We start from the raw sequence: 111,571 nt of genomic DNA, 5'->3' as shown, positions 1-111,571 counted from the left end.
GCTTGCCGCTCAAGGTGAGCGGTACCAGCCCGGCGCGTGTCGGCAGCAGCGTGTGACCGAACTGTCGGGCCAGCGCATAGCCGAAGCCGCTGGCGCCCATGCTGGGAATCGACAGCCCGCCGGTGGCGACGATCAGCGATTGCGTCTGCACGCGGCCGGTGCTGGTCTGCACGCTGAACCCGTCGCTGTCGCGCTGCACAGATTGCACCTCGCACTGGGTGCGGATCTGCACCCCGGCCGCCTCGCACTCGTCCAGCAGCAGGCGCACGATCTGCTTTGACGAGATGTCGCAGAACAGCTGGCCCAGCTCCTTCTCGTGGTACGCAATGCCATGGCGTTCGACCAGCTCCACGAAATCGCCAGAGCTGTAGCGCGCCAGGGCGGATTTGCAGAAATGCCGGTTGGCGGAGATGAAGTTGCCCGGCGTGGTGCCGGTATTGGTGAAGTTGCAGCGCCCGCCGCCGGACATCAGGATCTTCTTGCCCACCTTGTTGGCATGGTCGATCACCAGCACCTGGCGGCCGCGGCGGCCGGCGGTGAAGGCGCTCATCAGGCCGGCGGCCCCGGCGCCGATGACCAGCACGTCGCACCGCATGTTCATTCGGCCGGCGCTTGCCGCACCATCGGGGTCAGGGTGACGCTGCCATGGTCGGCCAGCATCTGCACTTCGCCGTCCTGGATGATCACGTCAAAGCGCATACCGCGCTGGATCAATGCGCCCAGCGCCTCGGTGGCCTGCGATTCGAGTTCGATCACGCGCAGGTTGCGGTGCCTGCCCATGGCATTGGCATGCTTTTTCCGCCAGGTTTCGGTGGCCTGGCCGCCGTAGCCGATGACCACCACCTCGCGCGAGCGATTGCAGGCCTTGCGCACGCGGCTTTCGTCGGGCTGGCCGAGGTCGATCCACAGGTCGGGGTCGCCGGTGTAGTCGCGCCGCCACAGGTCCGGCTCGTCGTCGTTGCTGAGGCCGCGGCCGAATTCCAGCCGGTCGTCGGCGAACAACGCGAATGCCAGCAACCGCACCATCAGCCGTTCATCGGTTTCGGAGGGGTGCTGGGCCAGGGTCAGCGAATGGTTGGCGTAATAGCCGCGATCCATGTCGCTGATCTGCAGTTCCGCCCTGCGGACGGTGGCGGTGAGAGCCATCAGGAAACCAGATGCAAAGGGCGGCCATGATACGCCCGCGGGTTGGTGCGCGGACGCTAGCGTTGGGCGGGCTGCCGCGCCAGCCAGCGGTCCAGCTGTGCGGCAAAGGCCTGGCGGTCGCGTGCATGCAGCGCCCGTGGTCACGCCGGCTCCGCGCAGTTCTTCCAGAAAGCCACGCACCGACAGGCGTTCGGCGAGTGTCCGGAAAAAAGGGCTCGCCACGCGGACTGACTGCTGCCGCACCGCGCTCCAGCGCACGTGCCGCCAGCGCAATGTCCTGAGTCACCACCGGGTGGCCTGGCTGTACCCGGTCTGCAAAGGCGTCGTCGGCCGCATCGGGTCCGCCGGGAACCTGCAGGGCCCGCACATGCGCCAGGGTCGGGGTGCAAGTAGTGGTTGGCTACCAGGGTCGCCGGGATGCCGGTGCGCCGGGCGGCGCGGAACAGGATGTCGCGGATGACTGCAGGGCAGGCGTCGGCGTCCCCCCGGATCTGCGCCGGGCGTGCCAGGTTGGGCGTATTCATCTGTGAAATCGGGAGGGAAATGGCCCGACAGGCGGTCGGAACATGCCCGACAGCAAAACTTTCGTCTGAAGGTGTCGCTTTTTACATAAAACACGAGTACTGTGCACCCACTGTGTTTGCAAGGGTCACCGTGAATCGTGGCCTGGTGTAGCTAGATCTCATTCGATCCCGCTTCATCGTTCCGCTTTACCAACGCCTGCAACTCAGTCTCAGCGCCGGTTTTTCGGTTGCTGCGATTTATCCATCCAAAAGTTCAGGAGTTAGTAAAATGTCAGATCGTCAGAACGGTGTCGTGAAGTGGTTCAATGATGCCAAGGGCTTCGGCTTCATCACCCCGGAAAGCGGCCCGGACCTGTTCGTGCACTTCCGTGCCATCCAGGGCACCGGCTTCAAGTCGCTGCAGGAAGGCCAGAAGGTTTCCTTCGTCGCCGTGCAGGGCCAGAAGGGCATGCAGGCTGACCAGGTGCAGGCGGTCTAATCCGTCTGCAACCGTAAGGTTGCCAAAAACGCCGGTCGCGCAAGCGCCCGGCGTTTTTTATTGCCCGTCGATCTGCATCGGTGGGTGTGGCGTCCACGTGTCGCCTTGTCACTGCAGGTGCTGCCCAAGGTGCTGAGACGGTGATGGGCCGTCTTTCGGCGGGGCGCTGCCTTCAATTCAGCGCGTGGTGCGTGGTGCCGCAGCAATGCGTCCGGCCACAAGCGGCGGGTGATGGGTTGCCGCCGCGTCTGGGCATCTTCTGGCAACGCGTTCAAGGCGTGCGTGGTCGGTGTGTGCGCAGTGACGACGCGAGGCTGGTTAGGATGGTGCTTTCCGTGTGCGGCTGCTGCCATGATCACTGTTCACCATCTCAATAACTCCCGTTCGCAGCGCGTCCTGTGGCTGCTTGAAGAGCTGGCGCTGCCTTACCAGATCGTGCGCCACGAGCGCGACCCCAAGACCATGCTGGCATCGGCGGCGCTGCGTGCGATCCATCCACTTGGTAAATCACCGGTGATCGTGGATGGGGGGCTGACCATCGCCGAGTCCGGCGCAATCCTCGACTATCTGACCGAGCGCTACGACACCGAATGCGCGTTGTCGCCCCCCGCGCGACCGATCGATTCCCCCGAGCGCCAGCAGTTCCGCTACTGGATGCATTACGCAGAAGGCTCGGCGATGCCGCCGTTGCTGATGACGTTGATCTTCGGCCGTATTCGCAGCGCGCCGATGCCGTTTTTCGCCAAACCCGTTGCGCGTGCGATCGTGGACAAGGCGATGTCGGGTTTTGTCGGCCCGCAAGTCAAGTTGCATCTGGGCTGGATGGAGCAATCGCTGCAGGCCCACCAATGGTTTGCCGGTGAGCGCTTTACCGCCGCCGACATCCAGATGAGTTTTCCGGTGCAGGCCGCAGCCGCACGCGGTGGTGGACTGGAGCCGTACCCGAAGCTGCGTGCCTTTCTGGAACGGGTCGAGGCGCGGCCGGCCTATCAGGCTGCATTAAAGAGGGGCGGCCCGTACGAACTGATGGGCGGCAAATCGGCCGATTGATGCAGCACTGGTGCCCCCGGATTACGCCGTGACGGCGAACCGGACGGCGAACGAGTAAGCGGCGTCTCTTCCTGGATTGGGCGTTGGTCGGTGGCCAATCGTTGATGAGTAGCGCAGTTTGCGACGAGCGTCGATGCGCTCGCCACGGCCGTCACGGCGCCTTGCAGATGCGCAGGAATTCCAGGGTGGCGCGCAGCACCGCCGAGCGTTGCGGCGGTTTGCGCAGTGCCAGCACGATGCCCATATGGCCCATGCCTGGGTAGACCTTCATCTCGGCAACGCCGCCCTTGCGGTGCAGCGCCTTCTGCAGCGAGCTGCTGTTTTCCAGCTCGACCACGCGGTCGGCGTCACCATGGAGCAGCAGCATCGGCGGTTCGTCGCCGCCGACATATTCCACCGGCTGCGATTGCCGTTGCGCGGCCGGGGCATCGCCAAAGATCTCGACCAGCTCCGGATCGGTCATCGGCAGGAAGTCGTACGGGCCGGCCAATCCGACGACGCCGCACAACTGCCGCGGTTTGAGATCCTGCGCATGCAGCCAGCGGGCATCGGTGCCCAACAACACGGCCATGTGCGCCCCGGCCGAGTGGCCCATCACGGCCAGCCGCTTGGGATCGCCGCCATACGCCTGCGCATGCCGATAGCCCCAGGCGGTTGCGCCGGCGGCATCGGTCATGAAGCCCTGCAAGCCGACCTGCGGATATTTACGGTAGTCGGCGACCATCGCCACCACACCCTGGCGGGCCAGGGCGCGCCCTACCCAACGGTAGTCGGCGCGCGAGCCGCGCTTCCAGGTGCCGCCGTAGAAGAACACCACCACCGGTGCATTGACCACGCCCTGCGGTTGGTAGACGTCCAGCGCCAGGCCATGTGTGGTGTCGAAGACCTGGTTCGGGTGCGCGATGATGCCGGCGCGGCTGGAGGCGGCGTTGATGCCGCCGAAGAACACGCTGCTGCAAGCCGTCAGGGCCAATGAGCCTAGCAGCAGGATGGCGGGGCGAAACCAACGGAAGGCGCGAGAGGGCATGGGCGATGTCGTCAGGAAACGGCGCAGGGATGGCCGTGCGGGTTGGGGGATGGGGCAGGGTGCACCGGCGCGGCGGCCGCAAGGCCAAGCGATTCGCTGGCGGCCCTGTTGTCTGGTGAGCTACTGCAGCGAACTCGCCCATTAGTGACGATCGGTTGTCGCCGACATGTGCAGGACGAGCTCGCTCGCTTTCGCGATGCAAGGCAGTGCAGCTCCCCGGTCTGCGTGGGCAGTGTCGCATTCACCCTGAGTGGCCTAGGCTTCCCGCATGACACAGTTGCAGTTCGATAATCGTCTGCGCCGGGACTTGCCCGGCGATCCGGAGCAAGGGCCGCGCCGCCGCGAGGTGGCCGCAGCCTGGTCGTCGGTACTGCCGACGCCGGTTGCTGCTCCGCGGGTGATCGCGCATTCGTCCGAAATGGCGCAGGCGCTGGGGCTGGATGCGGCCGAGATCGGCAGCGCGCAGTTTTCCAAGGTGTTCGGCGGTAACGCGCTGTACCCCGGCATGCAGCCATGGGCGGTCAACTATGGCGGCCATCAGTTCGGGCACTGGGCCGGGCAACTGGGCGACGGCCGGGCGATTTCGCTGGGCGAAGCGATCGGTGTCGATGGCGGGCGCTACGAGTTGCAGCTCAAGGGCGCCGGCCCCACGCCGTATTCGCGTGGTGCCGATGGCCGCGCGATGTTGCGCTCGTCGATCCGCGAATTCCTGTGCAGCGAAGCGATGCATCACCTGGGTGTGCCCACCACGCGTGCATTGAGCCTGGTCGCCACCGGCGATGCCGTGATGCGCGACATGTTTTACGACGGCCGCCCGCAACGCGAGCCGGGTGCGATCGTGTGTCGGGTGGCGCCCTCGTTCATCCGCTTCGGCAACTTCGAGCTGCCGAGTGCGCGTGGGGATCTGGCCCTGTTGCGGCAATGGGTGGAGTTCGCCATTGCGCGCGATTTTCCCGCCCTGACCGGGGCCGGCGAGACGCTGCATGCCGATTGGTTCGCGCAGATCTGCGAGCTCACCGCGGTGATGGTGGCGCACTGGATGCGGGTGGGCTTCGTGCATGGGGTGATGAACACCGACAACATGTCGATCCTGGGCCTGACCATCGATTATGGCCCCTACGGCTGGATCGACGATTACGACCCGGACTGGACGCCCAATACCACCGATGCGCAAGGCCGGCGCTATCGCTTCGGCACTCAGCCGCAGGTGGCGTACTGGAATCTGGGGCGGCTGGCGCAGGCACTGGCGCCGCTGTTTGCCGATACCGCACCGTTGCAGCAGGGGCTGGACCGATTCCGCGACACCTATCTGGCCTGCGATCGACGTGACACCGCTGCCAAGCTCGGACTCGCCGAGTGCCGCGACGAGGATCTGGCGCTGATCGATGCGTTGCGTGCGCTGATGCGGCAGGGCCAGATGGACATGACGCTGACCTTCCGCGGCCTGATCGACGTGTCTGCAGAGCACCCCGATCCCGAACTGCTGCGCGACGCGTTCTACGACCCGGACCAGCGGCAGGCGGCGCTGGTGCCGTTGCAGGAATGGCTGCAGCGTTACGCCGCGCGGCTGCGCCAGGATCCGCAGGCCCCGGAGCAGCGGCGGGCGCGCATGCGCCAGGCCAATCCGCGCTATGTCCTGCGCAATTATCTTGCGCAGCAGGCCATCGACCGGGCCGAGCAGGGCGAGCCGGCGGGCGTGCAGGAGCTGCTGGAAGTCATGCGCCGGCCCTATGACGATCAGCCAGGCCGCGAGGCATTCGCTGCACGGCGCCCGGACTGGGCACGCGATCGCGCCGGGTGTTCGATGCTCTCGTGCAGTTCCTGACGCGCTTAGATTCAGGTATGCCGTAAAGGCGGCGTCAACGGCGTGCACCAACTAGAATGGGGGCGTCCCCACTGGCCATGATGCCATCACCACCATGACTGATTGCAGCCGCTGCGCCGGCACTCACCCTTCCGGCCCCAACCACTGGGCAGGCCGAATCCGCGACATCGCCGATTTTCCCAAGCCGGGCATCGTCTTCAAGGACATCACCCCGCTGCTGTCCGATGGCCCGGACTTCGCCTCGGCGCTGGACGAGATGGCGCAGCCCTGGCGGACCACGCCGCTGGACGCCGTGCTCGGTATCGAGGCGCGCGGCTTCATTCTGGGTGCGGCGCTGGCGCGCGAACTGCGCACCGGCTTTGTGCCGGTGCGCAAGCCCGGCAAACTGCCCGGGCGTACGCTGGTCCAGGAATATGCGCTGGAATACGCTACCGACCGCATCGAAATGCACGAGGATGCATTGCCACGCGGCGCGCGCGTGTTGATCGTCGACGATGTGCTTGCCACCGGCGGTACGCTGCGCGCGGCCCTGAGTCTGGCCGCACAGTTGGAGCTGGAAGTGGTCGGCGCGGCGGTGCTGGTCGAGCTATTGGTGCTGCAGGGCCGTGAGAAGTGGGCAAATGACGTGCCGTTGCTGGCAACGCTGTGCTACTGAGTCTGCACAGCGCCGCGTAGCTGTCCAGGAGTCGGGCAGCGGCGGTGCAGTCGCGCTGTCAGCCGATCTAAGCTGCGGCTGGCCGACGCGCCGGCCGCAGGGGCTTCAGAGCTTGCTGACCCGGAACCGGCGTCCCTTGATCTTGCCCGCATGCAGATGCGCCAGCGCCTTGGCGACCTGCGCGCGGGCGATGGCGACATAGGAGCGGGTGGGGTAGATCGCGATCTTGCCGATCGCCGCGCCCGATAACCCGGCTTCACCGGTCAGTGCGCCGAGGATATCGCCGGCACGCAGTTTGTCGGTCTTGCCGCCGTCGATGCGCAGGGTGGTCATCGCCGCCTGCGGCAGCTGCGCCGGGCGGGAGGTGGCCAGGGGCGCGCGCGACCACTTCAGTGGCAGGCCCTGTTCGGCTTCCAGCGCCTGCGCGCGGCCGCTCTCGCGCGAGGCCACCAGGCTGAGCGCCAATCCGTGCTTGCCGGCACGCGCGGTACGGCCGATGCGATGGCGGTAGGTTTCGGTATCGGTGGGCAGCTCGTAGTTGACCACGGCCGCGAGGTCTTCCACGTCCAGCCCGCGTGCCGCCACATCGCTGGCCACCAGCACATTGCAGCTGCGGTTGACGAAACGCACCAGCACTTCGTCGCGGTCGCGCTGTTCCATGTCGCCATGCAGCGCGAGTGCGGAGAAGCCGAACTCCTGCAGCGAGCCGGCCACTTCATCCACTTCCTTGCGCGTGTTGCAGAACACCACGCTGGATTCGGGGTTGAAGCGCAACAATAGCCCGGCGACCGCCTTCTGCCGATAGGTCGGGTCGACTTCGAAGAACTGCTGGTCGATTTCCGGCGCATTGTCGGCACCTTCGACGGTGATTTCGACCGGGTCTTTCAGAATCTCGCGCGCCAGGGTGCGGATGATCTCGGGGAACGTGGCCGAGAACAGCAGGCTCTGGCGGTGTTTGTCGCAGCGGCTGGCGATCTCGCGGATGGGTTCTTCGAAGCCCATGTCGAGCATACGGTCGGCCTCGTCCAGCACCAGGGTGCGCACGCCGCCCAGATGCAGGGCGCGCTTGCGCGCCAGCTCCTGGATGCGGCCGGGTGTGCCCACCACCACCTGCGGGTCGTGCGCTTCCAGCGAGGCCAGTTGCGGACCGAGCGGCATGCCGCCAGTCAGCACCACCAGTTTCATGTTGGGGATGCCGGTGGCCAGCCTGCGCAGCTGCTTGCCGACCTGGTCGGCAAGCTCGCGGGTGGGGCACAGCACCAGCGCCTGCGCGCGGGTCAGTGCGGGGTCGAGTTTTTGCAGCAGGCCAAGCCCGAACGCGGCAGTCTTGCCGCTGCCGGTCGGCGCCTGCGCGATGACATCGAGCCCCTGCAGGATCGGCGGCAGGCTCTGCGCCTGGATGGGAGTGAGGACGGTGTAGCCAAGGGCGTCGATGCCGGGGGCCAGGGCCGGCGACAGCGGCAGCGCGGAGAATTCGTTCATGGCGCATTTTAGCCGGGATTGGGGAGTAGGGATTCGGGATTCGTCACCGCGACAGCGTGCGCTTGTGCCAATCCCGAATCCCCAATCACCAATCCCGTACAATTGGCCCATGCCTTTAATCACTCTGCAAAGCGTCGACTACAGCGTCGGCGGCCCCTTGTTGCTGGAAAAAACCGACCTCACGATCGAGCCGGGCGAGCGTATCGCCCTGATCGGTCGCAACGGCGCCGGCAAATCGACCTTGATGAAACTGATCGCCGGCGAGCTCAGGCCCGATGAAGGCGAGGTGCGCGTGCAACAGGGCGTGCGTATCGCGCGGCTGGAGCAGGAGGTGCCGCAGGGCACCGGCGGCAGCGTGTTCGACGTGGTGGCCGATGGCCTGGGCGAGTTGGGCCATTGGCTGGCCGAATTCCACCAGCTCAGCCATGCCGAGGTGTTCGACGCCGACGCGTTCGGCAAGGTGCAGGCCAAGATCGATGCGGCCGACGGCTGGGCGCTGGACCAGCGCGTCAGCGAGACGTTGACAAAGCTGGAGCTGGACGGCGATGCCCAGTTCGCGCGACTGTCCGGCGGCATGAAGCGGCGCGTGCTGCTGGCGCGTTCGCTGGTGTCGTCACCGGATGTGCTGCTGCTGGACGAGCCGACCAACCACCTGGACATCGAAGCCATCGACTGGCTCGAGACCTTCCTGAAGGGCTGGAACGGCAGTGTTCTGTTCGTCACCCATGACCGCCGCTTCCTGCGTGCGCTGGCCACCCGCATCGTCGAGATCGATCGTGGCCAGGTCACCAGCTGGCCGGGCGACTGGGCCAATTACGAGCGTCGTCGCGAAGAGCGGCTCAATGCGCAGGCGCAGGAGAATGCGCGCTTCGACAAGTTGCTGGCGCAGGAAGAAATCTGGATCCGGCAGGGCATCAAGGCGCGGCGCACCCGCGACGAAGGCCGCGTACGGCGCCTGGAATCGATGCGCAACGAGCGCGTGCAGCGGCGCGAGCTCACCGGCAACGTGCGCATGGAAGTCTCGCAGGGCGAGTCGTCCGGCAAAAAGGTGATCGAGGCCAAGGAGGTCGGCTTCGCGTTCGGTGCGCGCACGATGGTCAAGGAGTTTTCCACCATCATCCAGCGCGGCGACCGCATCGGCCTGATCGGCCCGAACGGCAGCGGCAAGACCACCTTGCTCAAGCTGTTGCTGGGCGACTTGCAGCCGCAGCAGGGCGAAATCCGCATCGGCACCAATCTGCAGATTGCCTACTTCGATCAGTATCGCTCGACCCTGCGCGAAGACTGGAGCGCGATCGAGAACGTCGCCGAAGGCCGCGATTTCCTGGAAATCAACGGCAAGCGCAAGCATGTGCATGCCTACCTGCAGGACTTTTTGTTCACCCCCGAACGCGCGCGTGCGCCGATCACCCGGCTGTCCGGCGGCGAGCGCAATCGCCTGTTGCTGGCACGCCTGTTCGCGCAGCCGTCCAATCTGCTGGTGATGGACGAACCCACAAACGATCTGGACGTGGAAACGCTGGAGCTGCTGGAAGAATTGCTGGGCGACTACAGCGGCACGCTGCTGCTGGTCAGCCATGACCGCGACTTCCTCGACAACGTAGTGACCTCCACGCTGGTGATGGAAGGCGATGGCCTGGTTGGCGATTACGTCGGCGGCTACAGCGATTCGCTGCGCCAGCGGCGTAGCCCTGCGACCAGCGCGATGGCGGTGGCCAAGGCCTCGGCCACCGCCACCGCCACCGCAGTGGCGACTGCGCCGGCGGCCGCTGCGGCGCCAGTGGAGGCTGCGCCCAAGCGCAAACTGAGCTACAGGGACGCACGCGAGCTGGAGCAGTTGCCCGGCCTGATCGAGACGCTGGAACAGCAGGTGGCCGCACTGACCGAGGCGATGAACGACCCGGGCTTCTACCAGCGCGACACCGTGGCCATGGCGGCGCATACCGCCGCACTGAGCGATGCGCAGGCGCAGCTGGATGCGGCCTACGCGCGCTGGGGCGAGCTGGAATAGCCGGTGCTGCGCCGGCGCGCTGCTGCGTGCCGGCCTTGGGTGCCGCGCTGCGCTGTTTGTTCGCGCAGGCGTCGATGCGTGGCTGCGGGCGATGACTATGCATCGCAGGCCGCACCTTACGCGGTCATTTGCAAGGTGTGCTCAGCGACAAGCGAGCGCCGCCGCGCATGCCGGTAACGCATCTGTCATCTTCAGGCAGCAATCGTGAGCCGACTCACTCAATCGCAAGCGCTGGCCGGCGCCACGAACGCTGCAAACGTCAGTCCGCGCGCGGCCCAGCTGGTGGCGGCTTCGTCGAGAATATCCAGCAAGGTATCGCGCTCGTTTGGCGCTGCCTGCGCCAATGCCTCGGCGCCGTCGATCAATAGCGCGTAGCCGCGCGGGGAGGGTAGCCACGCCAGGTCGCGTAGTGCATCGCTCAACGCATCCCAGTTGCGGCCGAAACTGAGCGGAAAATCCAGCTGGGTGGCCAGCCGCATCAGCAGCATGCGCTTTTCGCTGCAGGTGGCCAGATCCACGCGCAGGATGCGCAGGCCGGCATCGCGGGCCAGCGCTGCCATGGTGTCCAGGTCGTCGATATCGGCCTGGTACACGCCCGATTGCTGCGGGTCCGACAGATCCAGTGCGAAGTCGCCAGCGCTCATGGGGCCTGCTCCGGGGCCGGGCCCTGGAAGGATTTGAAGGTCTGGTAGTGGTCGTTGCTGTAGTACCAGGTCTGCGGTGGCGTGCCGCCGGTGACGATACGGCGCGCGCCGCGGTCTGCGCTGCCCGGCGTGTCCACCGTGTATTCGTGGTAATAGCCGCGCGGGCGTTCGGGCAGGCGATGTTCGCGATTGCCGAACACGCTGCCGTCCTGTGGATACGGGAATGGACCGCCGCGCTGGATCAGCACGATGGTGGCCATTGCTTCGATCGGCAGAAACGCGGGCAGGCGCGGCACCTGCCGTGCGGTCACAGGCGCGGCCATCGGCGCGTTGAGCGATGGCGCGAACTGCGGCTTGGGCGTCTGCAGCGCACGCATGCCCCACAGCCCGGCCACGAGCAGCACGATGGCGACGATCAGCAAAGCGGGCTTGCGCATGAAGACGATCCGGAAGCGACGATATGTGCGGCAGAGCAAGTATGCCGTTGCGCAACTGTGTCGACTTTGAATGCATCGCCGCGCCGGCGCGGTTCACGCGCAAGTAACCGGGGCATGGTGCAAGGTGTGCAGCGAACAGCGCGCGGCCTGCGATGGGATGAAGTTTCCCTGCCTGCACCCTTGGTAAGCGCTGCTGCCGTCCTTACCATCTACCCCGCAACGCCCGGTCTTCGCCGGGCGGCAAGTCCAGGAGACCTTCATGGCTTACACCCTTCCGCAGTTGCCTTACGCTTACGACGCGCTGGAACCGAACATCGATGCGCAGACGATGGAAATCCATCACACCAAGCATCACCAGACCTATATCAACAACGTCAACGCGGCGCTGGAAGGGACCGAGTACGCGGACCTGCCGATCGACGAGCTGGTGTCCAAGCTGAAGAGCCTGCCGGAAAACCTGCAGGGCTCGGTGCGCAACAACGGTGGTGGCCACGCCAACCATTCGCTGTTCTGGACCGTGCTGGCGCCTAACGGCGGCGGCGAGCCCAAGGGCGAGGTCGCCAAGGCGATCGACAAGGACATCGGCGGTTTCGAGAAGTTCAAGGAAGCGTTCACCAAGGCTGCCGTCAGCCGCTTCGGCTCCGGGTGGGCGTGGCTGAGCGTGACCCCGGATAAGAAGCTGGTGGTGGAAAGCACCGCCAACCAGGACAGCCCGCTGTTCGAAGGCAATACCCCGATCCTGGGTCTGGACGTGTGGGAACACGCGTACTACCTGAAGTACCAGAACCGCCGTCCGGAATACATCGGCGCGTTCTATAACGCCGTCAACTGGGACGAAGTCGAGCGCCGCTACCACGCTGCCATCGCCTGAAGCCCTGCATCAGCGCTAGGTTCCACGTAGCGCTGTGACAGCGGCACCCAACGCACAAGGCCGGGAGCGATCCCGGCCTTGTTTGTGTGCTGCGGGCTGTCGTAGGAGCGACCCTGGTCGCGAGGGCTTTGCAGGGAAGGCCCGTCGCGCTCGGGCGCGCTCCTACGTTGTGCGGGGAGCGATCAGAGCTTGGCGTCGAACTCGCGGGCGTAGCCGGTGTTGACGATGACCTTCTGCAGCGCGTCGCTGATCTTGATGTTGCCGGCCACGATCTGCTGCGTTTCCGGCCCCATGTTGTCCATGCGCGGCGGGGTGGCGCCCTTGTAATCGCAGACTCGGCCACCGGCTTCGCGCACCAGCAGCACGCCGGCCGCAATGTCCCAGGCTTTGACGCCGGCCTCGAAGTAGGCATCGGCGCGGCCGCAGGCCACGTAGGCCAGGTCCAGTGCCGCCGAGCCGGTACGGCGCACGTCTTCGGCCTGCACCAGCAGCGCGTCCACGCACTTGAGCTGGGCGCTGGCGCGGATGCGTTCACGCGGCGGGAAGCCGGTGTGGACCATCGCGCCCTCCAGGTCCTTGCGTTCGGCGATGCGGATGCGACGGTCGTTGAGCACCGCGCCGGCGCCGCGGCTGGCGGTGAACAGCTCGTTGCGCAGCGGGTCGAAGATCACCGCATCGGTGGGTTCGCCGTTTTCCACCAGCGCGATCGACACGCAGTAATGCGGAAAGCCACGCAGATAGTTGCTGGTGCCGTCGAGCGGATCGATGACCCAGGTGTAGCGCCCACTCTTGCCACCTTGCACGCCGCCTTCTTCGCCGAACACGGCGTACTCGGGGTAGCCGCGCTTGAGTTCCTTGATGATGACCTTCTCCGCATCGGCATCGACTTCGCTGGCGTAGTCCATGCGGCCTTTTTGCACCACATTGAGCGCATCGAGCTTGTTGATACCGCGCAACAGCACATTGCCGGCGAGGCGGGCAGCTTTGACCATGACGGTGACGGCGGGTTTCTGCATGGTTAAAGCTCCCGTGAAGGCAGAATGGACAATGACGAAGGTAAAAGAGCGGTCCGGCGCCAAAGCCGGCCGCGCAGTTTACCATCTACGACCGAATCGCTCCCCAATCTCCGTTCATGTCTGTCACCCAGCGCATCCGTTTCGTCCTTGTCGGTACCCAGCATCCAGGCAACATCGGCGCCGCGGCGCGTGCGATGAAGACGATGGGCATCTCGCGGCTGGTGCTGGTGGCGCCGGAACGTGCGCTCGACGATGACGCCTACCGGCGCTCGGCCGGCGCTGAAGAGGTGCTTGGCGATGCGCCGGTGTTCGACACCCTGGGCGAAGCGGTGGCCGATTGCACCCTGGTGATCGGCTGTACGGCGCGCGCGCGTCGGGTGGCCCTGGAGGAGTTGCTGCCGGACCAGGGCGCGCAGCGTGCCCTGGCCAAGGCCGGTGAGCCGGCCGAGGTGGCGTTCGTGTTCGGCCGCGAGCGCACCGGCCTGACCAACGACGAATTGCAGCTCTGCCATGCCGCAGTGCATATCCCCTCCGACCCGCAGTTCAGCTCGCTCAACCTGGCGGCGGCGGTGCAGGTGCTGGCGTACGAAGTGCGGCTGGCGCAGCTGGCCGCCGGCGAGGCCGAGCCGGCGCCCGCGGCGGCCACCGGCCTGCGTGACGGGCCGGCCAGTCACGCACAGATGGAAGGCATGTTCGGCCAGTTGGGCGACACCCTGGACGAGATCGACTTCCACAAGGGGCGCGCGCCGGAGTCGGCGATGCGCAAGCTGCGCCGGCTGCTGCTGCGCGCCGAGATGACCGAGCAGGAGGTGCGCCTGATCCGCGGCATCCTGTCCGATGCGCAGCGCATGGCCATGCTGGCCAAGCGGGCCGGAAACTGACGTCTGTCACATCTTCAAAGATTCGGCTAGGCTGTCGGCGGCTCTAGGGGAGTGTCGGTTTTGCGCGGTCTACGATGGTGTCTGATTGCCTGCTGGCTGATCGCCGGGGCAGGCTTGGCCGTGACGGCTGCGGCAGCGCCTTCCTCGGTATTGGTGCTAGGGCGGATCAGCGATGATCCGGCAACGCATTACGATCAACTCAAGCCGCTGCTGGACTACGTGGTGCCGCGCATGCGCGAGGTGGGCATCCGTCGCGGCGAGATCCTGATGGCGCCGGATGCGCGACAGATGTCCAGCTACCTGCGGCGTGGCCGGGTCGACTGGGTCAGCGAAACCACCGGTGCGGCCATGTTGCTGGAGCAGCGCGGCAGCGCACACCCGTTGCTGATGACCGAGCGTGGCGGCGTGCGCGACTTCCATACCGTGTTCTTCGTGCGCCGCGACAGCCCGATCCAGTCGCTCGGGCAGCTGCGCGGGCATACCCTGGCATTGCAGAACGCCTCGTCCACCAGCGGTTACCTTGTGCCGATGCTGGAGTTGATGCGCAGTGGCATCGCCTGCGACGTGCTGCTCTCGCCAGATGACACCCAGGTGATGGGTTCGGTCGGTTACCTGATGGTCGGATCGAAATTGAACATCGCCGCGTTCGTGCACAAACGCCTGATCGATGCCGGCGCCTTCAGCAATCTCGATTGGGACGACGAGCGGCATCTGCCGCCAGCGTTCAAGCGCGATTTCCGTATCGTGCACCGCAGTGCGCCGGTGCCGCGTGCGGTGGAGATGGTGCGCACGGGGATGGAACCGGCGGTGGAACGCCGCCTGCGCATCGTGCTATTACAGGCTGCTTCCGACCCGAAGGCTGGCCCGGCACTGAAGCGTTTCTTCGGCACCACCGCGTTTCATCCTGTGGATGAGGGGAGCCGCAGGCGCCTGGATGCATTTAGCGCCGGCTTGCAGCACGTCAAGGATGAAATGGAATGAGTCAGGTGCGCTTCGGGTTGCAGGCACGTTTCCTGTTGGTCATGGCGCTGACCCTGCTGCTGGTCGGCGCGATCCTGGCCTCGCTGCTGCAGCGCCAGAGCGCCATGCAGCGCGAAGTCCGCGGCTTGAGCGCGCAGATCCTGCACGAGCTGTTCGACCGCAGCCTGCGCACCCGCGGCGAGACGCTGGCCACCGAGTTGGCCTCCGGCCTGGCCAATCCCCTGTATTACTCGGACCTGGGCGCGGTGGGCGCGCTGGTGCGCAATGCCTCGCGCCAGCAGGTGGTGAGCTACGTGCTGGTGTTCGATCGGCGTGGGCGGCTGGTACACGACGGCACGCCCAACCTGCAGCGCTACGGCCAGCAGATGAACGACCCGCTGGCGGCCACGGCGGCCACGGCGCAGACCATGCTGCTGCAATCCTCGCCCGAGGTGCTGGACGTGACGGTGCCGATCACGATCGGCGACCAGCGCATCGGCGGCGTGCGCGTGGGCATGTCGCGCGAGCGCGTGCGCAAGATCGAGTCCGGCGCCAATTTGACCCTGGTCGAAAACCTCAATGCGATCGGCAAGCGCGACCTGGGCTGGCTGCTGGTGCTGCTGGCGGCGCTGGTCGGGCTGGGAGTGTTGCTGGCGATCTACGTGCAACGCACGCTGGTGGCGCCGGTGCGCTTGCTGGCGGCAGCGGCGCGGCAGATCGAGCGTGGCGACTATGCGGTGCAGCTGCCGCCGCATCCGCGCAACGACGAGATCGGTGAGCTGATCTCCGCCTTCGGCCGCATGAGCGAGAGCATCGCCCGGCACGACCGCGAAGTGCGCCATATGGCCTACACCGATGCGCTGACCGGGCTGACCAACCGGCTGGGCTTCCGCGAAGGGCTGAATTACCTGCTCAACACCGCGCGCAGCACCGACAGCAAGCTGGCATTGCTGTTCGCCGATATCGACGATTTCAAGCGGGTCAACGACACCCTCGGTCACGAAGCCGGCGACGAGGCCTTGTTGCAGTTCGCCAGCCGCATCAGCCGCGCGGTCTCCGCGCTGGGTGGGGAAGACGCGATCCTGGCGCGCTTCGGTGGCGACGAGTTCGTGATCCTGCTGCAAAGCGGCGACGTCGCCCTGCTGGCCGCGCAGCTGGCGGAACGCCTGGTGCACGAACTGAGCCGGCCATTGAACGTGCAGGGGCGCGAGGTGTTCCTGGGAACCTCGATCGGCATCACCCTGTTCCCCGACGATGCCAACGACGCCACCGCGCTACTGAAGAACGGCGACATCGCGATGTACCAGGCCAAGGTGGCAGGCAAGAACTGCCACCGGTTCTACAGTCGCGCCGCCGATCATGCGGTGGAGCGTCGCGTGCATATGGAACATGAGTTGCGTGGCGCCTGGGAGCGCGACGAATTGCGATTGGTGTACCAGCCGATCTACCGCACCAGCGACCGTGTGCTGGTGGGCGTGGAGGTGTTGCTGCGCTGGCAACACCCGGCGCTGGGCACGATCGCGCCGTCCACCTTCATCGACATCGCCGAGCAGAGCGGGCTGATCGAGGTGATCGGCCCCAAGGTGCTGCGCGCGGCCTGCCTGGAAGCGGCGCAATGGCCGATGGTGGGCGAGGGGCTGTTCATTTCGGTCAACGTCTCGCCACGCCAGCTCCGCAGCGGGGCGTTGATCGACACCGTGGCCGAATGCCTGGCCGAATCCGGGCTGCCGGCCGCGCGCCTGCACCTGGAACTGACCGAAACGGCGGTGATCGGCGACGAGATGATGGCGGCCAGTCTGCTCGACCAGCTGCATCGCACCGGGGTGAAGGTGTGGCTGGACGACTTCGGCACCGGCTTCTCGGGCCTGAGCCATCTGCGTCAGGTGCCGGTGGACGGGGTCAAGATCGACAAGAGCTTCATTGCCGACCTGCAGCGCGACCCCGACGATCTGGCCCTGACCACGGCCATCATCAACATGGCGCATTCGCTGGGCATCACGGTGGTGGCCGAGGGCATCGAGCAGGAGGCGCAGTTCAATCTGCTGCGCGAGCGCGGCTGCGATCTGGGCCAGGGCTACTGGTTCAGCAGGCCGTTGAGCCCGGCCGATATGGTCAAGCTGATCGCTGCAGGCTGAGCAGCGTAGGAGCGCGCCCGAGCGCAACGGGCTTTACTGGTGGCTCCATCGCGCCCGGGTGCGCTCCTGCGAAGAGCGTGTTTGGGTCGTTGCAGCGGTCATCACCGGGGACTTGGCGCAGTGCCCGATAACTGCGTAGGAGCGCACCTGGGCGCGATGGGGCGTTACCGGTAAAGCTTCGTCGCGCCCGGGTGCGCTCCTGCGACGGAGTGGGCTGAGGTAAGGGCGGTTACAGCGGACGCTTGCCGGTATCGCCGGGAATTTCGCGCACCAATCGTGGCACCAGATACCCGGACAGGCGCGTGGCCAGTTGCGCATGCAGGGCGCGCGCGTGGGCGTCGTCCACCTCGAAGTGCGCCACGCCGGCCACACGATCGAGCTGGTGCAGGTAATAGGGCAGCACGCCGGCAGCGAAGCTGCGTTCGCTCAGCGCGGCCAGCGCGTCCACGCTGTCGTTGACGCCGCGCAGCAACACGGCCTGATTGAGCATCTGCGCGCCAGCGCCACGCAGTGCCTGCATCGCCGCGTCCACCTCGGCATCGAATTCGTTGGCGTGGTTGGCATGGATCACGAACGCCACCGGCCATGGCAGGCTGCGCAGCCAGGCCAGCAAAGGCGCATCCACGCGCGCCGGCAGCACCACGGGCAGGCGGCTGTGGATGCGCAGCCGCTTGAGATGCCCAATGGCGGCCAGCGCGTCGGTGAGTTCGACCAGCTTGGGCGTGGCCAGCGACAGCGGGTCGCCGCCGGACAGCAGCACTTCGTCAATGTCCGCATCGGCGGCGATCGCGGCCACGGCCTCGCGCCAGCTGTCGCGCGCGGCGGTTTCTTCGGCGTAGGGAAAGTGGCGGCGGAAGCAGTAACGGCAGTGCACCGCGCAGCTGCCGGTGGCGATCAGCAGCGCGCGGCCGCGGTATTTCTGGATCACGCCGGCGGCAGTCCTGGCCGCGGCATCGCCCACCGCGTCCAGGCCGAAGCCCGGTACCGGCCGCATTTCCGCATCCAGTGGCAGTACCTGGCGCAGCAGCGGATCGTCGAGGTCGCCATGCCGCATCCGCGTCACGAAGGCGTGCGGCACCCGCAACGGGAACTGCGCGGCGGCCGCATCGCTGATCCCGGCGGCCTGCGCATCCAGGCCCAGCAGCGCCAGCAACGCGCGCGGGTCGCGCACGGCGTCGCGCCACTGCTGCTGCCAGCGCGTTGGCGGCAGGGTGGTGGCGGGCGATGGCTGTAAGGCGAGGGGGGCTGCGGTTATCATGTGCGGTCACAAAACCAATGCCCGCCGGTTGCGGCGGGCGCCCCATTCTAATCCGGCCCGCCCCCACTGTGGCGGGTCGTGGTCTATCGAGGAGCTGCACCATGGCCACTGTTGGCATGAACGACGTCAAGAACGGCATGAAGATCCTGGTCAACAACGAGCCGGCGGTCATCACCGAGACCGAATACGTCAAGCCGGGCAAGGGCCAGGCCTTCACCCGCATGAAGTACCGCTTCATCAAGTCCGGGCGCGTGGTCGAAATGACCATGAAGGCCACCGACGACGTGGAAGTGGCCGACGTGGTCGATACCGACATGCGTTACCTGTACAGCGATGGCGAGTACTGGCACTTCATGGACCCGGAAACCTTCGAGCAGGTGCAGACCGACAAGGCCGGCATGGGCGGCGCCGACAAGTGGCTCAAGGGCGAGGAAGACTGCATCGTGACGCTGTGGAACGGCACGCCGATCTGGGTGCAGCCGCCGAACTTCGTCGAGCTGAAGATCACCGAGACCGACCCGGGCGTGCGCGGCGATACCTCCGGCGGCGGCGGCAAGCCGGCGACGCTGGAAACCGGCGCGGTGGTGCGCGTGCCGCTGTTCGTCAACCAGGACGAAATCATCAAGGTCGACACCCGCTCGGGCGAATACTCGGCGCGCGTCAAGTAAGACGATGCGTCCGGGACACTGGCCTGATCGAGCGGGGCGCGGTGCCAGTGTCGTGGTAGGGCTGTGGGGTGCGTTGCTTGCGTGCCCTGCGCTCGCGCAATCGGCTGCTGCAGCTTGCGACGCGCACAAACGATGCGCTGACCCTGCTGATACGCGACAGCATACTCTTGCGCCCTGTGCTCGAGCACGACCTCAGCCAGTGGTCGTTGCTGAAAGGCGAGGTGTGCAGCCCTGCCGCGGGCGAGATGATCAGCGAACAGGCCAACCGGAGCCTGTTGCTGTCCGACCACGTGCATGCCGGCTACGCCGACATCGTCCTGAGCGCCAGGGCCGTGACGACCCGCAGTGACGTAGCTACCGAACGCACCACCGAACAGACACGCCGTGAGCGACAGCTGATGCGTTACAACGGTCGACGCCACCTGCCTGTCGCAGGCTCCGAATGACCGACGTCGTTTGCCCCACATCTCCTATGGATTCGCTCATGACCAACGCTTCTCCAGAAATCTGCGACCTGCTGATCGAAGCCGGGTACGTGGTGCCGATCGAGCCGCATGCGGTGGTGCTGGAAGACCACGCCGTGGCGGTCAGCAACGGCGTCATCGTGGCGATCCTTCCGATTGCCGAGGCGCGGCTGCGGTTTGCGCCGGCCCAGACCGTCTCGCGCCCGGGCGCGGCCCTGATCCCGGGCCTGGTCAATGCGCATACGCACAACCCGATGACGCTGCTGCGCGGCGTGGCCGACGACCTGCCGTTGATGGTGTGGCTGCAGCAGCACATCTGGCCGGTGGAAGCGGCGGTGATCGGGCCGGAGTTCGTCGCCGACGGCACCGCGCTGGCCATCGCCGAAATGCTGCGCGGCGGCACCACCTGCGTCAATGAAAACTACTTCTTCGCCGATGTGCAGGCCGCCGTGTACAAGCAGCACGGCTTCCGTGCGCTGGTGGGCGCGGTGATCATCGATTTCCCCACCGCCTGGGCGTCGTCGGACGATGAGTATTTCGCCCGCGCCGGCGAGTTGCACGACCAGTGGCGCGATGATCCGCTGATCAGCACCGCGTTCGCGCCGCATGCGCCGTACACGGTCAACGATGCCAACTTCGAACGTGTGCGCATGCTGGCCGACCAGCTGGATCTGCCGGTGCATCTGCATACGCACGAAACCGAGCAGGAAGTGGCCGATTCGGTCAAGCAATACGGCCAGCGTCCGCTGGCGCGGCTGGACCGCCTGGGCCTGGTCAACGACCGCCTGATCGCGGTGCACATGACCCAGCTCACCGATGCGGAAATCCACCTGTGCGCCGAGCGCGGCGTGAGCGTGGTGCATTGTCCCGAATCCAATCTCAAGCTGGCCTCGGGCTTTTGCCCGGCCTGTGCGTTGCAGCGTGCAGGCGTGAACCTGGCCATCGGCACCGACGGCTGCGCCAGCAACAACGACCTGGACATGTTCAGCGAAAACCGCACCGCCGCCATCCTGGCCAAGGCAGTGGCCAACGATGCGACCGCGCTGGATGCGGCCACCACCTTGCGTGCGGCCACGCTAGGCGGCGCGCGTGCCCTGGGCTTCGGCGACAGGATCGGCTCGATCGAGGTCGGCAAGCAGGCCGACCTGGTCTGCGTGGACCTGTCTGCACTGGAAACCCAACCGCTGCATCATGTGCTGTCGCAGCTGATCTACGCCGCCGGCCGCCACCAGGTCACCGATGTGTGGATCGCCGGCAGGCCCAAGCTGGTGCAGCGCGAGCTCATCGACATGGATACCGCGGCCCTGGTCGCCAATGCGCGCCAGTGGCGCGAGCGCATCCGCACCGTCCGCGCCTGAGCGCGCGTCATCGACTCACGGAGTTCCCTATGAATCCCGATACCTCCACCACCTCCGGCAACTTCCGTCAGACCGAACTGGACAAGTTCGCCGCGCTGGCCAACCGCTGGTGGGACGCCGACGGCCCGCAGAAGCCGCTGCATGCGCTCAATCCGGTGCGCCTGCAGTACGTGTCCGCGCGCCAGGAGCTGGCCGGCGCGCGCGTGCTCGACGTGGGCTGCGGTGGCGGCCTGCTCAGCGAGTCGATGGCGCGTCTGGGCGCCCAGGTCACGGCGATCGATCTGGCGCCGGAGCTGGTCAAGGTGGCGCGCCTGCACAGCCTTGAATCGGGCGTGCAGGTGGATTATCGCGTGCAGTCGGTGGAAGACCTGGCCGCCGAACAGCCGGGCAGTTTCGATGCGGTGACCTGCATGGAGATGCTCGAACACGTGCCGGACCCCACTGCGATCATTCGCGCCTGCGCCAGCCTGCTCAAGCCGGGCGGCAAGCTGTTCCTGTCCACGCTCAATCGCACCCCGGCCGCGTTTGCGCTGGCGGTGGTCGGTGCCGAGTACATCGCGCGGCTATTGCCCAAGGGCACGCATCACTACAAGGACTTCATCAAGCCGTCCGAGCTGGCGGCGTGGTTGCGCACCGCCGAGCTGCAGCTGGAGGACGTCAGCGGCATGCTGTACGAGCCGTGGCGCAATCGGGCGCGGTTGTCTTCGCGTACCGAGGTCAATTATCTGGCGTATGCGGTGAGGACGTGACGGGCGGGGAGTCGGGAATCGGGAGTCGGGAATCGCAATCGCAACGGCGGTTGGCCGGGGTTTTGAAATTTCCTGGTTCTGGCCTGCTTGCTGGTCGCGATGGCATGGCGGTGGTGCTGTGAGATTTCCGCGGGCGGTGTTGTTCGACCTGGATGGCACCCTGCTGGACAGTGCGCCGGACATGCTGGCGACTGTCAACGCAATGCTGGCGGCGCGCGAGCGTGCGCCGGTGGCGTTGGAGCAGCTGCGGCCGGTGGTGTCCAAGGGCGCGCGTGCGATGCTGGGTGTGGCCTTTGCCGAGCTCGATGAGCAGGCACGTGCAGCCCTGGTGCCGGAATTCCTGAGTCGCTATGAAGTCTTGATCGGCACGCGATCGCAACTGTTCGATGGTGTCCAAGACCTGCTGGCGCGACTGGAAAGCGCCGGCTGCGTCTGGGGCATTGTCACCAACAAACCTGAATCCCTGGCCCGCTTGATCCTGCCGCAACTGGGGTGGCAGCAGCGCTGCGCCGTGTTGATCGGCGGCGATACGCTGGCCGAGCGCAAGCCGCATCCGTTGCCGCTGCTGACTGCGGCACAGCACATCGGCGTTGCGCCGGCGCAGTGCGTGTATGTGGGCGACGACGAGCGCGACATCCTCGCCGCACGCGCGGCCGCCATGCCGTCGGTTGCCGTGTTGTGGGGCTACCGGCTGCACGACGATGTACCGGCGCGGTGGCAGGCCGATGTGCTGGTCGATGCGCCGCAGTTGCTGTGGAACCCGGCGACGTGGCCGCAGACCTGATCATTTTTTGTTTTTGTCCGGACCCGCCATGAGCCAATCCAGCGCCCTCGACAGTTTTCTCGACAAGTGGCGAACCCGCTGGCCGGAATGGTCGGTTGCCGAACTCTTCATTCCCGAACCGCAGCGGCGCGTGACTGCCGCCTGGTTCGCCTTGCTGCAGGAATGGGAAGACATCATGAACATCGCCGGCGATCCCTTGCCGGCCGATGCCAAGCTGGCGTGGTGGCAACAGGAACTGCGCGATTGGTCCGAGCAACGGTCGCGGCATCCGTTGGGACGCGTGCTGGAACCGGTGCGTGCGCCATGGGCGCAGTTGGCCGATACCTTGCCGGCGATGCAGGCCGCACGCGTGCAGCCCGCATCGCTTGCGCAGGCGCTGGAGCAATTGCGTGGCTTCGCCGAGGCGGTAGTGGCCGCCGAAGCGGTGCTGTTTGCGCGTGCGCAGCCTGGCGATGCCACAGCCGTGGCAGTGCAGTGGCTGGACGCGCGCCAGCGCGTGGCTGGCGATAGCGCAGCACCCGGCGGCGTCAGTGCCGTGGCCTGGCGCACGCAGTTGTTGCGGGCCTGGCCGCGCAAGCCGGCGCTGGCTCGCCCGCATCGGGTGTGGTCGCGGCTGGCACGCGTGCGCCTGCTGCGCGAGCTGGCCGGCAAGCCGGCCTATCCGCCGCCGGTCCAGCAGTTGTGGCATAGCTGGCGCGCTGCCAGCGGCACGGACTGAGCGCGAGCGGGGCCGGGGGCGCGTCTCCTGAGGTGATCGTGCAAGTGGGTAAGCGTGTGCTGCCCGCGGGCAAGGCCAGAGTTCGCAGGCTTAGACCATGGCAGACTTCTTGCTGCGGCCGACAGGCCGCAGCAAGCACGTATCACCTGCAGACGCGGTCATCGATACGCAGAACACGCCATTAGATCGGCGAATCCGGCAGCACCGAATGCAGGGTAATGAAGGCGCCATTGCATTGCAGTGGCGCGCCTGGCCCGGGCGTGCCCTGCAGTTGCACATCATTGGGAACCGATGGCGTCAAACGATCGTAGAAACTCACCGGGCCACCGTTGAAGGTGAAGTGCGTTGCCCCGGGATTGCTGGCCGGCCCACCGAAATGCGGTTGCGCAAAGGTGATTTTGCCGCCTTCCAGCACCACGTTGTCCAGGCTGATGGTGATCGGCAAGGTGGTGCTGGCGTCGCGGTATCCGTAGAAGCTCAGTTCGCCGCCCCCCAGCGTCGTCGACCCCAGCGAGTGCACGTTGCTGAGCGAAATGCCGGTGAACTGCGGGAGCTTGGTGCGCGTGGCCGGATTGGCGTAATTGGCATCGAACACCAGCGGACGGGCAACGCCGCGCATGCAGATGTTTTCGAAGCTGATGTCCTCCACGTGGCCGCCGCGTGAGGCATCGGACTTGATGCGCAGGCCATTGGCCGCATAAGGGTCGTGCAGGACGTCGTTGGCATTGAAGCCATCGATGCTCAAGTCACGCACCGCAATGTGGCGCATGCCTGCGTCGGTTTCGCTGCCTAGCGAGAACCCGTGCGTGTAGTAAAACTGGTTGTGCGCAAAGAGCATGTTCTCCGACGCGATGACACGGCTGGCCTTGGCGGTCGCCTTGATCGCCACGCCGTCGTCGCCGGTGCCGATATACGAGTACGCCAGCAGTACGTTCTTCGATTGCCCCGGGTCGAATCCATCGGTGTTCTTGGCAGTTTCCGGGGTGAAGCAGGTCGCATGCGGATTGACGTCGGGCGTGCTGCCCGCCGGGCAGCGGTAGCCCGGTCGCGAATACACCAGGCTGGGCGCCAGAATCTTGATGCCCCAGGCGGTCAGGCCCACCACGTTGTCGCTGACGACGTGGAAGTTCGGCGAATTCTCCAGGGTGATGTCGTACAAGGTGACGTTGGTGCTGTTGTCGATCTGCAGCAGCCGGGGCACATGCTGGCTGAGGCCCTTGCTGACATTGAGATAGGCCAGGTCCCACCAACTGGCTTTTCCTGCATTGGGACCGGCGGTGAGCGTGCTGCCACCGCGGCCGTCGATCTTGCCTGCGCCGACGATGCCGCTGCCGGCTGCGCCGGTCACGTGGATCAGCGGATTGCACGATTTGGCCTTGTCGCTGGTGGCGGTGCCGCAGGTACCCAGGCCGTTGTCGTAGTCCTGCGGATTGCGTGACGCGAACAAGGTGACATTACGGTCGAGCCACAGCGTCACGCCGCTTTTGAGGGTGAGCGGGCCGCTCAACACGCCGGACTGCCCGGCATCGCCGGGAACCAGGCGCACCGCACTGCCGGCGGGGCAATCGTCGATGGCCGCCTGCAGGCGCGCCGTATCGCGTCTGGATTGGCTGGGATCCTCATCCAGCGCATCGAGCGAGCCAGCGACCGGTACCAGGGCCGCCTTGAGCGTGGCGCAGACCTGTCTGGGCAGCGTGGGTTGCTGCACAACGCCCCAGCGGGTCGCGATGCTGTGTGCGGTCTCCGGCAGATCCTGTGGTGAGGGTCCCTTGGCGGAGGCCTGAAAACTTGCAAGGCCGAACAGCGCCAGGGACAGTGGGGCCAAGGCGGGGATGGTGGATGGTGGGTGCATGGGGGAGTGCTCCAACGGGACGAACGGTGGTGCCCGATCTCTACACGGCATCAACCCGATGCATGACAGTGGCGTGACCATCGGCCGGTAGCCGCGCTACATGCAATATTGGTGTCGATGGTGTCGCGTGAGCGGCCACAAGGAGGCGCCAGCGTGGCGCCTGAGCGCGTTCGTCGATGGCGGTGGAGCGAATCCAGCGCCGCGCGCCCGAAGGAAACGGTTGTCTCATCGCTAGCCGTTTACGTGCGGGCGCCAGGCGATGTCTGTAAGAAAGCGCCTGCTTGCACACCGCATCACGCGGGTGCCAACAGGCGCTATGTCCAGGTCCTCAAACTGCGTTGCTCGTACCGGCACGCCGGCAGACTGTCTGTCACTTGCCTTACGCAGTTGCCAGGCGGGCGTGACTGCTACTCGGTATCGGTGTGTGCCCCTTGAACACTGTGGTTCTGAGCGCGCCATCCACACCCGCCTGACACCGCTTGCTGGGTGTTGTTCGCCACTGCTAGTTGGCGGCGCCGGCTCCGCTGTTGCTGTACTCGTAGAAGCGGTTGGGCGAGTTGCTGCAACTGCTGACGCAGAACGGCCGGCTTGCAGTGGAAGCGTTCCAGGGTGCGGCCTTGCGGATGTGACTGCCCAGGGTGGAGTCGCGCACGGTGACCTGGCCATTGGGCGATGTACCGTTGACGTACGCGCTCAGGCTGCTGACGCCTTCATCCCAGGCACGACCCAGGTAGGTCTGGTTGTCGGGTGAGCCGGAGACGGCGACAAAACTGCTGTTGATGGCCAGGAAGCCGTAAGTACTGCCTGGCCGCGTGCTGGGCGCAAAGATGTAGCCGCCACGGCTGCTGCCCAGGCGCGCACCGATGGAGCGGATGGTGGCGGTGTCGAACACGCCGATACCCGAGCCGAAGATGAAGTCCACATCGCCATCGATCGTGCTGTTCTTGAAATACGCACGATTCACGTTGGCCGCGTTGGTCGCGCTGATCAACAAGGTGTCCTGGTTGCCGGTGATCACCACGTCCTCGAAACTGGCCTTGTCGCCACGTACCGCCAGTGCGACTGCCGACTGGTTGTTGTCGGTGTAAGTCCCTTCGACATAGTTGTTGTCGATGCGCAAATGGCGTGCCTGGAAATCGGCGGCGCGCACCGTTACCGTCGCGCTGTTGGAGGTGCCCACGGTGGTGGCCGACGCATTGCTGGCACAGGCATGGCTCGCCGTGCCGGCCGGCTTGGGCGTGGGGTTGGCGTTGTTGAAACGAATGACGGTATCGCCGGCAGATGCGCCAAGCCCGAACACCGTCAATGGCGGAGCGGTGGCAGGGACGCACACCAGTTCGGTATAGGTGCCCGCCTTGATGCTGATGTAGCGACGGGTACTGCCACCTGCCGTCACTGCCGCATCGATGGCCGACTGCAGGCTGCGGTAACGCGTTGAGCCATCCGCTGCCACGGCATAGTCCGCACTGAGCAGGGCAACGCCTGCGGTGGGATTCCAGTTATCGGTGACCAGGGCGTTGATCGGGCCGGCCTTGGCCAGCGCTTTGGCGATCGTATAGGTGCTTGCTTCGCTGCTGGTGAGCTGCGGCCGCGTGGCGGTGCCGGTAAGTGCTGCCGCATCGACGCTGACCAGCGTCAACAGTGCAGCGGCAATGCAGGTCGTACGAAAGTGCGAGGCGGACATGGTGTGGTGCTCTTGGAAAGGGATGCATGCATGTTGGTTGCCGGCGGTTGCTGGCCACTGCGTGAGCCACCGGTCGGATGGGATGTGTTGCCAGTCCGTTGCTGGACGGGGGGAACACATCGCCACCTGCGGGGCAGGGCGATGGTACTGCTGGGATCGCTTGTCGGTGCCCGGCTGGGCGAAGCGATGTGCAGGATTTGCTGGGTGGTCACGCTTTGAATCCGGACCAGGTCGCAACGCGTATACCAGCGCATGCCTACTCACGTGCATCGATGCGGCGATACAACGCGCTGGTCATCACATGCCGTGGGCACGCGGCCTTCCAGACTCAATCACCCGCGCAAGACGCGCATGTCAGGAATGCAAATGACCGACCCAAAAGAGCTGCAGGATAAATTCTGGAAAGCCCTGAAATCCGATCGCACCGTGATGCTTGGCCTGGATGGTGTGGAAGACGGTCATGCACGCCCGATGACCGCGCAAATCGAAGGCGACAGCGGCGGCCCGATCTGGTTTTTCACTTCCAAGGACAATGCATTGATTGCAATGCTGGGGCAGGGGCGGCGGGTAATCGGCGCTTTCAGCAGCAAGGGACATGATCTGTTCGCCAGCATCAGTGGTTCGTTGCGCGAAGACACCGACCGGGCGGTGATCGATCGCCTTTGGAATCCGTATGTGGCTGCCTGGTACGAAGGCGGCAAGGATGATCCCAAGCTGGCGCTGCTGCGCCTGGATCCCGATCATGCGCAGATCTGGCTCAACGGGTCCAGCCTGCTGGCCGGTATCAAGGTGCTGCTCGGTGTCGACCCCAAGAAGGACTATCAGGACAAGGTGGCGGACGTTCCACTGCGCTGATGTCCACAGACGCGCACGCGGTTGAAATAGCCGCGTGGGCGCAATGAGGTCGCTGCACCTGTCATGGGCACGCGCAGGGAGTATGGGTGCCGCTTGCATCGCATGCCAGTGCATGAGCGCTTGGTTTGGCTGTCCGCAGGTCAGTGGCCGCCGAGTTGCGCGCTCCCACGCGGCACTGATTCTTGCTTCACCAGCTCAGAACACCGGGCGGCGCGATCATCGTTCGCCAATGCACGGCGCGCTTGTGTCGCAGTGCTCAACGAGGAGACGGACATGCAGCAGATTGAAATCGGCCAGATGGTCTTTTTACGCGATGGCGAAATTGGCGTTGGCGCGGTGCGCGATCTTCGCGACGACGGTGCCGAGTTGGTGATCAATATCGAAAACGGTGGCGATTTCGTTCTGCCGGTGTCGGCGGTGCGCGACGTGCATTCCGGCAAGGTGTTGTTGGATGTCGATCGGCTGCCTGAGGACGTGCGCAATGCATTGCGTCATGTGCATGACAGCGAGCTGCGGACCAGCACGTATGCCGCAAGCAACCCGCAGGACGGCGCACTGCGGTAACGGCCATGCGCGGGCATCATCACGCCCGGGTGCGCGCTAGGGGTGTCCATGAAGGCCGGTGGCAAAGGTGTGCGCAATGCGCCTTGTGTTGTGCCTTGATCGGCTGGGCGCGGATGTTACACATGGCATGGCTGCGAGCGGCTTTGCTGAAGATCGCTCCCAAGCCCACCGGTCAGGTCATCACGCGTCTGGCAGCAGAAACGTACGTGACACCGCAGCGGCAGGCCCGTCCGATGGCAACGCCGGTCGCTCTGCTTCATCCTTGAGCTGTACGCCGGATAGCTTGCGACGGGACGATTCGCGCAACAGAAACGCAAGTTTGTGTGTGGCGTCGGCGTATCCTCATGCGCAGCCAGGGCATCGATCTGTTCGAGCATGTGCGCCGCATGCGGATGCACGGCAAGCGCAGACAGCCCGTCAGCGACCACCACCACGACATCCTGCCCGCCGCCATGGACGGCGGTGAGCCCGCGCAGGTGCGTGGCAGCATCGTCGGCCAGGCGGCGGCCCAGCTCCGGGCGTTGCAGATAGGCGTGCCGGTCCATCGCAGCGCTGTGCAGCAGAATGCTGGTGCGCCCGCGTTGGTCCAGCACGGCCTGCAGGGGAACGGGGTCGAAGGCCAGGTGCACCGCATCGCGCGCCTGCGCATGCGCCAGATGAAAATCCAGGTGGGCTGCGGTGGGCAGGCTGGTACCGACCCGTCCGAGCGCGATGCGCGCAGGGGTGAGCCGACGCAGTTGCGCCCACGCATCGCGCGGAAATGTCGTGGGGCTGCTCATTGCGGTGATCCGCTGGGAAAGTGCGACAGCGCACGGTGAAACGCTGCAGGCATCTCATCGCCGAGTGCAAATCGCCCGTCCCGCTGCAGTCGCAGGATGCCTTGCTGTTCCAGCCATTGCTCGAATTCGGGGGCCGCCCGCAGGCCCAGCGCCTGGCGCGCATACAGCGCATCGTGAAATGACGTGGTCTGGTAGTTGAGCATCACGTCGTCCGAGCCGGGGATGCCCATGATGAAGTTGATGCCGGCAGTGCCGGGCAGGGTCAGCAAGACATCCATATCGTCCTGGTCGGCTGCGGCATGGTTGGTGTAGCAGATATCGCAATCCATTGGCACACCGAGCAATTTGCCGCAGAAATGATCCTCCAGCCCCGCACGAATGATCTGCTTGCCGTCGTAGAGAAATTCCGGGCCGATGAAACCAACCACCGTATTGACCAGCAGCGGTTTGAACTGCCGCGCCACCGCATAGGCGCGCACCTACATCACTGCCACCAGCAGGGTGGTGACCAAGAAAGCCAGGTGTGCCGACGGTGCCCCAGCCATAGCTCCAGCCGAAGTATTCGCCGGAGATCACCAAGCCCACTGCGATTTCCCACAGCTGCCAGGTGCCGCGTGTGGGCTTGAGTTGCTCGTTGCGCATGTCGCACATCTCCTGCAGTCGGGGGAGGGGAGACGAAGCACGTCGGTTGCCAGGACTGGGCTGCGACACGGACTGGCCGTCGCTGACTGATCGGCCGCTGTTACCGGCAATGATCCACGCCCTCCCGGTTGTACCCCAAAGCCCGGCGATGGACACAAGCGCAGCGGGTAGGTGTGGCGGAACGTGACGATTCTGCGCTGTATTGATTTTTCCCGTTGCTTGCGCTCGGGTCTCAGAGGTTTCAGATCTTGACTGCAGTGGGTCAGTGCTGGTCTGCAGGTTCAGCATGTCTGATCTGCGCTAACCCAACAGGAATGGTGCGTAATCGACCCACGCTCCTGATGCCGCATAGCTGCGCGCGCAACAAGCCCACCCGATCGATCAACACGTGGGCGGATCGTCGAGGGCCTCCTGGCTGTCGCGAAGTGGAAGCCCCTCTGCCCCCCCGGGAGAGAGGTTGGGGTGAGGGTACGGTTGCACAGTCAACCAGCCGCCGACGCATCCTCATCCGGCGCTGCGCGCCACCTTCTCCGATCGGAGAGGCAAAAGCCGCAGATCTGCAAATACTTGCCGCGCACACGCACCAATCGGGGATCGATACGCACATCGAACCGCGCCGCAGAAAGATCTGGCTGCCCACATGCTCCCGCGCCGCTGCGCGCCGGTGCTCCCTGAGTCAGCGGAACTACTTGCCGCGTTCTAGCACCAGCAGCGGATCGATGCGCACATCGAACCAATTCATCCCCCAATGCAGATGCGGCCCGGTCGCACGCCCGGTTGCTCCCACCGCGGCAATCACCTGGCCTTGTTCCACGCGGTCGCCGACCTTGACGTCGATCCGCGACAGATGCAGGAAGTTGGAGCTGATGCCGAAACCGTGATCGAGCAGCACCGTGCCGCCGGTCAGATAGAGATCCGGTGCAGCAAAGGTCACCACGCCGGCAGCCGGCGCCTTGACCGGCGTGCCGGTCGGCACGGCAATGTCCATGCCCGAATGGCCGGCGCCAGGCTGGCCGTTGTAGACCCGCGCGTTGCCGAAGCGGCCGCTGATCCGGCCCTGCACGGGCCAGATGAACGGCTGCGCGAAATCCGGGCGTGCATCGTCGCGATCGCGGGCCGCGGTCACCTGCGCCTGCTCGCGCTTGATGCGCTCGGCGATCGCCGCTGGTGGGTTGACTGTCTTGGGCGGCACGCCGTTGACGCGCTCGGTGGGCCAATCGCGCGGCGTCACTGCCACACTGGCCGTGCGCTGGCTGCCGTCGGGCAGGGTGACCTGCACCTGCAACGGGCCAGTGGCATCGCGTCCGATACCAAACACCACACTGCCATAGCCGCTGACCCGCAGGTGGCGGCCGGCGTACTGCACCTTGCTGCCGGCCGGCACCTTGCCGATCACCATGGCGCCCTGCGACGCGCTGGCCGGGAACGCCACACCGGCGTCGTCGGCAGCCTGCGCTTGCGCGGTGGCTGCGCCCAGCACGGCCGGCGCCAGCGCCAGCCATGCACCCAGCACGACTGCACGCATCAGCGGTCGAAGGTCAGGCGCTGGCCGGCGGCGCTGCCGACCAACTGCTCGCCGTCCCACACCAGTTGCCCGTTGACCCAGGTTGCGGCGATGCGCGAACGGAAGGTGGTGCCCTCGAACGGCGACCAGCCGCACTTGGACAACACCTGCTCGCGCTTCACGGTGAATGGCGTGTTGTCGATCATCACCAGATCGGCGAAGTAGCCCTCGCGCAGGAAGCCGCGCTGTTCCACGTCGAACAGCTGCGCTGGCGCGTGCGCGAACTTCTGCACGATGCGGGTGATCGGCAGCTTGCCTTCGTGCACCAGCTCCAGTGCGGCCACCAGCGCGTACTGCACCAGCGGCAGGCCCGAGGGTGCCTGTGCGTAGGGCTTCTGCTTTTCTTCCCAGGTGTGCGGGGCGTGGTCGGTGGCGAGCACGTCGATCACGTCGTCGGCCAGCGCCTGGATCAGCGCCAGGCGGTCTTCGGGATCCTTGATCGCGGGATTGCACTTGATCAGGTTGCCCAGCCGCGCGTAGTCGCTGCGATCGAAGCGCAGGAAGTGGATGCAGGTCTCGGCGGTGATGCGCTTGCGCAGCTTGCCGTCGGCATCGACCAGCGGGCCGGCCTCGAACAACCCCAGCTCGTCGGCGGTGGAGATGTGCAGCACGTGCAGGCGGGTGTTGTGCTTGCGTGCCAGCGACACCGCCAGCTGCGAGGACTTCAGGCAGGCCTGCCGCGAGCGGATGTCCGGGTGCATGTCCGGCGTCAGCGCATCACCGTATTTGTCTTTGTACTGCGCCATCGTCGCGTCGATGGTCGGGGTGTCTTCGCAGTGGGTGATGATCGGTGTTGGCGCGTCGCGGAAGATCGCGTCCAGCGTCTCGGGGTTGTCGACCAGCATGTTGCCGGTGGAGGCACCCATGAACACCTTGATGCCCGGCGCGGTGTTGGGGTCCAGCGATTGGATGTGGGCCAGGTTGTCGTTGCTGGCGCCCATGTAGAAGCCGTAGTTGGCCCAGGCGCGTCCGGCGGCCGCGTCGTACTTGGACTGCAGCGCGGCCGCGTCCAGGGTCGGCGGGTTGGTATTGGGCATGTCCATGAAGCTGGTCAGGCCACCGGCCACGGCGGCGCCGGATTCGGTGGCGATGTCGCCCTTGTGGGTCAGGCCCGGCTCACGGAAGTGCACCTGATCGTCGATCATGCCCGGCAATACCCAGCGCCCGGCTGCGTCAACGACGGTGTCGCCGGGAGCGGGGGAGATCTTGCTGTCGATCTTGGCGATGCGGCCGCTCTCGATCAGGAGATCTGCGTCGAACTCCTTGCCTTCATTGACCAGACGGGCGTTGATGATGAGGGTTCGGCTCATGGATGAGGTCCTTTGCAGCTGCAGGAAGAGGGCGAGGGTGAAGAAGAAGGCCTGGGCGCGTCGGGCACCGGATCGAAACCACCGGGATGGAACGGATGGCAGCGGCCGATCCGGCGTGCGGCCAGCCAGCATCCGCGCAGCGGGCCGAAGCGGCCGATGGCGGTCATTGCATACTCCGAGCAACTGGGCGCAAAGCGGCAGCGCGGCCCGAGCAGCGGGCTGATGAACAGCTTGTAGAAGCGCAACAGCGCAATGAGCAGGCGTGAGATCACTTGCCAATGATATGCCAGTTGCATTAATAGGTGGTTGCCGGGGGTCCGCGGGGTGCGTTATAAAGGCCCGCTTTCCCGGGCCCCGGGGGAACCAAGGATGAGCGTTTCGTGGCTGCTAAAAAACCTGCAAAAAAGGCCGTCCAGGCCGCCAAGAAGTCCGCCAAACCCGTTGCGAAGAAGGCAGCGGCGCCCGCTGCTGCAAAACCGGCCGCCAAGAAGGCCGCGCCGGTCACCAAGCAGCCTGCCGCCAAGAAGGCACCTGCGGCCAAGGCCGTTGCCAAGCAGGCGCCGGCCGCCAAGCCGGCAGTCACCAAGCCCGTGAAACCTGTCCCCAAGACGACCGCTGCCAAGCCGGCGGCGACCAAGGCAGCGCCTGCTGCCGCCAAGCCGGCCGCCAAGCCGGTGGCGTCCAAGTCCGTACCGAAGCCGGCCGCCAAGCCGGCTCCGGCCAAGTCACTCCCGGTCAAGGCTGAAAAGCCCGCGCCCGCACCGGCCCCCAAGGCCGTCCCTGCGAAGCCTGCGACCCCGTCACCTAAGAATCCCGTGCCCGTTTCGAAATCCTCCGCAAAAACGCCAACCAAAACCGAATCCCCCGCCAAGCCCGCCGCGACCCGTCCGGTCGGCAAGGTGGCCGTGGCCGTGACCTCCAAGCCGGCCAGCCCGGCGGCCAAGACCAAGTACAAGGTGGTCGACTACAAGACCGACGAGGCCACCGGTCGCCCGATCCTGCCCAAGGGCTACAAGCCTGCGGCGGACGAGGAGTACATGACTACGCTGCAGCAGGAATACTTCCGTCAGCGTCTGCAGAGCTGGCGCAACGATCTGGTCGAAGAATCCAAGCAGACCATCGAAAACCTGCGCGAAGAAGTGCGCGATATCGGCGACGAAGCCGAGCGTGCCACCCGCGAAACCGAGAACTCGCTGGAACTGCGTACCCGTGACCGGTATCGCAAGCTGATCGGCAAGATCGACAGCACGCTCAAGCGTCTGGAGGCCGGCGATTACGGCTTCTGTGTCGACACTGGCGAAGAAATCGGCCTGGACCGCCTGGAAGCGCGCCTGACCGCAGAACGCACCATCGATGCCCAGGAGCGTTGGGAGCATCTGCAGAAGCAGCAGGGCGACTGATCGTTCGACAAGGTCCAGGCCGTGTCCGTCGACTGAAAGACCCCGCCATGTGCGGGGTTTTTTATGCGCATCGTGCAAGCGCGACGGACGTTGCAGTCGTCGACACGCCTGGCGCGTGTCATGCGGCCAGGCAGGCATCGATTAGGTGATATCGATCAGACCTGCGGGCACCGTCGCAGACCTCACTGCAGGTCGCGCAGATCCAGCTTGCGCAGCTTGGGCGCCTTCCACGCGGTGGTGGCGACCACGCCCAGGGTCACGCAGCCGCCGATCACCACCGCCGGCACCAGGCCGACCAGGCGCGCCATCACCCCGTCGTAGAACGCACCCAGCTCGTTGGACGAGCCGATGAAGATGCCGTTGATCGACGACACCCGGCCGCGCATCGCATCGGGCGTGGCCAGCTGCAGGATGGTCTGGCGCACCACCACCGAGACGCCATCGCACATGCCGTAGACCAGCAGGATCGCCGCCGACAGCCAGAAGTGCCGCGACAGGCCGAACGCGATCGTGCACAGCCCGAAGCCGGCCACCGACAGCATCAGGATGCGCCCGGCATTGCGCTGCAGCGGGTGTCTTGCCAGCCACACGCCCACCACGATCGAGCCCAGCGCCGGCGCGCCGCGCAGGATGCCCAGGCCTTCCGGTCCGTAGTGCAGGATGTCGTGGATGAAGGCCGGTAGCATCGACACCGCGCCGCCCAGTAGCACCGAAAACATGTCCAGCGCCATCGCGCCGAGCATGATCTGGTTGGACAGCACGAACTGTGCGCCTTCGGCGATGCTGCGGAAGATCGGCGCACGTGGGCCGTCGTTGATCGGTTCTTCCACGCGCAACAGCGCCAGCGCCAGGATCGCCAACAGCGCCACGCTGGCGGCCACGCCATAGGCCAGGCCCTTGCCGCCCCAGCCGACCAGCACGCCGCCCAGCGCCGGGCCGATCACCATGCCGGCCTGGAAGGTGACGCTGCCGATGCTGGCGCCGCGTGCGTAGGCCTCGCGCGGCAGCGCACGCGCGAACAGGGCGTTATAGACCGGCGACAGGAACGAGCGTGCCGCCCCGGTCAGCGCAACGGCCGCATAGATCGGCCACACGCCCTGCACCGGCAGCCAGCCATGGGTGATGGCCAGCAGCAGCAGTGCGGTGGCGACCAGGCCCAGCACCGCAACCATGCCGAGCCGCCGCCGTGGCAGGTGATCGACCAGGTAGCCGGCAAACGGCGCGATGCAGAAGAACGGCAGGATTTCCGCCAGCCCGATCAAGCCCAGCGACAGCGGGTTGCGGGTGATCTCATAGATATGCCAGCCGACCGTGACCGCCACGATCTGGTACGACAGCATCGCCGCGACGCGATACAGCAGCACCAGGCCGAAGCCGGGATGCGCAAACAGCGTGCGCAGCGAATCGGCGGGCGAGGGTGCGGGCGCGCTCACTGTTGCGCGCGTGCGGTGTCGCGGATGAAGTCCAGCATCGCGGCCACGCCGTTGCTGCGGGTCGGCGACAGGTGCTTGGCCAGGCCGATGCCGGCGATGTAGTCCGGCTCGGTCGCCAGGATGTCCTGCGCGCTACGCCCGGAATACACCCGCAGCGCCAGATAGATCAGGCCAGACACGATCGCCGAATCGCTGACGGCGTGGAAATCCAGCCGCTCGGCGCTGCCCTCGGGCACGATCCACACCATCGACTGGCAGCCGTGCAGGCGATGCTCTTCGGTCTTCCATTGCTCCGGGAAGGCGGGCAGCTTGCGGCCCAGGTCGATCAGGTACTGGTAGCGCTCGGACCAATCGCCGAAGAAGGAAAACTCCTCGGCAATGGCGGCCTGCGCCTTTGTGGCAGTGGGTTCGAGCGGGAAGGGGGAGTCGGTCATCAAAGTTCCAGAATCATTCGCAAAAAAATCTAGGGGCATTCGGTCAAAGCCCCGCTCCCGCCGGGAGAGGGGGTGGGGTGAGGGGACGGGCGACGCGTCGGCTGCCGTCATGCAGGTGGCTTCGCCTTACCTCAAAACAGTGCATCTAGCTCGCCCGTACCCTCATCCGCCCCTGCGGGGCACCTTCTCCCAGCGGGAGAAGGGAGCATCAGGCGCGCTTCCAGCGCACGCCTTGCGGGGTGTCTTCCAGGACGATGCCCTCGTCGGCGAGCTGCTTGCGAATGGCATCGGCACGGGCGAAATCCTTGGCCTTCTTCGCGGCGCTGCGCTCTTCGACCAGCGCAGTGATGCGGGCATCGTCGCCGGCATCGGTACCGCGTGAGAACCAGGCGGCCGGGTCCTGTTGAAGCAGGCCCAGCGCCAGGCCTGCGCCCAGCAACCGGGTTTTGATATCGCGCAGTTCGTCACGTCGCGCCGATATGTCTGCACCGTGGGCCACTTGATTACGCAGCGCACGCGCCTCTGTAGCGATGCTGGCGATGATCGACAAGGCCTGCGGCGTGTTGAGGTCGTCATCCAGCGCAGCCTCCACCTCGGCGGGAATCGCCGCTGATGCGCTGCCGCCCGGTGCGTCGCCTGCGTCCAGCGCGGCCACATCCCGCAACGTCCCGTACAACCGGTCCAGCGTGTTCTTGGCCTGTTCGATCAAGCCGTCCGACCAGTCCAGTGGCTGCCGGTAGTGCGCGCTCAGCAAGGCGTAACGCAATGCCTCCGGAGGATGCCTGGCGATCAGGTCGTGCACGGTTTCGATGTTGCCCAGCGACTTGCTCATCTTGGCGCCGCTGAAGTTGAGCATGCCGTTGTGCAGCCAGAACCGCGCGAAGGTGGCGCCGCCGTGGGCGCACTCGCTCTGCGCGATTTCGTTTTCGTGGTGCGGAAACTGTAGGTCCACACCGCCGGCATGGATGTCGATGGTGGGGCCCAGGTGGGCCGCGGCCATCGCCGAGCATTCGATATGCCAGCCGGGGCGGCCGCGGCCCCAGGGCGACTCCCAGCCGGGCAGCTCGTCGCTGGACGGCTTCCACAGCACGAAGTCGCCGGGGTCGCGCTTGTACGGCGCCACGTCCACGCGGGCGCCGGCCAGCATCTCGTCCGGATCGCGCCGCGACAGCTTGCCGTAGCCATCGAAGCTGGTCACCGCGAACAGCACATGGCCTTCGGCGGCGTAGGCATGTCCGCTCTCGATCAGCTGCTCGATCATCGCCACGATCTGCGGAATGTGCGCGGTGGCTTCCGGTTCGATGTCCGGCGGCTGCACACCGAGCGCGGCCATGTCCTGGCGATAGAGCGCGGCGAAACGGTCGGTGATGACGGAGATCGGCACGCCTTGCGCCTGCGCGGCGGCGTTGATCTTGTCGTCCACGTCGGTGATGTTGCGTGCGTAGCGCAGCGCGCCATAGCGGCGCCGCAGCAGCGCGGCCAGCACATCGAACACCACCGGGCCGCGTGCGTTGCCGATATGCGCGTAGTTGTAGACGGTGGGGCCGCACACGTACAGGGTGGGGCGGGCGGGATCGAGCGGCGCGAACGGTTCGACCCGCCGCGTCAGGTTGTTGTGCAGGCGCAGGCTCATCGGCATCTTGAAAAGGGCAACCTCGCGATTCTAGCCGGTCGCAGCAGTGCGGCGAACCGATTGGGCTGCCCGGCAACCGGATGGGCTGCGTTCAGCCCGGAACCACCCAAGCTCCATACACTTACGTATTGCCCGGCTTCGCCACCTTGCTCCTGATGCGACTTCTCCCGTTCTCCATGCTGTGCGTGCTGGCCTGGCAGGTGATGCCGGCACATGCGGCAGATCCCGAGGTCAAAAACCGGGTCGTCGTGATCGAAAACGTCAAGCTTGACTACGCCCAGGTATTGAACGTGGAGCCGGTCTACCAGACCTTGCGCGCCACCCGGATCGAGGAGCAGTGCGAGGCCGAGCAGGCCGCCCAGGTGGCGGTGGCGCCGGCCGAGGACGAGGGGCGGATCAACCGCATGGTGGATTCGGTCAAGGAAATGTTCTCGCGTCGCCCCGAGCCGGCCGCGCCGGTGGCGGTGCCGCCGACCAGCACGCGCCGCAACTGCAAGGTGGTGGAGGTCCCGCGCGAGTTCCGCCGGCCGATCGCCTTCGACGTGGACTACGTCTACAAGGGCACCAAATACCGCTCGCGGCTGCCGGAGGACCCGGGTAACCGGCTGCGGATCCGCGTTTCGGTGACCCCCTATATTCCCGACGCCATCGTTGCCCCGCCGCGGTGAGTGGCGCAGCGGTTGCGCCGTGCCCGCATGCATGCGAGGATTCGCGCCCTATGCAAGCAAACGCCTTTCAGCACGACACCAGCGCCGCCCGGATGGCTTCCGGCATGACCTCGCGTGCCCGCCGACCGGAATCCCACATTTTCGCTGGGTAACCGGAGCGTTTTGCTGCCTGTTTTCAAAGACCCAGCCCGAGGCTGGGTTTTTTCGTTTTGGCGTCACAAAAGTTTCAACCGCAAGAAACGCGCATGTCGCGCACCCCGTCGCTCCTGACGGACCACGCAGCAGCAGCACGCAGCAAAGGATCGATCGATGTCACTGAAGCACTTCTTGAACACCCAGGACTGGAGCCGCGCCGAACTGGACGCGCTGTTGACCCAGGCCGCGCTGTTCAAACGCAACAGGCTGGGAAGCGAGCTGAAGGGCAAGTCGATCGCGCTGGTGTTCTTCAACCCGTCCATGCGGACCCGCACCAGCTTCGAACTGGGTGCCTTCCAGCTGGGCGGGCATGCGGTGGTGCTGCAGCCGGGAAAGGATGCATGGCCGATCGAGTTCAACCTGGGCACGGTGATGGATGGCGACACCGAAGAGCACATCGCCGAAGTGGCGCGCGTGCTTGGCCGCTATGTCGACCTGATCGGCGTGCGTGCGTTTCCGAAGTTCGTCGACTGGTCCAGGGATCGCGAGGACCAGGTGCTCAAGAGCTTCGCCAGGTACTCGCCGGTGCCGGTGATCAACATGGAAACCATCACCCACCCGTGCCAGGAGCTGGCGCACGCGCTGGCGCTGCAGGAACACTTCGGCACGCCGGATCTGCGCGGCAAGAAGTACGTGCTGACCTGGACCTACCACCCCAAGCCGCTCAACACCGCGGTGGCCAATTCGGCGCTGACCATTGCCACCCGCCTGGGGATGGACGTGACCCTGCTATGCCCGACGCCGGACTACATCCTGGACGAGCGCTACATGGGCTGGGCGGCACAGAACGTGGCCGAAAGCGGTGGCTCGCTGCAGGTGAGCCACGATATCGACAGCGCCTACGCCGGTGCCGATGTCGTCTATGCCAAAAGCTGGGGCGCGTTGCCGTTCTTCGGTAACTGGGAGCCTGAAAAGCCGATCCGCGACCAGTATCAGCACTTCATCGTCGACGAACGCAAGATGGCGCTGACCAACAACGGCGTGTTTTCGCATTGCCTGCCGCTGCGTCGCAACGTCAAGGCCACCGACGCGGTGATGGATTCGCCCAACTGCATCGCCATCGATGAGGCCGAAAATCGCCTGCATGTGCAGAAGGCGATCATGGCTGCCCTGGTGGGCCAGGGCAGCCGGGATTCGTGATTGGGGATTGGGGATTCGCAACGGCGAACTCCGCTCCCGACCTAACTTAGTCAACTTCCAAAGAGACCCCCCATGTCGCAACAGACCGCTTCCACCAATCCCGAATCCCCAATCTCAAATCCCGGCACCAAAGACATCGTCCTGGCGTTCTCCGGTGGTCTGGACACCAGCTTCTGCATTCCGTATCTGCAGGAGCGCGGTTATGCGGTGCATACCGTGTTCGCCGACACCGGCGGTGTGGATGCGCAGGAGCGAGACTTCATCGAGAAGCGTGCCGCCGAGCTGGGCGCGGCCAGCCACGTCACCGTCGACGGTGGCCCGGCAATCTGGGATGGCTTCGTCAAGCCGTTCGTGTGGGCCGGCGAGGGCTATCAGGGCCAGTACCCGTTGCTGGTGTCCGACCGTTACCTGATCGTCGATGCCGCGCTCAAGCGCGCCGAAGAACTGGGCACGCGCATCATTGCGCACGGCTGCACCGGCATGGGCAACGACCAGGTGCGTTTCGACCTGGCGGTGAAGGCGCTGGGCGACTACCAGATCGTCGCGCCGATCCGCGAAATCCAGAAGGAGCACACCCAGACCCGCGCCTACGAGCAGAAGTATCTGGAAGAGCGCGGTTTCGGCGTGCGTGCCAAGCAGCAGGCCTACACCATCAACGAGAACCTGCTGGGCCTGACCATGTCCGGTGGCGAGATCGATCGGTGGGAAGCACCGGGCGAGGGCGCGCATGGCTGGTGTGCGCCGCGCAGCGCATGGCCGACCGAAGCGCTGACGGTGACGCTGAAGTTCGTCGAAGGCGAAGCGGTGGAACTGGACGGCAAGCCGCTGCCGGGCGCCAGGATCCTGGCCAAGCTCAATGGTTTGTTTGCGCAGTACGGCGTGGGCCGTGGCGTGTACACCGGCGACACCGTGATCGGGCTGAAGGGGCGCATCGTGTTCGAAGCGCCGGGCCTGATCTCGCTGCTGACCGCGCACCGTGCGCTGGAAGATGCGGTGCTGACCAAGCAGCAGAACCGCTTCAAGCCGGACGTGGCACGCAAGTGGGTGGAGCTGGTGTACGAAGGTTTCTACCACGACCCGCTCAAGACCGACATCGAGGCATTCCTGAAGTCGTCGCAGTCCAAGGTCAATGGCGAAGTGGTGCTGGAAACCCGCGGTGGCCGCGTCGATGCGGTGGCGGTGCGTTCGCCGCACCTGCTCAACACCAAGGGCGCGACCTATGCGCAGTCGGCGGATTGGGGCGTGGAAGAGGCCGAAGGCTTCATCAAGCTGTTCGGCATGAGCTCCACGCTGTACGCGCAGGTGAATCGCTGAGGGTTTGGGGCCTCTGGCAAGCAGATGGCAAGCCCCTCTCCCTCCGGGGCGCGGAGCGGGGGTTGGGGTGAGGGTACGGGGCGAAGCCTCGTGCGATTCACTAGTGCGAGAGCTTCGCCCGCACCCTCATCCGCCCCTTCGGGGCACCTTCTCCCGGAGGGAGAAGGGTTGGCGTCGATGTGATTTATGAGTCGTTTGCGCACCTCGGTGCTTTGCACGTTTTCATCCAGCCGCTGCTTCGGACCCTTGATCCAACTGACATGACCGATCTACTCGCATCCACCCTCACGCACCTGGAAGCGCTGGTGTCCTTCGACACCCGCAATCGGCCGCGTGCGATCGCTGCCGAAGGCGGGATCTTCGATTACCTGCGCGCGCAGTTGCCCGGCTTCCAGGTCGAGGTGATCGACCGTAGCGCGGGAGCAGTTGTGCCGAGCGCAGAGTCCTTCTCCCGCTCGCAGATTCTCTTCTCTCGCTCGCAGATTCCCTTCTCCCGCTTGCAGATTCCCTTCTCCCGCTTGCGGGAGAAGGTGGCGCGTAGCGCCGGATGAGGGGCAGGCTGTCGCATTGCCCCCATCCGCCCTTCCCCGCAGGCGGGGGAAGAGCGGTATGAACGTAGTGCTACCCCGCACACTCGGACACGCAGCACCACGCTGCCCGACGCAACCAGACGCAATCAATGACCACACTGCTCGACAACACGCTGACCCACCTGGGCGCCCTGGTGTCCTTCGACACCCGCAATCCGCCGCGGGCGATCGCTGCTGAGGGCGGGATCTTCGATTACCTGCGCGCGCAGTTGCCCGGCTTCCAGGTCGAGGTAATCGACCACGGCGCTGGCGCGGTGAGCTTGTATGCGGTGCGCGGGACGCCCAGGTACCTGTTCAACGTGCACCTGGACACGGTGCCGGATTCGCCGCACTGGAGCGCCAATCCGCATGTGATGCGGCGCACCGCCGACCGCGTGATCGGGTTGGGGGTGTGCGACATCAAGGGCGCGGCTGCGGCGTTGATTGCCGCCGCCAATGCCGGCGATGGCGATGCAGCGTTCCTGTTCTCGTCCGATGAGGAAGCCAACGATCCGCGATGTATTGCCGCATTCCTGGCCGCCCACCCCGCGGTCCCGGGTCCCGGGTCCCGGGTCCCGGTATTCGAAGCGGTGCTGGTGGCCGAGCCGACCATGAGCGAGGCGGTGCTGGCGCATCGCGGCATCAGCTCGGTGCTGATGCGTTTTGCCGGCCGCGCCGGGCATGCGTCGGGCAAGCAGGACCCTTCAGCAAGCGCGCTCCACCAGGCGATGCGCTGGGGCGGCAAGGCGCTGGATCATGTCGAGGCGCTGGCACATGCACGCTTCGGCGGGCTGACCGGCCTGCGCTTCAACATCGGCCGCGTCGATGGCGGCATCAAGGCCAACATGATCGCGCCGGCGGCCGAGTTGCGCTTCGGTTTCCGACCGCTGCCGTCGATGGATGTGGATGGACTGCTGGCGACCTTCGCCGGTTTTGCCGATCCGGCAGCGGCACAGTTCGAAGAAACCTTTCGCGGCCCGAGCCTGCCGTCGGGCGACATTGCGCGTGCCGAAGAGCGGCGCCTGGCCGCGCGCGACGTGGCCGACGCGCTGGACCTGCCGATCGGCAATGCCGTGGACTTCTGGACCGAGGCCTCGCTGTTCTCGGCCGGCGGCTATACCGCGCTGGTCTACGGCCCGGGCGACATCGCCCAGGCGCACACCGCCGATGAGTTCGTGACGCTGGAACAACTGCAGCGCTATGCCGAATCGGTCCATCGCATCATCAACGGTTCCCGCTAAACCAATCCTTGCGCCTGGCGCTTCCTTCCTCTTTCGATCACGGCAATGTCCCTCCCAGCACAGCCCCACAAACAGACCCGCCAGACCATCGTGCGCCTGCTTTCGAGCATGGCCAGCGCGAAGGAAATCAGCCAGTACCTCAAGCGGTTTTCGCAGCTCGACGCCAAACGCTTTGCGGTGGTCAAGGTCGGCGGCGCGGTGTTGCGCGACGATCTGGAGGCGCTGACCTCGTCGCTGTCGTTCCTGCAGGAAGTGGGGCTGACCCCGATCGTGCTGCATGGCGCCGGCCCGCAGCTGGACGCCGAACTGTCGGCCGCCGGCATCGAAAAGCAGACCGTCAACGGCTTGCGGGTGACCTCGCCCGAAGCGCTGGCGATCGTGCGCAAGGTGTTCCAGGCCTCCAACCTCAAGCTGGTCGAAGCGCTGCAGCAGAACGGCGCGCGCGCCACCTCCATCACCGGCGGCGTGTTCGAAGCCCAGTATCTGGATCGCGAGACCTATGGCCTGGTGGGTGAGGTCAAGGCGGTGAATCTGGCACCGATCGAAGCCAGCCTGCAGGCCGGTTCGATCCCGGTGATCACCAGCCTGGGCGAAACGCCCAGCGGGCAGATCCTCAACGTCAACGCCGACTTTGCCGCCAACGAGCTGGTGCAGGAGCTGCAACCGTACAAGATCATCTTCCTCACCGGCACCGGCGGCCTGCTGGATGCCGATGGCAAGCTGATCGATTCGATCAACCTGTCCACCGAGTACGACCACCTGATGCAGCAGCCGTGGATCAACGGCGGCATGCGGGTGAAGATCGAACAGATCAAGGACCTGCTCGACCGGCTGCCACTGGAGTCGTCGGTGTCGATCACCCGGCCGGCGGATCTGGCCAAGGAACTGTTCACCCACAAGGGTTCCGGTACGCTGGTCCGGCGGGGCGAGCGCGTGCTGCGCGCCACGTCCTGGGACGAACTGGATCTGCCACGGCTCAGATCGCTGATCGAATCCAGCTTCGGTCGCACCCTGGTGCCGGACTATTTTTCCAACACCACGTTGCTGCGCGCCTACGTCAGCGAGAACTATCGCGCCGCGGTCATCCTCACCGACGAAGGCCAGCTCGGCGAAGGCCGGCTGACCTATCTGGACAAGTTCGCCGTGCTCGACGACGCGCAGGGCGAAGGCCTGGGCCGGGCGGTGTGGAACGTGATGCGCGAGGAAACCCCGCAACTGTTCTGGCGCTCGCGTCACAACAACCAGGTCAACATCTTCTACTACGCCGAATCCGACGGCTGCATCAAGCAGGAAAAGTGGAAGGTGTTCTGGTACGGGCTGGAGAACTTCGAGCAGATCCAGCACTGCGTGGCGCATTGCGCCACCCGTCAGCCGACCTTGCTGGGCTGAGCGCGATGACCTGGAGCCAATTGCCCTTGCTGTGGCGCGAGCTGCCTACGCTGCGCGGGCAGCATGCAACGCTGGAGCCCTTGCAGGCCGCGCACGTCGACGGCCTGCGTGCCGCGCTGGAAGACGGTGCGTTGTCGCGGCTGTGGTACACCGGCGTGCCGGCACCGGCGCAGTTGGACGATTACCTGGCCGCCGCGTTGGCGGCGCAGGCCGAAGGCAGGATGCTGCCCTTCGTGGTGCGCAATGCGGCAGGCGAGATCGTCGGCTGCACCCGCTACTATGGGCTGGACGTGACGGTGCCCAGGCTGTCGATCGGCTACACCTGGTACGCCCTGCATGCGCAGCGCAGTGGCGTGAATACCGAGGTCAAGCTGATGCTGCTGCAGCATGCCTTCGAAACGCTGGATTGCCTGAGCGTGGTGTTCGAGACCAGCTGGTTCAATCATCCCTCGCGCGCGGCCATCGCGCGGCTCGGTGCAAAGCAGGACGGGGTGCTGCGCAATCACGCCCGCCACGCCGACGGCACGCCGCGCGATACCGTGGTGTTCTCCATCATCGATACGGAATGGGCCGGGGTCAAACGCCACCTGCAGTTCCGCCTGGAAGCAAACGCATGAGTGTTCAAGCAACCGCCACCATCGGCATTGTCGGCGCCCGCGGGCATACCGGTTCGGAATTGATCAAGCTGGTGGCGGCGCATCCGCATCTGCAGCTGGTCTTCGTGTCCTCGCGCGAACTGGCCGGGCAGGCGGTGGCCGACCACAACGACGGCTATCGCGGCGATCTGCGGTTTGAAAGTCTGGACGCCGACGCGGTGGCCGCCAAGGCCGCGGACGTGGTGATTCTGGCACTGCCCAATGGCAAGGCCGAACCGTTCGTGGCCGCGATCGATGCGGCCAGGCCGCAGACGCTGGTGATCGATCTGTCCGCCGACTATCGCTTCGATCCGGCCTGGTATTACGGCCTGCCCGAACTCACCCGTACGCGTTATGCCGGGCAACGGCGCATCAGCAATCCGGGGTGCTATGCCACTGCCATGCAACTGGTGATCGCACCGCTGCTGGATCAGCTGGCCGGCCCGCCGCAGTGCTTCGGCGTGTCCGGTTATTCCGGCGCCGGCACCACACCGTCGGACAAGAACAATCCCGCGCTGCTCGCCGACAACCTGATGCCGTATGCGCTGACCAACCACATGCACGAGCGCGAAGTCTCCGCACAGCTCGGCGTACCGGTGGAATTCATGCCGCATGTGGCGCCGCATTTCCGTGGTATCACCATGACCGTCAATGCCTGGTTGCAGCAGCCGCTGACGCGCGAGCAGCTGCAGGCGCGCTATGCGCAGCGCTACGCCGATGAGCCGCTGATCGAGCGGGTGGACGAAGCGCCGTGGGTCAGCCGCATCGCCGGACGGCACGGCGTGCAGATCGGCGGCATCACCCTGGCGCCCGGCAACAAGCGGGTGGTGGTGGTGGCGACGCTGGACAACCTGCTCAAGGGCGCGGCGACGCAGGCGATGCAGAATCTCAACCTGGCGTTTGGCTGGGACGAATTGTTGGCAATTCCGATGTGATACCCGGGACGCAAAAAGGACCCCCGATGACCAATCTGTTGTGGCAAAAACCCGGCGTGGCCGTAGACGCCAAGATCCAGGCCTTCCTGGCTGGCGACGACGTGATCCTGGACCGCGAATTCTTCCTGCACGACATCGCCGCCAGCACGGCGCACGCGCAGGGCCTGCAGCACATCGGCATCCTCACCGCCGACGAGCTGGCCAGCCTGGAGCGCGAGCTGGCGCTGCTGGCCGATGATTTCCGCAGCGGTGCGTTCGTGCTGGACGCGCGGTACGAGGATTGCCATTCGGCCATCGAGGCGCGCCTGACCGAGCGCCTGGGCGATGCCGGCCGCAAGATCCACACCGGGCGCAGCCGTAACGACCAGATCCTGGTCGCCACGCGCCTGTGGTTGAAGAACAAGCTGCAGCGCGTGGCTGAGCTGAGCGGCGAGATCGCCAAGGTGGCGCTGGACCGCGCGCAGGCTGAAGCGGCGCTGCCGGTGCCCGGTTACACGCATATCCAACGGGCGGTGGTGTCCTCGGCAGGCATGTGGTGGGCCGGCTGGGCCGAGGCCTTCATCGACAACGCGGTGCGCGCCCACGACACCTTGCAGCTGGTGGACAGCAATCCGCTCGGTACCGCGGCCGGTTACGGCGTCAATCTGCCGCTGGACCGTGCGCACACCACGGCCGCGCTGGGTTTTGCGCGGTTGCAGGTCTCGCCGATCTACGCCCAGCTCTCGCGCGGCAAGTACGAGCTGGCCGCGCTCGAAGCGCTGGGCAGCGCCACCCTGGATCTGCGCCGCATCGCCTGGGACCTGTCGCTGTTCACCAGCGGCGAATTCGCCTTCGTCGCGTTGCCGGCGCAGTACACCACCGGCAGCTCGATCATGCCCAACAAGCGTAACCCCGATGTCATCGAATTGATGCGCGCCACCCACGCCAGCGTGGCGGCCTCACGTACCGAGATCGAACAACTGTTGTCGCTGCCGTCCGGTTACCACCGCGATCTGCAGAGCAGCAAGGGCGCCATCGTGCACGGTTTCGGCCGCGGCCTGGCCGCGCTGGAATTGCTGCCGGCCCTGCTGGCAAACCTGGAATGGCGCCCGGACAGGCTGCAGGCGGCGATCGATTCGGGCATGTACGCCACCGATGTGGCGGTGGAAGCGGCCGTGGCCGGCGTGCCATTTCGCGATGCCTACAAGGCTGCAGCCGAAGCATCGGACAGCGCAGGGCAGGGGCGCACGCCGGAAGGCAGCCTGGCTGCGCGGGTATCGCCCGGTGCGGCGGCGGACCTGCAGCTGGATGTGCTGCGGGCCCGCTGGCAGGCGCTGCGATGAGCGCGTCGGCCGCTGCTGTCGCTGAGGAATTCGTGCAATGACCACGCTCTATCTGGTCCTGGCCATGCGCCTGCCCAGCTTCGACGATGCCGCTATCCAACCGCATCGCAACTTCCTCGATGCGCTGCGCGCGCAGGGCAGGCTGCATCTCACCGGCGGGTTCACCGACGGCAGCGGCGGTGCCTATGTGCTGTGCAACGTGGACACCCTGGCACAGGCGCAGGCCATCGTTGCCACCGATCCATTGGCGACCCTGCAGGCCTCCGAGCTGACCGTGCACGAATGGACCATCCGCTAAAGGCCGATCATGACCCTGCCGACTGCTGAGGCTCACTCTCCGTTCGTCGAACAGATACTGCCGCCATGGCGGCGCGCGGTGCTCAAGGTCGGCAGCAGCCTGCTCGCCGCCGATGGCGGCGGCCTGTCGCCGCGCTTTGCGCTGGGGCTGGCGCAGTTCGTGTCGGCCAACCTGGCAGCCGGGCGCGAGCTGGTGATCGTGTCGTCCGGCGCGGTTGCCGCCGGCCGCGCGATCCTGCCCAAGGTCGCCGAGGCCGGTGCGCCGATCGCCGCGCGCCAGGCGCTGGCCGCGCTCGGGCAGGCACAGTTGATCGCGCTCTGGCAGCGCTTCTTCGAGCGCCCGGTGGCGCAGGTATTGCTCACCCACGACGACCTGCGTAACCGCCGCCGCTATCTCAACGCACGCGCTACGCTGGGCGAGTTGCTGCGGCTGGGCGCGTTGCCGGTGATCAACGAAAACGACACCGTGTCGGTGGACGAGCTCAAGCTGGGCGACAACGACAACCTGGCCGCGATCGTCGCCGCGCTGGTCGATGCCGATGCCTTGTTCATCGCCACCGATATCGACGGGTTGTACAGCGCCGACCCGCGCAGTAGTCCGCTGGCGCGGCCGCTCGACGAGGTGGCCGAACTCAACGCCGAGGTGCTGGCGATGGCCGGCGGCAGCGGCAGCCGCGTGGGCACCGGCGGCATGCGCACCAAGCTGGAAGCCGCCGCAAAGGCCGGCGCGGCCGGCATCGAGACCTATCTGTTCAACGGTCGCAATGGCGATGTGGTGCGCGCCCTGGCGCAGGATCGCCTGCACGGCACGCGTATCCATCCCGCACGCACGCGCATTGCCGCCCGCAAGTACTGGCTGCGGCACGCGCCGGTGGAAGCGGGCGCGATCCTGATCGATGCCGGTGCCGCCGCCGCGCTCACCGACAAGGGCGCCTCGCTGCTGCCGGGCGGCGTGGCCGGTGCGCAGGGCGATTTCCGTCGCGGCGATATGGTGGAGATCCACCTGCGCGACGCCGCCGGCGAGCGCTGCCTGGCACGCGGCGTCAGCCAGTACTCGGCCGTGGATATCCGCCGCATCGCCCGCCGCCACTCCCGCGAGATCGAGCCCGTGCTCGGTTACAGCTACGGCGAGAATGTGGTGCATCGCGATGATTTGGTGCTTTTGTAGCGGGGATTAGGGAGTCGGGATTGGGGATTTGCAAACGCATGTGCACCGCGTTTCCCTAACGTTGCCTCCGTGTCCCGACGACTGATTCCCTGTGGTGATAAAACGGTGTTGCCGCTTTTGCCAATCCCCAATCCCGACTCCCGACTCCCCAATCCCGGCCCTCCAATGACCATCAAAACCCTAGCCCTGCAATGCCGTGATGCCGCGCAAGTGTTGTCGCAACTGTCCGCGTCTGCCAAGCAGGCCTTGCTGGAGGCGATGGCGGCCGCGCTGGAACAGGATGCGGCGGTGATCCTGGCGGCCAATGCGCGCGATCTGGAGGCGGCGCGTGCGAAGAGCGTGGGGACGGCGATGCTGGATCGTCTGGCGCTGGACGACAGGCGCCTGGCCGGCATCGCCGCCGCGCTGCGCGAGGTGGCGCAACTGCCCGATCCGGTCGGGCAGGTCACGCGCGAGGACGTTCGCCCCAACGGCATCGTCGTGCAGAAGGTGCGGGTGCCGCTGGGGGTGATCGCGATGATCTACGAGGCGCGCCCGAATGTGACCGCCGATGCGGCAGCGCTGTGCATCAAGGCCGGCAATGGCGTGATCCTGCGTGGCGGCTCGGAAGCGATCCATTCCAACACCGCGATCGCGCGCACCCTGCAGCGCGCCTTGCGCGAGGCCGGCGTGCCGGAAGCGGCGTTGACCCTGGTCGAGGATCTGCGCCGCGAGACCATGCTGGAGCTGTTGCAACTCAGCGATATCGTCGATCTGGCGATTCCGCGCGGTGGCGAGGGGCTGATCCGCTTCGTGGCCGAACACGCGCGAGTGCCGGTGATCAAGCATTACAAGGGCGTGTGCCATCTGTTCGTGGATGCATTGGCGGACATGGATCTGGCCGTGCGTCTATTGGTCGATGGCAAGGCCAGCCGGCCGTCGGCCTGCAATGCGCTGGAGACCTTACTGGTGCATGCCGATATCGCCGCGCGCTTCCTGCCGCTGGCCGCGCAAGCCCTGCGCGAACGTAACGTGGAGCTGCGTGGCGATGCGGCAACGCGCACCGTGTTGCCCGACGTCGCAGCTGCCAGCGACGACGACTATGCCGCCGAATTCCTCGACCTGATCCTGGCGATCCGGGTGGTGCCGGATCTGGACACCGCGCTGGCGCATATCCGCCAGTACGGCTCGGACCACACCGAGGTGATCGCCACGCAGGACGCCGCCAACGCGGAGCAGTTCGTGCAGTCGCTGCGCTCGGCGGTGGTGATGGTCAACGCCTCCTCGCGTTTCTCCGACGGCGGCGAGCTCGGCCTGGGTGCAGAGATCGGCATCTCCACCACGCGCCTGCATTCCTACGGCCCGATGGGCCTTGAAGCGCTAACCGTGGAGCGCTTCGTGGTGCGTGGCCAGGGCCAGATACGGCACTGATCGGCGATACGCAGGTCAGCCACCCGGCAATCACGACCTACCCGGCAACCACGACCTTTGACACTCCCCCGGCAGGCCACGCTCTGCCTACAGTGGACGACTGCCCCCGCACGTTCCGGAGTCGTCGATGCGCCGTTTTGCCGCCTGCCTGCTCGCCACCGCCATTGCGACCGGCAGCGCGCTGGCGCAAACTTCGCCGATGACGCCGGACATCACCGGCAAGCCGTTCGTGGCAGGTGATGCCGCCAACGACTACATCAAGCGCGAGGTGATGATCCCGATGCGCGATGGCGTGAAGCTGCATACGGTGATCGTGCTGCCCAAGGGCGCGCGCCATGCACCGATGGTGCTGACGCGCACGCCCTACGACGCCAGTGACCGTAGCGAGCGCCTGGCCTCGCCGCATATGAAGGATCTGCTGCCACCCGGCGACGACGTCTTCGTGGAAGGCGGCTACATCCGCGTGTTTCAGGACGTGCGCGGCAAGTACGGTTCCGAGGGCGACTACGTGATGACCCGCCCGCTGCGTGGCGCGCTCAATCCCAGCGACCTGGACCACGCCACCGATGCGTGGGACACCATCGACTGGCTGGTCAAGAACGTTGCCGAATCCAACGGCAAGGTCGGCATGATCGGCTCGTCCTACGAAGGCTTCACCGTGGTGATGGCGCTGACCAACCCGCATCCGGCGTTGAAGGTGGCGGTGCCGGAAAGCCCGATGATCGATGGCTGGATGGGCGACGACTGGTTCAATTACGGCGCCTTCCGCCAGGTCAACTTCGACTACTTCACCGGCCAGCTCAGCAAGCGCGGCAAGGGGGCCGGCATTCCGCGGCAGGGCCATGACGACTACAGCAACTTCCTGCGTGCCGGCTCGGCCGGCGACTTCGCCAAGGCCGCCGGCCTGGAGCAGTTGCCGTGGTGGCACAAGCTCACCGAACACGCCGCCTACGATGCGTTCTGGCAGGAGCAGGCGCTGGACAAGGTGATGGCGCGCACGCCGCTCAAGGTGCCCACGATGTGGCTGCAGGGGCTGTGGGACCAGGAAGACATGTGGGGCGCGATCCACAGCTACGCGGCGATGGAGCCGCGCGACAAAGGCAACACGCTCAACTATCTGGTGATGGGCCCGTGGCGGCATAGCCAGGTGAACTACGACGGCAGCGCGTTGGGCGCATTGAATTTCGACGGTGATACTGCGCGCCAGTTCCGCCACGATGTGCTGCGCCCGTTCTTCGATCAATACCTGGTCGATGGCGCGCCCAGGGCGAGCACGCCGCCGGTGTTCATCTACAACACCGGAGAGAATCATTGGGACCGTCTGCAGGCCTGGCCGCGCAGCTGCGCCAAGGGCTGTGCGTCGAGCAGCAAATCGTTGTACCTGCAGGCCGGCGGCAAGCTGTCGTTCCAGCGGCCGGCGGCAGGCCAGCCGGGTTTCGAGGAATACGTGGCCGACCCGGCCAGGCCGGTGCCGTTCGTGCCGCGCCCGGTGGACTTCGGCGATCGCAGCATGTGGACCACCTGGCTGGTGCAGGACCAGCGCTTCGTCGACGGCCGCCCGGACGTGCTGACCTTCGTCACCGAGCCGCTGACCGAACCCCTGCAGATCGCCGGTGCACCGGACGTGCATCTGCAGGCCTCCACCAGCGGCAGCGACAGCGACTGGGTGGTGAAACTGATCGACGTGTATCCGGACGAGATGGCGTCCAGTCCCAAGATGGGCGGCTACGAGCTGCCGGTGTCGCTGGCGATCTTCCGCGGCCGCTATCGCGAGAGTTTCAGCACGCCCAAGCCGCTGGCGTCCAATCAGCCGCTGGCGTTCCAGTTCGGCCTGCCGACCGCCAACCACACCTTCCAGCCGGGCCACCGGGTGATGGTGCAGGTGCAGTCCAGCCTGTTTCCGCTGTACGACCGCAATCCGCAGACCTACGTGGACAACATCTTCTTCGCCAAGCCCGGCGATTATCGAAAGGCCACCCAGCGCGTCTATGTGAGCCCCGAGCAGCCCAGCTACATCAGTCTGCCGGTGCGCTGACCGCGCGGGCGCCGCGTGCCGGCGGCGCCCAGCTGTCTTCCAGCAACTGCGGACGGCAGGCCACCCAGGCGGCGGCCAGCTGCACCAGGATGCAGATCACCAGAAACACGAACGGCGAGGTCCAGCCGCCGTGGTGCGCATGCAGCCAGCCGAACAGGAACGGCCCCAGGCAGCTCACCGCATAGCCCATGCCCTGCGAGAACCCGGACAGGGCCGCCGAGCCGGCTGCGGTGCGGCTGCGCTGATTGACCAGCACCAATGCCAGCGGGAACGTGCTCGGCCCCAGGCCGAGCAGGGTCACCCACAGGATCGGCGCCGCCAGCGGCGCCCACCACAGCCCCGCGAACGCGACCAGATGGCAGGCCGCACACACCAGCACGATCGGGAACGGGTTGCGCATGCGCACCGCCAGCGCCGGCATGGTCAATGCGCCGACCATGCCCAATGCCGAAAACAGCGCCACCATGGTGCCGCCGAACGCGGGCGAGGCGCCGGCTTCGCGCAGCAGCGTCGGCAACCAGGTGAACATCGAATAGGTGACCAGCGAGGTCATGCCGAAGGTCACCGCCATGCTCCAGCCCAGGGCGGTGCGTGCCACGCGGCCCTCGGCCTCGGGCGTGGGCGTGGGCGTGACCGGTGCCGGCCCGGTCGCGCGGATGCGGCGATGGCTGGTGTGCACCAGAGCCCAGGCCGCCAATGCCAGCAGTGCCGGCAACACCCACACCACCATCGAGCTGCGCCAGCCCAGCGCATCGGCCACCGGTACCGCCAGCAGTGCCGGGAGTAGGGTGCCGACCTGCAGTACGGCGATGTAGAGCGTGCTGATGCCGCCGACGCGATCGCCGAAATAGCGCTTCACCAGCGGCGGCAACACCACGTTGCCCATGCCCATGCCGGCCAGTGCCACCAGCGAACCGATCAGCAGTCCGGCAGTGCCCGGCAGCAGCGGGCGCAGCACCAGGCCGACGGTGGCCAATGCCATCGACAGCAGCGCGGTGCGCAGCAGGCCGAAGCGGCGCAGCAAGGCCGGCGTGGCCACGCCGGTCAGTGCGAATGCAGCCGTCGGCAACATGCCGAGCGCACCCATGGTGGGCGCGCCGAATGCGTACTCGTTGGCAATGCGTTCCAGCAGTGGCGTCAGCGACGTCACCGCGGTACGCAAGTTGAAGGCGGACAACAAAATGGCAGCCAGCACCAGGCCGCGACCACGCAACCGGGCGGACGGGGAAGCAGCGGCAATGACAACAGACATGACAGACCATCCGCACTGCGCGCATGCATGCGCCAGCGCCTGAAAACACAAAACCGGCACGAGGCCGGTTTTGTGTTTTGAAACTGGTCGGGGAGACAGGATTCGAACCTGCGACCTCTACGTCCCGAACGTAGCGCTCTACCAGACTGAGCTACACCCCGAAGGAGCCGCGTATGTTACATAGGGAATGCGGAATCGGCAAGCATCTAGCGAAAATAATTTTACTGGTGCGGTTGGCCACGCTCCGGCTCGCGTGCTTCGAACCACATGCCGTTGAGCACGGCCGCCAGTGCGGCCAGACCGGTGCCGAGGATCCAGGCGAAGTACCACATTGTCGTTCTCCTTGAGTCGTTGAAGCAGGTGCGAGGTCGAGGCCTGCTGCGAGCGCGATGCGGCTGTGCATCGCAACGCGCGGCGGGCATGCTCAGTAGGCGTTCGGATTGGCCGAGAGTTCGTCGGCGGTGACCTTGCCCCTGAGCACGCGATAGACCCAGCTTGTGTAGGCCAGCACGATCGGCATGAACAGCGTGGTCGCCAGCAGCATGATCCACAGCGTCAGGCGGCTGCTGGAGGCATCCCACAGCGTCAGGCTTGCGCTCGGTGCGGTGGACGAGGGCAACAGGAACGGGAACAACGCAAAGCCAACGGTAAAGACGATGCCGACGATGGCGCAACCCGAGGCGATGAACGCCAGGCCGCCGCGACGCACACGCAATAGCAGCGCATTCATCGCCAGCCCGACCAGGCCGATCAGCGGTGCCATCAATGTGGCCGGCATGCTGCTGTAGTTGTGCAGCCAGCCGCCGGCTGCGGTGAGTGCGGCGGTCTTGCCAAGCGGATTGGTCGGCGCATCGGTGGCCAGGAGCGAGGTCACTGCATAGCCCGGCAGACCCAGCGCCACCCATGCACCGGCGGCGGCAAACAGCGCCATCGCGCAGAGCGCGGCGATGCTGCCAAAACGCGCCGCACGCTCGGCCACCGGTCCGTCGGTCTTGAGTACCAGCATCGCCGCGCCGTGCGCCATCAACATCGCCACGCTGAGCAGGCCGGCGAGCAGCGCGAACGGCGTCAGCAGCCCGAACAGGTTGCCGGTATAGAACGTGCGCATGCTGGCATCGAAGTGGAACGGTACGCCGAGCAGCACATTGCCGACCGCCACGCCCATGATCAGCGCCGGAATGCAGCCGCCGACGAACAACGCCCAGTCCCAGTTGCTACGCCAGCGCTGGTCGGCCAGCTTGCCGCGGAACTTGAACCCGACCGGGCGCAGGATCAGTGCGAACAGGATCAGGAACATCGCCAGATAGAACCCGGAAAAACTCACCGCATACAACGGCGGGAATGCGGCGAAGATCGCGCCGCCGCCCAGGATCAGCCAGACCTGGCTGCCTTCCCAGACCGGGCCGATGGTGTTGATCACCAGCCGGCGTTCGGCATCGTTGCGGGCAACCAGCGGCAGCAGCGTGCTGACGCCCAGATCGAAGCCGCCCATCACCGCGTAACCGGACAGCAATACGCCGAGCAACAGCCACCAGATCACGCGCAATGTGGTGTAGTCGAGCAAGATGAAATCCATGGTTGTCTCTCCTGGCTTACGGTGCGCCGCCGGCCAGCGCGCCGGTGCTCAGTGGGGCGTCGGGTGAGGACGCGTGGGGCGAGCTGCCGTGTGGCGACGGGGTGCGTTGGCTCGGTGGACACAGCGCATCCGGGCCCTTGCGGATCGTCTTCAGCGACAGCTTGATTGCGATCACCAGCAGCGTGGTGTACAGCGCGGTGAAGCCCACCAGGGTCAGCACGATCCCGTACAGATCCAGCCCCGACGCTGCATAGAAGGTGGGCAGCACGCCTTCCACCGCCCATGGCTGGCGGCCGTATTCGGCCACGAACCAACCGCACTCGATCGCGATCCACGGCAGCGTCAAGGTCCATAGCGCCAAGCTCAGGAACCAGCGTTTTTCCTGGAAGCTGTGCTTGCAGGCGAACCAGAACGCCACCGCGAAAAAGGCGATCAGATAGATGCCGATGGCGGCCATGATGCGAAAGGTCCAGAACAGCGGCAGGACGCGCGGCACGGTGTCCATGGCCGCCTGCGCGATCTGCTCGGGCGTGGCGTTGCCGATGTCGTCGCGATAACGCTTGAGCAGCAGGCCGTGGCCCAGGTCCTGCCAGTGCGCATCGAACACCTTGCGCGCGTCGGCATCGTCCTTGTCGGCACGAATGCGCTGCAGCGCACCGTAGGCGATCTGCCCGCCGCGGATGCGGTGCTCGGCGCGTTCCACCAGTTCCATGATGCCGGGGATCGGCGTATCCAATGAGCGGGTGGCGATCAGGCCCATCAGGTAGGGAATCTTGACCGCGTAGTCGTTGCGATGGGTCTGCTGGTTGGGAATGCCGAAGGCGGTGAAGTCGGCCGGTGCGGCTTCGGTTTCCCACATCGCTTCGATCGCAGCCAGTTTCATCTTCTGGTGTTCGTTGGCCGCGTAGCCGCTTTCATCGCCCAGCACCACCACCGACAACGACGACAGCAGGCCGAAGGCTGCGGCCACCGCGAACGAGCGGCGCGCCATGTCCAGGTGTTTGCCGCGCAGCAGGTAGAACGCGCTGATCGCCATCACGAACACCGCGCCCAGCACGTAACCGGCGCTGACGGTGTGCACGAACTTGGCCTGCGCCACCGGGTTGAACAGCACCGCCATGAAATCGACCACTTCCATGCGCATGGTGTCCGGGTTGAACACCGCGCCGGTCGGGTTCTGCATCCAGCCGTTGGCGATCAGGATCCACAGTGCCGAGAAGTTGCTGCCCAGCGCCACCAGCCAGGTGGTGGCCAGGTGCTGCACCTTGCTCAGCCGGTTCCAGCCCAGAAAGAACAGGCCCAGGAAGGTCGCTTCCAGAAAGAACGCCATCAGCCCTTCGATCGCCAGCGGCGCGCCGAAGATGTCGCCGACGTAATGGCTGTAATACGACCAGTTCATGCCGAACTCGAATTCCATCACGATGCCGGTGCCCACGCCCATGGCGAAGTTGATGCCGAACAGCACGCCCCAGAACATGGTCATGCGCCGCCAGATATCCTTGCCGGTCATCACATAGACGCTCTCCATGATGCCGAGCAGGAACGACAGCCCCATGGTCAGCGGCGGGAAGATGAAGTGGTACATCGCGGTGACTGCGAACTGCAGCCGCGACAGTTCAACAACTGTCGAATCGATCATGGCGGGCGGGCCTGGTTGGGTGTCGATGAAGGAGTTGGGCGGATCATCTGCGCTTGCCGCGCCATGCGCGTTGATCCAAATCAATGCGGCCCGCACACGGTGCGGCACACTGTCCATCCCGACATGGGAAGGAAGCGACTTACAATCGCCCGCAGTGAGCAGTCTTCGGAACGCAATGTGAGTCAGCCCAGCGCACGCGCCAGCGAAACGCCCGCCCAGCGCCGTCAGCGCGGCCAATGGCTGGACGCACTGGCCGCATCGGCCACTCGCCCGCGCCGCCTGGCCGGCATGGCGGTGGCGGTGTCGGGCGTCTTGCTGCTGGCACAGGCCGCCGCCATCGCCTGGTTGTTGCAGGCGGTGCAGGTACAGCATCTGGCACTGCTGCAGTTGCGTGAGGTGGCTGCCGGCCTGCTGTTGGCGGTGCTCGGCCGTGCCCTGCTGACGGCCTGGGCGCAGTCGTTGACCGGCGAGGTGGCCGATGTCGCCAAACGGGAGCTGCGTGCGCGCATCGCCCGCCGCCTGGTGCAGCACGGGCCGGTGTGGCTGCGCCGGCAACGCAGCGGCGAGCTGGGCGAACTGAGCCTGGCGCACACCGATGCGCTGGAAGGCTATTTCGTCGGTTATCAGCTGGCGCGAACCGAAATGCTGCTGGTGCCGCCGCTGATCCTGATCGCGGTGTTCTCGGTCGATTGGGTGGTGGGCCTGGTGCTGCTGCTGACCGCGCCGCTGATTCCGTTCTTCATGATGCTGGTGGGCTGGGGCGCCGAGGCGGCCGGCCGCGAGCAATTGCGCGAGCTGGCCCGCATGGGCGGGCATTTCGCCGACCGCCTCAAGGGCCTGGGACTGCTGCGCGTGTATGGCCGCGGCCAGGCCGAACTGAGCGGCATTGCCGCCGCGGCCGACGGTGTGCGCGAGCGCTCGCTGAGAGTTCTGCGCATCGCCTTCCTGTCGTCCACCGTGCTGGAGTTCTTCGCCTCGGTGAGCGTGGCGATCGTGGCGCTGTACTTCGGCCTGAGCTATCTGGGCATGCTGGATCTGCACGGCTTGCCGACGCTGGGCGCCGGCATGTTCTGCCTGTTGCTGGCGCCGGAATTCTTCGCGCCATTGCGGCGGCTGGCCGCGCATTACCACGACCGTGCCAATGCGCTGGCCGCGGTGGCCGAGTCCGAGCGCTTGCTGGAAGGGTTTGCGGACAACGCCGCCATCGCCGTCGCACTGCCGCTGCCTGCTGCGGCCGAGGCGGCGCAGGCGCAGATGCCGTTGCTGCAGGCGCGCGACCTGGCGTTGCGTCCTCCTGGCGCGCCGCAGAGGGTGGTCGAGCGGTTTTCGCTGGTGCTGGAACCCGGGCAACGGGTGGCGGTGATCGGCGCCAGCGGCAGCGGCAAGAGCACGCTGCTGGAAGGCCTGGCCGGCTGGCTCACCCCGGAGGCGGGCAGCGTGCTGCTGCGCCCCGGCGCGCGAGTGGGCTATGCCACGCAACGGCCGTATCTGTTCCACGGCAGCATTGCCGACAATCTGCGGCTGTCCAACCCGCAGGCCAGCGACGCGCGGCTGCATGCCGTGGCCGAGGCTGCGCAGGTCATGCGCTTTGCCGCGCATCTGCCGGAGGGCCTGCACACGGTGATCGGCGAGCGCGGCTTCGGGCTCTCCGGTGGCGAAGCGCGTCGCGTCGCGCTGGCGCGGCTGCTGCTGCGCGAGCCAGAGGTGTTGCTGCTGGACGAGCCCACCGCCTTCCTCGACCCGGACACCGAAGCTGCGCTGCTGCACACGCTGGGTGTGTTCGCGCGCGGCCGTGCAGTGGTGCTGGCCACGCATAGCGCGGCGGTGATGGCCTGGGCCGATACGGTGATCGACCTGCGTGGAGCAAGCGTCACGGTGGAGTCGCCATGAGCGCTGCGCACCACGACCGTCTGCGCGATGTGTTCGCCCGGCACGCCTGGCGTCTGGGGCTGTCGGCACTGCTGGTGCTGGTCACCCTGCTGGCCGGCGTGGGCCTGCTCGCGCTGTCCGGTGGATTCCTGACCGCCGCGGCCCTGGCCGGCGTGGTCGGGATGGGGGCCGGTTTCAATTTCTTTTCGCCCTCGGCCGGTATCCGCGCACTGACGTTCGCGCGCATCGTGTCGCGCTACGGCGAGAAACTGATCGGCCACGATGCCACCTTGCGCATCGCCCGCGATCTGCGCGTGTGGTTCTTCCGCCGCGCCTTGCCGCTGGCACCGGGGCGCCTGTCGGCCACGCGGACCGGCGATCTGCTGGCGCGGCTGATGTCCGACATCGGCGAGGTCGACGGCGTGAGCGTGCGTGCGCTGGCGCCGCTGGCGGCACTGCTGGGCATCTGGGTGGCCGGCGTGGTTGCCGCCGCGTTGATCCATCCACCCGCGGCCCTGGTGTTGCTGGCGCTGGGTGTGGCGATCGGCGGGCTGGTGCCGTGGCAGGTGGCACGCGGCGGCGCACAGCGCGAACGGCGGCGCGCGCAGCTGCGCACGCAGCTGCGGACGCGGGCATTCGAGGGTCTGGAAGGTGCGGCGGATCTGGCTGCGGTCCACGCCCAGGACGCCTGGCTGCAGCAGGTCGATGCGGCCGCTGCGGCGCTGATGGACGGCGATCGCCTGCAGCGCCGGCGCTTGATCACCGGCAACCTGCTGCATGCGCTCTGCGGCGGCATCGGGGTGGCCGGCATGCTGTGGCTGGCACTGCGCGCCGCCGAGCAGGGAGCGATCACCGCCGAACTGGCGGCCGCGCTGGTGTTTCTCACCATGGCCCTGCTGGAAGTGTCGGCCGGCGCCGGGTTGGCCTTGCAGGCACTGCAGAGCGCGCGCGTGGCGGCCGGGCGGCTGCAGGCCATCGTCGATCAGGCGCCCTTGGTCAGCGACCCGGTGCAGCCCGTCGCGGTGCCGCGCACGGGCACGCTGCAGTTGCAACAGGTGTGCTTCGCCTGGCCCGGTAGCGTGCGTCCGGTGCTGCGCAGCGTCGACCTGTGCCTGGCAGCCGGCGAGCGCATCGCCATCAGCGGCGACAGCGGCAGCGGCAAGAGCACCTTGTCGGCGCTGCTGCTGCGGTTGTGGGATCCGCAGGCCGGGCAGGTCAGCTACGCGGGTATCGATCTGCAATGGTGTGCGCAGGCGCACTGGCATCAGCGCATTGCCTGGTTGCCGCAGCATGCGCCGGTGTTTGCCGGCAGCGTGCGCGAGAACCTGCTGATCGGCGACGCCGCCGCCAGCGACGCTGCGCTGTGGGCGGTGCTCGACCAGGTGCGTCTACGCGACTGGGCCAGCGCGCAGAACGGGCTGGAGACCTGGGTTGGCGAGAACGGTGCCACGCTGTCTGCCGGCCAGGCGCGCCGTCTGGCGCTGGCGCGCGCCTTGCTGCGCGATGCGCCCATCCTGCTGCTGGACGAACCCACCGACGGGCTGGATGTGGATACCGCCCATGCCTTGCTGCTGGATCTGGCCGCCGCGCTCGGCGAGCGCAGCCTGGTGATGATCACCCACGACAGCGTGCCTGCCGGTGTGGTGCACCGGCATTACCGCATGCGTGAAGGAACGCTGCAGCCGCTGGAGTGAGCGGCCTTGCCATGGCTGGGTCCTGGAGCGGCCAACAGAACGAAGCGCGCAATCGTCAGCTGGGCGTGGATGGCGCGCTCAGAACCCGGTTGGACGCGTGGGACATGCCGCAGCGAGCAGCGGCCGCGCCTGCACCGCGGCTGCGCAGGCGTTTTGTTCGCCCCTCATAAGCGCAGGCATGGCGCGCTTCAGCGCGCCAGATACACCGCCCAGGCGAGGACCGCGGCGTTTGCGAGCGCGCTGATCCAGAACGCGATCTGGAACGAGGTCTTGACGGTCTTGTGCCGGAACAGCGATTGCGCCAGCAGCGCACCGGGCCAGCCGCCGAGCAATGCGATGGCATGCAGGGTGGCTTCCGGGGTGCGGCGCTGACCGCGTGTGGCGGCGGTCTTGTCCAGCCGATAGGCGATCAGCGCTGCAATGCTGGTGGCCGCGTACCAGAGCGCAATCGCCGCCGGCAGGCGCTCTGTCAGCACCAGGCCGAGCACTCCGATGGCAAACAGGCCGGACAAGAGCCGGCGCGGTAGCACACCACGGGCGGTCGGCCTCGATCGGGATCTGGACCCAGCAACCACGTCGCTGATGGTCTGAGAGCAGCGCGATTTCGATCGGGATGCGGACCTGGCAATCAGCAGGCGTCCAGAAAGTCGCGCACCGCCGGCCCGAACCGCGCGAAATCGACCAGGAAGGCATCGTGGCCCTGTGGCGAATCCAGGCCGATGAAGTGTGCCTCGGCGCCGCCGACGCGCAGGCCATCGGCGATCTGTTCCTGTTGCTGTACCGGGAACAGGATGTCGGTGTTGGCGCCGATCGCCAAGGCGCGAGCGATACGGATCTGCGCCAGGCCGGCCAGCACCCTGGCGTCGGTCGACATGCCTGTATCCGGCCTGGCGGCGACAGCCATGTCGTCGGTTTGCGTGCCATCGATACGCGCGTCGATGGCTGGGCTGTTGTCGACATACTCGGCCAGATCGAACCAGTCCATCGAGCGGCTCAGATACAGATAGCAGTTGGGATCGAAGAAGCGCACGAAGCGGCGCGCATGGCCTTCCAGATAACTTTCGACCTGGAATTCCAGGCCGAACGGATCGTCGGCGGCCTGTTCGGAATCCAGCCGCACGCGGCCGAAGCGGCCATCCCATTCCAGTGCCGAGCGGTAGGTGATCACGCCGAGCTTGCGCGCCATGCGCATGCCCGATTCCGGGTAACGCGTGTCGTCGTAATGGCCGCCGTTCCAGTACGGGTCCAGGCGGATGGCTTCGCGCTGCAGCGAGCGGATCGCGATCGAGAACGGCAGCGCCTGCGCACTGCCTGAGATATTGATATGGCTGCGCGCGATGCCGGGGTGGCGCAATAACAAGGCCAGTGCGGTCATGCCGCCCATCGAGTTGCCGATCAGGCAGGCCAGTTGTTGGATGCCTAACGCGCGCACCACGTCGGCTGCGGCATCGGCCACATCTTCGATCGACAGGTCCGGGAAACCCAGGCGATACCGCGTGCCGGTGGCAGGGTCGATCGACGCCGGGCCGGTCGAGCCCTTGCAGCTGCCCAACGAATTGACGCAGACCACGAACCAGCGTTCGGTATCGATCGGCTTGCCTGGCCCCAGCATCGCTTCCCACCAGCCCGGCTCGGGATTGGCCTGGTTGGCGGCGGCATGCGCATTGGGCGACAGCCCGGTGACGATCAGCAGCGCATTGCTGCGATCGGCGGCCAGCGTGCCCCAGGTTTCATAGGCGATGCGCGCCTGGTGCAGGGCGCCGCCGCGCTTCATCGGAAACGGCGAGGGCAGGGCGTGGAACAGGCTGCCGGTAGGGATGAATTCGGTCATGAGGGTGGGAGTTGGGAATCGGGCATCGGAGGAGCGGTTGGCTGTGCTTTCGTAGCGCAAGTGAAACCACGTTGTGCAGTGTGGTGGTCTGGTTGACGCACGCAGTCACAGCGGCGATCAGCGTCCGATCACCAGCTCCACGGGGGCGTTGGTCGGCAGTTGCACGGTGATCGGCAGGCTTTCCACATCGTCGGCCTGGCGCATCGCGTTGCCGCTGCGCGACAGCCGCGCCAGCACCTGCACGTTGTCCAATGATGACAGGGCGCGGGTAGGCATCGGGCTGTCGCCGTCGTCCAGGGTGACGGTCAGCGGCAATTCGCTGAGGGCGTGTTTTTCCACCGCCACCGGCATCGGAGTGTCGGCTGATCGGGCGATCACGAACACGCTGGTGTCGCCGGGCAGCGCGGTGCGTTTGGCGAATTCCGCATCCAGCGCGATCCGCACGCTGATGCGTTTGCCTGCTGCCGCATCGGCGCCGCTCTCGACCGCTGCCGGCAACACGGCCAGCCCGGCTTCCCGGCGTGCGGCGTTGATCTGCTCGAGCAGGCCAGGGCGGGTGCTGGCGTCGACCACCTGCAGCAATGGCTCCCAGGTGGCGCTGGCCTTGGCCGGCTGGCCGGCCTGGCGCTGCACCACGCCCAGAAACCAGCGTGCGCGCTGGTGGTCCGGCTGCACGCTGAGCGCATGCTCGAGCAGGCGCATCGCCTGCGGATCCGGGCGGCCGCTGTCGTCGGCAAGCATGCGCACCTGCGCGGCCGTCACCAGCACGTCCGGTTCATCCGGTCGCAGCGCCACCGCGCGCGCGAAGGCGTCGCGTGCGTCGGCGAATTTCTGCTGGCTGGACAACGAGCGCCCCAGCAGCACCCAGCCTTCGGCCTGGTCGGGATTGCGCGCCAGCGCGGCGCGCAGCTGCACGATGGCCTCGTCCAGCGTGCGTGGTGCGTCCGGGCGGTTGGCGGCCAGCTCGATCGCACCGGGCGTGCCCACCAGCCAGTACAGCGCTGCACTGGCGGCCAGCAACAACGCGACAACGCTGGCGGCCAGCCCGCGCGCCTGCCGCCACAGGGGCCGCAACGCCACGCCGAAGGCAAGCAATGCGAGCGCCACCACTGCAATCACGAAACCGACCATCACCACTCCTGCTCGTCGGGCGGCAGGGCCGGCGCGGCGGCGCTGCGCCGGCGTACCAGCATGACCACCGCCGTGCCGCCCAGCAGCAGGACCAGCAGCGGGCCGAACCACAGCAGCCAGGTGCGCGATTCCACCTGCGGCCGGTACAGCACGAATTCGCCATAGCGCGCGACCAGGAACTGGCGGATCTGCGCATCGCTGCGGCCCTGCTGCATCAGCGCCAGCACCTCGCGGCGCAGATCCTGCGCAATCTGCGCATTGGAGTCGGCCAGCGACTGGTTCTGGCATTGCACGCAGCGCAGCTCGGCGGTCAGCGCGTGGAAACGCGCCTCTTCCTCGGCCGAGGCATAGCGCAGCGGCGCCGGGTCGCCGACCGGCTGGGCCAGCGCCAGCCAGGGCAACAGCAGCAGCGTCAGCAGCCAGGCGCGGCTCATGGTTTGGCGTGCAGGTCCGGGGCGGCGGTGGGCGAGCGTTCGATCGCGCTCAGTGCCGGAATCAACTGGGTGTCGATGATGGCCTGGGTGAGCATGCCGCTGTACTTCCAGCGCACCACGCCGCGCCCGTCGACCAGAAAGGTTTCCGGCGCCGCCGCAATGCCGAAGTCGATGGCGGTACGGCCGTCGATGTCGGCCACCACCAGCAGGTAGGGGTTGCCCAATTGCTCAAGCCAGCGCAGGGCGTGGGCACGCTCGTCCTTCCAGTTGTAGCCGATCACGCGCACCCGCTTGGTCAGCGCAAACTTGCTCAGCACCGGGTGTTCTTCGCGGCAGGCCGGGCACCAGCTGCCCCACACATTGATGATGTAGGGCGCGCCGCGCAGCTCACGCGCGTGCACCACGATGCTGGGGTCGTGCAGCAACGGCAGCGCGAAGTCCGGCGCCGGCTTGCCGATCAATGCCGAGGGCAGGGCATCGCGATCGCCTTGGCCGGAGCGCACCACCGCATACACCAGCAGTGCGGCCAGCGCGAGCAGCAGCACGATGGCGCCCACCAGAACCGCAGTGGGCAGGCGGGGCGAACGTGACTCAACCATCTTGGATCTCCGGAGAACGACGAAAACGCCGGTCGGCCGCAGTCACCAGGCCGCCGAGCGCCATTAGCAGCGCCCCCAGCCAGATCCAGCGCACGAACGGTTTGAGGTGGACGCGCACCGCCCAGGCCTGATTGCCCAGCGGTTCGCCAAGGGCGACATACAGGTCGTCAAACGGACCAGGGCGGATCGCCGCCTCGGTCAGGGTTTGCCCGCCACTGGCGTAGCGGCGTTTTTCGGCATGCAGCCTGCCGATCGGCGCATCGTCCTTGAACACCTGCAGGTTGGCGCGGTCGGACAGGTAGTTCGGCCCGCGCAACTCTTCCAGAGTCTCGAAGTGCAGGGCATACCGCCCGATCTGCACTTGCTGGCCGGGTGCCAGCGCCACTTCACGCTGCAGGCTCAGCGATTCCACCAGCAGGGCGCCGGCCAGGAACACCGCCACTCCCAGGTGCGCCAGCACCATGCCCAGCATCTCGGCGGTGAAACGCCGGCCCTTGGCGGCACGGCGCGTCCACAGGAAGCGCAGTGTGCCGAACAGCACCCACGCCGCGCCGGTGACGCCGATGGCTGCCTTCAGCTGCCCCTGCGGTGCCATGAACCAGGCCAGCATGCCGGCGGCCAGCGCCAGGCCGGCCCACGGCGCCAGCAGCGCCAGCGGCCGCGAGGCCTGCTCGCGCTGCCAGCGCGTGAGTGGGCCGAACGGCAGCAACGCTACCAGTGGTGCCATCAGCACTACGAACAAGGTGCCGAAGTACGGCGGGCCCACCGACAGCTTGCCCAGTCCCAGCGCATCGGCCACCAGTGGGTACAGCGTGCCCAGCAGCACCATCGCGCAGGCGCAGGTCAGCAGCAGGTTGTTGAGCAGCAACAGCGTTTCGCGCGAGCTGCCGGCAAACGCGCGGCGCGGGTCGTCGCCAGGCGTCAGGCGCGGCGCGCGGATCGCGTACAGCAGCAACGCGCCGCCCACCACCGCCAGCAGGAACACCAGGATGAACACGCCGCGCGACGGATCGGCGGCGAACGAATGCACGCTGGTCAGCACGCCCGAGCGCACCAGGAAGGTGCCCAGCAGCGACAACGCGAAAGCGGCGATCGCCAGCAACAGTGTCCAGCTCGCGAAGATGCCGCGCTTTTCGGTGACTGCCTGCGAATGCAGCAGGGCAGTGCCGACCAGCCATGGCATGAAGCTGGCGTTTTCCACCGGGTCCCAGAACCACCAGCCGCCCCAGCCCAGTTCGTAGTACGCCCACCAACTGCCCAGCGCGATGCCGACGCTGAGCATGGCCCAGGCCACGTTGGTCCAGGGCCGGGTCCAGCGCAGCCAGCGCGCGTCCATCCGCCCCTCCAGCAGCGCGGCGATGGCGAAGGCGAACGGCACTGCAAAGCCGACATAGCCGCAGTACAACATCGGCGGGTGGATGATCAGGCCCGGGTCCTGCAGCAAGGGATTGAGGTCGGCGCCTTCGGGCGGCACCGGTAGCAGGCGCGCAAACGGATTGGAGGTGAACAGCAGGAACGCCAGAAAGCCCACGCTGATCAGCGCCATCACCCCGAGCACGCGCGCCACCACCTGCGCCGGCAATTGCCGCGACCACAGCGCCACCGCGCCGGTCCACAGCGCCAACACCAGCGTCCACAGCAACAGCGAGCCCTCGTGCGCGCCCCAGACCGCCGAGTAGCGGTAGATCACCGGCAGCAGGCTATTGGAGTTTTCGGCCACATAGCGCACCGAAAAGTCCTGCACCAGGAACGCGTGCGTCAGCAACGCGAACGCGCTGGCAATCAGGCCCAGCTGCACCAGCGCCGCCGGCCGCGCCACCGCCATCCAGCTGGCATGCCCGCGTTGTGCGCCGGCCAGCGGCAAGGCGGCCTGCACCAGCGCGACAAGCAAGGCCAGGACCAACAGGACGGTGCCGAGTTCAGGAAGCATGGGAAAGCCGGGACCGGGGACCCGGGATCCGGGACCCGGGACCCGCAACAGCGGCGCCCCGGGGGGGGCGGGTGCAGACGACTGGCGCAATCAAGCCTCCGCCGACGGCCCTTGGCTTTTCCCGGGCCCCGGGGCCCGGGCCCCGGGGCCCGAAACCGCAACCGCAACGGGTGCAGAAGACGGACGCGCTCAATCCTCCGCTGACGGCATCGAGCTGTTCCAGAATCCCGGGTCCCGGTCCCCGGGGCCCGACATGCCTCTCCCTCACTGCTGCCCCTCCACCTGATGCTTGCGATGCGCACTGCCCATCTTGTCGGCTACTTCCTTGGGCATGTAGGTTTCATCGTGCTTGGCCAGCACGTCGTCGGCCACGAATACGCCCTGCTGCATGCGACCGGTCGCGACCACGGCCTGACCTTCGCGGAACAGGTCGGGCAGGATGCGGTCGTAGCGCACCGGCAGCTGCGCATCGCCATCGGTGACGCGGAACTGCGCTTCCAGCGACCCGGAGGCGCGTTTGAACGAGCCTTTTTCCACCATGCCGCCGAGCCGGAAGCGCGCATGCTCGCCGGCATCTCCGCGCAGCACCTCCGACGGCGTGTACAGGTACGCCACGTTGCGCTGCAAGGCCATCGCCACCAACGTGGTCGCCAGCCCGCCGGCCAGCACCAAGGCGAGCACCAGCCACAGGCGACGGCGCCGTTGCCGGTTCACCGGGTCAGCTCCGCATCGCTGGGCAGGTTGCGCTTGCGCTCGCGCAGGCGGCGCGCCTGGGCGGTCTTCAATGCGCGACGCACCTGCCAACGGCCGGCGATCAGGTCCCACAGCAGTACCAGCACGAATACGGCGTAGGCGGCGATGACATACGGCAGATAGCTCATGCGGCAGTGTCCTGCGGCTCGCGCACGATCCAGGCCTTGCCGGCCTCGCGGCGCAGGTTGTCGGCGCGCGCGCGGGTGAGCAGCGACCCGGCGAACCAGAACTTGGTGCCGATCACCATCAGCCACAACGGCAGCAACATGCTGGCATCGATGGTCGATGGTCCAAACAGGCGGATGCTCTGGCCCTGGTGCAGCGAATTCCACCACACCACCGAGTAGCGGATCACCGGCAACAGCACCACGCCCACGATTGCCAGCAAGCCGGCCGCGCGCGCCGCCTGCCGGCGGTCGTCGATGGCGTGGTACAGCCCGATCACGCCCAGATACAGGAACAGCAGGATCAGCTCGGTGGTCAGGCGCGGGTCCCAGTCCCACCAGGCGCCCCACATCGGCTTGCCCCAGATGCTGCCGGTCAGCAGGGTGATCACGGTGAATGCCGCGCCGATCGGCGCGCAGGCCATCGCCAGGATCTCGCAGATCTTGATGCGCCAGATCAGCGCGATCGCCGCGTATACCGCCATCAGCCCGAACACGAACAGGCTCATCCACGCGCTCGGCACGTGGATGTACAGAATGCGGAAGCTGTCGCCCTGCTGGTAATCGGCCGGTACAGCGAACAGGGCCTGCCAGATCCCCGCGCCCAGCAACAGCGCACCCAGCGCGTAGCACCAGAGGGCCCAGCGTGCGGTGAAACGGTCGAAGATCGGAGGCGAGGCGAGTTGGTGGAACCAGCGGGCGACGACGTTCATGCGATGGCGATGGCTCTTGGCATGGCGATGGCTCTTTGCATGGAGGCAACTTCCGGTACGACACCACCGTACACCCTACGGTGTCCCATCAATGGCGCATCTGCAACGTCGATCAGCTGAGCGAGATCCGGATCGCCGCTGCCGCCGCCAGCGGTGCCAGCACGATGCCGATCACCAACCCTGCGCCCAGCAACAACAACGCACCCACCGCATCCTGTCCTTGCCCGCTGGCCGCCACGCTGCCGGCACCGAACACCAGCACCGGCACGTACAGCGGCAACGCCAGCAACGCCACCAGAATACCAGAGCGTTTCATGGTGACCGTCAGCGCCGCGACCACTGCGCCGAGCAGGCTCAGTAGCGGTGTGCCCAGCGCCAACGATGCCAGCAGCACCGGGAGTTGGTCATGTGGCAGGTGCAGCAATTCGCCCAGCAGCGGCGTCACCGCGATCAACGGCAGCGCGCTGGTGGCCCAATGCAGCAGCACGCGCACCGCGATCAGCCACGCCAGCGGCACCGGCGCCAGCAACCATTGCTCCATCGAGCCGTCCTCCACGTCGCTGCGGAACAAGGCATCCAGCGACAGCAGGCCGGCCAGCAGTACCGACAGCCACAGCACCGCCGGTGCGGCCTGTGCCAGCAGGTCCGGGCGCCCCCCCAGCCCCAGCGCGAACAGCACCACGATCAGCAGCGCGAACAGCGCCGGCTGCAGTGCGTCGCTGCGACGGCGCCACAGCAATTGCAGATCGCGACGCAGCAGCGCGCGGGCCGCTTGCAGCAAGGACGGCTGCGATGACGGCGTCATGCCGCGGCCTCCAGGGTGAGCATGCGGGTGCGCACCGGCGGTGCCGCGTAGGCGCCGTGGGTGGTGACCAGTGCCGCGCCACCGCCGCGCAGGTGCGCGGAAATCATCCGGTTGACCAGGGTGATGCCGTCCAGGTCCAGGTTGGCGTAGGGCTCGTCCAGCAGCCACAACGGAGCCGGCGAAAGCCACAGCCGCGCCAGCGCCAGGCGCTTGCGCTGGCCGGCAGACAGTTGCCGCACCAGCGCATCCTCGTAACCGGCCAGGCCCACGATGGCCAGCGCATTGCCGGGCATCTGCTTGGCCCGGCGGCCATGCAGGCCGCACAGGAAATGCAGGTTCTCCAGCGTGCTGAGGTCGGCCTTCAGGCCGGGCAGGTGGCCCAGGTAGGCCATGAAGCGGCTGCGGTCGCCGCGCCGCGCGGTCTTGCCGTCGATCTGGATCTGCCCACGCTCCACCTGCAGCAGCCCGGCCAGCACCCGCAGCAGCGTGGTCTTGCCGGCGCCGTTGTCGCCCTGCACCAGCAGGGCTTCGCCGGCATCCACGTGGAAATCCAGCGGGCCGAACACCGGCTCTTCGTTGCGGCTGAAGGCCAGCGCGCGCGCCGCCAGCAGCGGGGGCGCAGTGTGCAGCGGTTCGATCATCGGCGCAGCGGACTCCCGTCGCAGGACGGCATGGGGTGGGCGAGCGGGTGTCGGGCCATCGCCAACAGGCAACCGGCGCAACACGCTGTGAAGCAGGGCGCGCATTGTAACGACGATGGCCGCCGCCGGGGCGCATGCGCGCGGCGTGATGTGTCCGGGAACGCTGTTTTGCATGGCGCCTGGCGCACCGGCCGGGTCGCTTTGCGTACACTCGCGGTCCCCCGATTGCTGACCGGACTGGCGCGATGCCCCTCACGACCAAGCTGCCCAAGGTGGGCACCACCATCTTCACCGTCATGTCGCAGCTGGCGGCCGAGCACGGCGCGGTCAACCTGGGCCAGGGCTTTCCCGATTTCGCGGTGCCGCGGCGGCTGGTCGACGAACTGACCAAGGCCATGGCGGCCGGCCACAACCAGTACCCACCGATGACCGGCGTGGCCGCGCTGCGCCAGGCCATCGCCGGCAAGGCGCAGTGTTGCTACGGCGCGCAGGTCGATGCCGACAGCGAGATCACCGTCACCAGCGGCGCCACCGAGGCGATCTTCAACGCCATCCACGCAGTGGTGCGCGCAGGCGAGGAGGTCATCGTGCTGGACCCGGCCTACGACTGTTACGAGCCGGCAATCGATCTGGCCGGCGCGCGCGCGGTGCACGTGGCGCTGCACCCGCGGACCTTCGCCGTGGACTGGGACGCGCTGCGCGCGGCGATCACGCCGAAGACGCGCCTGCTGATGATCAACTCGCCGCATAACCCGTCCGGCGCGATGCTCTCGGCCGCCGACCTGCAGACGCTGACCGAACTGCTGCGTGGCACCGACATCTTCCTGCTCTCCGACGAGGTCTACGAACACATCGTGTTCGACGGCCGCCGCCACGAGTCGGTGCTGCGCTGGCCGGAGTTGCGCGACCGCGCGTTCGTGATCTCCAGTTTCGGCAAGACCTACCATTGCACCGGCTGGAAGATCGGCTATGCGATCGCCCCGCCGGCGCTCACCGCCGAATTCCGCAAGGTGCACCAGTACAACACCTTCACCAGCTTTGGCCCGGCCCAGCACGCCTTCGCCGCGATGATCCGCGACGAGCCCGAGCACGACGAGCAGCTGGGCGCGTTCTACCAGGCCAAGCGCGACCGCTTCCGCGAGCAGCTGCTGACCACCCGCCTGAAGCCGCTGCCGGTGCCCGGCGGCTATTTCCAGCTGGTGGATTACTCGGCGATCAGCGATCTGCCCGATACCGAATTCGTGAAGTGGCTGACGATCGAGAAGGGCGTGGCCGCGATTCCGTTGTCGCCGTTCTATGAGAATGCCCCGGCTGGTCAGCGTTTGGCGCGGCTGTGCTTCGCCAAGATCGATGCGACATTGGATGCGGCGATCGAGCGTTTGCAGCGGCTCTGACGAGCCGGGATGGTGGAGTCGGGAGTGGGGATTCGTAACGGCGGTTGGTCGTTTGTTGATGAGTTCGCGAAATGCCCGACGACAGAAAGCTGCCCGAGACCCGCCATTCGAATCCCCACTCCCGAATCCCGAATCCCGAGCCTTCAATGACCGACCTTCGCATCTCCCTGATCCAAGGCGATACCCGCTGGCATGACCCGGCTGGCAATCGCGACTATTACGCTGGATTGCTGGAGCCGCTGGCCGGGCAGAGCGATCTGGTGATCCTGCCGGAGACCTTCACCAGCGGGTTTTCCAACGATGCCATCGACAAGGCCGAAGGCATGGACGGGCCGACCGTGGACTGGATGCGCGCGCAGGCGGCGCGGTTGGGGGCGGCGGTGACCGGTAGCGTGCAGTTGCGCACCGAAGACGGCGTGTTCAATCGTCTGTTGTGGGCCACGCCGGACGGGGCGCTGCAGTACTACGACAAGCGCCACCTGTTCCGCTTCGGCAAGGAGCATCTGCGTTACGCGGCCGGCCGCGAGCGCCTCTGCATCGACTGGAAGGGCTGGCGGATCAATCCGCAGGTTTGCTACGACCTGCGTTTTCCGGTGTTCTGCCGCAACCGCTTCGATGTGGAGCGCCCGGGCCAGCTGGATTTCGACCTGCAGCTGTTCGTGGCCAACTGGCCGTCGGCACGCGCCTACGCCTGGAAGACGCTGTTGCGCGCGCGCGCGATCGAAAACCTGTGCTTCGTCGCCGCCGTCAACCGCATCGGCGTGGACGGCAATCAGTTGCACTACGCCGGCGACAGCGCGGTGATCGATTTCCTCGGCCAGCCGCAGGTAGAAATCCGCGAACGCGAACAGGTGGTCACCACCACCATCAGCGCCGCCGCCCTGGCCGACCACCGCGCCCGTTTCCCGGCGATGCTGGATGCCGATAAATTCGGGATTCGGGATTCGTGATTCGGGATTGGTGCAAGCCGCTGCCGCTCAGGTGTCAGCGCGCCCGCTGTTACCAATCCCCAATGCCGAATCCCCAATCCCGGCTACTCACCAATGCCCGGCTACTCACCCACCTTGATCTCATAGATCTTCGGCCACCGCTTGCCGGTGACGAACAGGCGGTCGTGCTCGGCGTCGTAGGCGATGCCGTTGAGCACGTCATTGGCCGGGTCGGTCAGGGTGTCCGCCGCCGGTACCAGCGCCTTGAGGTCGATCCAGGCGATGACCTTGCCGCTGGCCGGGTCGATGCGCGCGATGCGGGTGGTCAGCCAGACGTTGGCCAGCAGCTGGCCCTTGACCCATTCCAGCTCGTTGAGATTGTCCAGCGGCCGGCCGCGTGCGGTGACGGTGATGCTGCCGGTCTGCGTCAGGCTCTGCGGATCGAGCTTGCGGATGCGCGCGCTGCCGTCGCTCATGTAGATGGTGTGCGCATCGCTGGTCAGGGCCCACCCCTCGCCGGGATAGCTGAACTGTGCGCGTGGCGCCAGCGTAGCCAGGTCGTAGATGAAGCCGCGCTGGTTGCGCCAGGTCAGCTGGATCAGCCGGTCTTCCCAGGCCACGATGCCTTCGCCGTAGTAGGGAAGCGGCGTCTGCGCCTGCTGCACCACCCGGCCGGTCTCCAGCTCGACCTTGCGCACCCGCGACTGGCCCAGCTCGCCGGTGCTTTCGTAGAGATAGCCATCGCGATAGAACAGGCCTTCGGTGAACGCGCTGGTGTCGTGCGGATAACTGCGCACCACGGTATAGGCCTGGGTTGGAATGGCTTGGGCGCAATGCGCAGGCGGCGACACCAGGGCGGCGACAAACAGCAGGAGGGCAGGGCGTGACATGCCGACATGATCCCATGCCGTGGCCACGATTTGCAGCAGCCCCGACGCCGCGCGCCGCCAGCTAATGCTGGGCTGAACAGCATCAGCGCAGGGCGGTGGGCGTTGTCGCGGCTGCCACATCGGCGCTGCTAGTCTCGCGCCACTTCCACCACCGGCACCGCACACATGATCAGGTCACTGTCTCTTCTCGCGCTGCTCGGCGCCGCAACGCTGGCTCCGCAGGCGCAGGCCGCCGGCAATATCGACTGCCAGCTCTCGTTCAACCTGTCCGGCTGGTCGGTGTTCTACAAGACCGCCAGCGGCACTGGCACCATCAAGTGCGACAACGGCGCGGTGATTCCGGTCAAGATCTCCAGCAAGGGCGGCGGCCTGACGGTGGGCAAGTCGAAGATCACCGGTGGCCGCGGCTCCTTCTCCGGTGCGTACAGCCTGGACGATCTGTTCGGCACTTACGCAGCGGTTGAAGCGCATGCGGGCGTGGTGAAGTCCAGTACCGCCCAGGTAGTCACCAAGGGCGACATCTCCCTGGCCCTGGCCGGTACCGGCGAGGGCGTGGACCTGGGCGTCAACGTCGGCAACTTCGTGATCGAGCGCCGCAAGTAAGCCGTTCAATCAAGACCGCGCGCGCCTGCGGGCGCGTGTTGCGATGACCGGGTACCTGCCGATTGCCCGATGCCACGATCGTCGAGCCGAATGTGCAGGCAATCTTGCTGCAGTCCTGGCTCGTGGCGCTCGACCTGCTGTCACGCCGCCGGCAGGCGCATATGAAAACGGCCCTTCGCAGGGCCGCTTTTTATTGCAGGTGTCCGCCGCCAGGACTTAGCGACCGCGATTGCCGCCACCGGGCGGGCGACGGTTGCCACCGCCCGGCGGACGGCCGCCCGGACCGCGCGGAGCGCCGCCGGGACCACCGGGACCACGCGCGCCACCACCCGGGCCGCCGGGGCCACGATTGGCCGATGCCGGGCCGCGATTGCCGCCCGGACCCGGACGGCCGCCGCTGGGGCGACCGGCAGGACGCGCTGCGCCATACGGGCTGAAGCCCGGGTTGGCGTGGTCGGACGGGAAGATCGGCGCGTTACCCGGATGACCGTAGGGATGCTTGCGCTGCCCCTGGCCTTGCGCCTGGCCCTGACCACCGGCACCGCCGCGTCCCTGACCCTGGCCGCCGCCGGCACCCGGACGTGCACTGCCCGGACCCTTCTTCGCGTACGGGCGCGCCTGGCCGGTGCTGTTGCCACCGGGGCCGGCATTGCGATGGCCACTCGGGCCGGTGCTGACGCCATCGGGCACATACCAGCTGCGGAACGCGGCCGGGTTGCCGTCCGGCAACGAGCGATCACCCTTGGCCGGGCCACGCTGCTTGAACGGGCGCTGCTGCGACTGCCGGGCTGCGGCTTCGCCGCTGACGGTCAGGCCGCCCTTGAAACCGCCGGGCTTGCCGCGGCCACCACGGCCGCCGCGGTCTTCGCGCAGGTTGTCGAAACGGCGCAGCTCGCGGCCTTCATCGGCGCCGGAGGTCTGGCCGTTGACGTAGGCATTGCTGCGGCCATCGCGCGAGACGTGCACGGTGGACTTGGCGGCGCGGCGCTGGCCGATCACCGGCTGCAGCGTCAGCGCCGACGGCGCGCCTTCTTCCAGCTTGAGTTCGGCACGCAGGCTGTCGACCTTGTCCTGCGCCACTTCGATGGACTGCCCACGCAGCAGTTCGCGCGGCAGCGAGATCTTGCCGTAGCGGCTGCGCTTGAGGCGACTGACCTGGCAGCCCTGCGACTCCCACAGGCGACGCACTTCGCGGTTGCGACCTTCCTTGACCACCACGCGGAACCAGTCGTGCGAGTCGGTGCCGCCGATGCGTTCGATCTCGTCGAACTTGGCGCCGCCGTCTTCCAGCAACACGCCGCGCGACAGGCGCTCGATGATGGCGTCGGAGACCTTTTCTTCGCCTTCCGGGGCGCGCACGCGCACCACGTATTCGCGCTCGACCTCGTAGGAGGGATGCATCATCGCGTTGGCCAGTTCACCGTCGGTGGTGAGCAGCAGCAGGCCGGTGGTGTTGATGTCCAGGCGGCCGATGGCGATCCAGCGCGAGCCCTTCAGTGCCGGCAGCGACTCGAATACGGTCGGGCGGCCTTCGGGATCTTCGCGCGTTGTCACTTCGCCTTCGGGCTTGTTGTAGATCAGCACGCGCGACGGCTCGGTCAGCGCGCTGGCCACGAAACTGCGGCCATCCAGCTCGATCTTGTCGCCGCTGCGCACCGACATGCCGGTCTGCGCGAGGGCGCCATTGACCTTGATCAGGCCATCGGCGATGCGCTGTTCCAGCGCGCGGCGCGAGCCCAGGCCGGCCTGGGCCAGCACCTTGTGCAGGCGCTCTTCCAGCTTGGGCGCTTCGGGCGCGCTGTCGCGCTTGAGGGAAAGCTTGTTCAACGACAGCTTGCGGGGGGTGTCACTCATGTGTCTGGCTCCGGCCGACGCGCTCTGGGTCGGCCTCTGGGTCGGAATCGGCTTCGTCAACAGCCACGGTCGTCGTCGCGACGGCGTTGTCTTCGTCTTCGTTCACTGCATCCGCGCGCGTGCCCGGCGCGGTGTCGGGGTCGCCCTCGCGGGCGGCATCGGGGTGGTGCGTATTCGGGTCCTGCGCCGAGGCGGGCTCGGGGTGCTGCGGTGTGCCTGGGTGCTGCTCGTCGGCATCGCGGCTGCCGGCGTCGTGCCGGTGCTGCTCCTGCTCGATCTCCGACGCCTCATCAGCTGCGCTGCTGGGCTGCGCAGCAGCATCCTCGATGTCGTCGTCTGACTCATTGCCGTTATCGGCGGGGGCGGCGTTCTCTTCATCAGCCGGAGCGGTGCCGTTGTCGCTGGACTCAGCCGGTGTGGTGCCGGCATCTGCCGTTGAGGGTGTGTCGCCCACATCGGCATCTGCATCCGTGTCACCGGCGCCGGCGTCGGCTGCATCAGCATCCGCCGCATCCTGCTCGGCCCGCATCGATGCCGAGGCCGGGACTGCGCCGTCCAGCTGGCCATCGCGGTCCAGCGGCAGCTGCGGTTCGAGCTCGGCAATGTCCTTCAACTCGGACAATGGCGGCAGCTCGTCCAGCCGCTTGAGCCCGAAGTAATCCAGAAAGCTCTTGGTGGTGCCGAACAGCGCCGGCTTGCCGGGCACGTCGCGGTGGCCGACCACGCGGATCCATTCGCGCTCTTCCAGCGCCTGGATGATATTGCTGCTGACCGCCACGCCGCGCACCTGCTCGATCTCGCCGCGGGTGATCGGTTGGCGGTAGGCGATCAGCGCCAGGGTTTCCAGCGTGGCGCGGGTGTACTTGGTGCGGCGTTCGGTCCACAGCCGGGCCACCCAGCCGTGCACCTCGGCCTTGACCTGGAAGCGGAAGCCCGAGGCCACTTCGACCAGTTCCACGCCGCGCTCGGCGCAGGCCTCGCGCAGCAATTCCAGTGCGCGCTCGACGCTGTCGGGCGGTGCCGGCTCTTCCTCTGGAAACAGCCCCTGCAGCTGTGCCAGCGTCAGCGGCTGGCTGCTCGCCAACAGGGCGGCTTCGATGATGCGGGTGATCAGCGCTTGATCCATTCGGTGATCGGCTTCAGATAGGTTCGTTGGCGGCATCGCTGTCATCGAATTCGCTGGAGAATTGCAGCGGCGCATTGGTATTTCCCAACGCCAGCGACTTCACGTAGATCGGCGCCAGCGGCGCTTCCTGCACGATGTCCAGCAACTGCTCTTTGGCCAATTCGAGCAGCGCCAGGAAGGTGACCAGCACGCCGAGCTTGCCTTCTTCGGCCGTGAACAGCGATTCGAAACGGTAGAACTTGCCATCGTCCAGGCGGCTGAGCACATCGCCCATGCGCTGGCGCACGCTCAGCGCCTCGCGCTTGATCGCGTGCCCGGTGAACAGCTCGGCGCGTTTGAGCACGTCGTACAGCGCCATCAGCATTTCTTTCAGTTCCACCGGCGGCGGCAGCTTGACCGCGGCGCGCTCGGGCAGATGCGCCTGCACCGGGGCGTTGTCGCGGCCCATGCGAGGTAGCGTGTCCAGGTCCTCGGCAGCCTGCTTGAAGCGCTCGTATTCCTGCAGGCGGCGCACCAGTCCGGCGCGCGGGTCTTCTTCTTCGCCATCCTGGCTGGGCGGGCGCGGCAACAGCATGCGCGACTTGATCTCGGCCAGGATCGCGGCCATCACCAGGTATTCCGCCGCCAGTTCGAAGCGCAGCTCCTGCATCACATTGATGTAATCCACGTACTGCCGGGTGATCTCGGCGACGGGGATGTCCAGGATGTCCAGATTCTGCCGGCGGATCAGGTACAGCAGCAGGTCCAGCGGACCTTCGAAGGCATCCAGGATGACTTCCAGCGCGTCCGGCGGGATATACAGATCCTGCGGGATCTGCAACACCGGTTGCCCATGCACCACCGCCAGCGGCATTTCCTGCTGCTGTGGCGGCGCGCTCGTGGCTGGCGGATTCGCGTCGTGCGCGAGTTCGGAATTCATCAGGTCGACATCGGGTCTTACGGTCGCCGGCTGCGATCTGAGCCGCGCCTGCAGGGCTTTGCCTTGAGTTATTGCGATCAAAGTCGTGCCTGGGCCGGCACGTTCCCACAAATCCACATACAACGTGCGCCGCGTGGCATGCGGCGACGGAACAGCGAGGAGGTCGTCTACGCGAGCCGGCGGTGGGCAGCGAATCGGTCGTCGAGAACAGCGTTGAGCCTGTGCCGACGGGCCGCTGCGTCCGGTTGCGTGTGCAGTGGCGCCAAGGGTAATGCGTGCGCGGGGGCGGTGTCCAGCGCCGGGCCGGCTAGAATCCCCTGGGTGATCTTCAAGTTCTGGGTGAGGTGGCGTGTGTGGTTCGTAATCGAAGGGTATGACGGCGCCGACGCACTGGCGGCCCGGCAGCAGGCCCGACCGGCGCATCTGGCGCGTTTGCAGGCGTTGGCGGCGGCAGGGCGCCTGCTGGTGGCCGGGCCATGTCCGGCGATCGATGCCGAGGATCCAGGCCCGGCCGGTTTCAGCGGCAGCGTGGTCATCGCCGAATTCGACGCGCTGGACGACGCCCGCGCCTGGGCCGATGCCGATCCGTATGTCGAGGCAGGCGTCTACGCCCGCACCGAGGTGCGTCCGTTCCGCCGGGTGCTGCCATGAGCCGGGCAGAGCGGATCCGCACCGCGCTGCAGGCGGCGCTGGCGCCAACCGAGCTGGAAGTGGTGGACGACAGCCATCGCCACGCCGGGCATGTGGGCGCGCGCGACGGGCGTGGGCATTTCAATGTGCGCGTGGTCAGCGCCGCCTTCGTCGGCAAGCCGCCGCTGGCGCGGCACCGCGCGGTCTATGCCGCGGTGGGCGAGATGATGCAGACCGATATCCATGCCTTGTCGATCGAGGCCTTCGCGCCGGGTGAGGCGGGGTAACCAGGGCAGCCGTCGTAGGAGCGCACCTGGGCGCGACGAAGCTTTACCGGTAACGCCCCATCGCGCCCAGGTGCGCTCCTACGGGGTCGACTGTCCCCTGACATGGCGGAACAAACTGCCCCAAGCGTGATCCGCGTTCTGCTTCGGTTGTGGGCCCATGGGTACTGTTTTGTTGCGTCGCAGCACATTAATTCACGCATTCATCACTTGCAGCTAGTTGATCTGTAAGTGTTTTCACGCATGTGAAGATGGGGGTTTACGCCCCTGTATGAAAACGCTTACAGTCCGCGCCAGTTTTGGGAAGTCGGTTACGGAGGGCGACACGCATGGCCAAAGGTGCGGTCACCATCAAAGATGTCGCTCGCGAAGCACAGGTCTCCGTGGCCACGGTGTCGCGCGCGCTCAACGGGCATGACAACGTCGCCGGGGCTGTGCGTCGGCAGGTCATGGCGGTGGCCGAACGTCTGCGCTACAGCCCGCATGCTGCCGCCCGCAGTCTGAGCAGCCGGCGGTCGCAGACGCTGGGCGTGGTGCTGCCCGATCTGTATGGCGAATTCTTTTCCGAGCTGATCCGCGGTATCGATGGCGCGGCACGCGCTGCCGGGCAGCACCTGCTGGTGTCCAGCTATCACGGCGATCCGGAAGCCCAGGGCCGGGCACTGCGCTCGATGCGGGGGCGCGTGGATGGCCTGCTGGTCCTATCACCGTACGCCGAGCAGCCGGGCTTCCTCACCGACAACCTGCCGCAGTCGCTGCCGACGGTGCTGATCAATGCGCACCTGCCCGGTGCGGGCTATCCGGTGCTGAGCACCGACGACCATGCCGGCGCCATGACCATGACCGAGCATCTGCTGCGCGCAGGTCACCGGCGGATCGCCTTCATCGGCGGGCCGGCGCTCAATGTCGATGCGCGTGAGCGCCTGCGCGGCTTCCGCGATGCGATTGCCGGATTCGGCGAGCAGGCGCAGGGAATCGAGTATGCCGGCGAGTTCGACGAAGCGTCCGGCCACCGCGCCGGGCTGGCAATGCTGGCTGCGGGCGCATTGCCCGATGCGGTCTTCGCGGCCAACGACATGACCGCGCTCGGCTGCCGTTACGCCTTTGCCCAGGCCGGCGTGTCGGTGCCCGGCGATGTCGCCCTGGCCGGTTTCGACGACATCCCGCTGGCCCGCTTCGTCCATCCGCCGCTGACCACCATGCGGGTCAGCATCGCGCGGCTCGGCGAGCAGGCGATGACCCGGCTGATGCGGCTGGTCGAAGCGCCGGGCGCCGACGACGGCATGCGCCAGCTGCTCACGCCCGAGCTGGTGATCCGCGCGTCCTGCGGTGCCGGCACGCCGGGCACCTGACCTTTTCGCGGACGTTCTGTCCGCTCCCGCTGCTCCCCCGCAGCGGTCGTTCCTGCACTACCGCACGACCACAACAACAATCTGTACCGATCCCTGGAGGGACCATGCACCATCACCACCCCCATTCCGCGCACCCCGCGCGCAAGCTGCTCAGCTGTGCCCTGGCCAGCTGCCTGCTGCTGGGCGCCGCGCCTGCGTTCGCACAAAGCACCGGCGCCACCATTCGCGGCCAGGTCACGGTCGACGCGGCACCGGCCGCACAGGCGCAGGTCACCGCGACCAATCTGGCCACCGGCCTGACCCGTACCGTGCAGGTGAGCAACGGCGGCTATTCGCTCGGCGGCCTGCCGCCGGGTTCGTACCGGATCGATGTCGCCGCCAACGGCCAGACCAGCTCGCAGAACGTCACCGTGCAGGTCGGCCAGACGGCAACCCTGAATCTGGGCGTCGGCGGCGAGCCGGCCACGGCCGAGGGTGGTAACGCCACCACGCTGGATGCGGTGCAGGTCAAGGCGCCGCCGGTGCTGGTGGAAACCCGTACCTCCGAAAACGCCACATATATTTCCAACGTGCAGATCCAGAACCTGCCGCGTGCCACGCGCAACTTCCTGGAACTGGCCGACACCGTGCCGAACGTGCAGTTCACCCGCGAGGCCAACGGCACCACCAAGGTGCGCTCGGGCGCCACCTCGGCCGAAGGCACCAACGTCTACATCGATGGCGTGAGCCAGAAGAACTACGTGCTGACCGGCGGCGTCAGCGGCCAGGATTCCAGCCGCGGCAACCCGTTCCCGCAGTCGGCGATCGGCGAGTACAGGGTCATCACCTCCAACTACAAGGCCGAGTTCGACCAGGTCAGCGGCGCAGCCATCGTGGCCTCGTCCAAGTCCGGCACCAACGATTTCCACGGCAGCTTCTTCTGGGATACCAGCAACGACGGCTGGCGCGAAGAGAGCCCGCTGGAGAAGAAGGCCGGCGTGCGCGACGACTTCGAGGAGACCCAGTACGGCGCCACCTTCAGCGGCCCCATCCTCAAGGACAAGGCGCACTTCTTCATCGCCTACGAGGCCAAGGAATACACCACGCCGAACGTGGTGATTCCCGGCTCGATCTATTCCGACCGCGTCGACCAGTTGCCGGCGCAGCTGCAGCCGTTGGTGGTGACCTCCAGCACGCCATTCAAGGAAGACCTGTACTTCGGCAAGATCGACTGGACCATCGGCGACAACAACCTGTTCGAGCTGACCGGCAAGTACCGCAAGGAAGACGAGCTCAACGATGTCGGCCAGACCTCGACCTATGAGCACGGCAGCATCAACGGGCAGGAAGAAAAGCGCGCCAACCTGCGCTGGCAGTACAGCGGCGCCAACTTCCTCAACGAAGCCAACCTGAGCTACGAAAGCGCGTTCTGGAACCAGGCGCCGATCAACAACGGCAACGGCTACATCCTCAGCTACACCCCGGTGCGCGGCAACGAGACCGATATCCTGGCCGCCGGTGCCGGCAGCAGCTTCCAGCGCAAGGGCCAGAAAGGCTGGACCTTCCAGGACGATTTGACCTTGAACAGCCTGGAATGGCATGGCGCGCACACCGTCAAGATGGGCGTGAAGTTCAAGAGCATCGATCTGGACTTGACCCAGTTCAACCCGGCCAACCCGCAGTACTACTACAACATCCTCACCGACGTGCAAACGCCGTACCGGGTGCGCTTCGGTGCGCCGCTGGTGGAAGGTGGCGGCTCGGTGGTGTCCAAGAACAAGCAGTACGGCATCTATCTGCAGGACGACTGGGAGGTCAACGAGCACTGGACCCTGAATCTGGGCGTGCGCTACGACTACGAAGAAACCCCAGCGTTCCTGGATTTCGTGACCCCTTCGGACGTTGCCAGCGCGTTGCAGAACTGGCCGAACCTGCGCAACGCCAACTACGACATCAACGACTTCATCAGCACCGGCAACAACCGCAAGGCGTTCAAGAATGCCTGGCAGCCGCGTCTGGGCGCCTCCTACGACCTGTTCGGCGACCAGGCCCACGTGATCTACGGCGGTGCCGGCCGTGCGTACGACCGCAACATCTTCGATTACCTGGCCCTGGAGCAGCTCAACAACTCCTTCAATTCCTATAGCTACTACTTCACCAGCGCCAACAACCCCGCCTGCCTGGGCGACCCGTGCACGGCATGGAATCCGGCCTATAACAGCCAGGAAGGGCTGAACACGCTGACCGCCGACAGCACCGGCGGTGGTGGGCGCGAGGTCTACCTGATCGACAACAACCTCAAGACCCCGTATTCGGACCAATTCAGCATCGGCATGCGCAACATGGTGCCGCTGTGGGGCCAGGACTGGTTCACCGACGTGACCCTGAGCCGCATCGAAAGCCACGACGGCTTCGCCTTCGTGCGCGGCAACCGCCTGCCGGACGGCGCGTTCTTCCAGCCGGGCACGACCTCGGGCGTGCCGACCGACGGGCCGGATGGCTACAGCGCCATCGTGCTGGGCACCAATGGCGTGGAAACCCGCAACAACCAGCTCGCGCTGCAGGTCGAAAAGCCCTTCGACGAAGAATCCGGCTGGGGCCTGACGGTGGCCTACACCTACTCCGATGCCAAGGAAAACCGCCAGTTCGGCGAGCATTACGCGCTGGACCGCGAACGCATCCAGGACTACGGCTGGCGTGAGGCCGGCGGCATTCCGAAGAATCGCCTGGTGGTCACCGGCATCTACGAGCTGCCGTACCAGATCAAGCTGTCCGGCAAGCTGTCGCTGGCCAGCCAGACCGCGCGCTACGGCCAGAACTGCCTTGCCGGCAACGACCAGTGCGACATCATCCAGTTCAAGCCGGATGGCACGCTGGGCTACAAGGAATTCAGCATTGCCGCCAATAAAGAATGGGATACCGGCGCAGGTGTCACATTCAATGTGCGTGCGGATATCCTCAACGTGTTCAACTGGGTCAATTACGCCGCCTTCAACGGCGATACCGGAACATTGCAGGACTTGAACACGGCTTACGGCACGCCGACCGGTGTGCTGGCATCGCCGATGCGTACCTTCCGTCTGGCCTTTGGCCTGAACTGGTGAGGTGGTCGACTGCCCTGGCTGCAAGGCCAGGGCGGTCGAACTCGGCGCCTGGATAGGGTAGGTTTGCGTGCGAGATGTAATCGATTACACAAGTGGGGGCGGATGAATAGGGGCAACACATCGCGTTGGTTGACGATTCCACTCTTGCTGGGTGCGCTGGTACTGGCCTCCTGCAAACAGGCCGAAGAACCCAAGGTGGCCGAAAGGAAGGCGCCAGTGAAAGTGATCCTAATCGAGGCGCAGTTGCCGCCCAAACCGGTCAAGCCGCCGCTGCCGCCACTGTTTTCGGATATCGAACGCCGCACCTTCCAGTTCTTCTGGGACACCACAAACGAGGTCAACGGACTGTCGCCGGACCGGTTTCCGTCACGCCCGTTCGCCAGCATCGCCTCGGTGGGGTTTGCGCTGACCGCGTATCCGATCGGCATCGAAAACGGCTGGGTCAGTCGCAATCAGGCGATCGACCGCACCCTGACCACACTCAAATTCTTCCGCGACGCGCCGATGGGGCCGCAGCGGACCGGTAGGGCCGGCTACAAGGGCTTTTACTATCACTTTCTGGACATGCAGCAGGGCAATCGCTACGACAGCTGGGTCGAGCTGTCGAGCGTGGACACCGCGCTGCTGATGATGGGCGTGTTGTTCACCCAGTCGTACTACGACGGCGAGGACCCGCGCGAGAAAGAAATCCGCCAGATCGCCGACGCGCTGTACAAGCGCGTGGACTGGCGCTGGCTGCAACAGCGTGCGCCGCTGATCTCGATGGGCTGGTTCCCGGAGAGCGGCTTCATCGACCACGACTGGATGGGCTACAACGAGGCGATGATGCTGTACATCCTCGCGCTGGGCTCGCCCACCCATGGCGTGGACCCGGAGGCGTGGACCAGCTGGACGCGCACCTATAACAACGATTGGGGCGTGTACCAGGGCCAGGAATACCTGTCCTTCGGCCCGCTGTTCGGCCACCAGTACAGCCATGTCTGGATCGACTTCCGCGATATCCAGGACCAGTACATGCGCGAACGCGGCATCGACTACTTCCTCAACAGCCGCCGCGCCACCCTGGCCCAGCGCGACTACGCCATCGACAACCCGATGAAATGGAAGGACTACGGCGAGAACGTGTGGGGCCTGACCGCCGGCGACGGTCCGCAGAACACCAGCCAGCAATACCGTGGCGAGCAGCGCCAGTTCCGCCACTACTCCTCGCGCGGCGCCGGCCTGCGCGAGAACTTCGACGACGGCACCATCGCACCCACCGCGGCGATCTCCTCGATCGTGTTCGCCCCGGAAGTGGTGATCCCGGCCACCGAAGAAATGCACAAGCGCTATGGCGACTATCTGTATTCCAGCTATGGCTTCCTGGATTCGTTCAACCCCAGCTTCAATTACGACATCCCGCTCAAGACCGGGCGCATGGTGCCGAACCGCGGCTGGGTGGCCGGCGACTACATCGGCATCGACCAGGGTCCGATCCTGACCATGATCGCCAATTACCAGACCGAATTTGTCTGGAACGTGATGAAGAAGAACCCCTATATCCGCGCCGGTCTGGAACGCGCCGGTTTCACCGGCGGCTGGCTCACCCCCGAAGGCGAGCCGCAGCCGCTGCCGCAGAAGGACGAACAGAAGGCGGCCGCGCGCGCGCTGGGCATGGCCGAATCGCGTGCCGCCGCCGCCCAGGCGCAGCAAGACCCCTCGCAACGCCAAAAACCCGAGTAATCCGTGCGCCTTTTGAAACTGTTGATGTTGGCCGCCACCCTGTGTGCAGGTGTGGCGGGATGTGATCGCTCCGATCCGGCCAAGACCACCGTGCGCTTCTGGGCGATGGGCAAGGAGGCCGAAGTGGTGGCCGAGCTGGTGGCCGACTTCGAGAAGCAGAATCCGGACATCCAGGTCGATGTGCAGAACATCCCAATGACCGCGGCACACGAAAAACTGCTCACCGCCTTCGCCGCCGATGGCTTGCCGGACGTGTGCCAGCTCGGCAACACCTGGCTGCCGGAATTCGCCCTGCTGGACACGCTGGAGCCGATGCAGTCATACGTGGCGCGCTCGACCATCGTCGACCCGGCCGATTATTTCCCCGGCGTGTGGGACACCAATGTGTTCGATGGCACCCTGTACGGGGTGCCGTGGTATGTGGACACGCGGCTGCTGTTCTACCGCAAGGATCTGTTGCGCGAGGCCGGCTACAGCGAAATGCCCAAGACCTGGGCCGAGATGGAACAGGTGATGGCCGCGATCAAGCGCAAGGTCGGCCCGGACCATTACGCCATCCTGATGCCGCTCAACGAGTTCGAGCAGCAGCTGTCGTTCGCGCTGCAGCAGGACGACCGCCTGCTGCGCGACCACGACAACTACGGCAACTTCCGCGGCGAAGGCTTCCGCAAGGCGCTGGGCTTCTACGACAACATGTATCAAAAGGGCTGGGCGCCGAAGGTCTCCGAGACCCAGGTGTCCAACGTCTGGTACGAATTCTTCAACGGCTACTACGCGTTCTATCTGTCGGGCCCCTGGAACGTGCGCGAGTTCAAGCTGCGCCAGCCGCCGGGCATGGAAGGCAAGTGGGGCACCGCGCCGTTGCCGGGCCCCAATGGCCTGGGCGCCGGCATTGCCGGCGGCTCCAGCCTGGTGATCTTCAAGTCGTCGCAGCAGAAGGACGCCAGCTGGAAGCTCATCGAATATCTCTCGCAGCCGCAGGTGCAGGCGCGTTTCCACGCCATCATCGGCGACCTGCCGCCGCGCCGCAGTACCTGGGCGTTGCCTTCGCTGGCCAACGACGAACTGGCGCATGCCTTCGGCGACCAGCTGGAGCGGGTCAAGGCTACGCCCAAGGTGCTGGAGTGGGAGCGCATCGTGCAGGAAATGCGTCTGGTGACCGAGCGCGTGGTGCGTGGCGGTCAATCGCACGAGGCGGCCGTGCAGGAACTGGATAAACGCGTGGACGAGATCCTGGCCAAGCGCCGCTGGATCTTCGAACAGGAGGGTGGGCATGTCGGTCCGGCCGGTGAGACGGCTACGCCGGCGGTAGCGCCGGCTGCTGCAGAAACCACCGCGCCAGCTGCCGCAGCGGGCCAGGGAGCCACACGATGATGAAGCGTAATTCCGTCGCCGGCTGGGTGTTCGCCGCACCGTCGATCCTGGTGCTGGGCATGTTCTTCGGCGTGCCGGTGCTCGCCGCGCTGGTGCTCAGCGTCACCGACTTCGACCTGTACGCGCTGGCCGACAGCAGCCATCTGCGCTTCGTCGGCCTGGGCAACTACATCGAGCTGCTGCAGACGCCGCTGTTCTGGAAGTCGTTGTGGAACACCACGTATTTCGTGCTGCTGGGCGTGCCGATGTCGATCGGCGTCTCGCTGGGCGCGGCATTGCTGCTCAACGCCAAGGCCTCGCGCTTCAAGGCGTTGTTCCGTACCGCCTTGTTCGCCCCGGTGGTGACCACGCTGGTGGCGGTGGCGGTGATCTGGCGTTATCTGTTCCACATCAAATATGGCCTGGTCAACTTCGGGCTGAGCCATCTCGGCATCGCTCCGATCGACTGGCTGGGCGATCCGCGCTGGGCCATGCCCACCATCATGCTGTTTGCGGTGTGGAAGAACTTCGGCTACAACATGGTGATCTTCCTGGCCGGCTTGCAGGCGATCCCGCAGGATCTGTACGAAGCCGCGCGCATCGACGGCGCGTCGCGCTGGAAGCAGTTCCTGCACATCACCTTGCCGATGCTCGGCCCGGTGCTGATGGTGGTCGGGGTGATCACCATCTCCGGCTATTTCCAGCTGTTCGCCGAGCCCTACGTGATGACCCGCGGCGACCCACTGCAGAGCACCGTCAGCGTGCTGTATTTCATGTTCGAGGAAGGCTTCAAGTGGTGGAACCTCGGCCGCGCGTCGGCGGTGGCGTTCCTGTTGTTCCTGATCATCCTGGCGGTGACCAGCGTGATGCTGCGCTTTGGCCGCAAGAAGGACCTGATATGAGTCGAGATGTCGGCGAGTCGCGCTGGAATGCCGTGCTGATCAACGGCGGCTTGCTGGTGCTGGCCCTGATCAGCCTGGCGCCGCTGCTGTGGATGCTGTCGGTCTCCTTCATGCCCACCGGCGAGGCCAGCCGCTTTCCGCCGCCGATGCTGCCGTCGGCGTTCACCCTGGCCAACTACCACGAGCTGTTCGCGCGCACCGGCATGGCGCGCAACTTCGCCAACAGCCTGCTGGTGTCCGGGCTGATCACGCTCGGCTCGCTGCTGATCAACACCATGGCCGGCTATGCCTTCGCCAAGCTGCAGTTCGTCGGCCGCGAGCGCATCTTCAAGATCCTGATGGCGGCGCTGGTGATCCCGGCGCAGGTGGCGATGCTGCCGCTGTTCCTGCTGATGAAGCAGCTGCATCTGGTCAACACCATCGGCGGGGTGGTGGTGCCGGCGTTGGCCACGGTGTTCGGCATCTTCCTGGTGCGCCAATACGCGCGCAGCATTCCCGATGAACTGATCGAGGCCGCACGCATCGACGGCGCCAGCGAGATGCGGATCTTCTTCCAGATCGTGCTGCCGATGCTCAAGCCGGTGCTGGTCACCCTGACCATCTTCACCTTCATGGGCTCGTGGAACGACTTCATGTGGCCGCTGATCGTGCTGACCGACCAGGAGCAATACACCTTGCCGGTGGCGCTGGCGGCGCTGTCGCGCGAGCACATCATGGACGTGGAACTGATGATGGCCGGTGCGGTGGTGACGGTGATTCCGGTGCTGCTATTGTTCCTGGCGCTGCAGCGTTACTACATCCAAGGTCTTCTGCTGGGGAGTGTGAAGGGGTGAATCCAGTGTTCCTGCGACTGTTTGCCATGACCGCCATTGCCGCCGCGGGCGCGGCACAGGCGCAGGAGCGCGTGCTCGATGGCTTCAACGACATCGGCGCCTGGCGCCTGGTGGTGTCCAATCAGGTCAGCGGTTCGCTGCGCCCGGTGGCCACCACCTCCGGCGGCCATGCGCTGTGCCTGGATTACAACTTCAACGGCGTGTCCGGCTATGTCGGCATCCGCCGTAACCTGCCCATCGAGTACCCGGACAATTACCGGCTTGGCTTCGCGCTGCGCGGCGACTCGCCGTCCAACGATCTGCAGGTCAAGCTGATCGATGCCAGTGGCGATAACGTGTGGTGGGTCAACCGCCCCGGCTTTGCATTTCCGAAGAACTGGACCACCTTCAGCTACCGCAAGCGCAACATCGAAAAAGCCTGGGGTCCGGGCCAGGACAAGCAGCTGCGCAGCAGCGCAGATGTGGAATTCACCATCTACAACAAGGTCGGCGGCAAGGGCACGGTGTGCTTCGACCGCCTGACGCTGACGCCGTTGCCGCCGGAAGACACCTCGCCGCTCAAGGCCGAGGCCATCACCGACACCGCGCCGGCACTGGAACAGCGCCTGGCCGACGGCAAGCCGGACACGTTCTGGCTCAGCGGCGCGGTCAAGCAACAGACGGTCACGCTGGATCTGGGCAAGGTGCGCGAATTCGGCGGTGCCATCGTGCAGTGGGTGCCGGGCCTGCAGGCCTCGCACTATGTGGTGCGCTCTTCGGCCGATGGCCGCAGCTGGCGCGATCTGCGCACTGTCACTGCCGGCGCCGGCGGCACCGATTGGCTGGCGCTCCCCGATACCGAAGCGCGCTATCTGCGTTTCGATCTCAAGGACGGCCCCAACTGGCGCTACGGCATCAAGGAAGTGCAATTGCAGCCGCTGGCATTTGCCGCAACGCCCAATGACTTCATCAAGTCGCTGGCCGCGCAGCTACCGCGTGGCAGTTATCCGCGCGGCTTCTCCGGCGAGCAGCCGTACTGGACCATCCTGGGTCTGGATGGCGGCACCGAGCAGGGCCTGATCGGCGAAGACGGTGCGGTGGAAGTGGGCAAGGGCGGTTTCAGTATCGAACCGTTCGTGGTCACCGGTGGCAAGGTGCTGCACTGGTCCGACGTCAGCAGCGAGCAAAGCCTGCAGGACGACTACCTGCCGATTCCCAGCGTCGACTGGCACCACGACCTGATGAACCTGCGCGTCACCGCGTTCGTGCAGGGCACTCCGGAGCAGGCGCAACTGGTCGCACGTTATCAACTACATAACACCGGCAAGGACGCGCGCGAGTTCACCCTGGCCCTGGCGGTGCGTCCGTTCCAGGTCAATCCGCCGTCGCAGTTCCTCAATACCCTGGGCGGCGTCAGCCGGATCGAACAACTGGCGGTGGAGGGCGCGCAGGTCAGCGTCAACGGCAAGCCGCGGGTATTCGCCGCACAACGTCCGGATGCCGGCTTTGCCAGCGCCTTCGACAGCGGCATGGATGTCAGCCATCTCACCGCCGCCACGCCACCCGCCACGACCCAGGTCAAGGACGAAACCGGCCTTGCGTCGGGTGTGCTGCTGTATCGCTGGAAGCTGGAGCCGGGCCAACGGCGCGAGGTGGCGCTGGTGATCCCGCAGACCGGCACCGCGCAGTTGCCTGCCGGCTTCGATGCCGACACGGCGCAGCAGCAGGTCGCCCAGCAGTGGCGCAGCAAGCTCGATCGGGTGCGCATCAGCGTGCCGGCCGAAGGCAAGCCGGTGGTCGATACCTTGCGCACGGCACTGGCGCATATGCTGATCTCGCGCATTGGCCCGCGGCTGCAGCCGGGCACGCGCTCGTACTCGCGCAGCTGGATCCGCGACGGCGCCATGATCTCCGAAGGGCTGTTGCGGCTCGGCCGCGAAGATGTGGTGCGCGACTATGTCGACTGGTTCGCGCCGTACCAATTCGCCGATGGCATGGTGCCGTGCTGCGTGGACGACCGCGGCAGCGACCCGGTGCCCGAGAACGACAGCCACGGCGAGCTGATCTACAACATTGCCGAGTACTACCGTTACACCGGCGACAGGGCGTTCCTGGAGAAGATGTGGCCGCACGTCACCGGCGCGGTCGACTACATGGAAAAACTGCGTGCCAGCGAACGCACCGAAGACAACTTCATGCGTAACCCGGCCTTCTACGGAATGATGCCGGTGTCGATCAGCCACGAAGGCTATTCGGCCAAGCCGGTGCATTCGTACTGGGACAACTTCTGGGCGCTGCGCGGCTACAAGGATGCGGCGATGCTGGCCGGCGCGCTCGACAAGCCGGACGATGTTGCCCGCTTCGGCGCGGCACGCGATGAGTTCAGCGGCGACCTGATCGCCTCGCTGGGTGCGGCAGTACGCCAGCACAGCCTGGATTTCCTGCCTGGCTCGGCCGAGCTTGGCGATTTCGATGCCACCTCCACCACCATCGCGCTGACCCCGGGTGGCGAACAGCAGCGGCTGCCGCAGGACTTGTTGAGCAACACCTTCGAGCGCTACTGGAAGGAATTTTCCGATCGTCGCGACAGCAAGCGCGAATGGAAGGACTACACCCCCTACGAGTGGCGCAACGTCGCCGCGTTCGTGCGCCTGGGCTGGCGCGAGCGTGCCTGGGACGCCACCGCGTTCTTCTTCAAGGACCGTGCACCGCAGCCGTGGAACCAATGGGCCGAAGTGGTCTCGCGCACGCCGCGTAAACCGTTCTTCGTCGGCGACCTGCCGCATGCCTGGGTGGCGTCGGACTTCGTGCGCTCGGTGCTGGACATGTTCGCCTACACCCGCGAATCGGATCAGAGCGTGGTGATCGCCGCCGGGACCCCGACGCGCTGGTTCGAAGGCAAGGGTATCGGCATCGCCGAACTGCGCACGCCTTACGGACGCCTCAACTACACCTTGCAGCGCAGCGAAAAACAGCTGGTGCTGCAGCTGCAGTCTGGCCTGCTGATGCCGCCTGGTGGCGTGGTGTTCCCCTGGCCTTACCAGGGCGAACCCGGCAAGGCCAGCGTCAATGGCGAAACGGTGGACTGGCACAACGGCGAGTTGCGTATCCAGCAACTGCCGGCCACGGTGCAGATCGATGTCCCCAGCGCGGTGCGGCGGGCCGAAGAGGCTGCGCAATGACGCTAGTGCCTTGTCCTGGACGGGCAGGGCAGTGGCGCCACCATGGCGTGATGCTGGCCGCGGTGGCTCTGTTGATGGCGTGCGCTGCGGCTGCCCAGGCAGGGCCGGCAGACTCGCAGCTCAAGACGGGCCTCGCGAAGCAGCGCGGCGCGGCCGCTGTGGTTACGAGCTCAGAGCCGGGGACCCCTTCCACCACGCCGGCGCGCGAGATGACCCTGGTCACACTCAACCTGCACCACGACCGCGAGGACTGGCCGGGCCGTCGCGCGCATATCGTCAAGGAACTCAGGCAGCTGGCGCCGGACGTCATCGCGTTGCAGGAGGTCATCGAGCGGCGCGGCAGCGTGGAAAACCAGGCCACTTGGCTAGCGCGCAAGCTGGGCTACGACCTCATCTTCGCCTCGGTCGATTCCATTGGTGCACCCAAGCGCTACGGCAATGCGCTGCTGAGCCGACGCAAGGTACTGACCAGCCACCAGCGCCTGCTGCAACCGCTGGACGACTACCGCGTCGCCGCGCATCTGCAGGTGGATGTCGATGGCCAGCCGGTCAATGTCTACGTCACCCATCTCAACGAACGCGCCGATGCACGCGGCACCGCGACGCGAACGCGCCAGGTGGCCGATCTGCTGGAGTTCATTGGTTCCACCAGTGCACAGGCACCGGTGGTGATTGCTGGCGATTTCAATACCGCCGCCGATGCGCTGGATCTGGAGGCGCTACGCAAGGGTTATGGCGACAGCTACGGCAGCGTGCACCGAAACAGCGCCGCCGAGGTAAGTACCTTGAACCTGCATGTCTTCCACACGCCGGCACGCATCGATCATGTGTTCTTCCAGCAGAACCGGCTGCTTGCACGCGAAGCACGCATCCTGTTCGAAACCCCGTATGCCGAAGGCCGCTGGGCCTCGGACCACTACGGCGTCTGGGTGCGCCTGCAGCTCGCGCCCGGGGGCGCTCCTACGAACAGCAACAGATTGCAGCGCCGCCACGCTCACCCATGCAGGCGATTGAAGATCTGCACGCCGGCCAGCCACACCCCGGCCATGCTGCCGAAATTGGTCAGCAAAAAGGTCAGCACCACGCGCGACACGCGATTGCGGTACCAGCCGCGTAGCGTCTGCGCGTCGTCGCGCAGCGACAGGAAATCGCCATAGGCCGGTTTGCGCATATGGACCTCGACCAGCGCGGCAAATGCCCCGGTCGGCACGCTCAGCCGGAACGGTTTGAACGGTGCCACCGCCGCCGCGGTCAGGATGCTCAGCGGGTGGCTGCCGGCCAGCAGGCAGCCCAGTGCCGCCATGCCGCCGGTATACATCGCCCATTGCAGCAGCAGGTCGGCTCCCATGCTCAGGCCGCCGCGCCAGAAGCCGATGCCGATGCCGGTAATGATCACTGCCAGAATGCCCAGCGTGATCCAGGGCACGCGCTTGCGCTGCTGCACGTATTCCAGCGATTCGCGCAACGGGCCGGGCGCATCGGTGTCCTGCTCCAAGTGCCGCGCAAGCCCGGCCAGATGGCCGGCGCCCACGACCGCAAGCACCTCGCGCTGGCCGCCGTCGGCCTCCTCGCGCAGGCGCGTGGCCATGTAGCGATCGCGCTCGGCGATCACGGTCTCGTACAGCTCGGGGCTTTCGCTGGCGAAATCGCCGAAGCTCGCCTCCAGCATGTCGCCCTGCTTGAGCTTTTCGATTTCTTCCTCGCCCACTTCGTCGGCGGCGAACAGACCACCGAGCAGACCGCCGGCCAGCTTCATCTTGCCGAAGAAGCCCAGCCGCCCGGAGGCGCGCTTGAAGGTCAGCCCGACTTCGCGGTCGATCAGGTAGACCGGCAACCCTTGCGCGCGTGCCAGATTGACCGCCTCCTTCAATTCGGCGCCTGGCTCGATGCCCAATTGTTTGGCCAGCCGGCGCTGATACGCCGCCAGCGCAAGATTGGCCGCAAACAGCGCCACGCGCCCCTTGCGGATCACCTGCACCAGGTCCAGGCGAGCCAGCGCATCCGGATCGCTGAGCGCCTGCAGCCGCTGCGTATCCAGTTCCACGGCCACTGCGTCGTAACGGCCACTGCCGATCGCCCGTTGCACCGCGGCCACGCTGGCCAGCGACACGTGCGCAGTACCCAGCAGGGTGTAGCGCACACCATCGCGCTCGATAATGCGATGCGGCTGGCTGGACAGCGCATCGTCCAGAACGCGGGGAAGCTGCTCAGTCATGTGGGTAGTCATCAGAAGGAGGGGGGGGGGGTTGCCGTGGCCCTGCCGGCCTTCGGCCACGTAGATCGAGTTCTCCACGGTCCAGTGGTAGCCTGCACGCGCGCGGTAACTTCCTGCATACGCGTAGCCGACCACCGCACCATCGCGTTCTGCGACCAGATAGGGGTAGCCAGCATCCACCACGGCGTCCACGCGTGAGCGCATCTGCTCGCTGGATGGCGCGCTGTATTCGTAGGTATTGCCCCCGGCGATCTGCTCCGCATAGATCGCAGTGATTGCCGGGATGTCCGCCGCGCGGACTGCACACAACTCGACGGGCATGCGGTCAGTCGATATAGCGCTTGAGCAGGTCGCCATACGCATCGATACGCCGATCGCGCAGGAACGGCCAGATGCGGCGCACGTGTTCGCTGCGCTGCAGGTCGACATCGCAGATCAGCACGGTCGGGTCCTGGCCCGCTTCCGCGATGAACTCGCCCTGCGGTCCCAGCACGTGGCTGTTGCCCCAGAACTGGATGCCGGATGCGCCCAGCGGCGAGGGCTCGTGGCCGACGCGGTTGCACGACAGTACCGGCACGCCATTGGCGACCGCATGCCCGCGATGGCTCAGGATCCACGCATCGCGCTGACGCTCCTGCTCGGGCTGCTGGTCATCCGGGTCCCAGCCGATTGCGGTGGGGTAGAGCAGCAGCTCCGCACCGGCCAGCGCCATCAGGCGCGCCGCTTCGGGGTACCACTGATCCCAGCACACCAGCACGCCCAGGCGGCCCACCGAGGTGTCGACCGGCGTAAAGCCCAGATCGCCCGGAGTGAAGTAGAACTTCTCGTAGAAGCCCGGGTCGTCGGGGATGTGCATCTTGCGGTACTTGCCGAGCAGGCGCCCGTCGGTTTCGAACACCACCGCCGTGTTGTGATACAGGCCGGCAGCGCGACGCTCGAACAGCGAGGCGACCAGCACCACGCCGTGTTGCCTGGCCAGCGCGCTCAGGCGCTCGGTGCTCGGGCCGGGAATCGGCTCGGCCAGGTCGAATTCCTCCACCGACTCGTGCTGGCAGAAATACGCACCGTTGTGCAGTTCCTGCAACAGCACCAGCTTGGCGCCCTGCGCGGCGGCTTCGGCCACGCGCGATTCGATGACGGCCAGGTTGGCCTCGGCGTCGCCGTGGTTGCGCTCCTGGATCAGCGCGACGGAAAGGAGATGACGGGTCATGGCTACATCCAACTGGGTGACGCGCTACGGTAGCGCGTCATGGCGGAACGCTGGCCTGCCGGCCGGAACAGGAACGACGCATCGCATGGATCGCCGCGACGAATGCAAGGGCTAGGCGGCCAGCAGGCCGGCCGGCAACTGCATGGTCAGGCAGTGCAGGCTGCCGTTCTGCCAGATCAGCGCACGGCAGGGTACCGGCACGATCTCATGCTGCGGGAAGGCCTCGGCCAGCACTGCCTGCGCGGCGGCATCGGCCGGATCGCCATAGGCCGGCATCAGCACCGCACCGTTGACGATCAGGAAGTTGGCGTAGGACGCGGCCAGACGGCGGCCCTGGTCGAGAATCGGCTGTGCCCACGGCAGCACGAACAGGCGGTACGGCTGGCCATCGGCGGTGCGCAGCGCGGCCAGTTCATTGCCCATCGCCTGCAATTGGGCGTAATGCGAATCGCCGGGGACATCGCAGCCCTGGTAGACGATCGCATCCGGGCCGGCAAAGCGCGCCAGCGTGTCGATGTGCGCATCGGTGTCGTCGCCTTCCAGATAGCCATGGTCCAGCCATAGCACGCGATCCTGCGACAGCCATGCAGCAAGATCGCTGCTCAGCGATTCGCGGGTGCGCTGCGGGTGGCGCTCGTGCAGGCACTTCCAGGTGGTCAGCAAGGTGCCGGCGCCATCGGTTTCGATCGCACCGCCTTCCAGCGCGAAATCCACCGTGTGCACCGAGGCGGGTACGAATACCTGCGCCGCATCCAGCGAACTCACCAACTGGTCGTCCAGGCTGGCTTCGAACTTGCCGCCCCAGCCGGTGAAACGGAAATCCATCAGCCGGAATCCGGCATCCTGGCGCAGCGTGATCGGACCCGAATCGCGCAGCCAGGTGTCGTTATAGGCGGCCACCACGAAACGCACGCGCGTCATGTCCAGCCGCGCCGAGCGCAGCCGCGCTTCGGCATAGATCTGCAGATCGTCGTCGGCCACGCAGATGATCACCGGCTCGAAGCGGGCGATCGCCGTCACCAACGCGATATAGGTCTCTTCCACATCGGCCAGGCGCTCGGCCCAGTCGGTGCCGGCGTGCGGCCACGCGATCAACACGGCAGATTGGGGTTCCCATTCGGCGGGGAAGCGAAGACGGTCGGTCATGCCTGGCAATACTCATCTTGGTGTCCGGGCAACCGCCCGGACGTTCATCGATACCCTGCACCCGGGTGCAGGCTCTTGCGAGCCTGACGCACAGTCACGCGTCAGGCCTTGGTGCAGATTCGTGGCGACACATATCCAGCTGCTGACGGACGCAGCAGGCCGGCATGCGGAACGGTCGGACCAGCGGTGCGGCATGCAGATGCCTGCCTGGACTGGTGGCCGAGTGTGGCTGCGATTACCTGATCGGCGGCTTCGGCCCGATTTCGTTGGCATCGGCCTGGTTGGCCACCACGTCGATCACCTTGGTCTTTTCGAAGTACACGGTGAACGCTGGGTACACCCAGCGATGGATGGTCGGCCACTGGCGCTTCTGGCCGCCACGCGGGTCGAGCTTTTCCTGCGGCGTGCCGTAACGGCTTTCCACCTGGCTCATGCTGTCGCCACGCAAGGGCAGGGCGGCGGCGGGTTTCTGCTGTGCACGATCGATCAGCAGCGTGTCGGCCGACGCGACGGCACTGATCCCCATCAGTGCGATCGTCAGCATGATCGGCGGCATCACAAACAAACGGTTGCGCATGTCATCTACTCCCCAGTGGACAAGATTTCGGATGGTGATTACAGCAAAAAACCGCGACAGGCGGTGATGCCGGTCGCGCAGCGCCTGGTGGTGCAGTCCGGCGCTGCGGCGGGCGGCCTGGGCGCCGACGGTCCGGCCGGCTGGCCGGCAGCCGCACGCTGACCAAGAAAAAACCGCCCGGAGGGCGGCTTTCTCGGGTCTTGCACGCGGCGCAAAGGCTTAGCGCTGACGCGCCTTGAAACGCGGGTTCGACTTGCAGATCACGAAGACCTTGCCGCGGCGGCGGACCACCTTGCAGTCGCGGTGACGGGTCTTCGCAGACTTCAGGGAGGACAGGACTTTCATGGCACACCTCGGTGTAAACGGTTGGGTTCGATGGAAAGAGTGCCCACGGTTCGAGGGTGCACTCGCAATTAAGCCGGCAATTCTAACCGGCTTTTCGTCGTGCTTTCAAGTGGTTGCAGCGCAATGGCAGCGAGCGGCGTTACACTACCGCCTGATGCCCTTCCGGAAACCTGAATGACCGACCTGTCACCCGTTCTCACCATCGATGGCCCGTCCGGTGCCGGCAAGGGCACGGTCAGCCGGATCGTGGCGGCCCGCCTGGGCTGGCATTACCTCGATTCTGGCGCACTGTACCGTGCGGTGGGTGTGGCGGCGAGCTGGGCGGACCTGGATGTCTCCGACCCGGCCGCGCTGGTGCGTTGCACCTTCGACACCAAGGTGGAATTCGACGATGCGGGCGAGGCAGGGCTGCGCGTGCTGGTCAATGGCGCAGATGCGACCAGTGAGCTGCGCCTGGAAACTACCGGCGCGCTGGCCTCGGCCATTGCCGCCATTCCCGAGGTGCGCAGCGCCCTGAAAGAGCGCCAACGCGCATTCAGGTGCGCCCCCGGACTGGTCGCCGACGGGCGCGACATGGGCACGGTGATCTTCCCCGATGCTGCCTACAAAGTGTTTCTGACCGCCAGTGCCGAAGAACGTGCGGGCCGTCGCCATAAACAGTTGATGGAAAAGGGTGTTTCAGTTATCTTCGACGACCTGCTGCGCGAGATCATGGCGCGTGATGCCCGTGATGCGCAGCGGGTGGTGGCGCCATTGCGGCCGGCCGAAGACGCCGTGCTGATCGATACCAGCGGAATGGGAATCGAAGATGTTGTCCAGCGTGTGGTCGGGTTGCTCGCAGACCGCGCGCCGTCGTAAGCGTTTCGCAAGCGGGTTTGTCCCGCCGACCGTAAGGCGTTCCAAAGCTCCGTCGCGCATCCTGCGTGGCGGTTCTATGACTTCCAACCGACTCGCTGTCCGGAGTCGACCAACAGGCTGGGCGGTTCGCATCTGTCGCACCCCGACGATCGGCGCCCGTGTGTTCAACTGAGTAAATTCAAATGACAGAATCTTTTGCAGAACTGTTCGAAGCCAGCCAAGCCAATCTGGCGAAGCTGAAGCCGGGCTCCATCGTCACCGGCACCGTCGTGGAAGTGCGCGGCGACGTGGTGGTGATCAACGCTGGCCTGAAGTCCGAAGGCATCGTGCCGATCGAGCAGTTCCGTAACGACGCTGGCGAGATCGATGTAGGCGTGGGCGACCAGGTCAAGGTTGCGCTGGACTCCATCGAAAACGGCTTCGGCGAGACCGTGTTGTCGCGTGAGAAGGCCAAGCGCGCGATGGTGTGGGACGAGCTGGAAGAAGCGTTGGAAAAGAACGAAACCATCACCGGCCGCATCAGCGGCAAGGTCAAGGGTGGTTTCACCGTGGACATCAAGGATGTCCGCGCGTTCCTGCCTGGTTCGCTGGTGGATGTGCGCCCGGTGCGCGACCCGGCCTACCTGGAAGGCAAGGAGCTTGAGTTCAAGCTGATCAAGCTCGATCGCAAGCGCAACAACGTCGTGGTGTCGCGTCGTGCCGTGGTCGAGAGCGAGCACTCGGAAGAGCGCGAGCAGCTGATGGACAAGCTGCAGGAAGGCGCGATCCTGAAGGGTGTCGTCAAGAACCTGACCGATTACGGCGCATTCGTGGACCTGGGCGGTATCGACGGCCTGCTGCACATCACCGACATGGCCTGGAAGCGCGTGCGCCATCCGTCCGAAGTGGTCAACGTCGGCGACGAGCTGGACGTGCGCGTGCTGAAGTTCGATCGCGAGCGTAACCGCGTCAGCCTCGGCCTGAAGCAGCTGGGCGAAGATCCGTGGGACAACATCGCCCGTCGTTACCCGGCCAACAGCCGCGTGTTCGGCAAGGTCTCCAACGTCACCGATTACGGCGCATTCGTCGAGATCGAGCCGGGCGTCGAAGGTCTGGTGCACGTCTCCGAGATGGATTGGACCAACAAGAACGTCAACCCGTCCAAGGTTGTGCAGGTGGGTGACGAAGTCGAAGTGATGGTGCTGGATGTCGACGAGGAGCGTCGCCGCATCTCGCTGGGCATGAAGCAGGTTGCCGCCAATCCGTGGGAAACCTTCGCTGCCACCCACAAGAAGAACGACAAGGTGTCCGGTCAGATCAAGTCGATCACCGACTTCGGCATCTTCATCGGTCTGGACGGCGGCATCGATGGTCTGGTGCACCTGTCCGACATCAGCTGGAACACCACCGGCGAAGATGTCGTGCGCAACTACAAGAAGGGCGATACGCTGGAAGCCGTTGTGCTGGCAGTGGACCCGGAACGCGAGCGCATCAGCCTGGGCGTCAAGCAGCTGGAGCAGGACCCGTTCGGTCAGTACATGGCGTCCAACCCGAAGGGCTCGAAGGTCGAAGGCGTGGTGCGTGAAGTGGATGCCAAGGGCGCCACGATCGACCTGGCCGATGGCATCGAAGGCTACGTCGCTGCACGCGACATCGCCAACGAGCGCGTGGACGATGCGACCCAGCACCTGAAGGTCGGCGACAAGATCGAAGCCAAGTTCGTGGGCATGGACCGCAAGGGCCGCACCCTGCAGCTGTCGATCAAGGCCAAGGACGATGCCGAAATGCGCGAAACGCTGGAGGAATACCAGTCCTCCGCTGCGTCGGGCGGCATGACTCAGCTGGGCGCGCTGCTGCGTGCGCAGTTGAACAACAACAAGTCCGAGTAAGCGCGTAGCGCTCGCAAGAGCGTGATGGATCGGCCCGGGCTTGCCCGGGCCGATTCCGATGTGTCAGTCGAAAAAAGCAAGTCTTCCCATGACCAAGTCCGAATTGATTGAAATCCTGGCGCGACGCCAAGCGCATCTGAAGTCGGACGATGTGGATCTGGCAGTCAAGTCGCTGCTGGAGATGATGGGGCAGGCGCTGTCCGATGGTGATCGGATCGAAATCCGCGGGTTCGGCAGCTTCTCGCTGCATTACCGCCCGCCACGTCTGGGGCGTAATCCCAAGACCGGCGACTCGGTCGCGTTGCCGGGCAAGCATGTTCCGCACTTCAAGCCAGGCAAGGAATTGCGCGAGCGAGTCAGCTCCGTGGTGCCGGTCGATCTGGCCGATGCGGCAGACTGACGGCAGCTCTACCGCTGCGTTTATGTCGGCTCGGTTAAGCTAGGCGCCTTCCCGACGGAGTCGCGCGATGAAGGTGTTTCGCTTGCTGGTGATGTTGGCATTCCTGTTGGTCGGCCTGATCATCGGTGCGGTCAATTCCCAGGACGTCACTCTCGATTTCCTGCTTTCCAGTGTGCATACGACCTCCGGGGTCGCGATCATCGTCGCGCTGCTGGTCGGTGTGTTGATCGGTGCCGGCATGGTGCTGGTCAGCGTGGTCATCCCCCTTTATTCCAAGCTGCGCCAGGCCAACAAGGCTGTCGTGGTCAGTCGTGCCGACGCCAGGCGTGTTGCGCCTGCCGCCGTCGAGCCGCGCCCCCTCGATGGACTCTGAGTACGTATGGACTTCCTGACCGAGTGGTTCTGGTTTTTCCTGTTCCTGCCGCTGGCGGCGCTGAGTGGCTGGATCGTCGGTCGACGCGGTGGCCAGCGCCATGGCGATACCCAGGTCAGTCGTCTGTCGAGCACGTATTTCCGCGGCTTGAACTATCTGCTCAACGAGCAGCCCGACAAGGCGATCGAGCTGTTCCTGCACATCGCCGAGCTGGACAAGGAAACCTTCGAGACGCAGGTTGCGCTGGGTCATCTGTTCCGCCGCCGCGGCGAGGTCGATCGCGCCATCCGGCTGCATCAGGGACTGGTGCAGCGCGGTGACCTGACCGACCAGCAACGCGTGCAGGCCTTGCTTGCACTTGGCGAGGATTACATGAAGTCGGGTCTGCTGGACCGGGCTGAAACGGTGTTCACTGAACTGGCGCAGCTCGATCAACGCGCACCGCAGGCGCTGCGCCATCTGATCGGTATCTACCAGGCCGAACGCGATTGGGAAAAAGCCATCGATAACGCCACCCGTTATGAGGAAGTCACCGGCGAGCCCATGGGCAAGCTGATTTCCCAGTTTGAGTGCGAACTGGCAGACCGTTACCGCGGACTGGGCAAGGCCGATGAGGCCCTGCAGGCGATCGCGCGCGCCTATCAGGCCGACGCCACCTCCGTGCGGGCCGGCATTCTTGAGGGGCGGATCGAGTCCGAGCGCGGTCACGATGAAGCGGCGGTGCGGGCATTCGAGCGCGCGGCGCGACACGACCCGGACTATCTGCCGGAGATCATTCCTGCGCTGATGGCCGCATATCGCCGGGTCGGCGACATCGCCGGCGCGCGCAATTTCCTGTCCGAGATGACCGAGCACTATCGCGGCATCGCGCCGGTGCTGGCGCTGACCCAGTTGATGGAGGCGCAGGACGGAGTGGCGCCTGCCTTGGCCTATCTCGGCCGCCAGCTCAAGGATCGTCCATCGGTGCGCGGCGAGTCGGCACTGATCGACCTGACGTTGGCCGAGGGCAGTGACCCGGTCGGCACCTTGCAGGATCTCAAGCACATCACCGACCAGTTGCTGGTGCGCAACCCGAGTTACCGCTGCACCCGCTGCGGCTTCGGTGCCAAGACGCATCATTGGCAATGCCCGAGCTGCAAGGAATGGGGCACGGTCAAGCCGCTGTTGAACTACGCGGTGGTCTAGGACGTGTCGCAGCTTTCGGGACAGGTCCATCTTGTCGACATCGGGGTGGGCCATCGCCACGGTCTGCAGCGGTGCCAGTCAGCTGCAGTCCGAATGGTTCGGTGCGCGGCACCGCTTGTGCATTCCAACATTGAATGGCGTGCTCCAGGCAGTACCGGCATCGCCGCGCAAGCCGGCATGCTATTGCCTTCTGCGCTCCTGTCCTTTGCGACTGCTGGTCTAGATGGCGCCAGCGGTTCGGAGCGCGGTGCACGGTGATGCCCTCTATCTGGCTGTGGTGCGCATTGCACCTGACGATCGCGGCACTCGGAACGTGGCTGCTACGACGTTATGCGCTGCATCGCCGTCTACTCGACCACCCGGGTGAGCGACGAAGCCATTCGGTTGCCACTCCACGTGGTGGTGGTATGGCCATCGTTGCGGCAATCCTTTCGGGATGCGTGGTAGCCGGCATGCTCTGGCCGGCGTCGCGCCAGCTGGTCGGCTGGTTTGCGGCCGGTCTGGTCCTGGTCGCTGGGGTGGGTTGGTGGGACGATCATCGGCCGTTGTCGGCCAGGCTGCGCTTTGCGATCCACCTGGCTGCATCGGCATCGCTTGGATGGCTGGTCATCCACTGCACCGGCAATGTCCTGAACGGCATTCTCAGCGTGGCGGCCTGTGTGGTGCTGATCAATGTCTGGAACTTCATGGACGGCATCAATGGGTTGGCAGCCAGCCAGGCTGCGTTGGCGGCACTGGCGTTCGCTGCGGTGCTTCCCACTGCGTGGTCGTTCGCCGGGCTGGCAGTGGCCGCGGCATGCCTGGGGTTTCTTCCTTTCAACTTCCCACGCGCTCGCATCTTCCTTGGCGATGGGGGCAGTGGAGCACTTGGCTACGTGCTGGCGGCCTTGCTTGCGCTGAGCATAGTGGAAGGGCGGGTGAGCTGGTGGACCGGCTGGATACCACTGACTGCCTTTCTTGTAGACGCCGGCTTCACGCTCTTGTCTCGCATGCTCGCCGGGCAACGCTGGTGGGAGCCGCACTCCCTGCACGTGTATCAACGTCTGGCGCGCCGGGTCGGGAGCCATGTTCCGGTAACTGGTGTTTACTTCGCTTTCAGCGTCACTGCCGTCTGCTTGTATGTGTTAACTCGTCATGATGGGGCTTGGCCGCAGGTCGTCGGGGCAATTGTCTGGGGCCTGGGCGTTGCTGCCAACTGGTACTTTCTGCGCGCCGGACTGCGCGATTTTTGATGGATTTTTATGATTTCCTGGCGTGACCGTTTGACCAAGGCGCTGCCGCAGGCAGCCGTTGTGGTGCATGACCTATTAATGGTCTGGGTGTGCTGGCAGCTGCTGCACGCTGGCCGTTACTCGATGTTGCGCGACGCGCCTGAGCTGCCGCTCTGGGATTGGCGCACCGCCGTAGTCCTGGTGGCGCAGGGCCTGGTGTTCTGGAAGATGGGGCTGTACCGGGGACTGTGGCGGTTCGCTTCCGTGCCTGATCTGTGGAACATCTTCAAATCGAGTTTCCTCGGCCTGGTCGCGATTGTGCTGGCCCTGTCGTATGACCGCCTGGATGGGGTGCCGTTGTCGGTCCTGGTGGTCTATCCATTTGCCTTGTCGGCGCTGCTTGGCACGCCACGGCTGTTGTACCGCGCCTGGAAGGACTACCAGATCGCGCACTCCGGGGATGCCGCCCAGCGGGTGTTGATCCTGGGTGCCGGCCGCGCTGCCGAGGGTCTGGTTCGCGATCTGCGTCGAACCGGTGCGTTTGTCCCGGTCGGATTCCTGGACGATGCCAATAACCTGCATGGCGCAAAGATCCAGGGCCTCAACGTGCTTGGGAACCTCGATCAGGCCGCATCGATCGCCAAGGAAACCGCCGCCAAGCTGCTGGTGATTGCCATACCGTCGTTGGATGCTTCCGGCATGCAGCGCGTGGTGGCGATCTGCGAAAGCACAGGCCTGCCGTTCCGGATGGTGCCCAAGCTGATCAATGTGCTGGAAGGCCGCTCGCTGCCCGGCGAACTGAAAGAGGTCGCCATCGAGGACCTGCTTAATCGCAAGCCAGTCACTCCCGACTGGCGGCTGATCCGCGACTGGCTGACCAACAAGACCGTGATGGTGACCGGTGCCGGTGGTTCGATTGGCTCGGAAGTCTGCCGCCAGTGCGCCCGGCATGGTGCGCGCCGGATCGTGCTGCTGGAGATCGACGAGCTGGCATTGCTCACCATCGCCTCCGATCTGCGCCGGTTGTTTCCGGATATCGAGGTGGTGCGCATACTCGGCGATTGCGGCGATCCGGCCGTGGTGGCGCATGCGCTCAACACGGCGACCCCGGACGCGGTCTTCCATGCCGCTGCCTACAAACAGGTGCCGCTGCTGGAAGAGCAGTTGCGCGAGGCGGTACGCAACAACGTACTGGCCACCGAGAACGTGGCGCGTGCCTGCCAGCGGGCGCGTATCGAAACGTTCGTGTTCATTTCCACCGACAAGGCGGTTGAGCCGGTCAATGTGCTTGGCGCCAGCAAGCGCTATGCGGAGATGATCTGCCAGAGCCTTGACGCACGCGACGCACCGACGCGCTTCATCACGGTACGCTTCGGCAACGTGCTGGACTCGGCCGGCAGCGTGGTGCCGCTGTTCCGCGAACAGATCCGCCAGGGTGGCCCGGTCACGGTGACGCACCCGGATGTGACGCGTTACTTCATGACCATTCCCGAAGCGTGCCAGCTGGTGATCCAGGCCGCGGCCTCCGCTTCGCATGGCGCGATCTATACGCTGGACATGGGCGAACCGGTGCCGATCCGGCTGCTGGCCGAGCAGATGATTCGCCTGGCCGGCAAGCAGCCTGGCAAGGATGTGGCCATCCTCTATACCGGCCTGCGACCGGACGAGAAGTTGCATGAGACCCTGTTCTACTCCGACGAGGACTATCGGCCTACCGCGCATCCCAAGATCCTGGAAGCCGGCGTGCGCGAGTTCTCGCACGAGCAGGTGTTGCAGTTGGTGACCCGCTTGCGCGAAGCGGTTAATCGTTATGACATCAAGGCGATGGAGACTGTGCTGGGCAGTCTGATGCCCGATTTCGCGGCTGCTCGACGGAAAGTCGACGCGCGATCTGATACGGTCGTTCCATTCCCCGCACGTGAGGTCAGAAGACTGTAATGAGTCAGCGCATTCGCAAGGCCGTATTTCCTGTCGCAGGTCTTGGGACCCGCTTTCTTCCGGCCACCAAGACGGTGCCGAAGGAAATGCTGCCAATCATCGACAAACCATTGATCCAGTACGCTGTCGACGAGGCCATCCAGGCTGGCTGCGATACACTGATCTTCGTCACCAACCGCTACAAGCACTCCATTGCCGACTACTTCGACAAGGCTTACGAGCTGGAGCAGAAGCTCGAGCGCGCCGGCAAGCTGGAGCAGTTGGAACTGGTCCGTCATGCGTTGCCGGAAGGCGTGCGCGCCATTTTCGTGACGCAGGCCGAAGCACTGGGCCTGGGGCACGCCGTGTTGTGTGCCAAGGCGGTGGTGGGTGACGAGCCGTTCGCCGTGCTGCTGCCCGACGACCTGATGTGGAACCGGGGCGACGCCGCGTTGACCCAGATGGCCGACGTGGCCGAAGCATCCGGTGGCAGCGTCATCGCCGTGGAAGACGTGCCCCACGACAAGACGGCCAGCTATGGCATCGTCTCCACCGATGCCTTCGACGGCCGCAAGGGTCGCATCAACGCCATCGTCGAAAAGCCCAAGCCGGAAGTGGCGCCAAGCAATCTGGCGGTGGTCGGCCGGTACGTGCTCAGCCCGAAGATCTTCGAGTTGCTGGAGTCCACTGGCGCAGGCGCGGGTGGCGAAATCCAGCTGACCGACGCAATTGCCGAGCTGCTGAAGAAGGAGCAGGTCGATGCCTTCCGTTTCGAAGGCCGACGTTTCGATTGCGGCGCACATATCGGCCTGATCGAGGCGACCGTGCACTTCGCGCTTGAGCACGAGAAGCATGGCGGCCCGGCCAAGGAAATCATCCGCGAAGCATTGGCCAAGGCCGACGCGCGCGGCTGATCGCTCCGTCATTGTGGTTTCGCGAACGACGCCTTCCGGCGTCGTTCGTTGTTTTGGGCCCTGATCGGGCAGGGTCGCCCGATGCGCAGATCCACCGCAATCAAGCAAGCAGATGCAGGGCGGTGGTGCAGTGGTGTCGTTAGGATCCGGGCATGAGCCAGACTGCCCACTCCAGTGACCTGATCAACGTGGTGGGCCTGCTGGGCGCGGCGGTGGTTGCCATCCCGCTGTTCCGACGGCTGGGCCTGGGCTCGGCGCTCGGCTACCTGGCGGTGGGCCTTGCGATCGGCCGCTTCGGGCTGGGCCTGTTCGACGACCCGCAGGCGATCATGCACGAAGGCGAACATGGCCGTCCCCTGTGCAAGCAGACGCGGACGGACGCTGCGCACATGGCGCGCCCGATAGCCGACTGCCGCCGAATGCGCCGACTACCGCGACGACTGCTGGCGTCCAATTTTCCGGCTCAGGGTCGATGCACTGCGTCCAAGGCGGCGGCCGATCGCCCGCAAGCTTGTCCCTCGATCACGTTCCACCTGAAGCACCGCACGCTCCTCAGGACTCAGATGACTGTACTGTCTTCCCATTCCAACACCCTACACTCTGTGAGGTGTTGCACTTCAAGGTTGAGTCTGCCCTGGCCATGCGCGAGTTTCCGCATGCGCGCCTGCTGGTGCGCTCGTCCGACCGCGAGCATTCGCTGCAGCTGATCGCCGCCGGCGTGGATTACCAGATTCGCGAGACCTGCGAGTCCGCGGTGCTCTTCGGTCGGGCCGCGCCGGTCGAACTGGGCGTGGATGAGGACGAGGCCGACCTGATCGCGCGCGCGATCCGTCGCCGCGACGCCGAGCGCCTGGACCTGGAGATCGCGGCCGGCAACGTGCGTGCCGGGGCGGGACTGATGTACGGCAAGATCACGCCGACGGTGCCCAGGCCCACGCCGTTCACGCCGCCGCGCCGGGAGAGCCGCTCGCTCAACCGCGAAGCGGCGGTCGCGGCTGGCGAAGAGCCGAGCGTGCAGGACTGAGCGGCGCGCAGGCTCGAGTCTTCTCGACCGCCACGAATCAGGACCGTCATCGCAGGCATCCCGGCCATTGCGCGATGCCTGCGCACAGAGCCAACCATCAGCCGTGTTTGCGCTGAGCTGCAGCGAAGGCCTCGCGCTGCTCCGGGGTCGCGTCCTTCTGATGCTGCTGCTTCCACTGTGCGAACGGCATGCCATAGACCGCCTCGCGCGCCTGTTCCTTGCTCATCGGCTGCCCTTGCGCTTGGGCCGCTTCGCGGTACCAGTCGCCCAGGCAGTTGCGGCAGAAGCCGGCGAGGATCATCAGATCGATGTTCTGCACATCGGTGCGGTCCTGATTGAGATGCTGCAGCAGCCGGCGGAATGCGGCCGCTTCGATGGCGGTGGTGGTCGCATCGCGGTTGGACGCCGTGATGGAAGTGGTGTCGGTCATGGCGGAATCGGGGACAATAGACGGCCTTGGACTCTACACCTGACGCCCCATGACCGCTTCCGCGCCAGCTGCCTCCGCTCCGGCCCGCCTTCTCGACGGACGGCGTATTGCCGAGGAGCTGCTCGACGGAGTGAAGTTGCGGGTGGATGCGCGCGTGGCGGCCGGCAAGGCGCGGCCGGGGCTGGCGGTGGTGCTGGTCGGTGGCGATCCGGCATCGTCGGTGTATGTGCGCAACAAGCGGCGCGCGGCGGAGAAGGTCGGTATCGCAGCCTTCGATTACGACATGCCACAAGGCACCAGCGAAGCCGAGCTGGCGGCGCTGATCGACGAGCTCAACGCCGACCCCAAAATCCACGGCATCCTGATCCAGCTGCCGCTGCCGGGCATTCCCGATGCCAATCGGTTGATCCAGCGCATCGACCCACGCAAGGATGTGGACGGGTTCCATCCGCAGAACGTGGGCCATCTGGCGCTGCGCGAATTCGGTCTGCGCCCGTGTACGCCGCGCGGCATCGTGACCCTGCTGGGCCACACCGACCAGCCGGTGCGCGGCCGCAATGCCACCATCGTCGGCGTGAGCAACCACGTGGGTCGGCCAATGGGCCTGGAGCTGCTGATCGCCGGTTGCACGGTGACCAGCTGCCACAAGTTCACTCCGGCCGATGTGCTGGAGGCGAGCGTACGCAATGCCGACATCCTGGTGGTGGCGGTGGGCCGGCCGGGCCTGATTCCGGGTGAATGGGTCAAGCCTGGCGCGGTGGTGATCGATGTCGGCATCAACCGGCTCGAGGACGGGCGCCTGGTTGGCGATGTCGGCTTCGATGCCGCCCTACAGCGCGCCGCCTGGATCACGCCAGTGCCGGGTGGGGTGGGGCCGATGACCGTGGCCACGCTGATGCAGAACACCATCGAGGCTGCTGATGCGGCCGGGATTGGGGATTCGGGATTGGGGATTGGTTAAAGGCAACGGCGAAGCGCATGCGTCGGCCGATCCGGATTGCGTCCGGGATCATCCGGCCATCGGCATCCTGACGAACGGCGGGCGGTGCAGGGCGGTGCCTTTGCCAATCCCGAATCTCAACTCCCCAATCCCGGCCCCAATGCGTTAAAATGTCGCGCTTCCCCACACTCGGGTCCGCCGATGCTACGCATCCAGGCTGAAGCTCTTACCTACGACGACGTCTCGCTCGTCCCCGCCCATTCGATCGTCCTGCCCAAGGATGTCAGCCTGGAAACCCGGCTGACCCGCGATCTGCGTCTGAAGTTGCCGATCCTGTCGGCAGCGATGGACACGGTGACCGAACACCGCCTGGCCGTGGCCATGGCCCAGCTGGGCGGCATCGGCATCATCCACAAGAACCTGACCCCGGCGCAGCAGGCGGCCGAAGTTGCCAAGGTCAAGAAGTTCGAGTCCGGCGTGATCACCGAGCCGTTTACGGTGAGTCCAGACACGACCATCGGCGAAGTGATCGCATTGACGCGGGCGCGCAACATCTCCGGTGTGCCGGTGGTGGATGGCAGCGAGCTGGTCGGTATCGTGACCAGCCGCGACATGCGCTTCGAGAAGAAGCTCGACGATCCGGTCCGCCACATCATGACCAAGAAGGATCGCCTGATCACCGTGCGCGAAGGCGCCAGCGACGAGGAAGTGCTCGAGCTGCTGCACCGTAACCGCATCGAGAAGATCCTGGTGGTCAACGATGGCTTCGAGCTGCGCGGGCTGATCACGGTCAAGGACATCCAGAAGAAGACCGACAACCCCAACGCTGCCAAGGATGCCGCTACCCGGCTGCTGGTCGGTGCGGCCGTGGGTGTGGGCGGCGATACCGAACAGCGTATCGAACTGCTGGCTGCGGCCGGCGTGGACGTGGTCATCGTCGATACCGCGCACGGCCACTCGCAGGGCGTGATCGACGGTGTGGCCTGGGTCAAGAAGACCTATCCGCACCTGCAGGTGATCGGCGGCAACATCGTGACCGGCGATGCAGCGCTGGCACTGATGGATGCCGGCGCCGATGCGGTCAAGGTCGGCGTGGGCCCGGGCTCGATCTGCACCACCCGCGTGGTGGCAGGCGTCGGCGTGCCGCAGATCACCGCGGTGGACATGGTGGCCGAAGCGCTGCAGGACCGCATTCCGTTGATCGCCGACGGCGGCATCCGCTACTCGGGCGACATCGGCAAGGCCCTGGTGGCTGGCGCGTCCACGGTGATGGTCGGCGGCCTGCTGGCTGGTACCGAAGAAGCGCCCGGCGAAGTCGAACTGTTCCAGGGCCGTAGCTACAAGAGCTACCGCGGCATGGGCAGCCTGGGTGCGATGGAGAAGGGGTCCAAGGACCGATATTTCCAGGACGCCTCCGATGCCGACAAGCTGGTTCCCGAAGGCATCGAAGGGCGCGTACCGTATCGCGGCCCGGTCGGTGGCATCATCCATCAGCTCATCGGTGGCTTGCGCGCGACCATGGGCTATGTCGGCTGCGCCACCATCGAAGACATGCGCACCAAGCCGAAGTTCGTCAAGATCACCGGCGCCGGCCAGCGCGAGAGCCACGTCCACGACGTGCAGATCACCAAAGAGCCGCCGAACTATCGCGCTGGTTAAACCAGCGCGCGGGATTGGGGATTCGGCATTCGGGAGTCGTAAGAGCCTACTGCGTCCCCACCCGGCAGCGGTTGTGGCTTGCGTTTTTGCGAATCTCCAATCCCAACTCCCCAATCCCGGCTCTCAATGACCAGCATCCACAACGACAAGATCCTCATCCTCGATTTCGGCGCGCAGTACACGCAGTTGATCGCGCGGCGCATTCGCGAAATCGGTGTGTACTGCGAGATCTGGGCCTGGGATCATGATCCGTCCGAGATTGCCGGCTTCGGTGCCAAGGGCATCATCCTGTCCGGTGGGCCGGAATCGACCACCTTGCCGGGTGCACCGGTCGCGCCGCAGGAAGTGTTCGATAGCGGTTTGCCGGTGTTCGGCATCTGCTACGGGATGCAGACCCTGGCTGCGCAGCTGGGCGGGGCGACCGAAGCGGCCGACCAGCGTGAATTCGGTCATGCCGAAGTGGACGTGGTGGCCGCCGATGCGTTGTTCTCCGGCCTGACCGATCACGCTGGCGCGTCGCGCCTGAACGTGTGGATGAGCCACGGCGACCACGTGTCGCAGGTGCCGCCGGGCTTCACGATTACTGCCGTGACCGACCGCATTCCGGTGGCGGCGATGTCCAACGAAGACAAGCGTTGGTACGGCGTGCAGTTCCATCCGGAGGTGACGCATACGCTGCAAGGCCAGACCTTGCTGCGCCGTTTCGTGGTCGATGTCTGCGGCTGCCAGACCTTGTGGACCGCAGCCAACATCATCGACGACCAGATCGCGCGCGTGCGTGCGCAGGTGGGCGATGACGAAGTGATCCTGGGCTTGTCCGGCGGCGTGGATTCGTCGGTGGTCGCCGCGCTGTTGCACAAGGCGATCGGCGACAAGCTGACCTGCGTGTTCGTCGATACCGGCCTGCTGCGCTGGCAGGAAGGCGATCAGGTGATGGCGATGTTCGCCGAGCACATGGGTGTCAAGGTGATCCGCGTCAATGCGGCCGACCGCTATTTCGCCAGGCTCGAAGGCGTGAGTGATCCGGAAGCCAAGCGCAAGATCATCGGCAACCTGTTCGTGGAGATCTTCGACGAAGAATCCAGCAAGCTGGCCAATGCCAAATGGCTGGCGCAGGGCACGATCTATCCGGACGTGATCGAGTCGGCCGGCAGCAAGACCGGCAAGGCGCATGTGATCAAGAGCCACCACAACGTCGGTGGCTTGCCGGAGCACATGAAGCTGGGCCTGGTCGAACCACTGCGCGAACTGTTCAAGGACGAAGTGCGTCGCCTCGGCGTCGAGCTCGGCCTGCCGCGCACGATGGTGTACCGCCATCCGTTCCCCGGCCCGGGCCTGGGTGTGCGCATCCTGGGCGAGGTGAAGCGCGAATACGCCGAGCTGCTGGCCAAGGCCGATGCGATCTTCATCGACGAACTGCGCAAGGCCGATCTGTACGACAAGACCAGCCAGGCATTCGCGGTGTTCCTGCCGGTGAAGTCGGTCGGCGTGGTCGGCGATGCACGCGCCTACGAATGGGTGATCGCCCTGCGGGCAGTGGAGACCATCGACTTCATGACCGCGCACTGGGCGCATCTGCCGTACGACTTCCTCGGCACGGTGAGCAACCGCATCATCAACGAACTGCGCGGCGTCTCGCGCGTGGTCTACGACATCTCCGGCAAGCCGCCGGCGACGATCGAGTGGGAGTGATTCGACATCTGGCAACGACTGGCATCAAGTAGCACCGGAACACAGCTAAGCCCGCGTAAATGCGGGCTTTTTTTGATTTTGTTTGGCACTTGCTGGCAATCTTTGGCATCTGCAAGCACCATTTTTTCATGGCATGATGAATGGCATTGAGAGCTTAGATGCCAGGAGATGCTGGCAATACCATGTAGCAATCTTTATGGTGATCATGGTACTAAATAGTCGTAAGTGATTGAATTTATTTGCTTTTTGCGCAAAATTTGGCTGAATCTGGATCATGGTATTTGAGCCGATCGAGGGCCAAGAACATGCTTACTGATACCAAGCTGCGGAACCTCAAGCCGAGGGATAGGCTCTACAAGGAGAACGACCGTGATGGCCTCTATGTGGCCGTCACGCCTGCAGGTGCGATCTCGTTTCGCTATAACTATTCGATCCATAGCCGGCAGGAGACCATCACTTTCGGCCGCTACGGTGTTGGCGGAATCACCCTTGCGGAAGCCCGAGAGCGGCTCGGCGAAGCCAAGAAGATGATCGCGGCCGGGAAGTCGCCTGCCAAAGAGAAGGCGCGAGACAAGGCACGCGTTAAGGATGCGGAGACGTTTGGAGCATGGTCGGAGAAATGGCTGCGCGGCTACCAGATGGCTGACTCCACACGTGACATGCGCCGCTCGGTCTACGAGCGCGAGTTAAAGCCGAAATTCGGCAATCAGAAGCTGGTGGAGATCACCCATGAGGACTTGCGCGCGCTCACCGATGCCATCGTGGAGCGCGGCGCGCCGGCCACCGCAGTACATGCACGAGAGGTGATGTCGCAGGTCTATCGCTGGGCCATCGAACGCGGCCAGAAGGTCGCCAACCCAGCAGAACTGGTGCGCCCAACGACCATCGCCAAGTTCGAGCCGCGTGACCGTGCGCTGACGCCCGACGAGATCGGCCTGATGTATCAGTACATGGAGCGCATCGGTACGACGCCATCCATCCGGGCAGCAGCCAAATTGCTGCTGCTGACGATGGTGCGCAAAAGCGAGCTGACCAACGCGACCTGGGGCGAGATCAATTTCAGCGACGCGCTTTGGACGATCCCGAAGGAGCGAATGAAGCGACGCAATCCGCACTTGGTGTTTCTGTCCCGCCAGGCGCTGGACATTTTCATTGCCCTCAAGACCTTTGCCGGCGGGTCGGACTACGTGTTGCCGTCGCGGTATGACTCGGACCTACCTATGAGCAGCGCCACGCTCAACCAAGTATTGACGCTCACATATCGGCTGGCGCAAAAGGAAGGAAAGTCGCTTCCCAAGTTTGGGCCACATGACCTACGGCGCACAGCCAGCACGCTATTGCACGAGGCGGGCTACAACACCGACTGGATTGAGAAGTGCCTGGCGCATGAGCAGAAAGGCGTCAGGGCCGTCTACAACAAGGCTGAGTACAGAGAGCAACGCACCGCCATGCTTCAGGACTGGGCGAACATGATCGACGAATGGACAATGAAGCGGCCGAGTGCGTGACTTTCGTTCTATTGCCGCCGGAGCAACGCAGCGCTTTTATCGGTTGAAGGGGTGGAGCCGCAGGTGACGGTCGACAAATCCAGGTCGCATGGCCTGCGTACCGGACGACCTGCGCGTTTCAATCCATTCCTCGATTTCGGCCAAATCCCAGGCGACATTTCGGCTGGTGAGTGCAATGCGGCGTGGGAACTCTCCACGCTGCTCCATGTTAAAGATCGTGCGCTCAGACAGTGGAATCATCGCCAGGAGCTTTTTACGGTTGATGAGTGTCTTGCTTGTCTCTGCCTGCATTCCTTCGCCTCCTTCATTCACACGCGAACATGTGTTTGAGGGCACCTCGAATAACCATGCCGGAGCCGATGTAGCGCGTGCATGGAGGTGACGATGCTTTCGAAACATCAGCACTCTGACATGGTTGGCCAAG

Annotated in this window: 101 protein-coding genes, 1 tRNA gene, 2 other RNA genes and 7 pseudogenes (1 of these 111 only partly in view); 61 read left to right on the top strand and 50 right to left on the bottom strand. The window is 65.8% G+C overall.

What is annotated here, in order from left to right:
- From XCSCFBP4642_RS0112855 to XCSCFBP4642_RS27085, 3 genes and pseudogenes are all read right to left on the bottom strand, one after another.
- Window positions 1-601, bottom strand: partial view of a BaiN/RdsA family NAD(P)/FAD-dependent oxidoreductase gene (locus XCSCFBP4642_RS0112855; protein WP_029220145.1) — the 5' portion only. It extends 581 nt beyond the left edge of the window; only the first 601 of its 1,182 coding nucleotides appear in the window; it begins with the start codon at window positions 599-601; the stop codon falls past the left edge of the window.
- Window positions 598-1,146, bottom strand: a complete 549-nt coding sequence (locus XCSCFBP4642_RS0112850; RefSeq protein ID WP_029220144.1) for a YaeQ family protein — start codon at window positions 1,144-1,146, stop codon at window positions 598-600. Before XCSCFBP4642_RS0112850 ends, XCSCFBP4642_RS0112855 begins: the two co-directional genes overlap by 4 nt.
- A gap of 56 nt (window positions 1,147-1,202) precedes the next feature.
- Window positions 1,203-1,670, bottom strand: a pseudogene (locus tag XCSCFBP4642_RS27085) (YaiI/YqxD family protein).
- A 268-nt stretch (window positions 1,671-1,938) separates the two neighbouring features.
- On the opposite strand from XCSCFBP4642_RS27085, the gene XCSCFBP4642_RS0112845 reads away from it, so the two are divergent.
- Window positions 1,939-2,148: a cold-shock protein gene (locus XCSCFBP4642_RS0112845; RefSeq protein ID WP_011037431.1), complete on the top strand. Its 210-nt coding sequence runs from the start codon at window positions 1,939-1,941 to the stop codon at window positions 2,146-2,148.
- A 351-nt stretch (window positions 2,149-2,499) separates the two neighbouring features.
- Window positions 2,500-3,198: a glutathione S-transferase family protein gene (locus XCSCFBP4642_RS0112840; RefSeq protein WP_029220143.1), complete on the top strand. Its 699-nt coding sequence runs from the start codon at window positions 2,500-2,502 to the stop codon at window positions 3,196-3,198.
- A gap of 151 nt (window positions 3,199-3,349) precedes the next feature.
- Here XCSCFBP4642_RS0112840 and XCSCFBP4642_RS0112835 read toward each other — a convergent pair whose 3' ends face one another.
- Entirely contained in the window at window positions 3,350-4,225 is an 876-nt protein-coding gene (locus XCSCFBP4642_RS0112835; protein WP_029220142.1) for an alpha/beta hydrolase, read from the bottom strand.
- A gap of 268 nt (window positions 4,226-4,493) precedes the next feature.
- Here XCSCFBP4642_RS0112835 and XCSCFBP4642_RS0112830 point away from each other — a divergent pair, with 268 nt between their 5' ends.
- Both XCSCFBP4642_RS0112830 and XCSCFBP4642_RS0112825 read left to right on the top strand, forming a co-directional pair.
- Window positions 4,494-6,050, top strand: coding sequence for a protein adenylyltransferase SelO (locus tag XCSCFBP4642_RS0112830; protein WP_029220141.1), 1,557 nt, complete (start codon window positions 4,494-4,496; stop codon window positions 6,048-6,050).
- A gap of 94 nt (window positions 6,051-6,144) precedes the next feature.
- Window positions 6,145-6,705, top strand: coding sequence for an adenine phosphoribosyltransferase (locus XCSCFBP4642_RS0112825; RefSeq protein WP_029220140.1), 561 nt, complete (start codon window positions 6,145-6,147; stop codon window positions 6,703-6,705).
- Between the two features lie 105 nt (window positions 6,706-6,810).
- Here XCSCFBP4642_RS0112825 and dbpA read toward each other — a convergent pair whose 3' ends face one another.
- Window positions 6,811-8,187, bottom strand: coding sequence for an ATP-dependent RNA helicase DbpA (gene dbpA, locus XCSCFBP4642_RS0112820; protein ID WP_029220139.1), 1,377 nt, complete (start codon window positions 8,185-8,187; stop codon window positions 6,811-6,813).
- A gap of 109 nt (window positions 8,188-8,296) precedes the next feature.
- Here dbpA and XCSCFBP4642_RS0112815 point away from each other — a divergent pair, with 109 nt between their 5' ends.
- A complete protein-coding gene (locus XCSCFBP4642_RS0112815; RefSeq protein ID WP_029220138.1) occupies window positions 8,297-10,198 on the top strand; it encodes an ATP-binding cassette domain-containing protein in 1,902 nt (633 codons plus the stop codon).
- Between the two features lie 218 nt (window positions 10,199-10,416).
- Here XCSCFBP4642_RS0112815 and XCSCFBP4642_RS0112810 read toward each other — a convergent pair whose 3' ends face one another.
- Both XCSCFBP4642_RS0112810 and XCSCFBP4642_RS0112805 read right to left on the bottom strand, forming a co-directional pair.
- The gene (locus tag XCSCFBP4642_RS0112810; RefSeq protein ID WP_029220137.1) at window positions 10,417-10,842 is read right to left on the bottom strand and encodes a barstar family protein; all 426 of its coding nucleotides are present in this window, start codon (window positions 10,840-10,842) and stop codon (window positions 10,417-10,419) included.
- Window positions 10,839-11,279: a ribonuclease gene (locus XCSCFBP4642_RS0112805; protein ID WP_029220136.1), complete on the bottom strand. Its 441-nt coding sequence runs from the start codon at window positions 11,277-11,279 to the stop codon at window positions 10,839-10,841. Before XCSCFBP4642_RS0112805 ends, XCSCFBP4642_RS0112810 begins: the two co-directional genes overlap by 4 nt.
- A gap of 259 nt (window positions 11,280-11,538) precedes the next feature.
- Here XCSCFBP4642_RS0112805 and XCSCFBP4642_RS0112800 point away from each other — a divergent pair, with 259 nt between their 5' ends.
- A complete protein-coding gene (locus tag XCSCFBP4642_RS0112800) occupies window positions 11,539-12,150 on the top strand; it encodes a superoxide dismutase (RefSeq protein WP_029220135.1) in 612 nt (203 codons plus the stop codon).
- Window positions 12,151-12,332: 182 nt separating this feature from the next.
- Here XCSCFBP4642_RS0112800 and XCSCFBP4642_RS0112795 read toward each other — a convergent pair whose 3' ends face one another.
- The gene (locus XCSCFBP4642_RS0112795) at window positions 12,333-13,166 is read right to left on the bottom strand and encodes an inositol monophosphatase family protein (RefSeq protein WP_029220134.1); all 834 of its coding nucleotides are present in this window, start codon (window positions 13,164-13,166) and stop codon (window positions 12,333-12,335) included.
- Window positions 13,167-13,282: 116 nt separating this feature from the next.
- Here XCSCFBP4642_RS0112795 and XCSCFBP4642_RS0112790 point away from each other — a divergent pair, with 116 nt between their 5' ends.
- From XCSCFBP4642_RS0112790 to XCSCFBP4642_RS0112780, 3 genes are read left to right on the top strand one after another with little or no spacing between them, the layout of a single operon-like run.
- Window positions 13,283-14,047: an RNA methyltransferase gene (locus XCSCFBP4642_RS0112790; RefSeq protein WP_029220133.1), complete on the top strand. Its 765-nt coding sequence runs from the start codon at window positions 13,283-13,285 to the stop codon at window positions 14,045-14,047.
- Window positions 14,048-14,098: 51 nt separating this feature from the next.
- A complete protein-coding gene (locus tag XCSCFBP4642_RS0112785; RefSeq protein WP_029220132.1) occupies window positions 14,099-15,028 on the top strand; it encodes a phosphate/phosphite/phosphonate ABC transporter substrate-binding protein in 930 nt (309 codons plus the stop codon).
- The gene (locus tag XCSCFBP4642_RS0112780) at window positions 15,025-17,142 is read left to right on the top strand and encodes a putative bifunctional diguanylate cyclase/phosphodiesterase (protein WP_029220131.1); all 2,118 of its coding nucleotides are present in this window, start codon (window positions 15,025-15,027) and stop codon (window positions 17,140-17,142) included. The genes XCSCFBP4642_RS0112785 and XCSCFBP4642_RS0112780 overlap by 4 nt, the downstream gene beginning before the upstream one ends.
- A gap of 229 nt (window positions 17,143-17,371) precedes the next feature.
- On the opposite strand, the gene epmB is transcribed toward XCSCFBP4642_RS0112780, so the two are convergent.
- The gene (gene epmB, locus XCSCFBP4642_RS0112775; RefSeq protein WP_029220130.1) at window positions 17,372-18,400 is read right to left on the bottom strand and encodes an EF-P beta-lysylation protein EpmB; all 1,029 of its coding nucleotides are present in this window, start codon (window positions 18,398-18,400) and stop codon (window positions 17,372-17,374) included.
- Window positions 18,401-18,501: 101 nt separating this feature from the next.
- Between epmB and efp the strand changes: the two genes are divergently transcribed.
- From efp to XCSCFBP4642_RS0112745, 6 genes are all read left to right on the top strand, one after another.
- The gene (gene efp, locus XCSCFBP4642_RS0112770) at window positions 18,502-19,068 is read left to right on the top strand and encodes an elongation factor P (protein ID WP_007962665.1); all 567 of its coding nucleotides are present in this window, start codon (window positions 18,502-18,504) and stop codon (window positions 19,066-19,068) included.
- A gap of 77 nt (window positions 19,069-19,145) precedes the next feature.
- Window positions 19,146-19,514 carry a hypothetical protein gene (locus XCSCFBP4642_RS0112765; protein ID WP_029220129.1) on the top strand — a complete coding sequence of 123 codons (369 nt, stop codon included), beginning with the start codon at window positions 19,146-19,148 and terminating at the stop codon, window positions 19,512-19,514.
- A gap of 38 nt (window positions 19,515-19,552) precedes the next feature.
- On the top strand, window positions 19,553-20,890 hold the full coding sequence (locus XCSCFBP4642_RS0112760; protein WP_029220128.1) for a TRZ/ATZ family hydrolase: 1,338 nt from the start codon (window positions 19,553-19,555) through the stop codon (window positions 20,888-20,890).
- Window positions 20,891-20,919: 29 nt separating this feature from the next.
- Entirely contained in the window at window positions 20,920-21,639 is a 720-nt protein-coding gene (ubiG, locus tag XCSCFBP4642_RS0112755) for a bifunctional 2-polyprenyl-6-hydroxyphenol methylase/3-demethylubiquinol 3-O-methyltransferase UbiG (RefSeq protein WP_029220127.1), read from the top strand.
- A gap of 67 nt (window positions 21,640-21,706) precedes the next feature.
- Entirely contained in the window at window positions 21,707-22,423 is a 717-nt protein-coding gene (locus XCSCFBP4642_RS0112750; RefSeq protein ID WP_053329560.1) for a phosphoglycolate phosphatase, read from the top strand.
- Between the two features lie 28 nt (window positions 22,424-22,451).
- Window positions 22,452-23,141, top strand: coding sequence for an isoprenoid biosynthesis enzyme family protein (locus tag XCSCFBP4642_RS0112745; protein ID WP_029220125.1), 690 nt, complete (start codon window positions 22,452-22,454; stop codon window positions 23,139-23,141).
- A 181-nt stretch (window positions 23,142-23,322) separates the two neighbouring features.
- Here the strand turns inward: XCSCFBP4642_RS0112745 and XCSCFBP4642_RS0112740 are convergent, their stop codons facing one another.
- Complete coding sequence (locus XCSCFBP4642_RS0112740) at window positions 23,323-24,993, bottom strand: glycoside hydrolase family 28 protein (RefSeq protein ID WP_029220124.1); 1,671 nt, start codon at window positions 24,991-24,993, stop codon at window positions 23,323-23,325.
- Window positions 24,994-25,415: 422 nt separating this feature from the next.
- On the opposite strand from XCSCFBP4642_RS0112740, the gene XCSCFBP4642_RS27080 reads away from it, so the two are divergent.
- A non-coding RNA gene (locus XCSCFBP4642_RS27080) (sX9 sRNA) lies at window positions 25,416-25,491 on the top strand.
- Between the two features lie 4 nt (window positions 25,492-25,495).
- Here XCSCFBP4642_RS27080 and XCSCFBP4642_RS0112735 read toward each other — a convergent pair.
- Window positions 25,496-26,635, bottom strand: a complete 1,140-nt coding sequence (locus XCSCFBP4642_RS0112735; protein WP_029220123.1) for a putative acyl-CoA thioester hydrolase — start codon at window positions 26,633-26,635, stop codon at window positions 25,496-25,498.
- Between the two features lie 393 nt (window positions 26,636-27,028).
- Here XCSCFBP4642_RS0112735 and XCSCFBP4642_RS0112730 point away from each other — a divergent pair, with 393 nt between their 5' ends.
- Both XCSCFBP4642_RS0112730 and XCSCFBP4642_RS0112725 read left to right on the top strand, forming a co-directional pair.
- Window positions 27,029-27,532 (top strand): pyridoxamine 5'-phosphate oxidase family protein, encoded by a 504-nt coding sequence (locus tag XCSCFBP4642_RS0112730; protein WP_029220122.1) that lies wholly within the window; start codon window positions 27,029-27,031, stop codon window positions 27,530-27,532.
- Between the two features lie 273 nt (window positions 27,533-27,805).
- Window positions 27,806-28,096: a hypothetical protein gene (locus tag XCSCFBP4642_RS0112725; RefSeq protein ID WP_029220121.1), complete on the top strand. Its 291-nt coding sequence runs from the start codon at window positions 27,806-27,808 to the stop codon at window positions 28,094-28,096.
- A gap of 180 nt (window positions 28,097-28,276) precedes the next feature.
- Here the strand turns inward: XCSCFBP4642_RS0112725 and XCSCFBP4642_RS24775 are convergent.
- From XCSCFBP4642_RS24775 to yidD, 6 genes and pseudogenes are all read right to left on the bottom strand, one after another.
- Window positions 28,277-28,875, bottom strand: a pseudogene (locus XCSCFBP4642_RS24775) (ethanolamine ammonia-lyase light chain EutC).
- A pseudogene (eutB, locus tag XCSCFBP4642_RS0112715) lies at window positions 28,872-29,354 on the bottom strand (ethanolamine ammonia-lyase subunit EutB); the annotation flags it as partial. The pseudogenes XCSCFBP4642_RS24775 and eutB, both read right to left, overlap by 4 nt.
- A gap of 3 nt (window positions 29,355-29,357) precedes the next feature.
- Window positions 29,358-29,526 (bottom strand): annotated as a pseudogene (locus tag XCSCFBP4642_RS28610) (ethanolamine permease); the annotation flags it as partial.
- 676 nt (window positions 29,527-30,202) lie between these two features.
- Window positions 30,203-31,042, bottom strand: a complete 840-nt coding sequence (locus XCSCFBP4642_RS0112710; protein ID WP_029220119.1) for a M23 family metallopeptidase — start codon at window positions 31,040-31,042, stop codon at window positions 30,203-30,205.
- Complete coding sequence (locus XCSCFBP4642_RS0112705; RefSeq protein WP_029220118.1) at window positions 31,042-32,391, bottom strand: dihydroorotase; 1,350 nt, start codon at window positions 32,389-32,391, stop codon at window positions 31,042-31,044. Before XCSCFBP4642_RS0112705 ends, XCSCFBP4642_RS0112710 begins: the two co-directional genes overlap by 1 nt.
- Window positions 32,388-32,687 carry a membrane protein insertion efficiency factor YidD gene (gene yidD, locus XCSCFBP4642_RS27075; RefSeq protein WP_167331387.1) on the bottom strand — a complete coding sequence of 100 codons (300 nt, stop codon included), beginning with the start codon at window positions 32,685-32,687 and terminating at the stop codon, window positions 32,388-32,390. Before yidD ends, XCSCFBP4642_RS0112705 begins: the two co-directional genes overlap by 4 nt.
- Before the next feature lie 84 nt (window positions 32,688-32,771).
- Between yidD and dksA the strand changes: the two genes are divergently transcribed.
- Window positions 32,772-33,791 carry an RNA polymerase-binding protein DksA gene (dksA, locus tag XCSCFBP4642_RS27070; protein WP_084624508.1) on the top strand — a complete coding sequence of 340 codons (1,020 nt, stop codon included), beginning with the start codon at window positions 32,772-32,774 and terminating at the stop codon, window positions 33,789-33,791.
- Window positions 33,792-33,973: 182 nt separating this feature from the next.
- Here the strand turns inward: dksA and XCSCFBP4642_RS0112685 are convergent, their stop codons facing one another.
- From XCSCFBP4642_RS0112685 to cysS, 3 genes are all read right to left on the bottom strand, one after another.
- Window positions 33,974-35,224: an MFS transporter gene (locus tag XCSCFBP4642_RS0112685; protein WP_029220114.1), complete on the bottom strand. Its 1,251-nt coding sequence runs from the start codon at window positions 35,222-35,224 to the stop codon at window positions 33,974-33,976.
- The gene (locus tag XCSCFBP4642_RS0112680; RefSeq protein WP_029220113.1) at window positions 35,221-35,658 is read right to left on the bottom strand and encodes a SufE family protein; all 438 of its coding nucleotides are present in this window, start codon (window positions 35,656-35,658) and stop codon (window positions 35,221-35,223) included. The genes XCSCFBP4642_RS0112685 and XCSCFBP4642_RS0112680 overlap by 4 nt, the downstream gene beginning before the upstream one ends.
- 208 nt (window positions 35,659-35,866) lie before the next feature.
- Window positions 35,867-37,291, bottom strand: coding sequence for a cysteine--tRNA ligase (gene cysS, locus XCSCFBP4642_RS0112675; protein ID WP_029220112.1), 1,425 nt, complete (start codon window positions 37,289-37,291; stop codon window positions 35,867-35,869).
- A gap of 155 nt (window positions 37,292-37,446) precedes the next feature.
- On the opposite strand from cysS, the gene XCSCFBP4642_RS0112670 reads away from it, so the two are divergent.
- The 13 genes and pseudogenes from XCSCFBP4642_RS0112670 (at window position 37,447) to XCSCFBP4642_RS0112610 (ending at window position 51,609) form a co-directional block, all read left to right on the top strand.
- Entirely contained in the window at window positions 37,447-37,959 is a 513-nt protein-coding gene (locus XCSCFBP4642_RS0112670) for a hypothetical protein (RefSeq protein WP_033899203.1), read from the top strand.
- Window positions 37,960-38,268: 309 nt separating this feature from the next.
- On the top strand, window positions 38,269-39,294 hold the full coding sequence (locus XCSCFBP4642_RS0112665; RefSeq protein WP_029220110.1) for an N-acetylornithine carbamoyltransferase: 1,026 nt from the start codon (window positions 38,269-38,271) through the stop codon (window positions 39,292-39,294).
- Window positions 39,295-39,366: 72 nt separating this feature from the next.
- Window positions 39,367-40,608: an argininosuccinate synthase gene (locus tag XCSCFBP4642_RS0112660; RefSeq protein WP_029220109.1), complete on the top strand. Its 1,242-nt coding sequence runs from the start codon at window positions 39,367-39,369 to the stop codon at window positions 40,606-40,608.
- Between the two features lie 260 nt (window positions 40,609-40,868).
- Window positions 40,869-41,036, top strand: a pseudogene (locus tag XCSCFBP4642_RS28605) (acetylornithine deacetylase); the annotation flags it as partial.
- Between the two features lie 251 nt (window positions 41,037-41,287).
- Window positions 41,288-42,418 (top strand): acetylornithine deacetylase, encoded by a 1,131-nt coding sequence (locus tag XCSCFBP4642_RS0112650; RefSeq protein ID WP_029220107.1) that lies wholly within the window; start codon window positions 41,288-41,290, stop codon window positions 42,416-42,418.
- Between the two features lie 45 nt (window positions 42,419-42,463).
- Entirely contained in the window at window positions 42,464-43,807 is a 1,344-nt protein-coding gene (locus XCSCFBP4642_RS0112645) for an acetylglutamate kinase (RefSeq protein ID WP_029220106.1), read from the top strand.
- Window positions 43,808-43,812: 5 nt separating this feature from the next.
- A complete protein-coding gene (locus XCSCFBP4642_RS0112640; protein WP_029220105.1) occupies window positions 43,813-44,424 on the top strand; it encodes a GNAT family N-acetyltransferase in 612 nt (203 codons plus the stop codon).
- Window positions 44,421-45,377 carry an N-acetyl-gamma-glutamyl-phosphate reductase gene (gene argC / locus XCSCFBP4642_RS0112635; RefSeq protein ID WP_029220104.1) on the top strand — a complete coding sequence of 319 codons (957 nt, stop codon included), beginning with the start codon at window positions 44,421-44,423 and terminating at the stop codon, window positions 45,375-45,377. The genes XCSCFBP4642_RS0112640 and argC overlap by 4 nt, the downstream gene beginning before the upstream one ends.
- Before the next feature lie 26 nt (window positions 45,378-45,403).
- Window positions 45,404-46,699, top strand: a complete 1,296-nt coding sequence (locus XCSCFBP4642_RS0112630) for an argininosuccinate lyase (protein WP_029220103.1) — start codon at window positions 45,404-45,406, stop codon at window positions 46,697-46,699.
- A 37-nt stretch (window positions 46,700-46,736) separates the two neighbouring features.
- The gene (locus tag XCSCFBP4642_RS0112625; protein WP_029220102.1) at window positions 46,737-46,997 is read left to right on the top strand and encodes a YciI family protein; all 261 of its coding nucleotides are present in this window, start codon (window positions 46,737-46,739) and stop codon (window positions 46,995-46,997) included.
- A 9-nt stretch (window positions 46,998-47,006) separates the two neighbouring features.
- Complete coding sequence (proB, locus tag XCSCFBP4642_RS0112620) at window positions 47,007-48,164, top strand: glutamate 5-kinase (RefSeq protein ID WP_029220101.1); 1,158 nt, start codon at window positions 47,007-47,009, stop codon at window positions 48,162-48,164.
- A 165-nt stretch (window positions 48,165-48,329) separates the two neighbouring features.
- A complete protein-coding gene (locus XCSCFBP4642_RS0112615; protein ID WP_029220100.1) occupies window positions 48,330-49,574 on the top strand; it encodes a glutamate-5-semialdehyde dehydrogenase in 1,245 nt (414 codons plus the stop codon).
- Between the two features lie 127 nt (window positions 49,575-49,701).
- Window positions 49,702-51,609 (top strand): CocE/NonD family hydrolase, encoded by a 1,908-nt coding sequence (locus tag XCSCFBP4642_RS0112610; protein ID WP_029220099.1) that lies wholly within the window; start codon window positions 49,702-49,704, stop codon window positions 51,607-51,609.
- Here the strand turns inward: XCSCFBP4642_RS0112610 and XCSCFBP4642_RS0112605 are convergent.
- The 5 genes from XCSCFBP4642_RS0112605 to XCSCFBP4642_RS0112585 all read right to left on the bottom strand — a co-directional run bounded on the left by XCSCFBP4642_RS0112605 (window position 51,590) and on the right by XCSCFBP4642_RS0112585 (window position 56,076).
- A complete protein-coding gene (locus tag XCSCFBP4642_RS0112605) occupies window positions 51,590-52,822 on the bottom strand; it encodes a CynX/NimT family MFS transporter (protein ID WP_029220098.1) in 1,233 nt (410 codons plus the stop codon). The two genes, XCSCFBP4642_RS0112610 and XCSCFBP4642_RS0112605, sit on opposite strands and share 20 nt — an antisense overlap.
- Before the next feature lie 123 nt (window positions 52,823-52,945).
- Window positions 52,946-53,022, bottom strand: a tRNA-Pro gene (locus tag XCSCFBP4642_RS0112600).
- A gap of 60 nt (window positions 53,023-53,082) precedes the next feature.
- The gene (cydX, locus tag XCSCFBP4642_RS0112595; protein WP_024939993.1) at window positions 53,083-53,193 is read right to left on the bottom strand and encodes a cytochrome bd-I oxidase subunit CydX; all 111 of its coding nucleotides are present in this window, start codon (window positions 53,191-53,193) and stop codon (window positions 53,083-53,085) included.
- A 92-nt stretch (window positions 53,194-53,285) separates the two neighbouring features.
- Window positions 53,286-54,437, bottom strand: coding sequence for a cytochrome d ubiquinol oxidase subunit II (gene cydB / locus XCSCFBP4642_RS0112590; RefSeq protein WP_029220097.1), 1,152 nt, complete (start codon window positions 54,435-54,437; stop codon window positions 53,286-53,288).
- A 16-nt stretch (window positions 54,438-54,453) separates the two neighbouring features.
- Entirely contained in the window at window positions 54,454-56,076 is a 1,623-nt protein-coding gene (locus XCSCFBP4642_RS0112585; protein ID WP_029220096.1) for a cytochrome ubiquinol oxidase subunit I, read from the bottom strand.
- Between the two features lie 177 nt (window positions 56,077-56,253).
- On the opposite strand from XCSCFBP4642_RS0112585, the gene cydD reads away from it, so the two are divergent.
- Together cydD and cydC are read left to right on the top strand one after the other, a co-directional pair.
- A complete protein-coding gene (gene cydD / locus XCSCFBP4642_RS0112580) occupies window positions 56,254-57,966 on the top strand; it encodes a thiol reductant ABC exporter subunit CydD (RefSeq protein ID WP_029220095.1) in 1,713 nt (570 codons plus the stop codon).
- Complete coding sequence (gene cydC / locus XCSCFBP4642_RS0112575) at window positions 57,963-59,639, top strand: thiol reductant ABC exporter subunit CydC (protein ID WP_029220094.1); 1,677 nt, start codon at window positions 57,963-57,965, stop codon at window positions 59,637-59,639. Before cydD ends, cydC begins: the two co-directional genes overlap by 4 nt.
- Window positions 59,640-59,668: 29 nt before the next feature.
- Here cydC and XCSCFBP4642_RS27065 read toward each other — a convergent pair.
- The 12 genes from XCSCFBP4642_RS27065 to ccmA form a co-directional block, all read right to left on the bottom strand.
- Window positions 59,669-59,745, bottom strand: a non-coding RNA gene (locus XCSCFBP4642_RS27065) — sX9 sRNA.
- 82 nt (window positions 59,746-59,827) lie between these two features.
- A complete protein-coding gene (locus XCSCFBP4642_RS0112570) occupies window positions 59,828-60,151 on the bottom strand; it encodes a DUF1294 domain-containing protein (RefSeq protein WP_228325631.1) in 324 nt (107 codons plus the stop codon).
- A 116-nt stretch (window positions 60,152-60,267) separates the two neighbouring features.
- Complete coding sequence (metX, locus tag XCSCFBP4642_RS0112565; protein ID WP_029220092.1) at window positions 60,268-61,470, bottom strand: homoserine O-acetyltransferase MetX; 1,203 nt, start codon at window positions 61,468-61,470, stop codon at window positions 60,268-60,270.
- A gap of 117 nt (window positions 61,471-61,587) precedes the next feature.
- Window positions 61,588-62,601 carry a tetratricopeptide repeat protein gene (locus XCSCFBP4642_RS0112560; RefSeq protein ID WP_029220091.1) on the bottom strand — a complete coding sequence of 338 codons (1,014 nt, stop codon included), beginning with the start codon at window positions 62,599-62,601 and terminating at the stop codon, window positions 61,588-61,590.
- The gene (locus tag XCSCFBP4642_RS0112555; protein ID WP_029220090.1) at window positions 62,601-63,035 is read right to left on the bottom strand and encodes a cytochrome c-type biogenesis protein; all 435 of its coding nucleotides are present in this window, start codon (window positions 63,033-63,035) and stop codon (window positions 62,601-62,603) included. Before XCSCFBP4642_RS0112555 ends, XCSCFBP4642_RS0112560 begins: the two co-directional genes overlap by 1 nt.
- Complete coding sequence (locus XCSCFBP4642_RS0112550; RefSeq protein ID WP_029220089.1) at window positions 63,032-63,634, bottom strand: DsbE family thiol:disulfide interchange protein; 603 nt, start codon at window positions 63,632-63,634, stop codon at window positions 63,032-63,034. The genes XCSCFBP4642_RS0112555 and XCSCFBP4642_RS0112550 overlap by 4 nt, the downstream gene beginning before the upstream one ends.
- Window positions 63,627-65,564 (bottom strand): heme lyase CcmF/NrfE family subunit, encoded by a 1,938-nt coding sequence (locus XCSCFBP4642_RS0112545; RefSeq protein WP_029220088.1) that lies wholly within the window; start codon window positions 65,562-65,564, stop codon window positions 63,627-63,629. The genes XCSCFBP4642_RS0112550 and XCSCFBP4642_RS0112545 overlap by 8 nt, the downstream gene beginning before the upstream one ends.
- Window positions 65,565-65,828: 264 nt before the next feature.
- Window positions 65,829-66,278, bottom strand: coding sequence for a cytochrome c maturation protein CcmE (gene ccmE / locus XCSCFBP4642_RS0112540; protein WP_029220087.1), 450 nt, complete (start codon window positions 66,276-66,278; stop codon window positions 65,829-65,831).
- Window positions 66,275-66,445, bottom strand: a complete 171-nt coding sequence (locus tag XCSCFBP4642_RS0112535; RefSeq protein ID WP_029220086.1) for a heme exporter protein CcmD — start codon at window positions 66,443-66,445, stop codon at window positions 66,275-66,277. Before XCSCFBP4642_RS0112535 ends, ccmE begins: the two co-directional genes overlap by 4 nt.
- The gene (locus tag XCSCFBP4642_RS0112530; protein ID WP_029220085.1) at window positions 66,442-67,194 is read right to left on the bottom strand and encodes a heme ABC transporter permease; all 753 of its coding nucleotides are present in this window, start codon (window positions 67,192-67,194) and stop codon (window positions 66,442-66,444) included. The genes XCSCFBP4642_RS0112535 and XCSCFBP4642_RS0112530 overlap by 4 nt, the downstream gene beginning before the upstream one ends.
- A 112-nt stretch (window positions 67,195-67,306) precedes the next feature.
- Window positions 67,307-67,999: a heme exporter protein CcmB gene (gene ccmB, locus XCSCFBP4642_RS0112525; RefSeq protein WP_029220084.1), complete on the bottom strand. Its 693-nt coding sequence runs from the start codon at window positions 67,997-67,999 to the stop codon at window positions 67,307-67,309.
- On the bottom strand, window positions 67,996-68,640 hold the full coding sequence (ccmA, locus tag XCSCFBP4642_RS0112520; RefSeq protein WP_029220083.1) for a heme ABC exporter ATP-binding protein CcmA: 645 nt from the start codon (window positions 68,638-68,640) through the stop codon (window positions 67,996-67,998). The genes ccmB and ccmA overlap by 4 nt, the downstream gene beginning before the upstream one ends.
- A 245-nt stretch (window positions 68,641-68,885) precedes the next feature.
- Here ccmA and XCSCFBP4642_RS0112515 point away from each other — a divergent pair, with 245 nt between their 5' ends.
- Together XCSCFBP4642_RS0112515 and XCSCFBP4642_RS0112510 are read left to right on the top strand one after the other, a co-directional pair.
- Window positions 68,886-70,034, top strand: coding sequence for a pyridoxal phosphate-dependent aminotransferase (locus tag XCSCFBP4642_RS0112515; protein WP_029220082.1), 1,149 nt, complete (start codon window positions 68,886-68,888; stop codon window positions 70,032-70,034).
- A 146-nt stretch (window positions 70,035-70,180) separates the two neighbouring features.
- Window positions 70,181-70,984, top strand: a complete 804-nt coding sequence (locus tag XCSCFBP4642_RS0112510) for an amidohydrolase (RefSeq protein ID WP_029220081.1) — start codon at window positions 70,181-70,183, stop codon at window positions 70,982-70,984.
- Between the two features lie 101 nt (window positions 70,985-71,085).
- On the opposite strand, the gene XCSCFBP4642_RS24770 is transcribed toward XCSCFBP4642_RS0112510, so the two are convergent.
- Window positions 71,086-71,853, bottom strand: coding sequence for a glutaminyl-peptide cyclotransferase (locus XCSCFBP4642_RS24770; protein WP_033898323.1), 768 nt, complete (start codon window positions 71,851-71,853; stop codon window positions 71,086-71,088).
- Window positions 71,854-72,018: 165 nt separating this feature from the next.
- On the opposite strand from XCSCFBP4642_RS24770, the gene XCSCFBP4642_RS0112500 reads away from it, so the two are divergent.
- Window positions 72,019-72,456, top strand: coding sequence for a hypothetical protein (locus XCSCFBP4642_RS0112500; RefSeq protein WP_029220080.1), 438 nt, complete (start codon window positions 72,019-72,021; stop codon window positions 72,454-72,456).
- A 216-nt stretch (window positions 72,457-72,672) separates the two neighbouring features.
- Here the strand turns inward: XCSCFBP4642_RS0112500 and XCSCFBP4642_RS0112495 are convergent, their stop codons facing one another.
- From XCSCFBP4642_RS0112495 to XCSCFBP4642_RS0112485, 3 genes are read right to left on the bottom strand one after another with little or no spacing between them, the layout of a single operon-like run.
- The gene (locus tag XCSCFBP4642_RS0112495) at window positions 72,673-74,310 is read right to left on the bottom strand and encodes a pseudouridine synthase (protein WP_029220079.1); all 1,638 of its coding nucleotides are present in this window, start codon (window positions 74,308-74,310) and stop codon (window positions 72,673-72,675) included.
- Complete coding sequence (gene scpB, locus XCSCFBP4642_RS0112490) at window positions 74,303-75,472, bottom strand: SMC-Scp complex subunit ScpB (RefSeq protein WP_228325632.1); 1,170 nt, start codon at window positions 75,470-75,472, stop codon at window positions 74,303-74,305. Before scpB ends, XCSCFBP4642_RS0112495 begins: the two co-directional genes overlap by 8 nt.
- Window positions 75,450-76,478 carry a segregation and condensation protein A gene (locus tag XCSCFBP4642_RS0112485; RefSeq protein ID WP_029220077.1) on the bottom strand — a complete coding sequence of 343 codons (1,029 nt, stop codon included), beginning with the start codon at window positions 76,476-76,478 and terminating at the stop codon, window positions 75,450-75,452. Before XCSCFBP4642_RS0112485 ends, scpB begins: the two co-directional genes overlap by 23 nt.
- Window positions 76,479-76,706: 228 nt before the next feature.
- On the opposite strand from XCSCFBP4642_RS0112485, the gene XCSCFBP4642_RS0112480 reads away from it, so the two are divergent.
- The 10 genes and pseudogenes from XCSCFBP4642_RS0112480 to XCSCFBP4642_RS27060 all read left to right on the top strand — a co-directional run.
- Window positions 76,707-77,006, top strand: a complete 300-nt coding sequence (locus XCSCFBP4642_RS0112480) for a YciI family protein (protein ID WP_029220076.1) — start codon at window positions 76,707-76,709, stop codon at window positions 77,004-77,006.
- Entirely contained in the window at window positions 77,003-77,272 is a 270-nt protein-coding gene (locus XCSCFBP4642_RS0112475; RefSeq protein ID WP_029220075.1) for a BolA family protein, read from the top strand. The genes XCSCFBP4642_RS0112480 and XCSCFBP4642_RS0112475 overlap by 4 nt, the downstream gene beginning before the upstream one ends.
- A 326-nt stretch (window positions 77,273-77,598) precedes the next feature.
- The gene (locus tag XCSCFBP4642_RS0112470) at window positions 77,599-78,621 is read left to right on the top strand and encodes a LacI family DNA-binding transcriptional regulator (protein WP_029220074.1); all 1,023 of its coding nucleotides are present in this window, start codon (window positions 77,599-77,601) and stop codon (window positions 78,619-78,621) included.
- A gap of 104 nt (window positions 78,622-78,725) precedes the next feature.
- Window positions 78,726-81,704 carry a TonB-dependent receptor gene (locus XCSCFBP4642_RS0112465; protein WP_029220073.1) on the top strand — a complete coding sequence of 993 codons (2,979 nt, stop codon included), beginning with the start codon at window positions 78,726-78,728 and terminating at the stop codon, window positions 81,702-81,704.
- Between the two features lie 102 nt (window positions 81,705-81,806).
- Window positions 81,807-83,426 carry a glucoamylase family protein gene (locus XCSCFBP4642_RS24765; RefSeq protein WP_033898321.1) on the top strand — a complete coding sequence of 540 codons (1,620 nt, stop codon included), beginning with the start codon at window positions 81,807-81,809 and terminating at the stop codon, window positions 83,424-83,426.
- A gap of 3 nt (window positions 83,427-83,429) precedes the next feature.
- Window positions 83,430-84,800: a sugar ABC transporter substrate-binding protein gene (locus XCSCFBP4642_RS0112455; RefSeq protein ID WP_029220072.1), complete on the top strand. Its 1,371-nt coding sequence runs from the start codon at window positions 83,430-83,432 to the stop codon at window positions 84,798-84,800.
- Window positions 84,797-85,681 (top strand): carbohydrate ABC transporter permease, encoded by an 885-nt coding sequence (locus tag XCSCFBP4642_RS0112450; protein ID WP_029220071.1) that lies wholly within the window; start codon window positions 84,797-84,799, stop codon window positions 85,679-85,681. Before XCSCFBP4642_RS0112455 ends, XCSCFBP4642_RS0112450 begins: the two co-directional genes overlap by 4 nt.
- Window positions 85,678-86,514, top strand: coding sequence for a carbohydrate ABC transporter permease (locus XCSCFBP4642_RS0112445; protein ID WP_029220070.1), 837 nt, complete (start codon window positions 85,678-85,680; stop codon window positions 86,512-86,514). Before XCSCFBP4642_RS0112450 ends, XCSCFBP4642_RS0112445 begins: the two co-directional genes overlap by 4 nt.
- A gap of 26 nt (window positions 86,515-86,540) precedes the next feature.
- Complete coding sequence (locus tag XCSCFBP4642_RS0112440) at window positions 86,541-89,675, top strand: discoidin domain-containing protein (RefSeq protein ID WP_029220069.1); 3,135 nt, start codon at window positions 86,541-86,543, stop codon at window positions 89,673-89,675.
- A 50-nt stretch (window positions 89,676-89,725) separates the two neighbouring features.
- Window positions 89,726-90,625, top strand: a pseudogene (locus XCSCFBP4642_RS27060) (endonuclease/exonuclease/phosphatase family protein); the annotation flags it as partial.
- Between the two features lie 44 nt (window positions 90,626-90,669).
- Here the strand turns inward: XCSCFBP4642_RS27060 and XCSCFBP4642_RS0112425 are convergent.
- The 4 genes from XCSCFBP4642_RS0112425 to XCSCFBP4642_RS0112410 all read right to left on the bottom strand — a co-directional run bounded on the left by XCSCFBP4642_RS0112425 (window position 90,670) and on the right by XCSCFBP4642_RS0112410 (window position 94,823).
- Window positions 90,670-92,211: a TraB family protein gene (locus tag XCSCFBP4642_RS0112425; protein WP_160170377.1), complete on the bottom strand. Its 1,542-nt coding sequence runs from the start codon at window positions 92,209-92,211 to the stop codon at window positions 90,670-90,672.
- Between the two features lie 4 nt (window positions 92,212-92,215).
- On the bottom strand, window positions 92,216-93,100 hold the full coding sequence (locus tag XCSCFBP4642_RS0112420; RefSeq protein ID WP_029220065.1) for a carbon-nitrogen hydrolase: 885 nt from the start codon (window positions 93,098-93,100) through the stop codon (window positions 92,216-92,218).
- 111 nt (window positions 93,101-93,211) lie between these two features.
- Complete coding sequence (locus XCSCFBP4642_RS0112415; protein WP_029220064.1) at window positions 93,212-94,246, bottom strand: agmatine deiminase family protein; 1,035 nt, start codon at window positions 94,244-94,246, stop codon at window positions 93,212-93,214.
- Between the two features lie 235 nt (window positions 94,247-94,481).
- A complete protein-coding gene (locus XCSCFBP4642_RS0112410; RefSeq protein WP_029220063.1) occupies window positions 94,482-94,823 on the bottom strand; it encodes a hypothetical protein in 342 nt (113 codons plus the stop codon).
- 15 nt (window positions 94,824-94,838) lie between these two features.
- Here XCSCFBP4642_RS0112410 and XCSCFBP4642_RS29215 point away from each other — a divergent pair, with 15 nt between their 5' ends.
- Window positions 94,839-94,985: a hypothetical protein gene (locus tag XCSCFBP4642_RS29215; protein ID WP_160170376.1), complete on the top strand. Its 147-nt coding sequence runs from the start codon at window positions 94,839-94,841 to the stop codon at window positions 94,983-94,985.
- A gap of 57 nt (window positions 94,986-95,042) precedes the next feature.
- Here the strand turns inward: XCSCFBP4642_RS29215 and ykgO are convergent, their stop codons facing one another.
- Window positions 95,043-95,168 (bottom strand): type B 50S ribosomal protein L36, encoded by a 126-nt coding sequence (gene ykgO, locus XCSCFBP4642_RS0112400; RefSeq protein WP_005913193.1) that lies wholly within the window; start codon window positions 95,166-95,168, stop codon window positions 95,043-95,045.
- 174 nt (window positions 95,169-95,342) lie between these two features.
- Here ykgO and cmk point away from each other — a divergent pair, with 174 nt between their 5' ends.
- The 8 genes from cmk (at window position 95,343) to galU (ending at window position 103,894) form a co-directional block, all read left to right on the top strand.
- Window positions 95,343-96,026 carry a (d)CMP kinase gene (gene cmk, locus XCSCFBP4642_RS0112395; protein WP_029220062.1) on the top strand — a complete coding sequence of 228 codons (684 nt, stop codon included), beginning with the start codon at window positions 95,343-95,345 and terminating at the stop codon, window positions 96,024-96,026.
- Between the two features lie 182 nt (window positions 96,027-96,208).
- Window positions 96,209-97,894, top strand: a complete 1,686-nt coding sequence (gene rpsA, locus XCSCFBP4642_RS0112390; RefSeq protein WP_029220061.1) for a 30S ribosomal protein S1 — start codon at window positions 96,209-96,211, stop codon at window positions 97,892-97,894.
- 88 nt (window positions 97,895-97,982) lie between these two features.
- Window positions 97,983-98,294 carry an integration host factor subunit beta gene (locus tag XCSCFBP4642_RS0112385; RefSeq protein WP_029220060.1) on the top strand — a complete coding sequence of 104 codons (312 nt, stop codon included), beginning with the start codon at window positions 97,983-97,985 and terminating at the stop codon, window positions 98,292-98,294.
- A gap of 67 nt (window positions 98,295-98,361) precedes the next feature.
- Entirely contained in the window at window positions 98,362-98,667 is a 306-nt protein-coding gene (locus tag XCSCFBP4642_RS0112380; RefSeq protein ID WP_029220059.1) for a LapA family protein, read from the top strand.
- Window positions 98,668-98,673: 6 nt separating this feature from the next.
- Window positions 98,674-99,852, top strand: a complete 1,179-nt coding sequence (gene lapB / locus XCSCFBP4642_RS0112375; protein WP_029220058.1) for a lipopolysaccharide assembly protein LapB — start codon at window positions 98,674-98,676, stop codon at window positions 99,850-99,852.
- Window positions 99,853-100,109: 257 nt separating this feature from the next.
- Window positions 100,110-101,084 carry an MraY family glycosyltransferase gene (locus tag XCSCFBP4642_RS0112370; RefSeq protein ID WP_033898317.1) on the top strand — a complete coding sequence of 325 codons (975 nt, stop codon included), beginning with the start codon at window positions 100,110-100,112 and terminating at the stop codon, window positions 101,082-101,084.
- A gap of 9 nt (window positions 101,085-101,093) precedes the next feature.
- Window positions 101,094-103,001: a polysaccharide biosynthesis protein gene (locus tag XCSCFBP4642_RS0112365; protein WP_029220056.1), complete on the top strand. Its 1,908-nt coding sequence runs from the start codon at window positions 101,094-101,096 to the stop codon at window positions 102,999-103,001.
- Window positions 103,001-103,894: a UTP--glucose-1-phosphate uridylyltransferase GalU gene (gene galU, locus XCSCFBP4642_RS0112360; RefSeq protein WP_029220055.1), complete on the top strand. Its 894-nt coding sequence runs from the start codon at window positions 103,001-103,003 to the stop codon at window positions 103,892-103,894. The genes XCSCFBP4642_RS0112365 and galU overlap by 1 nt, the downstream gene beginning before the upstream one ends.
- Window positions 103,895-103,902: 8 nt before the next feature.
- Here galU and XCSCFBP4642_RS30785 read toward each other — a convergent pair whose 3' ends face one another.
- On the bottom strand, window positions 103,903-104,241 hold the full coding sequence (locus XCSCFBP4642_RS30785; protein WP_029220054.1) for a hypothetical protein: 339 nt from the start codon (window positions 104,239-104,241) through the stop codon (window positions 103,903-103,905).
- Between the two features lie 81 nt (window positions 104,242-104,322).
- The gene (locus tag XCSCFBP4642_RS30780) at window positions 104,323-104,478 is read right to left on the bottom strand and encodes a helix-turn-helix domain-containing protein (RefSeq protein WP_084624501.1); all 156 of its coding nucleotides are present in this window, start codon (window positions 104,476-104,478) and stop codon (window positions 104,323-104,325) included.
- A gap of 50 nt (window positions 104,479-104,528) precedes the next feature.
- Here XCSCFBP4642_RS30780 and XCSCFBP4642_RS0112350 point away from each other — a divergent pair.
- Window positions 104,529-104,918: pseudogene (locus tag XCSCFBP4642_RS0112350) on the top strand (monovalent cation:proton antiporter-2 (CPA2) family protein); the annotation flags it as partial.
- A 97-nt stretch (window positions 104,919-105,015) separates the two neighbouring features.
- On the opposite strand, the gene XCSCFBP4642_RS0112345 reads toward XCSCFBP4642_RS0112350, so the two are convergent.
- Window positions 105,016-105,348: a DUF1244 domain-containing protein gene (locus XCSCFBP4642_RS0112345; RefSeq protein ID WP_029220052.1), complete on the bottom strand. Its 333-nt coding sequence runs from the start codon at window positions 105,346-105,348 to the stop codon at window positions 105,016-105,018.
- A gap of 49 nt (window positions 105,349-105,397) precedes the next feature.
- Here XCSCFBP4642_RS0112345 and folD point away from each other — a divergent pair, with 49 nt between their 5' ends.
- The 4 genes from folD (at window position 105,398) to XCSCFBP4642_RS0112325 (ending at window position 111,147) form a co-directional block, all read left to right on the top strand.
- Window positions 105,398-106,309: a bifunctional methylenetetrahydrofolate dehydrogenase/methenyltetrahydrofolate cyclohydrolase FolD gene (gene folD / locus XCSCFBP4642_RS0112340; protein WP_029220051.1), complete on the top strand. Its 912-nt coding sequence runs from the start codon at window positions 105,398-105,400 to the stop codon at window positions 106,307-106,309.
- 180 nt (window positions 106,310-106,489) lie between these two features.
- Entirely contained in the window at window positions 106,490-107,947 is a 1,458-nt protein-coding gene (gene guaB, locus XCSCFBP4642_RS0112335; RefSeq protein ID WP_029220050.1) for an IMP dehydrogenase, read from the top strand.
- A gap of 126 nt (window positions 107,948-108,073) precedes the next feature.
- Entirely contained in the window at window positions 108,074-109,639 is a 1,566-nt protein-coding gene (guaA, locus tag XCSCFBP4642_RS0112330) for a glutamine-hydrolyzing GMP synthase (RefSeq protein WP_029220049.1), read from the top strand.
- A 305-nt stretch (window positions 109,640-109,944) separates the two neighbouring features.
- Complete coding sequence (locus XCSCFBP4642_RS0112325) at window positions 109,945-111,147, top strand: tyrosine-type recombinase/integrase (protein WP_029220048.1); 1,203 nt, start codon at window positions 109,945-109,947, stop codon at window positions 111,145-111,147.
- A gap of 36 nt (window positions 111,148-111,183) precedes the next feature.
- On the opposite strand, the gene XCSCFBP4642_RS0112320 is transcribed toward XCSCFBP4642_RS0112325, so the two are convergent.
- Complete coding sequence (locus XCSCFBP4642_RS0112320; RefSeq protein WP_029220047.1) at window positions 111,184-111,438, bottom strand: helix-turn-helix transcriptional regulator; 255 nt, start codon at window positions 111,436-111,438, stop codon at window positions 111,184-111,186.
- Window positions 111,439-111,571: the final 133 nt, after the last annotated feature.

It is taken from the genome of Xanthomonas cassavae CFBP 4642, from assembly GCF_000454545.1.
GTDB lineage: Bacteria > Pseudomonadota > Gammaproteobacteria > Xanthomonadales > Xanthomonadaceae > Xanthomonas > Xanthomonas cassavae.
Note: the sequence above shows the minus strand (reverse complement) of the source record. Positions and strands in the feature narration are given on the sequence as shown.

Bases quoted from the DNA above. Each gene is read 5' to 3' on its own strand.
- cydC (WP_029220094.1), top strand. From the start codon at position 57,963: ATGAGCGCTGCGCACCACGACCGTCTGCGCGATGTGTTCGCCCGGCAC.
- XCSCFBP4642_RS0112650 (WP_029220107.1), top strand. From the start codon at position 41,288: ATGACCACACTGCTCGACAACACGCTGACCCACCTGGGCGCCCTGGTG.
- epmB (WP_029220130.1), bottom strand. From the start codon at position 18,400: ATGATAACCGCAGCCCCCCTCGCCTTACAGCCATCGCCCGCCACCACC.
- lapB (WP_029220058.1), top strand. From the start codon at position 98,674: ATGGACTTCCTGACCGAGTGGTTCTGGTTTTTCCTGTTCCTGCCGCTG.
- XCSCFBP4642_RS0112410 (WP_029220063.1), bottom strand. From the start codon at position 94,823: ATGCGCAACCGTTTGTTTGTGATGCCGCCGATCATGCTGACGATCGCA.
- XCSCFBP4642_RS0112835 (WP_029220142.1), bottom strand. From the start codon at position 4,225: ATGCCCTCTCGCGCCTTCCGTTGGTTTCGCCCCGCCATCCTGCTGCTA.
- XCSCFBP4642_RS0112705 (WP_029220118.1), bottom strand. From the start codon at position 32,391: ATGAGCCGAACCCTCATCATCAACGCCCGTCTGGTCAATGAAGGCAAG.
- XCSCFBP4642_RS0112790 (WP_029220133.1), top strand. From the start codon at position 13,283: ATGTCTGTCACCCAGCGCATCCGTTTCGTCCTTGTCGGTACCCAGCAT.
- galU (WP_029220055.1), top strand. From the start codon at position 103,001: ATGAGTCAGCGCATTCGCAAGGCCGTATTTCCTGTCGCAGGTCTTGGG.
- XCSCFBP4642_RS0112795 (WP_029220134.1), bottom strand. From the start codon at position 13,166: ATGCAGAAACCCGCCGTCACCGTCATGGTCAAAGCTGCCCGCCTCGCC.
- XCSCFBP4642_RS0112495 (WP_029220079.1), bottom strand. From the start codon at position 74,310: ATGAGTGACACCCCCCGCAAGCTGTCGTTGAACAAGCTTTCCCTCAAG.
- XCSCFBP4642_RS0112805 (WP_029220136.1), bottom strand. From the start codon at position 11,279: ATGCGCAAGCCCGCTTTGCTGATCGTCGCCATCGTGCTGCTCGTGGCC.
- XCSCFBP4642_RS0112385 (WP_029220060.1), top strand. From the start codon at position 97,983: ATGACCAAGTCCGAATTGATTGAAATCCTGGCGCGACGCCAAGCGCAT.
- XCSCFBP4642_RS0112645 (WP_029220106.1), top strand. From the start codon at position 42,464: ATGTCCCTCCCAGCACAGCCCCACAAACAGACCCGCCAGACCATCGTG.
- XCSCFBP4642_RS0112725 (WP_029220121.1), top strand. From the start codon at position 27,806: ATGCAGCAGATTGAAATCGGCCAGATGGTCTTTTTACGCGATGGCGAA.
- XCSCFBP4642_RS0112610 (WP_029220099.1), top strand. From the start codon at position 49,702: ATGCGCCGTTTTGCCGCCTGCCTGCTCGCCACCGCCATTGCGACCGGC.
- ccmB (WP_029220084.1), bottom strand. From the start codon at position 67,999: ATGACGCCGTCATCGCAGCCGTCCTTGCTGCAAGCGGCCCGCGCGCTG.
- XCSCFBP4642_RS30785 (WP_029220054.1), bottom strand. From the start codon at position 104,241: ATGTTCGCCTTCGTGCATGATCGCCTGCGGGTCGTCGAACAGGCCCAG.
- XCSCFBP4642_RS0112560 (WP_029220091.1), bottom strand. From the start codon at position 62,601: ATGGTCGGTTTCGTGATTGCAGTGGTGGCGCTCGCATTGCTTGCCTTC.
- XCSCFBP4642_RS0112585 (WP_029220096.1), bottom strand. From the start codon at position 56,076: ATGATCGATTCGACAGTTGTTGAACTGTCGCGGCTGCAGTTCGCAGTC.
- XCSCFBP4642_RS0112470 (WP_029220074.1), top strand. From the start codon at position 77,599: ATGGCCAAAGGTGCGGTCACCATCAAAGATGTCGCTCGCGAAGCACAG.
- XCSCFBP4642_RS0112415 (WP_029220064.1), bottom strand. From the start codon at position 94,246: ATGACCGACCGTCTTCGCTTCCCCGCCGAATGGGAACCCCAATCTGCC.
- XCSCFBP4642_RS0112800 (WP_029220135.1), top strand. From the start codon at position 11,539: ATGGCTTACACCCTTCCGCAGTTGCCTTACGCTTACGACGCGCTGGAA.
- XCSCFBP4642_RS30780 (WP_084624501.1), bottom strand. From the start codon at position 104,478: ATGGGAAGACAGTACAGTCATCTGAGTCCTGAGGAGCGTGCGGTGCTT.
- XCSCFBP4642_RS0112630 (WP_029220103.1), top strand. From the start codon at position 45,404: ATGACCAATCTGTTGTGGCAAAAACCCGGCGTGGCCGTAGACGCCAAG.
- XCSCFBP4642_RS0112745 (WP_029220125.1), top strand. From the start codon at position 22,452: ATGAGCCAATCCAGCGCCCTCGACAGTTTTCTCGACAAGTGGCGAACC.
- ykgO (WP_005913193.1), bottom strand. From the start codon at position 95,168: ATGAAAGTCCTGTCCTCCCTGAAGTCTGCGAAGACCCGTCACCGCGAC.
- XCSCFBP4642_RS0112450 (WP_029220071.1), top strand. From the start codon at position 84,797: ATGATGAAGCGTAATTCCGTCGCCGGCTGGGTGTTCGCCGCACCGTCG.
- XCSCFBP4642_RS0112615 (WP_029220100.1), top strand. From the start codon at position 48,330: ATGACCATCAAAACCCTAGCCCTGCAATGCCGTGATGCCGCGCAAGTG.
- XCSCFBP4642_RS0112810 (WP_029220137.1), bottom strand. From the start codon at position 10,842: ATGAGCGCTGGCGACTTCGCACTGGATCTGTCGGACCCGCAGCAATCG.
- XCSCFBP4642_RS0112550 (WP_029220089.1), bottom strand. From the start codon at position 63,634: ATGGTTGAGTCACGTTCGCCCCGCCTGCCCACTGCGGTTCTGGTGGGC.
- XCSCFBP4642_RS0112825 (WP_029220140.1), top strand. From the start codon at position 6,145: ATGACTGATTGCAGCCGCTGCGCCGGCACTCACCCTTCCGGCCCCAAC.
- XCSCFBP4642_RS0112665 (WP_029220110.1), top strand. From the start codon at position 38,269: ATGTCACTGAAGCACTTCTTGAACACCCAGGACTGGAGCCGCGCCGAA.
- XCSCFBP4642_RS24770 (WP_033898323.1), bottom strand. From the start codon at position 71,853: ATGTCACGCCCTGCCCTCCTGCTGTTTGTCGCCGCCCTGGTGTCGCCG.
- XCSCFBP4642_RS0112670 (WP_033899203.1), top strand. From the start codon at position 37,447: ATGCGACTTCTCCCGTTCTCCATGCTGTGCGTGCTGGCCTGGCAGGTG.
- efp (WP_007962665.1), top strand. From the start codon at position 18,502: ATGGCCACTGTTGGCATGAACGACGTCAAGAACGGCATGAAGATCCTG.
- cmk (WP_029220062.1), top strand. From the start codon at position 95,343: ATGACCGACCTGTCACCCGTTCTCACCATCGATGGCCCGTCCGGTGCC.
- dbpA (WP_029220139.1), bottom strand. From the start codon at position 8,187: ATGAACGAATTCTCCGCGCTGCCGCTGTCGCCGGCCCTGGCCCCCGGC.
- guaB (WP_029220050.1), top strand. From the start codon at position 106,490: ATGCTACGCATCCAGGCTGAAGCTCTTACCTACGACGACGTCTCGCTC.
- XCSCFBP4642_RS0112710 (WP_029220119.1), bottom strand. From the start codon at position 31,042: ATGCGTGCAGTCGTGCTGGGTGCATGGCTGGCGCTGGCGCCGGCCGTG.
- XCSCFBP4642_RS0112345 (WP_029220052.1), bottom strand. From the start codon at position 105,348: ATGACCGACACCACTTCCATCACGGCGTCCAACCGCGATGCGACCACC.
- proB (WP_029220101.1), top strand. From the start codon at position 47,007: ATGACCCTGCCGACTGCTGAGGCTCACTCTCCGTTCGTCGAACAGATA.
- rpsA (WP_029220061.1), top strand. From the start codon at position 96,209: ATGACAGAATCTTTTGCAGAACTGTTCGAAGCCAGCCAAGCCAATCTG.
- XCSCFBP4642_RS0112370 (WP_033898317.1), top strand. From the start codon at position 100,110: ATGCCCTCTATCTGGCTGTGGTGCGCATTGCACCTGACGATCGCGGCA.
- XCSCFBP4642_RS0112740 (WP_029220124.1), bottom strand. From the start codon at position 24,993: ATGCACCCACCATCCACCATCCCCGCCTTGGCCCCACTGTCCCTGGCG.
- XCSCFBP4642_RS0112680 (WP_029220113.1), bottom strand. From the start codon at position 35,658: ATGACCGACTCCCCCTTCCCGCTCGAACCCACTGCCACAAAGGCGCAG.
- XCSCFBP4642_RS0112425 (WP_160170377.1), bottom strand. From the start codon at position 92,211: ATGCCCGTCGAGTTGTGTGCAGTCCGCGCGGCGGACATCCCGGCAATC.
- metX (WP_029220092.1), bottom strand. From the start codon at position 61,470: ATGACCGAATTCATCCCTACCGGCAGCCTGTTCCACGCCCTGCCCTCG.
- XCSCFBP4642_RS0112445 (WP_029220070.1), top strand. From the start codon at position 85,678: ATGAGTCGAGATGTCGGCGAGTCGCGCTGGAATGCCGTGCTGATCAAC.
- XCSCFBP4642_RS0112465 (WP_029220073.1), top strand. From the start codon at position 78,726: ATGCACCATCACCACCCCCATTCCGCGCACCCCGCGCGCAAGCTGCTC.
- XCSCFBP4642_RS0112535 (WP_029220086.1), bottom strand. From the start codon at position 66,445: ATGAGCTATCTGCCGTATGTCATCGCCGCCTACGCCGTATTCGTGCTG.
- XCSCFBP4642_RS0112815 (WP_029220138.1), top strand. From the start codon at position 8,297: ATGCCTTTAATCACTCTGCAAAGCGTCGACTACAGCGTCGGCGGCCCC.
- XCSCFBP4642_RS0112840 (WP_029220143.1), top strand. From the start codon at position 2,500: ATGATCACTGTTCACCATCTCAATAACTCCCGTTCGCAGCGCGTCCTG.
- XCSCFBP4642_RS0112660 (WP_029220109.1), top strand. From the start codon at position 39,367: ATGTCGCAACAGACCGCTTCCACCAATCCCGAATCCCCAATCTCAAAT.
- argC (WP_029220104.1), top strand. From the start codon at position 44,421: ATGAGTGTTCAAGCAACCGCCACCATCGGCATTGTCGGCGCCCGCGGG.
- cysS (WP_029220112.1), bottom strand. From the start codon at position 37,291: ATGAGCCTGCGCCTGCACAACAACCTGACGCGGCGGGTCGAACCGTTC.
- XCSCFBP4642_RS24765 (WP_033898321.1), top strand. From the start codon at position 81,807: ATGAATAGGGGCAACACATCGCGTTGGTTGACGATTCCACTCTTGCTG.
- XCSCFBP4642_RS0112500 (WP_029220080.1), top strand. From the start codon at position 72,019: ATGATCAGGTCACTGTCTCTTCTCGCGCTGCTCGGCGCCGCAACGCTG.
- XCSCFBP4642_RS0112830 (WP_029220141.1), top strand. From the start codon at position 4,494: ATGACACAGTTGCAGTTCGATAATCGTCTGCGCCGGGACTTGCCCGGC.
- XCSCFBP4642_RS0112365 (WP_029220056.1), top strand. From the start codon at position 101,094: ATGATTTCCTGGCGTGACCGTTTGACCAAGGCGCTGCCGCAGGCAGCC.
- XCSCFBP4642_RS0112530 (WP_029220085.1), bottom strand. From the start codon at position 67,194: ATGAACGTCGTCGCCCGCTGGTTCCACCAACTCGCCTCGCCTCCGATC.
- folD (WP_029220051.1), top strand. From the start codon at position 105,398: ATGACCGCTTCCGCGCCAGCTGCCTCCGCTCCGGCCCGCCTTCTCGAC.
- XCSCFBP4642_RS0112545 (WP_029220088.1), bottom strand. From the start codon at position 65,564: ATGCTTCCTGAACTCGGCACCGTCCTGTTGGTCCTGGCCTTGCTTGTC.
- XCSCFBP4642_RS0112555 (WP_029220090.1), bottom strand. From the start codon at position 63,035: ATGAGCCGCGCCTGGCTGCTGACGCTGCTGCTGTTGCCCTGGCTGGCG.
- XCSCFBP4642_RS0112380 (WP_029220059.1), top strand. From the start codon at position 98,362: ATGAAGGTGTTTCGCTTGCTGGTGATGTTGGCATTCCTGTTGGTCGGC.
- cydB (WP_029220097.1), bottom strand. From the start codon at position 54,437: ATGGATTTCATCTTGCTCGACTACACCACATTGCGCGTGATCTGGTGG.
- guaA (WP_029220049.1), top strand. From the start codon at position 108,074: ATGACCAGCATCCACAACGACAAGATCCTCATCCTCGATTTCGGCGCG.
- XCSCFBP4642_RS0112845 (WP_011037431.1), top strand. From the start codon at position 1,939: ATGTCAGATCGTCAGAACGGTGTCGTGAAGTGGTTCAATGATGCCAAG.
- scpB (WP_228325632.1), bottom strand. From the start codon at position 75,472: ATGCCGCCAACGAACCTATCTGAAGCCGATCACCGAATGGATCAAGCG.
- XCSCFBP4642_RS0112640 (WP_029220105.1), top strand. From the start codon at position 43,813: ATGACCTGGAGCCAATTGCCCTTGCTGTGGCGCGAGCTGCCTACGCTG.
- XCSCFBP4642_RS0112420 (WP_029220065.1), bottom strand. From the start codon at position 93,100: ATGACCCGTCATCTCCTTTCCGTCGCGCTGATCCAGGAGCGCAACCAC.
- XCSCFBP4642_RS0112510 (WP_029220081.1), top strand. From the start codon at position 70,181: ATGACCGACCTTCGCATCTCCCTGATCCAAGGCGATACCCGCTGGCAT.
- XCSCFBP4642_RS0112760 (WP_029220128.1), top strand. From the start codon at position 19,553: ATGACCAACGCTTCTCCAGAAATCTGCGACCTGCTGATCGAAGCCGGG.
- XCSCFBP4642_RS0112780 (WP_029220131.1), top strand. From the start codon at position 15,025: ATGAGTCAGGTGCGCTTCGGGTTGCAGGCACGTTTCCTGTTGGTCATG.
- XCSCFBP4642_RS0112730 (WP_029220122.1), top strand. From the start codon at position 27,029: ATGTCAGGAATGCAAATGACCGACCCAAAAGAGCTGCAGGATAAATTC.
- ccmA (WP_029220083.1), bottom strand. From the start codon at position 68,640: ATGATCGAACCGCTGCACACTGCGCCCCCGCTGCTGGCGGCGCGCGCG.
- XCSCFBP4642_RS0112440 (WP_029220069.1), top strand. From the start codon at position 86,541: ATGACCGCCATTGCCGCCGCGGGCGCGGCACAGGCGCAGGAGCGCGTG.
- XCSCFBP4642_RS0112515 (WP_029220082.1), top strand. From the start codon at position 68,886: ATGCCCCTCACGACCAAGCTGCCCAAGGTGGGCACCACCATCTTCACC.
- XCSCFBP4642_RS0112850 (WP_029220144.1), bottom strand. From the start codon at position 1,146: ATGGCTCTCACCGCCACCGTCCGCAGGGCGGAACTGCAGATCAGCGAC.
- yidD (WP_167331387.1), bottom strand. From the start codon at position 32,687: ATGCAACTGGCATATCATTGGCAAGTGATCTCACGCCTGCTCATTGCG.
- XCSCFBP4642_RS0112325 (WP_029220048.1), top strand. From the start codon at position 109,945: ATGCTTACTGATACCAAGCTGCGGAACCTCAAGCCGAGGGATAGGCTC.
- cydX (WP_024939993.1), bottom strand. From the start codon at position 53,193: ATGTGGTACTTCGCCTGGATCCTCGGCACCGGTCTGGCCGCACTGGCG.
- XCSCFBP4642_RS0112475 (WP_029220075.1), top strand. From the start codon at position 77,003: ATGAGCCGGGCAGAGCGGATCCGCACCGCGCTGCAGGCGGCGCTGGCG.
- XCSCFBP4642_RS0112320 (WP_029220047.1), bottom strand. From the start codon at position 111,438: ATGCAGGCAGAGACAAGCAAGACACTCATCAACCGTAAAAAGCTCCTG.
- ubiG (WP_029220127.1), top strand. From the start codon at position 20,920: ATGAATCCCGATACCTCCACCACCTCCGGCAACTTCCGTCAGACCGAA.
- XCSCFBP4642_RS0112625 (WP_029220102.1), top strand. From the start codon at position 46,737: ATGACCACGCTCTATCTGGTCCTGGCCATGCGCCTGCCCAGCTTCGAC.